This window comes from Streptococcus suis (assembly GCF_002960625.1).
Classification (GTDB): Bacteria; Bacillota; Bacilli; order Lactobacillales; family Streptococcaceae; genus Streptococcus; species Streptococcus suis_T.
In genome coordinates, this window is sequence record NZ_POJH01000017.1 from 57672 (window position 1) to 151298 (window position 93627).

75 protein-coding genes and 1 riboswitch (1 of these 76 cut by a window edge) are annotated in these 93627 nt (G+C 42.6%); of the genes, 63 read left to right on the plus strand and 12 right to left on the minus strand.

Annotation, left to right across the window (positions count from 1 at the left end):
- Positions 1–1639 carry the 5' portion of a PTS system trehalose-specific EIIBC component gene (gene treP, locus C1G49_RS02570; protein ID WP_105124488.1) on the minus strand. It extends 305 nt beyond the left edge of the window, so the window shows 1639 of its 1944 coding nt (coding positions 1–1639); it begins with the start codon at positions 1637–1639; its stop codon lies off the left edge, out of view.
- Positions 1640–2046: 407 nt separating this feature from the next.
- Here treP and treR point away from each other — a divergent pair, with 407 nt between their 5' ends.
- The 9 genes from treR (at position 2047) to C1G49_RS02615 (ending at position 11938) form a co-directional block, all read left to right on the plus strand.
- The gene (gene treR / locus C1G49_RS02575) at positions 2047–2760 is read left to right on the plus strand and encodes a trehalose operon repressor (RefSeq protein ID WP_105124489.1); all 714 of its coding nucleotides are present in this window, start codon (positions 2047–2049) and stop codon (positions 2758–2760) included.
- Positions 2761–2815: 55 nt separating this feature from the next.
- Positions 2816–3127: a hypothetical protein gene (locus C1G49_RS02580; protein ID WP_105117655.1), complete on the plus strand. Its 312-nt coding sequence runs from the start codon at positions 2816–2818 to the stop codon at positions 3125–3127.
- Positions 3124–3672: a CvpA family protein gene (locus C1G49_RS02585; RefSeq protein ID WP_105124490.1), complete on the plus strand. Its 549-nt coding sequence runs from the start codon at positions 3124–3126 to the stop codon at positions 3670–3672. Before C1G49_RS02580 ends, C1G49_RS02585 begins: the two co-directional genes overlap by 4 nt.
- Positions 3673–3707: 35 nt before the next feature.
- On the plus strand, positions 3708–6041 hold the full coding sequence (locus C1G49_RS02590; RefSeq protein WP_105124491.1) for an endonuclease MutS2: 2334 nt from the start codon (positions 3708–3710) through the stop codon (positions 6039–6041).
- 18 nt (positions 6042–6059) lie between these two features.
- On the plus strand, positions 6060–6713 hold the full coding sequence (locus C1G49_RS02595; protein ID WP_105124492.1) for a GNAT family N-acetyltransferase: 654 nt from the start codon (positions 6060–6062) through the stop codon (positions 6711–6713).
- Positions 6714–7088: 375 nt separating this feature from the next.
- The gene (trxA, locus tag C1G49_RS02600) at positions 7089–7403 is read left to right on the plus strand and encodes a thioredoxin (RefSeq protein WP_002941035.1); all 315 of its coding nucleotides are present in this window, start codon (positions 7089–7091) and stop codon (positions 7401–7403) included.
- 204 nt (positions 7404–7607) lie between these two features.
- Positions 7608–8546, plus strand: coding sequence for a peptide-methionine (R)-S-oxide reductase MsrB (msrB, locus tag C1G49_RS02605; protein ID WP_105124547.1), 939 nt, complete (start codon positions 7608–7610; stop codon positions 8544–8546).
- A gap of 106 nt (positions 8547–8652) precedes the next feature.
- Positions 8653–8757: riboswitch (glycine riboswitch) on the plus strand.
- Positions 8758–8866: 109 nt separating this feature from the next.
- Positions 8867–10201 carry an alanine/glycine:cation symporter family protein gene (locus tag C1G49_RS02610; RefSeq protein WP_105124493.1) on the plus strand — a complete coding sequence of 445 codons (1335 nt, stop codon included), beginning with the start codon at positions 8867–8869 and terminating at the stop codon, positions 10199–10201.
- 174 nt (positions 10202–10375) lie between these two features.
- The gene (locus C1G49_RS02615) at positions 10376–11938 is read left to right on the plus strand and encodes an LPXTG cell wall anchor domain-containing protein (protein WP_105124494.1); all 1563 of its coding nucleotides are present in this window, start codon (positions 10376–10378) and stop codon (positions 11936–11938) included.
- A gap of 116 nt (positions 11939–12054) precedes the next feature.
- On the opposite strand, the gene C1G49_RS02620 is transcribed toward C1G49_RS02615, so the two are convergent.
- Complete coding sequence (locus tag C1G49_RS02620) at positions 12055–13254, minus strand: hypothetical protein (protein WP_105124495.1); 1200 nt, start codon at positions 13252–13254, stop codon at positions 12055–12057.
- A 298-nt stretch (positions 13255–13552) separates the two neighbouring features.
- Between C1G49_RS02620 and C1G49_RS02625 the strand changes: the two genes are divergently transcribed.
- The 5 genes from C1G49_RS02625 (at position 13553) to C1G49_RS02645 (ending at position 29486) form a co-directional block, all read left to right on the plus strand.
- Positions 13553–22345 (plus strand): leucine-rich repeat protein, encoded by an 8793-nt coding sequence (locus tag C1G49_RS02625; protein ID WP_105124496.1) that lies wholly within the window; start codon positions 13553–13555, stop codon positions 22343–22345.
- Between the two features lie 154 nt (positions 22346–22499).
- The gene (locus C1G49_RS02630) at positions 22500–24596 is read left to right on the plus strand and encodes an NADase-type glycan-binding domain-containing protein (protein ID WP_105124497.1); all 2097 of its coding nucleotides are present in this window, start codon (positions 22500–22502) and stop codon (positions 24594–24596) included.
- Positions 24597–24647: 51 nt separating this feature from the next.
- Positions 24648–27935: a DUF1002 domain-containing protein gene (locus C1G49_RS02635; RefSeq protein WP_153048214.1), complete on the plus strand. Its 3288-nt coding sequence runs from the start codon at positions 24648–24650 to the stop codon at positions 27933–27935.
- A gap of 116 nt (positions 27936–28051) precedes the next feature.
- On the plus strand, positions 28052–28894 hold the full coding sequence (locus C1G49_RS02640; protein ID WP_105124499.1) for a mechanosensitive ion channel family protein: 843 nt from the start codon (positions 28052–28054) through the stop codon (positions 28892–28894).
- Between the two features lie 10 nt (positions 28895–28904).
- Complete coding sequence (locus C1G49_RS02645) at positions 28905–29486, plus strand: DUF4352 domain-containing protein (protein WP_105124500.1); 582 nt, start codon at positions 28905–28907, stop codon at positions 29484–29486.
- 90 nt (positions 29487–29576) lie between these two features.
- Here C1G49_RS02645 and dhaM read toward each other — a convergent pair whose 3' ends face one another.
- From dhaM to dhaK, 3 genes are read right to left on the minus strand one after another with little or no spacing between them, the layout of a single operon-like run.
- Positions 29577–29951, minus strand: coding sequence for a dihydroxyacetone kinase phosphoryl donor subunit DhaM (dhaM, locus tag C1G49_RS02650; RefSeq protein WP_105124501.1), 375 nt, complete (start codon positions 29949–29951; stop codon positions 29577–29579).
- Positions 29948–30523, minus strand: a complete 576-nt coding sequence (gene dhaL, locus C1G49_RS02655) for a dihydroxyacetone kinase subunit DhaL (protein ID WP_105124502.1) — start codon at positions 30521–30523, stop codon at positions 29948–29950. Before dhaL ends, dhaM begins: the two co-directional genes overlap by 4 nt.
- 10 nt (positions 30524–30533) lie before the next feature.
- A complete protein-coding gene (gene dhaK / locus C1G49_RS02660; RefSeq protein ID WP_105124503.1) occupies positions 30534–31523 on the minus strand; it encodes a dihydroxyacetone kinase subunit DhaK in 990 nt (329 codons plus the stop codon).
- 143 nt (positions 31524–31666) lie between these two features.
- Here dhaK and dhaS point away from each other — a divergent pair, with 143 nt between their 5' ends.
- The 6 genes from dhaS (at position 31667) to C1G49_RS02700 (ending at position 40945) form a co-directional block, all read left to right on the plus strand.
- Positions 31667–32248: a dihydroxyacetone kinase transcriptional activator DhaS gene (dhaS, locus tag C1G49_RS02665; protein WP_105124504.1), complete on the plus strand. Its 582-nt coding sequence runs from the start codon at positions 31667–31669 to the stop codon at positions 32246–32248.
- Complete coding sequence (gene dhaQ, locus C1G49_RS02670) at positions 32229–33218, plus strand: DhaKLM operon coactivator DhaQ (RefSeq protein ID WP_105124505.1); 990 nt, start codon at positions 32229–32231, stop codon at positions 33216–33218. The genes dhaS and dhaQ overlap by 20 nt, the downstream gene beginning before the upstream one ends.
- A gap of 116 nt (positions 33219–33334) precedes the next feature.
- Complete coding sequence (locus tag C1G49_RS02675; protein ID WP_105124506.1) at positions 33335–37726, plus strand: PolC-type DNA polymerase III; 4392 nt, start codon at positions 33335–33337, stop codon at positions 37724–37726.
- A gap of 143 nt (positions 37727–37869) precedes the next feature.
- Entirely contained in the window at positions 37870–38472 is a 603-nt protein-coding gene (locus tag C1G49_RS02680; protein ID WP_105124507.1) for a nitroreductase family protein, read from the plus strand.
- A gap of 789 nt (positions 38473–39261) precedes the next feature.
- Positions 39262–40503 (plus strand): aminopeptidase, encoded by a 1242-nt coding sequence (locus tag C1G49_RS02690; protein WP_105124509.1) that lies wholly within the window; start codon positions 39262–39264, stop codon positions 40501–40503.
- Positions 40504–40711: 208 nt separating this feature from the next.
- Positions 40712–40945, plus strand: a complete 234-nt coding sequence (locus tag C1G49_RS02700; protein ID WP_024378839.1) for a GlsB/YeaQ/YmgE family stress response membrane protein — start codon at positions 40712–40714, stop codon at positions 40943–40945.
- Between the two features lie 213 nt (positions 40946–41158).
- On the opposite strand, the gene C1G49_RS11435 is transcribed toward C1G49_RS02700, so the two are convergent.
- Complete coding sequence (locus tag C1G49_RS11435) at positions 41159–41299, minus strand: putative holin-like toxin (RefSeq protein ID WP_290438361.1); 141 nt, start codon at positions 41297–41299, stop codon at positions 41159–41161.
- A 129-nt stretch (positions 41300–41428) separates the two neighbouring features.
- On the opposite strand from C1G49_RS11435, the gene C1G49_RS02710 reads away from it, so the two are divergent.
- From C1G49_RS02710 to C1G49_RS02745, 8 genes are all read left to right on the plus strand, one after another.
- The gene (locus C1G49_RS02710; protein WP_105124511.1) at positions 41429–41662 is read left to right on the plus strand and encodes a GlsB/YeaQ/YmgE family stress response membrane protein; all 234 of its coding nucleotides are present in this window, start codon (positions 41429–41431) and stop codon (positions 41660–41662) included.
- Positions 41663–42069: 407 nt separating this feature from the next.
- Positions 42070–43632: a 2-isopropylmalate synthase gene (locus C1G49_RS02715; protein WP_105124512.1), complete on the plus strand. Its 1563-nt coding sequence runs from the start codon at positions 42070–42072 to the stop codon at positions 43630–43632.
- An 8-nt stretch (positions 43633–43640) separates the two neighbouring features.
- A complete protein-coding gene (leuB, locus tag C1G49_RS02720; protein WP_105124513.1) occupies positions 43641–44693 on the plus strand; it encodes a 3-isopropylmalate dehydrogenase in 1053 nt (350 codons plus the stop codon).
- Positions 44690–46081 carry a 3-isopropylmalate dehydratase large subunit gene (leuC, locus tag C1G49_RS02725; RefSeq protein WP_105124514.1) on the plus strand — a complete coding sequence of 464 codons (1392 nt, stop codon included), beginning with the start codon at positions 44690–44692 and terminating at the stop codon, positions 46079–46081. The genes leuB and leuC overlap by 4 nt, the downstream gene beginning before the upstream one ends.
- Positions 46081–46674 (plus strand): 3-isopropylmalate dehydratase small subunit, encoded by a 594-nt coding sequence (gene leuD, locus C1G49_RS02730; protein ID WP_105124515.1) that lies wholly within the window; start codon positions 46081–46083, stop codon positions 46672–46674. Before leuC ends, leuD begins: the two co-directional genes overlap by 1 nt.
- Before the next feature lie 166 nt (positions 46675–46840).
- Positions 46841–47626: an L-threonylcarbamoyladenylate synthase gene (locus C1G49_RS02735; protein WP_024404395.1), complete on the plus strand. Its 786-nt coding sequence runs from the start codon at positions 46841–46843 to the stop codon at positions 47624–47626.
- 115 nt (positions 47627–47741) lie between these two features.
- On the plus strand, positions 47742–47963 hold the full coding sequence (gene relB, locus C1G49_RS02740; RefSeq protein WP_044687545.1) for a type II toxin-antitoxin system RelB family antitoxin: 222 nt from the start codon (positions 47742–47744) through the stop codon (positions 47961–47963).
- 1 nt (position 47964) lies between these two features.
- Positions 47965–48225 (plus strand): type II toxin-antitoxin system RelE family toxin, encoded by a 261-nt coding sequence (locus tag C1G49_RS02745; RefSeq protein ID WP_029179226.1) that lies wholly within the window; start codon positions 47965–47967, stop codon positions 48223–48225.
- A 73-nt stretch (positions 48226–48298) separates the two neighbouring features.
- Here the strand turns inward: C1G49_RS02745 and C1G49_RS02750 are convergent, their stop codons facing one another.
- A complete protein-coding gene (locus C1G49_RS02750) occupies positions 48299–49147 on the minus strand; it encodes a helix-turn-helix domain-containing protein (RefSeq protein WP_105124516.1) in 849 nt (282 codons plus the stop codon).
- A gap of 356 nt (positions 49148–49503) precedes the next feature.
- Here C1G49_RS02750 and C1G49_RS02755 point away from each other — a divergent pair, with 356 nt between their 5' ends.
- The 4 genes from C1G49_RS02755 (at position 49504) to C1G49_RS02770 (ending at position 53659) form a co-directional block, all read left to right on the plus strand.
- The gene (locus C1G49_RS02755; RefSeq protein WP_153048215.1) at positions 49504–49722 is read left to right on the plus strand and encodes a hypothetical protein; all 219 of its coding nucleotides are present in this window, start codon (positions 49504–49506) and stop codon (positions 49720–49722) included.
- Between the two features lie 26 nt (positions 49723–49748).
- Entirely contained in the window at positions 49749–50315 is a 567-nt protein-coding gene (locus tag C1G49_RS02760; RefSeq protein ID WP_105124518.1) for a hypothetical protein, read from the plus strand.
- Between the two features lie 120 nt (positions 50316–50435).
- Positions 50436–51320 carry an ABC transporter ATP-binding protein gene (locus C1G49_RS02765; protein WP_105124519.1) on the plus strand — a complete coding sequence of 295 codons (885 nt, stop codon included), beginning with the start codon at positions 50436–50438 and terminating at the stop codon, positions 51318–51320.
- On the plus strand, positions 51317–53659 hold the full coding sequence (locus tag C1G49_RS02770; RefSeq protein ID WP_105124520.1) for a hypothetical protein: 2343 nt from the start codon (positions 51317–51319) through the stop codon (positions 53657–53659). The genes C1G49_RS02765 and C1G49_RS02770 overlap by 4 nt, the downstream gene beginning before the upstream one ends.
- 432 nt (positions 53660–54091) lie before the next feature.
- Here C1G49_RS02770 and C1G49_RS02780 read toward each other — a convergent pair whose 3' ends face one another.
- Positions 54092–55201 (minus strand): hypothetical protein, encoded by a 1110-nt coding sequence (locus C1G49_RS02780; protein ID WP_105124521.1) that lies wholly within the window; start codon positions 55199–55201, stop codon positions 54092–54094.
- Between the two features lie 29 nt (positions 55202–55230).
- Positions 55231–55845, minus strand: a complete 615-nt coding sequence (def, locus tag C1G49_RS02785) for a peptide deformylase (protein ID WP_105124522.1) — start codon at positions 55843–55845, stop codon at positions 55231–55233.
- A 133-nt stretch (positions 55846–55978) separates the two neighbouring features.
- Here def and C1G49_RS02790 point away from each other — a divergent pair, with 133 nt between their 5' ends.
- From C1G49_RS02790 to C1G49_RS02895, 19 genes are all read left to right on the plus strand, one after another.
- Positions 55979–57142, plus strand: a complete 1164-nt coding sequence (locus tag C1G49_RS02790; RefSeq protein WP_105124523.1) for an MFS transporter — start codon at positions 55979–55981, stop codon at positions 57140–57142.
- A gap of 36 nt (positions 57143–57178) precedes the next feature.
- Entirely contained in the window at positions 57179–57805 is a 627-nt protein-coding gene (locus C1G49_RS02800) for a GNAT family N-acetyltransferase (protein ID WP_238595836.1), read from the plus strand.
- Positions 57796–58524, plus strand: a complete 729-nt coding sequence (locus C1G49_RS02805) for a pseudouridine synthase (RefSeq protein WP_105124524.1) — start codon at positions 57796–57798, stop codon at positions 58522–58524. The genes C1G49_RS02800 and C1G49_RS02805 overlap by 10 nt, the downstream gene beginning before the upstream one ends.
- Positions 58521–59039 (plus strand): hypothetical protein, encoded by a 519-nt coding sequence (locus C1G49_RS02810; protein ID WP_238595837.1) that lies wholly within the window; start codon positions 58521–58523, stop codon positions 59037–59039. The genes C1G49_RS02805 and C1G49_RS02810 overlap by 4 nt, the downstream gene beginning before the upstream one ends.
- A gap of 171 nt (positions 59040–59210) precedes the next feature.
- The gene (locus C1G49_RS02815) at positions 59211–61073 is read left to right on the plus strand and encodes an AAA family ATPase (protein WP_238595838.1); all 1863 of its coding nucleotides are present in this window, start codon (positions 59211–59213) and stop codon (positions 61071–61073) included.
- Positions 61074–61089: 16 nt separating this feature from the next.
- On the plus strand, positions 61090–61620 hold the full coding sequence (locus C1G49_RS02820; protein ID WP_105124525.1) for a hypothetical protein: 531 nt from the start codon (positions 61090–61092) through the stop codon (positions 61618–61620).
- Positions 61621–61653: 33 nt separating this feature from the next.
- Positions 61654–62604, plus strand: a complete 951-nt coding sequence (locus C1G49_RS02825) for a helix-turn-helix transcriptional regulator (RefSeq protein ID WP_105124526.1) — start codon at positions 61654–61656, stop codon at positions 62602–62604.
- 221 nt (positions 62605–62825) lie between these two features.
- Positions 62826–64115, plus strand: a complete 1290-nt coding sequence (locus C1G49_RS02830) for a DUF262 domain-containing protein (protein ID WP_105124527.1) — start codon at positions 62826–62828, stop codon at positions 64113–64115.
- A complete protein-coding gene (locus C1G49_RS02835) occupies positions 64112–66007 on the plus strand; it encodes a DUF262 domain-containing protein (protein ID WP_105124528.1) in 1896 nt (631 codons plus the stop codon). Before C1G49_RS02830 ends, C1G49_RS02835 begins: the two co-directional genes overlap by 4 nt.
- Before the next feature lie 243 nt (positions 66008–66250).
- Entirely contained in the window at positions 66251–67519 is a 1269-nt protein-coding gene (locus tag C1G49_RS02840) for a uracil-xanthine permease family protein (protein WP_105124529.1), read from the plus strand.
- A 194-nt stretch (positions 67520–67713) separates the two neighbouring features.
- Positions 67714–67983 carry a 30S ribosomal protein S15 gene (gene rpsO, locus C1G49_RS02845; protein ID WP_002938849.1) on the plus strand — a complete coding sequence of 90 codons (270 nt, stop codon included), beginning with the start codon at positions 67714–67716 and terminating at the stop codon, positions 67981–67983.
- Between the two features lie 335 nt (positions 67984–68318).
- On the plus strand, positions 68319–70538 hold the full coding sequence (gene pnp / locus C1G49_RS02855; protein WP_105124530.1) for a polyribonucleotide nucleotidyltransferase: 2220 nt from the start codon (positions 68319–68321) through the stop codon (positions 70536–70538).
- Between the two features lie 52 nt (positions 70539–70590).
- Complete coding sequence (gene cysE, locus C1G49_RS02860; RefSeq protein ID WP_105124531.1) at positions 70591–71208, plus strand: serine O-acetyltransferase; 618 nt, start codon at positions 70591–70593, stop codon at positions 71206–71208.
- Positions 71209–71237: 29 nt separating this feature from the next.
- Positions 71238–72011: a nucleoside phosphorylase gene (locus C1G49_RS02865; RefSeq protein ID WP_105124532.1), complete on the plus strand. Its 774-nt coding sequence runs from the start codon at positions 71238–71240 to the stop codon at positions 72009–72011.
- Between the two features lie 189 nt (positions 72012–72200).
- Positions 72201–73544 (plus strand): cysteine--tRNA ligase, encoded by a 1344-nt coding sequence (cysS, locus tag C1G49_RS02875; protein WP_105113889.1) that lies wholly within the window; start codon positions 72201–72203, stop codon positions 73542–73544.
- Positions 73537–73935: a Mini-ribonuclease 3 gene (locus C1G49_RS02880; RefSeq protein WP_099810349.1), complete on the plus strand. Its 399-nt coding sequence runs from the start codon at positions 73537–73539 to the stop codon at positions 73933–73935. The genes cysS and C1G49_RS02880 overlap by 8 nt, the downstream gene beginning before the upstream one ends.
- A gap of 1 nt (position 73936) precedes the next feature.
- Complete coding sequence (locus C1G49_RS02885; RefSeq protein ID WP_105109922.1) at positions 73937–74791, plus strand: helix-turn-helix domain-containing protein; 855 nt, start codon at positions 73937–73939, stop codon at positions 74789–74791.
- 109 nt (positions 74792–74900) lie between these two features.
- Positions 74901–76031: an ABC transporter ATP-binding protein gene (locus C1G49_RS02890; RefSeq protein ID WP_105124534.1), complete on the plus strand. Its 1131-nt coding sequence runs from the start codon at positions 74901–74903 to the stop codon at positions 76029–76031.
- A gap of 129 nt (positions 76032–76160) precedes the next feature.
- Positions 76161–76385 (plus strand): hypothetical protein, encoded by a 225-nt coding sequence (locus C1G49_RS02895; RefSeq protein ID WP_105124535.1) that lies wholly within the window; start codon positions 76161–76163, stop codon positions 76383–76385.
- A 145-nt stretch (positions 76386–76530) separates the two neighbouring features.
- Here the strand turns inward: C1G49_RS02895 and C1G49_RS02900 are convergent, their stop codons facing one another.
- Positions 76531–77499 carry an aromatic acid exporter family protein gene (locus C1G49_RS02900; protein WP_105124536.1) on the minus strand — a complete coding sequence of 323 codons (969 nt, stop codon included), beginning with the start codon at positions 77497–77499 and terminating at the stop codon, positions 76531–76533.
- 74 nt (positions 77500–77573) lie between these two features.
- Positions 77574–77963, minus strand: coding sequence for a DUF1761 domain-containing protein (locus C1G49_RS02905; protein WP_105124537.1), 390 nt, complete (start codon positions 77961–77963; stop codon positions 77574–77576).
- Positions 77964–78149: 186 nt separating this feature from the next.
- Between C1G49_RS02905 and C1G49_RS02910 the strand changes: the two genes are divergently transcribed.
- The 12 genes from C1G49_RS02910 (at position 78150) to C1G49_RS02970 (ending at position 92296) form a co-directional block, all read left to right on the plus strand.
- Positions 78150–79361, plus strand: a complete 1212-nt coding sequence (locus C1G49_RS02910) for a PASTA domain-containing protein (RefSeq protein WP_105124538.1) — start codon at positions 78150–78152, stop codon at positions 79359–79361.
- Positions 79362–79416: 55 nt separating this feature from the next.
- Positions 79417–80145 (plus strand): 23S rRNA (guanosine(2251)-2'-O)-methyltransferase RlmB, encoded by a 729-nt coding sequence (gene rlmB / locus C1G49_RS02915; RefSeq protein WP_032511689.1) that lies wholly within the window; start codon positions 79417–79419, stop codon positions 80143–80145.
- The gene (locus C1G49_RS02920) at positions 80146–80667 is read left to right on the plus strand and encodes an NYN domain-containing protein (protein ID WP_105124539.1); all 522 of its coding nucleotides are present in this window, start codon (positions 80146–80148) and stop codon (positions 80665–80667) included.
- The gene (locus tag C1G49_RS02925; RefSeq protein WP_105124540.1) at positions 80664–81524 is read left to right on the plus strand and encodes a DegV family protein; all 861 of its coding nucleotides are present in this window, start codon (positions 80664–80666) and stop codon (positions 81522–81524) included. Before C1G49_RS02920 ends, C1G49_RS02925 begins: the two co-directional genes overlap by 4 nt.
- A 67-nt stretch (positions 81525–81591) precedes the next feature.
- Positions 81592–82485: a PEP phosphonomutase gene (locus tag C1G49_RS02930; protein ID WP_105124541.1), complete on the plus strand. Its 894-nt coding sequence runs from the start codon at positions 81592–81594 to the stop codon at positions 82483–82485.
- Positions 82486–82710: 225 nt separating this feature from the next.
- Complete coding sequence (rplM, locus tag C1G49_RS02935) at positions 82711–83157, plus strand: 50S ribosomal protein L13 (protein WP_027972471.1); 447 nt, start codon at positions 82711–82713, stop codon at positions 83155–83157.
- A 19-nt stretch (positions 83158–83176) separates the two neighbouring features.
- The gene (rpsI, locus tag C1G49_RS02940) at positions 83177–83569 is read left to right on the plus strand and encodes a 30S ribosomal protein S9 (RefSeq protein WP_002942223.1); all 393 of its coding nucleotides are present in this window, start codon (positions 83177–83179) and stop codon (positions 83567–83569) included.
- 202 nt (positions 83570–83771) lie between these two features.
- Positions 83772–84467: a hypothetical protein gene (locus tag C1G49_RS02950; protein ID WP_044691252.1), complete on the plus strand. Its 696-nt coding sequence runs from the start codon at positions 83772–83774 to the stop codon at positions 84465–84467.
- Between the two features lie 3 nt (positions 84468–84470).
- On the plus strand, positions 84471–88841 hold the full coding sequence (locus tag C1G49_RS02955) for an Eco57I restriction-modification methylase domain-containing protein (RefSeq protein ID WP_105124543.1): 4371 nt from the start codon (positions 84471–84473) through the stop codon (positions 88839–88841).
- Positions 88842–88950: 109 nt separating this feature from the next.
- Positions 88951–89661 carry a DUF5986 family protein gene (locus tag C1G49_RS02960; RefSeq protein WP_105124544.1) on the plus strand — a complete coding sequence of 237 codons (711 nt, stop codon included), beginning with the start codon at positions 88951–88953 and terminating at the stop codon, positions 89659–89661.
- Complete coding sequence (locus tag C1G49_RS02965) at positions 89661–90818, plus strand: helix-turn-helix domain-containing protein (protein ID WP_105124545.1); 1158 nt, start codon at positions 89661–89663, stop codon at positions 90816–90818. Before C1G49_RS02960 ends, C1G49_RS02965 begins: the two co-directional genes overlap by 1 nt.
- A gap of 44 nt (positions 90819–90862) precedes the next feature.
- Entirely contained in the window at positions 90863–92296 is a 1434-nt protein-coding gene (locus tag C1G49_RS02970; RefSeq protein ID WP_105124546.1) for an ATP-binding protein, read from the plus strand.
- Between the two features lie 360 nt (positions 92297–92656).
- Here the strand turns inward: C1G49_RS02970 and C1G49_RS11370 are convergent, their stop codons facing one another.
- Positions 92657–92785 (minus strand): hypothetical protein, encoded by a 129-nt coding sequence (locus C1G49_RS11370; protein WP_269088201.1) that lies wholly within the window; start codon positions 92783–92785, stop codon positions 92657–92659.
- Between the last annotated feature and the right edge of the window lie 842 nt (positions 92786–93627).

The following is a 93627-nucleotide window of genomic DNA, read 5'->3' on the forward strand; positions in this document are numbered from 1 at the left end:
GGACTGATACTTCACCGTCAACAGGAGCAACTAAGAGACCTTCGCTAGGGTCAATAAGGACACCTTGTCCCATGACACCTGATGCGAATACAGGGTCAGTTGCCTGTGACAATTCTTTTGCTTGACCAGTTAGGGGGCTGATCAATTCGATAGCAGCGCCAGCTTCAACAACTACTTCAGTTGGAGCTACAACTTCTTTAACAGTTTCTTCTTTTTTTGAAAATGCACCTGTACGTTTGAAAACAGCTGTCAAAATCATTGGAACAACAATCGCAACAATCATTGTCATAAAGAATGCACCCCAGTATTCAGCCTTGATAGACAAGATACCTGGAAGACCACCGATACCGATAGAAGCAGCTTGGATGTTAAAGGTTACAGATAATAGACCAGCAATACTTGAACCAATCATAGCCGCTACGAATGGGTAAACGTATTTGACGTTGACACCAAAGAGGGCTGGTTCAGTGATACCAAGGTAGGCAGAAATGGTTGCTGGAAGCGAAATTTGTGCCTCTTTTTCATTCTTACGGTTCATGAGGAAGTAAGCAAATACTGCAGAACCTTGTGCAATGTTAGAGAGGGCAATCATTGGCCATAGACCAGTACCACCAGCATCTGCAATCAATTGGGTATCGATGGCGTTGGTCATGTGGTGAAGACCAGTGATAACGAATGGTGCATAAAGGGCACCAAATACAGCACCGAAGAGCCATTTCACAGGACCTGTTAGACCAGCCAATACAATAGTTGACATCCATTGACCGATAGTCCAACCAAGAGGACCAAGGATAGTATGAGCTAAGATAAGTGCTGGCAGAAGGGATAGGAATGGTACGAAAATCATGGATACCAATTCAGGAACAACCTTGCGCCAGAAGATTTCTAGGTAAGAAAGGGCCAAACCTGCCAAGAGGGCTGGGATAACCTGTGCTTGGTAACCGATACGAGCGATTGAGAAGAAGCCGAAGTTCCAAGACCAGTCGCTAGCGATGGTTGCAGCATCTGTACCAGGTACTGCGTAAGCGTTGAGCAATTGTGGAGAAACCAAACAGATACCGAGGACGATACCGAGGATCTGAGATGTACCCATCTTACGAGATACAGACCAAGTGATACCTACTGGTAGGTAGTGGAAGATGGCTTCACCTGGCAACCAGAGGAAGTGGTTGACACCGTTCCAGAATGGTGATACTTCAACGATAGTCTTCCCATTCAAAGCAGACCATTGTACGCCTTCCAATACGTTACGGAAACCAAGGATCAAACCGCCGACGATAAGGGCTGGGATGATAGGCGTGAAGATTTCTGCCAACATAGTCATAACGCGTTGGATGGCATTTTGGTTGCTTTTAGCTGCTGACTTGGCTGCTTCTTTCGATACACCTTCAATACCAGATACGGCTGTGAAGTCGTTGTAGAAAAGAGGTACATCGTTACCGATGATAACTTGGAACTGACCAGCATTGGTGAAGGTTCCTTTTACGGTTGGAAGGTCTTCGATGACTTTGACATTTGCTTTTTTGTCATCTGCAAGAACAAAACGCATCCGTGTCGCACAGTGAGAAACTGCTGTGACATTGTCTTTGCCGCCAATAGCGTCTAAGAGCTGTTTGGCTTCTTTTTCAAATTTTCCCATATATTTTTCCTTCTAGGCACAAGTGGGCTAGTGCCGTTCCCATATTTTTTGTCATTTAGCTTCTCTCTTGGCACTTTGCTAACTCGCTTTTCCGTACTCTATGAGGGTTACATTTTATCAGCAGTATGATTTTTAACCTTCAATAGTCGCTGCTCTGACTGTTGGAGCAGCCAGTAGCTAGTTGCTTAGTACCAAAAATAAACTAAAAGACTTTGTTTTCCGATTTATCATGTTTTAGGGGGACACAACAAATTGGATATACGAAATTTGTACGGACAAATTTCGTTTGTGCTATTATTGTATCCGATTTCAAAAAATAATGCAAGCCCTTTTACTTAAATTTTTTAAAATTTTGTTATAATAGTGATGTTGTATGATAGAAAGCAGTCAATATATGGGGTTAAAAAATGAAAAAATACCAAGAAATTTATCATGATTTAAAGGAAAAAATCCGTACAAATCTTTATCCTGCGGAAACGTCCTTACCGACCGAACAACAATTGCAGGAAATCTATGGGGTTAGTCGGGACACGGTACGCAAAGCCTTGGCTATGTTGACAGAAGGGGGGCTCATCCAAAAGGTTCAGGGACGTGGTTCCATGGTCTTGAAGCAAGAGATCTTGAATTTTCCTGTTTCTGGCTTAACCTCCTATCAGGAATTGACCAACTCTCTTCAATTGTCTAGTCAGACACAGGTTGTCAGTCTAGAACAGGTGACGATCAATAGCAGTCTGGCTAGTTTGACAGGTTTTGAACCCTATAGCAAGGTCTGGAAAGTTGTCCGTACACGTTCTATTGATGGGAAGATTTCTGTCGTGGATACGGACTATTTGGCTGAGGAGTTGGTTCCTGAGTTGACTTTTGAGATTGCGGAGAAGTCCATCTATGAATACCTAGAAGGCCAGTTGGGTTTGGATATCGCCTATGCGCAAAAGGAAATTACGGTAGAGCCTACCAGTCGGGAAGAACGCGATTTGATGCAGTGCCAGGATGATTACTTGGTTCTCATCAAGTCCCGGGTCTATCTGGGGGATACAAGACAGTTCCAATATACAGAAAGCAAGCATAAGATTGATAAATTCCGATTTGTAGATTTTGCACGCAGAAAACATTCTTTGTAGGATATGGATTAGCAAAATCATCTATTTTATTGTATAATGGTAAGCGAGGTGTTTTATGGCAAACTTAAATCGATATAAATTTACATTTGGTGAGAAGCAATTAACCTTAACGACAGAACATGATAATCTCTTCATGGAAGAAATTGAGCGTGTTGCAACCGAAAAATATCAGGCAATCAAGGAAAAGATGCCAACGGCTGACCCTGAAACCTTGGCGCTTTTATTGGCAATCAACGCCCTCTCTGTTCAATTAACCCGTGAAATCGCTTTTGAGCAGACCGAGGCGGAGTTGGCCTCTGTAAAAGAAAAAGTATTGAAGAAAAATGTCACATTAGTTGATTTGGATGAACTTGAGGAGAAGGCATGATTTCATTGGTAATTTTGCTAATTTTGGCCTGGAGCTTCTATATTGGCTACAGTCGTGGCTTGGTCTTGCAGGCTTTCTATGGTCTATCTAGTATTTTGGCCCTGGTCATTGCAACGGCTACTTACAAGAAGTGGATAGCCTTTCTCTACCTCTGGGTGCCTTTTGCCAATGCCACTCAGGGGAGTTCGACCTATTACTTTGATGAAAACTATCTATTTGATTTGGACAAGGTATTCTATGCTGGTCTTGCCTTTCTTTTGATCTATATCCTGATTTATGGATTGGCACGTTTTGTGGGGATTTTTGTCCATCTGCTAGAGGAATTTAACCCGGATACAAGAACGACCAATCTGATTAGTGGTGCCATAGCTGTTTTGGTGACCTTTCTTTCCTTGCAGATTGTTTTGGTCTTGCTATCGACCATCCCCTTGGCAGCAATTCAAGATAGGCTCCATGGAAGTTTTCTGGCCAATTTTATGATTCAGTACACACCATTTACGAGTAGTTTTTTAAAATCTCTTTGGTTGAGTAATATTGCAGGGTAAGGGGAACCTTATCCTTTTTGACTAAGTAGGAAAATATGAATAGTAAAATTATTGAAAGCCTTGAATTTCACAAGGTTATAGGAAAAATCGAGCCCTATCTCTTGACGGAGCAGGGTTTGGAAGAATTAAGGCAGTTGGAGCCTATGGTGGAAGCCCACCGTATCCAGCAGGCCTTTGATGAGTTGACTGATATGGGACAAATCTTTGTCGAAAGTCCTTACTTTAGCCTCTCAGCGACCAATGACATCAATCCAGCCATGCGCCGTTTGGAATTGGATACAGACCTGAATATCAGTGAGCTATTGGCAGTTAAGAAAGTCTTGGAAGTATCTAAGTCCCTCTTGGATTTCTATGGCAATCTTGAAAATGTCAGCCTTAGTCAGCTGGACAAGCTTTTTGAAAAAATTGAGCTTTTTCCACATTTACAAGGATCGCTCCAGTCCATCAATGATGCTGGTTTTGTAGAGGATTTTGCTTCTGAAAAACTGGCCCGTATCCGTCGGAAGATCCGTGAAGCAGAGGATCAGGTCCGTCAGGTCATGCAGGATATTTTGAAGAACAAGAGCGATATGCTGTCAGATACTATCTTGGCTAGCAGGAACGGTCGTAATGTTCTTCCTGTAAAAAATACCTATCGGAATAAGATTGCAGGGGTTGTCCACGATATTTCCGCTTCTGGCTCGACAGTTTATATTGAACCACGGGCGGTAGTGAGTTTAAATGAAGACATAAGTCACTTGCGTGCAGAAGAACGGCATGAAATTAGTCGGATCTTGCAGGAATTGTCGGATATGTTGCGACCACATAGCAGCATCATTCGTAATAATGCTTGGGTCATTGGACATTTGGATTTTGTCCGTGCCAAACATCTTTTTGCGCGTGAGTACAAGGCGGTGGTTCCTAGGCTTTCTGATAAGCAGGATATTGCCCTGCTCAATGTCCGCCATCCGCTCATTGCTAAGCCCGTACCAAATGACCTTTATTTCGGTAGCCAGTTGACGGCTATCGTGATTACAGGTCCCAACACGGGTGGTAAGACCATCATGCTCAAGACCTTGGGATTGACCCATCTGATGGCCCAGTCTGGTTTGCCTATCTTGGCTGATAAGGGCAGTCGGGTAGCTATTTTCAAGGAAATCTTTGCAGATATTGGTGACGAACAGTCCATCGAGCAGAGTTTATCGACCTTCTCCAGTCACATGACTCACACGGTACAAATTTTAGCTGAAGCAGATCAGGATTGCCTCATTCTCTTTGATGAGTTGGGGGCGGGGACCGATCCGCAGGAGGGTGCGTCTTTGGCAATGGCTATTTTGGATGACCTTCGTCTGCGGGGGATCAAGACCATGGCGACCACCCACTATCCTGAGCTCAAGGCTTACGGGATAGAAACCTCTGGTATTGAAAATGCCAGCATGGAATTTGATACCAATAGTCTGCGTCCGACCTATAAGTTTATGCAGGGTGTTCCTGGTCGCTCCAATGCCTTTGAAATTGCCCGCCGTCTTGGTCTATCTGATATCATCATCCAGTCAGCCCAGTCCTGGACCGACACCGATAGTGATGTCAATCGGATTATCGAGAAACTGGAAAACCAAACGGTTGAAAGCCGCCGTCGCCTGGATAAGATTCGTGATGTGGAGCAAGAAAACTACAAGATGAATCGAGCCCTTCGCAAACTCTATGACGAGCTCAATCGTGAGCGGGAAAATGAGCTCAACAAGGCACGTTTGGAAGCCAAGGAAATTGTAGATATGGCATTGGCAGAAAGCGAGGATATTCTCAAAAATCTCCATGCTGCAGCCAGTCTTAAGCCCCACCAGATTATTGAAGCCAAGGCCGAGCTGAAAAAGTTGGCGCCTGAAGTGGTGGATTTGTCTAAAAACAAGGTTCTGAAGAAAGCCAAAATCCAGCGTGCTGCCAAGGTGGGTGATGATATTATCGTCACAGCCTACGGTCAGCGGGGAACTCTGACCAATCAACTCAAGGACGGCCGTTGGGAAGCACAGGTGGGCTTGATTAAGATGACCTTGACCAAGGAGGAGTTTGAGCTAGTTAAGGTGGAGAAGGCAGAGCAGCCTAAGAAGCGCCAGGTTCACACGGTCAAACGGGCCAATGTACGAGGACCAAAAGCCCGCTTAGATCTCCGTGGCAAACGCTACGAAGAGGCTATGATGGAGCTGGATGAATTTATCGACCAGGCCCTTCTCAACAATCTGGCACAAGTCGATATTGTTCATGGTATCGGTACAGGGGTCATCCGAGAAGGGGTGACCAAGTACCTCCGTCGCAACAAGCAGGTCAAGGAGTTCGGCTACGCCCCACAAAATGCAGGTGGCTCTGGCTGTACCATTGTGACTTTTAAGTAAGGAGGTATGAGTAACATTATGATTATCAGAAACTATCAAACTAGTGATGAAAAAGGCTGGGTTTACTGTAAGGCACTCAGCTACCTCTTCTCTCCATTCTTTGATGATAGAGAAACAGAGAAGCCCGAACGAATGACAGACGTTTATGACTACCGTGTGGAATGGGTGGCTGAAGTAGATGGACAAATTGTTGGCCTGATCGACATCGATATTTACACGGAAGAGTGCAGCCAGTCTTATATTTACGCACCGAGTAAGCGAACAGCTTATTTTACTAACCTTGCTGTTCATCCTAACTTTCAAGGGCAGGGTATTGCCCAGGCGCTTTTTGAAAAAGCAGAGCAGGAATTGCGTGAACAGGCTGTCGAGAAACTAGCCATCTTTACCAGAGAGGGAGATGTAGCCAATCATTTGTATCAAAAATGGGGTGGACAGCTAGTTTGCTCGGACTATCTTGTCATCGGTACACCTAAAGACACACCTTATGTCCGTTTCGGTGTTGATCTTCCCAATGCTAAATTGGCCTTTACAGATGAAACAGGTCAGTCAGCAGCCTACTATCTCCGCGAAGGTGTCTATGTCGTGACAGACCAAGCAGATTTAGAATTGTTTGACATCGAAGATGTCTATCAAGAATTGACCTATGTGGTGGATTTGACGGAAAAAAGTTGAAAAGGTTCAACTTTTTTCTTTTGGCAATGAACCTGGCAAGTCAAGGGGATTATTAGTCCCTTCTCGTATCCTTACGGTCTAGTTTCACTTGAACAATCTGCTTTTCAAATTAAGATTTCTAAAGTATGTCTATTCAATTTCTCTTCCGTAGCACCTACTCCGTCACCTTGTCTCGTTACTACAACTGGACTTTATAAGCAAAACAGTCTCCCAGTTCCCCCTTGTCACCCTGCGGTCTAGTTTAGAATGACCAACATGCTTTCAAATCACAATTGTTTAAGCATGTTTATCTCATTTCTCTTCCGTAGCAAAAATTCGCATTCTCTCTTCATTTGGTGTAAAATGATAGTACCAAAATCAGAAATGGAGAAAATCATGGTTCAAGTTATTACAGATGCAAACTTTGAAGTTGAAACACAAGAAGGCGTAGTCCTTGTAGATTTTTGGGCACCTTGGTGTGGTCCATGCCGCATGCAGGCACCAATCTTGGAACAATTAGCAGGCGAAGTGGATGAAGATGAATTACGCATCTACAAGATGGATGTGGATGAAAATCCAAACACAGCTCGTCAATTCGGTATTATGTCAATCCCAACCCTTTTGTTCAAAAAAGATGGACAGGTTGTGAAACAAGTTGCTGGTGTTCACACCAAAGACCAAATCAAAGCAATCTTGGCAGAGATTGGTTAATCAAAAGGAGTGGGACAAAAATCCTGGACTCCTTAGTTTTTTTCAATCGTTAAACTTGACGCAGTGGTTGAGTGGGCTCTAATTAGCTGATTTTATCAGCTTTTACAGCCCTACTCAACTGTGCGGGAGTGGGACGACAAAATCGAACCCTGCGGGTTACCGATTATTGTCCCACTCCCTTTTCTGCATAGAAAGGAAATAGTTATGAAAGAAATTTACCTAGCAGGCGGTTGTTTCTGGGGAATGGAAGGCTATTTTTCCCAGATTGATGGTATTCTTGACACCAGCGTTGGCTATGCCAATGGACAGGTGGAGACGACCAATTATCAACTCCTCAAACAAACAGACCACGCAGAGACGCTCTATCTAGCCTATGATGAGACTCATATTAATTTGCGGGAAATTCTCCTCTACTATTTCCGCGTCATTGATCCCTTCTCTGTCAATCAGCAGGGGCCTGACAAGGGCCGTCAGTATCGGACTGGTATCTATTACACCGATGAGGCTGATTTGCCGACCATCGAGCAGGTCATGACGGAGCAGTCCCAGCTCTTTGGCGGACGCCCACTAGCCGTTGAGGTGGAGCCACTCGCGCATTACATCCTTGCCGAAGACTACCATCAGGATTATCTCAAGAAAAATCCCCAAGGGTACTGCCATATCGATCTTGGGCAGGCAAAAATCCCTCTGATTGATGTTGCAGACTACCAAAAGCCAGACCAACAAGTCTTAAAAGACAGCTTGACTGAACTCCAGTACCAAGTCACTCAAGAAGCTGCGACGGAAAGACCCTTCGAAAATGAGTTTTGGAATAGCGACCAAGCTGGCATTTACGTCGATATTACGACTGGTGAGCCCCTCTTTCTCTCAACAGACAAATTCGATTCAGGCTGCGGCTGGCCCTCCTTTACCAAACCAATCAGCAAGGAAGTCGCGACTTATTTCCAAGATCTTTCCCACGGCATGAATCGTATCGAAGTCCGCAGTCGGGCTGGTCATGCTCATCTGGGTCATGTCTTTGATGACGGACCGCGTGACAAGGGTGGATTACGTTACTGTATCAACTCCGCCGCCCTCTGCTTCATCCCCAGAGAAGAAATGGAAGAAGCAGGATATGGACTGTTCTTGGAGTTGTTGCAATAATTTTTTGAAAACTTGCTTGATTTTTCCTGAAAAATAGTCTAGAATAGAGCAAGATAAAACTGAATAACCGGTTGATAGTGGGCAGAAAGGCGACTGACTGTCCAAAGGACGGAACTCTGGAGAGACCATTTTGGCACCGAAGGGGCAAGGTAGTCCTGCTTGGAAAAGTAGAGCTACTGAAACTCTCAGGTAAAAGGACAGAGCGTTGAAAATAGGCTTTTTCTGTATTTTCACGTTGATTCTAGAGGTTGAAGTATTCAGCCTCTTTTTGTTTTTTCCGGCAGCTTTATCGGATTAAGAATTATGCTTAGGAGGAAGCTATGTTAGAATTGATGCAGCACATCAATGATTTTGTTTGGGGTCCGCCCCTCTTGTTACTCTTGGTCGGAACAGGTGTCTATTTTACCCTTCGTTTGGGAATGTTTCAGGTCAGCAAGTTGCCGACGGCCTTTCGTTTGATTTTCTCCAGTGACCAGTCTGGTCAGGGAGATGTGTCCAGTTTTGCGGCTCTGTGTACGGCCCTTGCGGCAACGGTTGGTACGGGAAATATCGTTGGGGTGGCGACTGCCATTACGACAGGTGGACCTGGTGCCCTTTTCTGGATGTGGGTGGCGGCCTTCTTCGGGATGGCAACCAAGTATGCGGAAGGTTTTTTAGCTATCAAATATAGAACTAAGGATGCCAACGGTCAAGCGGCAGGTGGTCCTATGCACTATATCACCTTGGGGATGGGACAAAAGTGGAAGCCCTTGGCAGTTTTCTTTGCTATTTCAGGTGTTTTAGTGGCTCTCTTGGGGATGGGAACCTTTTCTCAGGTTAATTCCATTGCCTCATCTATGTCTGCTAGCTTTGGCTTGGCTCCCCAGTTGGTCAGCATTGTAACTGCCATTTCCATCGCCTTCTTTATCTTTGGGGGAATTGAGAAGATTTCGGATATTTCGACAAAAATTGTTCCTTTCATGGCGATTTTGTATATCTTAGCAAGTGTGGCTGTTTTGGCCCTGCATTGGGAACAACTCTTGCCAACCCTTGCCTTAGTGTTCAAATCTGCCTTTACTCCAGCTGCAGCTGTGGGTGGTTTTGCAGGTGCGACCGTGCAACAAGCCATTCAGCGTGGGATTGCGCGTGGGGTGTTCTCCAATGAATCTGGTTTGGGATCCGCTCCAATTGCGGCTGCGGCTGCCAAGTCTGATAATCCAGTGGAGCAGGGATTGATTTCTATGACAGGTACCTTTATTGATACCCTTATCATCTGTACCTTGACAGGTTTGACCATTTTGGTGACTGGTCAGTGGTCTGTTGAAGGTTTGGCAGGGGCTCCGCTGACCCAGGCAGCCTTTGCTTCTGTCTTTGGACAGCCAGGGGCTTTGGCTCTAACCATCAGTCTGGTTCTCTTTGCCTATACGACCATTCTGGGTTGGTCTTACTATGGGGAACGCTGTATCGAATTCCTCTTTGGCACCAAGTCGATCTTGCCTTACCGTCTGGTTTTTGTAGCTATGGTTGCCTTGGGTGGTTTTCTCAAGCTGGATTTGATTTGGACCATCGCAGATATTGTGAATGGGCTTATGGCTCTACCAAACTTGATTGCCTTGCTGGCTCTCTCACCAGTCATTATCAAGGAGACACGCCAGTATTTTGCCAAGAAGAAATAAAAAAATAAGTGCAAAGGTTAATCCTCTGCACTTTTTTGTTCTATAAAAACTTTCTTTTTGGAATGGAAAGTTGTTATTTATTTTAGAAATATTTTCTATAGAAAAGGAAAGGAAATTACAGCTAGATTTTGATACTATAGTGCAAAATAATATAACAAATTAAAGAGGTATAATATGAAGAAGACAAGTAAATATGTTTTACTGTTATCCGCAGGCTTATTGTTGGCTCCGATTGCTTTAAATCCTATTGTAGATGTACCGACTGTATATGCAACTGAAACAGTTGCGAGTAAGGAAATTATGATTGCTGGTGGTTATTATGGTCAAGGTGTTGCCATTGATCCTTTTACTATGACGGTCAAAGTAGGAGATGTTATTTCCATAGATGATTTAAAGGCTAAGTATAATATTACTGCTGCTACCCAGTCATTTGAAATGGTTGATTGGGAAGGTGCTCCGACAAAAACGTGGAATTCAGAAACAACTAGTATCGTAATAACCGAAGAGCTGTTAGGCTATGACAATCTCAGAATTACGTTTGAATCCCTCATGTCTAATGTGCAACATGAGCATCATGCTTCTTTCCTCAACCTGGTTGATGGCTCACATATTAAACCGACTGAGCTTAATCCAAAGGATTGGAATGGGGCACCTCATATTCCTGGATATATTCACGTAGCCTTGTATGGCGAAGGGGCGATGGGAACAAGCGTCAGCATCTGTTATTATGTACCTGAGGGAACTGATTTGGCTACTGTACGTAGGCTTATTGATGAAAAAAGGTTGGGGAATTTTGTTGTTAAGAATCTAGATAGCCTATTCCCATCAGAAGTGACGCCTGCAGGAAATGAGGGTGGTCAATCAAGCAAGGCTGAAAATACAAGTACCGCAGAAACACCGATATCTGACGTGGGGTCAAAGGCTCTCTTTACAGCTACAGATTTCCCAGGTCATAGTGAGGAGCAGGTTTTTGCAGCTCAGGTGGCTTATACTATCCATAAGACAGGTGGAGAGGCAATGAAACCACTTTTTGCGAGTGGTGTGAAAACGATCTTCCATTCAAAAGAGGCTGGCAGTCAGGCAACGGATTTAACACCAAATGTTCTCTTGCCTAGAAAGACTTACTACATTATGACAGGTCTTGAAGGAATCAGTACTTATACCAAGGTTATTACCTATTCGGATAATGGTGATGGAACTGTAACGGTTTATTCTATTCCTGATAGATTGGAGCGCTTGGGATCGACTCAGGAAAAGTATGAAGAAAAGATGAATGTATTATTCAAAGAAGGTCGGGTTATTACCGTCCTAAAACCGAGCATGGAAGAAGTGTCACTTCGTCTGAAAACCATGGTCAAGGAGGATATCTTTGCTTCAACCAGCCTTGCGAACATTGAAAGTAAGCCGAGCAATCCGACAAGTACTAGTCATAATGAAAGCCAGCCTGGTCAGACGCCGTCAGGAACAGCTTCTTCCGATGTAGATACCAGAGGAACAGCTACTTCAAGCCAATCAACCACAGGTACAACTGGTTCAAAACAATCCATCAAAGGAACAACTGCTCAAGGAAAATCTACTGCAGAAACAACGGCTGCTGATAAGACCGCAGTTAAAAAAGCAGATAAGAAGAACTTGCCGAAGACAGGCCAAGTGGGCTCATGGTTAGCCATCGCAGGTCTAGCATTGTTACCAACAGCAGCATACTTCCTTAAGAAACAAAAGAAAAATCAAGGATGATAGCTTTCTAAAAAAACATAAGGAAATGAGGGGTGCAATCTGACTTTGTCAAGTGATAACTGTTAGCAAATTAGACTTACCTCTTATCAAATAAATAAAATAAATAAGTGCAAAGGTTAATCCTCTGCACTTTTTTGCTGGCTTTGTGGTAGGAAATCCTGCCAAAATTCGTTCCAAGGTTTGACAATGTAGGCATAGCCTGAAGACGGGAAGGTCCAGTCGATATTTTCAAAGTAGGCCATGGTGGCATTGGGTTCGATGCGGTCGATGTTGGAAATCTGTTTGTTGAAACTACCGAAGTTTTTCAAAGTCAAGCAGAGTTTGCGCTTTTCATTGGTACGGATACGGACGGTGACCTTGAAACGTTTGGCCGGAGAATGCAGGCGAAAACTGCCGAAACGGATAGGAAAGCTGGCAAAGTACTTGGTCTGCAAGTCGATCTGGTAGAGGTCAGAAGTTGGAAGATTCTCCACTAACAAGCTACGTTTATAGGGGAAGCGATGTTTTTCAGTATCCAAGTCTTCATCCAAAACCTGCACCCTGTCGGAATAGTCAATCTGGTTAATCTTTAGGCTGATAAAGTGATTGTTGCTACGTAGGGTGGGAGTGGAGTAGAAGGTGTTTAGGAGAAACTTATCTTTATGAGGGTGGACAGGATTGGGGTAGTGGGAGGTAAATAGCCTCTTGACCAGAACCTTAAATTCTTTTTTCTTCATATCGGGATGGATAACAATGTCCCGTTCGTAAGATAGGTAGTAGCGTCCTTGCTGGATGGCTTCCTCTAAGTCTTGGTTGAAGTGGAGACTGTCCACGAGGGAGCTTTTTTCTTGTTGGCAGCTAGGAATATTGGAGATATGGATAAGAGAAAAGAGAATGGTTGTTGCGATATAGTGGGTGTATTTTTCTTGGGAATAAAAAGAGTTCAATCTTTTTTCCTGTTCCAAAAATGTTTGTTTTTCAGAGTTTAAAACATCTGTTTGCTCACTAGCCATTTCGTGTAACTTTTTAGCAACACCAACAGTCGATGTTTCTGGATATTGCAACAATCGTTGCGCAAACTTTTCTACGACTTGAGAAAAATCTTGCTGTGCTAGATAGTTCTTTAATTTATGCGGGATATTTTTTCTTCCGTTAAAATATTTGGAACAATCCGAAATACTGACATAAAATTCCTCATCTTCCTTACCAGGTATTTCTAGAAATTGAAAGATACTGTTGACAATAGCTTCTTGCTTAACCCAGCCGACATTTTTCTTCTTTCTCTTATTGACGGCTAGGATAACCTGTAAAATTTCGCTAAAGGATAAAAAAATCATGGTTCATTCTTCCTCTTTGAAAGCGTATTATATTTTCATTTTATCAAAAAAATATAAGGAAATCAGCTAATTATGTGCTTGGAAACTTTCTTTTTTGATAAGGAAAGTTTCCGAAATAGAGCATAACTATTTTCTACAAAATGGAAAGGAAAAAAACGGGTCATTTTGATATGATGGAGGTGATTAATATATGAAGAAGAGGGGAGAGAAAATAGGATAAAATATGCTTATTAATGTTCTTGTAGTCATCGGTCAGTAGGTGCTTTACCTATCCAAATGGTTCTAGAAAGGTTTGTATATGATTAAAAAGAAAAGTAATCGGTATTCAAAGAGTTTGTTTCGACAACAGGAAATTTTTTCTATTCGTAAGCTGAGTTTGGGTGTTGCCTCTGTTTTATTGGGTTCCTTATTTATAGGTGGGAATGTGGTTCAAGCGGAGGAGATTTCTGGCGGTGCGGAATCTTCACTGGTAGTAGGAGCTGAGGAAAAGCCACCTGTTGTCTCTACAGAGATTGTCCCAGCGAGTGAGGGGGATAGTGTTGTCGCTTCGGATGAACATCAGGTAGAAGATTCAGCTGCTTCACAAGCTGTTCCAGCTACTACTACCCTACCTTCTCAGGATAATCCATCAGAGGAAGTAGGTGTTGGTTCAGAGAATGTAACCTCAGTTCCAGCAGAAACGATTCCTTCGACCAGTTCTTCATCGGTCGCTCCAGAGCCTGTACCTCAGCCTGCATCAACAGATAAGGATGGAGATGATTCAGCCCTTTCCCCAGCTGTGCCAGCAACTACTGGCACATCAGAGATTGTTCAGCCAGTAGTAGAAGGTGAGCAAGTTCTTACACGGTCTGCCGAAACAGTTGGTGGGGATGAGGGAGAAGAGTTGGCGGGTGGTGAGTCCAAAGATGAAGAGATGTTGGTTGCTAACGAGGATTCGAATCGCGAACCAGGACTAATTTCCTTGGACTTTAATTCCGAAAATGGCTATGAAGATAGAAGTGCAGAAGAAGGTTCTAATGTAGAAGAAGAAAACCGCAACAAACGCTTAGCGTATTTTGCAGAGTTAAATCGTTCAGGTTTTTCCAGAATAGAAATTCCTGAAGGGATGAAAAAAATTGATTTTGGGGCATTTAGTGGGAATAAAACTCTAAAAGAAATTGTCTTGCCAACGACCCTGACAACGATTGAGTACGGTGCATTTGAAAATTCTGGTCTGGAAAAGCTAGTTTTACCAGCTTCTTTGACCTATATTGGTGATAGGGCCTTCGCAGGCATTTCAACACTTAAAGAAGTGGTGATACCAAAGAATGTGACCTATGCTCCCAATATATTTGCAGGTAGTAACAATCTAAAAAAGGTAACCTTTGAGGATGGAATAACAGTCATTCCAGCTTCTATTCTGGCTGGAACTAGCGTGGAGGAAATCCATCTTCCGACTAGTGTAGAGATAATTGATAGCTATGCTTTTTCTGAGAATGAACACCTGAAGAAAATCAATCTCAAGGATGGAGTGAAGGCTATCCATTCAGGAGCTTTTGCGGGCAATAGTTCACTAGTTCAAGTTGAGTTACCAGATAGTCTAGAGTATATAGCAGATTCAGCCTTTAGTGGCACAACTAATCTTACTTCGATTGCTCTACCTACTAATGTTAAACAAATCGGGTATAGTGCTTTTTATGATTCTGGTCTTACTTCTATACACCTACCAGCAAAGCTTGAATCAATTGGTAACTCTGCCTTTTACTCGACAAGATTATCAGAAGTTAAGCTGCCAGCTTCTCTTAAGCATCTTGGTTGGGGAGCCTTTTCTCATATAGATAGTCTAAAAAAGGTAGAGGTGAATTCGGATATAGAAACCTCTCATTATTCTAGCTACTGGTCTTCTCCTTTTGCGACGAGTCCCTTGACGGATGTTACGATTAAGGAAGGTGTGACGGTTGTTGCTGATAAGATGTTTGAGGGGCAATCAGGGATTACTTCCCTAATTCTTCCATCTAGCCTGCTTGAAGTCAGACCCTATGCTTTTACAGGGGTTGGGATAGAAAGTCTGAGCCTACCTGCTGGATTGCGAAAACTAGGAAATCATAGTTTTGCTAGGAGTTCTAATTTGAAGTCCGTAACCATTCCGAGTAGTCTTGTTGAGGGGGATGGAGCCTTTATTGACTCGAAAAAATTGGTTAATATCAGCCTTGCTTCTGGAACGACTAAGATTATAGACGGCCTCTTCCGAGGAACTGGTTTCTCAGAGTTCACGATACCAGAAGGTATTACAGAAATTGGAGCGAATGCCTTTTCTGACAATGATAATTTGACTACTATTACTCTACCCTCTACTCTTCATGCGATAGGGGCCAATGCTTTTTCTAATACTAGTCTCAAACGAATCGTTCTTCCTCCAGGGATGAAAAAGATTCCTGATGGTCTGTTACAAGGGACTAAAGTAGAAGAGTTTGTTATTCCAGAAGGGGTGGAGGAAATTGGAGTTCAAGCCTTTGCTTATAATCCTTTCTTGAAATCCGTTGTTCTCCCATCTAGCCTGAAAAAAATTGGCTACGGAGCTTTCCAGAATACAGGTATAGAAAGCATCATTTTTAAGGATGGTTTGGTAGAGATTGATGATTATGCCTTTTCCAATACCAATCTGAAATCGACCCGTCTTCCAAATAGCGTCACCAGGCTAGGAAGTTCGGCTTTTTCAGGGATAAGTACACTAACCAGTATTACGCTTTCTGAAGGCTTAACAGAAATTAATGTAGGAACATTTTCAGGCACTTCCCTAGAAAGAGTCATCCTTCCTAGTGCGGTTACCATTATTCATGACTCAGCTTTTTCTAGGGTTAGTACCTTGAAAGATATTATCTTCTCTGACGGGCTGAAACGGATTGAGAGAAGTGCTTTTGATGGTACAGGTTTGACGGATGTGACTCTTCCTTCTCAGCTGGAGTATCTTGGTGCTGGAGCCTTTGCGACGGAGAGTCTTCGTTCTATCCATATTCCTAAATCTCTTAAGGAAGTGGAATCAATCTATTGGCTACCAGGTCCATTTACAGGTGCTACCAATCTTCAAACAGTTACTTTTGAAACAGGAATTCGTCAGATTGTAGCTAATCTCTTTAGAGGTTCTCATATAGAGAGTATGGATTTGCCAGCTACCGTTGAGGAAATTGGAAGTTCGGCTTTTGCTGAATCGGGACTAAAAGAAATTGGACTACAAAATGGTTTGAAAAAAATTGGGGCATCAGCCTTTTATCGTACCAGCCTGGAAAGTATTCACATTCCTGATAGTGTGACTGAAATTGGTACTTCAACTTTTGCAGAGTCTTCAAAACTGAAACAGGCGAAGTTATCAGCTTCTATGAAATATATTCCAGCAAGTATGTTCTCGTATACTCGTCTATCCAGCATTAATATCCCGACTGGTGTGGAGCGAATTGATGAAGCTGCCTTTTCAAATACTAAGTTAAGTCAAGTTAGTTTGCCAGAAAAACTCAACGAGATAGGAGGTTCTGCCTTTTCATATACACCTTTGACAAGTATTTCTTTTCCAGATAGCCTGGAAAAAATAGGAGGCAGTGCATTTTGGCAGACATCTTTGAAAGAGGTCATCATACCAAAGACAGTCAAGGAGTTAGGAAGCTATGTCTTCGGGAACATAGCAACTCTAAAAAAAGCCCACGTAGCTAAAGACTTCGTCGGAGGGGATGGAACCTTTAGTGGTTCGAGTCTGGAAAAGGTAACTTTTGAGGAAGGGAGGACGACTATTCCTAGGGAGTTCTTTGTGAATACAGGTATCAAGGAAGTTATTCTGCCAAAAGAGCTTAAAGTTATTGGTGAGGGAGCCTTTCGTTCCACCCCAAGTCTAAAAGAGATTGATTTGGGAGAGAAACTAGAAGAGCTAGGAAGCGAAGCTTTTCGAAATTCAGGGCTAATCCGTATCACCCTACCAGATAGTATAACTTCTTTCGGCTATGCTGCTTTTGCGGACAGTTCTTCCCTACAGAGTGTAAGGATACCCGATACATTGACCGCTATACCTGAGGAGGCTTTTAGAAATACTGGTTTGCTCTCGCTGAACCTACCAAGCTCTGTTACCCGTATTGAAAGAGCTGCCTTTTCTAATGCTAAGATTTCCAAAATCGATTTCTCGACCGCTTTGGAAAGCATAGGTTACGGAGCTTTTAGTGGAAATCAATTTGAAAAATTGGAACTTCCTAAATCTTTAAAAGAATTGGGTTATTCTGCTTTTTCTGATAATAAAAACCTGACCTTCCTCTACATTAATAGTGATTTGGAACATGATAGATATGGTTCATATTACCACAATGGTTCCCCTTTTAAACATAGCAACTATTCATCCGATATCAAGAGTCTGTACGTGGAGTTTAAGGATGGAGTGACTAAGATTCCAGCCCATCTTTTTGCTGGTGCCAAGCAAGTCATTCGGGTTGATTTGCCTGAAGGACTGAAGGAGATAGGCGGCTCAGCTTTCCATGGAACCAGTATCATGAAGGATGAATCCAAAGAATCTGCTCCTAAGCTTCCAGCGAATGAAAATAGTAATGCAGAAAAAGAACAACAAAATGCTCCATTTGATGCGGTGAGTATGACTCGTTTGGAATTGCCGGATAGCTTAGAAACCATAGGCAATCATGCATTTGGAGGCATCAATACCCTGACGAGTGTCAATATTCCTAAGAATCTGGTAGTGGCAGACCAGGCCTTTGCTGGAAGTAGAAATCTAACACATCTGAGAAGCAATGTTGAAGGTGTTCGTATTCCAGACGGTATGTTAGAGTCCACAGGCATTGCAACCTTTATTGTTCCAGAAGGTATTACAGAAATTGGTAAGTATGCCTTGAGAGACAATAAGACAACCGATAAAGATAGTGCGTTTGGGTCTTCATCATCAGAACCAAACAAATGGGCAGGTTTGACGAATGTGATTCTGCCATCTACCTTGACCAAGATTGATAGCCGTACCTTTGAATCGACCTCTATCAAATTTATTGATATTCCGAATGGAGTTAGTGAGATTGGCGAAGGAGCCTTCCGTTTTAGTCCAGAATTGGAGACGGTTAAGTTGCCTAAGGAACTGAAAAAGTTAGGTGGTTACCTCTTTGAAGGCAATGAAAAAATGACTCTTTTAGTCTTGCCAGATAAGGTTGAGAGTATTGATGTAAACGCCTTTGTAAACATGCCAAACTTGGAGAAGGTTTACATCCCAGCAAGTGTGAACTCTATTGGTGAAAACCTTATTTTTAACCCGAATACGACCTTCTATGTTGCGGCAGGTTCCTATGCTGAAAAATATATGAAGGAACGCAATATTCCTTATGAAATTTCAGGGGATGACTATAAACACTATAACGATGGCATTGTGAAAAGTTCTCGTTTCTCTGTTGCATCTCAAACCTTGAAACAGTCAGGAAAGTTAGCCCTTGATTTGAACTATAGTTTAGATACTGCTGGAAGAACTATCGCTGACAAGGAGATTCGCATTACCCTTCCAAAAGGGGCAGTTGCTTTTGAGAAAAAGATCAAGATAGACGGAAAAGAACAGGAAGCCATCATTGAAAATGATGTTCTCAGAATAAAAAATAGTGCAGATAGTAGCCGGATCCAATTTGTTGTCACAACAAAAGCGAATGAGTTGACCCAACTGCAACTGGCAGCTCAGGTACTCTACAAGGAATACGGCATCCAAAAATCAGAAGTCTTAGGCCACCTTAAGGAAGAAATGCCATTCTTGATGATTAAGGCCGATACGGCAATTTCAGGAAATACGGTGAGGATTGTCGGCAGAACAAAACCAAATACAAAGGTTGAGTTTAAGATTGCAGAACCTACGATTGGTGGCAAGATGGTCTTTGTTCATGCTGGACAAAAAACTTGGGCAGAAGGTCTATCATTGGGACAACACGTTATCTCGGACATGACTGGACAGTTTGAAACCACGCTTACCTTGGATTTTGTAAAACTCTTTGATGTATCGGCTAAACAGCGTGATAATTTCAAGATTAGAGCCATTTCGGAAGTTGATGGAATTCAGGTCAAAGCAGATTCGGAAAAAATTATCTTTGAAGAATCCTTGCCTACTCTAAGCTCTTTCATTATGAAGTATGGTGGTAAAGAATATGACTTGGCAGATGGAGAGGCAGATAATGGTCAGTTGATTTTTAAACCAGGTCAGGAGTTTGAGTTCATTGTTCGTTTAGAGAATGATATAGATGTAGCATACTTGGAAGTCCTTACCAGTCGAAATGGTGTTGTGAAAAAAGTTCACTTGTCTAAGCAGGAAACGGATGATTTAGACGAAACTAGTCATACCTATACTTTCAAAGGATTATTCGATCCAGCTAATCCAGATTTTGTTCCTGGAGATTTTGTTTTGAGGGTAGTTCCGAAGCCTGTAATTGGTGCTGAAGTGCTGGCAGATATGTGGAAGTTTAAACAATTAAAAAGTAAGATGGAACTGTTGGTTAACGAGGAGAAAATTGACTATGCAACCTATCTTAAGCAACTTTTTTCACTAAACAACCACTCGAAACAGACGGATAAACACTCTCGCTATTATCTAGATTTAATTATTCCATTCTTAAAAGATATTACTAATGCTGCAGAGGAGAATAATACTGACCTAAAATTTGTCAAATGTATTAATGCTTTTTCTAAAATTATATTAGGAAGAGAAGAAGCAGAGAATAGTAAAGTTGAAAATTCAATTTTACCTACGATTGCTGGAGCGGCTGATTCTGTTTCTAGATTGCTAGAGATTTGGGATAGCTACCAAGATATTCTTAAATTAGATTCTGCTGATGAAGTCAGCAAAGCAACGATGTTTTCTAATTTATTAGGTAGTGCAGAAGTGGGACTTCAGGCAGTAGAGTTCTTACTGCTTGAGTTACTGTATAATGACGTCCTTAATGAAGCTAAAATATTAGGTGTTGATAAAAACTTCATTGAAAAATTTGAAAAAGGGCACAATTTGTATATGTATACAGCCGCGGTCCCATTTGTTTATAATTCAATTGCCAATGTTGGGAAATTCGCAGGTGGTCCTGGAAAGTTATTCAGTGCAGCCTTTACTGGTGTGAAAGCTGTGGGAGACGGAGCTATAAAATTTATAAACTGGGCTAAAAGTGGTTTTGATGGTAATAAAGATTTGAAGGATTGGGAAAAGATTCCTACTTTTGATGAATTAAAAAATGTAGCATATAAAGATATGATGCTAAGTTTTTACTATGATTTGAATAGCGAATATAGTAAAAAGTTTGGAAGCTCGTTTTGGTCAAATTTTACAGGTTCTATTACGACTCCTTTCAACCTCAATCTCGAATCCTATACTCCAATTATCGACCCATCTGGTCGTGTCCTTAACAGTGTGACTGGTAAGCCTGTTGTGAATGCGACGGCCAAAGTTTACTATAAGGATAAGGATGGTAAGGAGGTGCTGTGGAATGCAGGTGATTATTCACAGCTCAATCCTGTTTTGACCACGATTCATGGAGAGTATGCTTGGGACGTACCAGAAGGTTTGTGGAAGGTGAAGATTGAAAAGGATGGCTATGAGGTAGCAGAATCTGACTGGCTTCCAGTTCCACCACCACAGACTGAGGTGAATTTCAATCTCCAACCGAAAACTTATTCCTTGGAATTTATTCTAGATGGAGGAAAAGCTATTTCAATCTTACCGACTAGCTACATGACAGAAGTGGAACTTGCTTTGCCATCTGCAGAGAAAGAGGGCTATGATTTCTTGGGCTGGTTTGATAATGAAACTAGAACAGGATTACCAGTAACAACCACCCTATTCTCTACTGTTGGGAACAAGAAATTATGGGCAGCTTGGGCTAAACCGTTGGTTAAAGAGCTACCAACAGTTGCTCCAACTGCAGTCGCTTTACCAACTGTTAAGCTAACAAGGGTAGAAAGACCAATCAAGTCAGTAGAGGTTATCTATCTGGAAGATGCCAATCTGCTAGTTGGAGAAAACCGAGAAGAAACTGGTCAAGATGGTTTGCTAGTTGTCGAAGTTGCTGAATTTATCTTAGATGGTCAGGTGACTGAAACTCAAGAATTTGAAGTATCCCGTACTGTAGCAACTCCACGCAAGATTTACCGAGGGACCAAGGTTGTGTCTGTCACCCCGGTCATCACCACCCGTACTCGTCAGGAAGTTCATATCTTGACAACTGACCAAGTACTAGAGTTGGAAGATTCAGAGTTAGTTCAAGGTCAAACACGTGAAGAAGCTAGCATCAATGGTCAAGTTGTTATTGAGATTACAGAAACCCTAACTGATGGTCAAGTTACGGCTAGGAGTGAACGAGAACTCTCTCGTACCGAGGCTATTCCACGCAAGATCTACCGAGGTAGCAAGGTTGTGTCTGTCACCCCAGTCATCACCACCCGTACTCGTCAGGAAGTTCATGTCTTGACAACTGACCAAGTACTAGAGTTGGAAGATTCAGAGTTAGTCCAAGGTCAAACCCGAGAAGAAGCCAGCATCAATGGTCAAGTTGTTATTGAGATTACAGAAACCCTAACTGATGGTCAGGTTACGGCTAGGAGTGAACGAGAACTCTCTCGTACCGAAGCTATTCCACGCAAGGTTTATCGTGGCACAATGGTTGTTCAAGTGCCAGCAGTAGCCCCAATAGGTTCAAACTTACCAACTGTTAAGCTAACAAGGGTAGAAAGACCAATCAAGTCAGAAACGGTTGTCTATCTAGAAGATCCTACTCTGCCAGATGGAGAAATTCGAGTAGAAGAAGGGCTTGCAGGTCTATTGGTGGTAGACATTGCTGAATACATCCTAGACGGTCAGATTGTTAAGGTAGAGGAGTTTATTCTTTCTCATCAAGAAGCAACTCCACGTAAGATTTATCGTGGAAGGAAACAGGAAAGCATAGTAGTAGCCACAGAGCAGACACAGGCTGTCCATTTACCATCGGCAGAGGAAGGAGCTATGAACAGTCAATCCTTACCAAATACTGGTCAGTCAGATTCTGTTTACCCAGCTATTCTTGGACTATCCTTATTCTTGGCAGGTACTGCCCTCATCAAATCTAAAAAGGATGAAACAGTCTAAACCAGACCTTTGAAAAGAAAACACATCTGGCAATCCTTCCTTATAAGATTGCCAGATAGTTTCTTTTTAGAAAGTAAAGTGATGGCGGCGAACAAATAGAAGTTCCGGTTAGGAATTTAGGGTAGGTTTGAAGTATAAAAACAAAGGAGGTTATATGCAAAAGAAATACAAAATTGACCAACGTGGTCAGAATATTGGATTCTGGCAGGCAGGTCGCGATTGTCTACGTGGTTCTTTTAGTTATGGTGGCTACACTACTAGAAAGGGATATTTTTTTGGTGGATTAATCATCAGCTTACCAGGAATCGTTCTAGAGATTTTTTCTTCAATCCTAGTAATGTCTAGTGTGTCAAGTATGCTGACTAATCCAGAAGCCAGTGGTGCTAGTTTTACAACTGGAATGACACTATCGATGCTTGGTATGGTCTGTACGTTCTTAGCAATTATTCCTGGCTTACCTAGTACTGTCCGTCGGCTCAGGGATGCTGGATTGAATAACCAAGGTATTATTATTTTTCTGGCTAGTTCACTGATTCTTGCATTGTTACCAGTAATCAATATTGTGGTCTTCATTGTTAATATTTATGTCACTTGCCAGCCATCCGGTCGTTTTTTGACAGATGAAAAAGATCATCTTTTTTTCTCTAATCGTGAAGAAGAGCAGCAAGACCATTGGACACCCCAACAACCTTTTAACCAAGTCGTAGAAACTGTTACCGATGAAAATGCAGGAGATTCTGCTCGACAAATTCAAGAGGCTGATGTTACTAAAAGTTCACAGGAAGAGTACAAAACGTCGAATCCTATTACACAAGAAATCCAAAATGACTTGGATGAAATGGTTATGGGAGTATCAAGTTATGTTTCACCTTCTGATACAGCTACAAGAGTTAGTGCGCCCTCATCACCTAATGGTATTGTAGAGGAGATGAGAAATCCAGATGGTACTCCTTATTCTAGTGTATACAGTCAAAAAAGCACGAATAAATTCATGGTCATTGGGGTCATTGCAGCAGTCATTTTATGTATAGCTGGTCTTTCTATTTTAGTGACGAATAAGCAAAATACTGCACAACATTCATCTATCCTTCCAGTCCATAAGACCATCGATGTCTCCACCTATGACATGGTTTTGTATTCAGATGGGGAATCGGGTAATGGTACTGCCGAAGTAGAAATTACCTCTATTCCTTACTATGAAGGTTACGATGAAGAGATTGAACAATTATTGTGGAATCCAATCGTGACGCTATCAAAAGAGAATCATTTGAGTAATGGAGACGTGGTGACAGTAAGGATTGAGTTGGACCCGGATGAACTAGAACGATTGGGACTGGATGCGACAGGAATCTATGAGCAGGATGTGACGATTAGCAAATTGGACGAACCCTATGTGGTCCAAGAAAGTTCTACTTCACAACATAGTGTCCTGTCAAATGCAATCATTACAAATATTTCAGCAACTTCCTACCTTTCTGAGCCACAACATCATTTAGAACATTTGCCAAAAAATGTTATAGATGGAGATCGGACGACCGCTTGGGTAGAGAATGTTAGTGGACAGGGAATTCAGGAATCCATCACATTAACACTAGACGGGGTTTATAACATTTCCCAAATGTCTATCTATTCGGGTTACCAATTGAGTGATGATATCTACTATAAAAATTCTAGACCAGCAAGAATTCGATTGACATTTTCAGACAATAGCTATCAAGAGCTTGATATCAATGACCAGATGGGTGAACAGTTAATTGAACTTCCCCAGTCAGTAAACACTTCATCAGTAACGGTGACAATTTTAAAAACTTATTTTGGGAATAAGTACGAAGACACAGCCATATCGGACATCCGCTTTATTGGCCAAAAATCCCAAGGAAGTGCAGCGCCGAGTTCACCAACTTCCTCACTCGTTTCTCAAGAAGAATGGCCCCTTTCAAAGCAAAATGAGTTGGCTCAATATATGGTGCAATTTGGTAATGAGATGAACCAGCCCAACTACCAACGGATTGCTATCACCAAGCCTGTTGTTTGGTCAGGCAGAGAGTTGGATGAGAATTTTAAAATTTTAGATGGATACGAGTATTGGTACGACAATTATACCAAGGTGCATAGGTATATTTTTGTTGTGAACGTAACGGGAGAGCCAGTTGTACTCTATTCTAAAGACACTGGAGATCCAGAATTCTATCGGGTCGGCTTGACTCAGAATGAGATGCTGCCTGGAGCTTTTCGAGAAATCTATTATTGAACAACTTGACTTTTCATAGGTGTTTCTTTGTTATTGTTAGGGGGTGTAAAAGTGAAAAAGAGAATGGCCTTACTATTCATCAGTGTCATACTGATTGGTATAGCTCCACAATTTTTGGTCTTGTCAAATCAGACGAACATAGTTCATGCAGAAACAAAAACGCAAAAAGCTTTAACGCAACCGCTGATGTCCCTCGGTGTTTCGCTGACAGAAAAACAAAAGACTGAAACCAAACGTCTGTTGGGTGACAGTCATATCAGTGACAACCAAGTTCTTTCTGTAACTGGAAAGATGGTATCAAAATACACAGGTTCTGCTGACTCGGATGCCAAAATTTACTCCAGCGCCTTCATTAAACCCCTAGAAAAAGGTTCAGGGGTACGAGTTGAAATTGTGACCCCTGATAAGATTACGATGATTTCAGCAGCAACCTATCAAAATGCCGCTATTACATCCGGTGTGTCGGATATTCTGATTCGGATTGCTTCTGTAGAAACGGTTACGGGTGAAGGTGCCTTGGCAGGTGTTTATGCCCTGTTAGAACAAGCTGGAATTGCAGTTGACCAGACTACTGTTCAAATGAGTCAGGACGAGATCGCTTTAATAGAGAAAATCAAGGCTGAAACGTCCCTATCAGATGAAGAAGCCAACAAACTGATTGCAGAATTAAAGAAGACAATCACGTCTAATCTAGTAAAAAAGAAAGCCATCACGGATGAGTGGTTGCAGAAGCGTCTAGATGAGATTTGTGCCAGTTATCATGTTACATGTAGCGACGGACTAAGAGCAGAAATCATCGCTTGGTTAAGCTCCTATTCGAAAACGGATATTGCAAAATCTACTAAGACTGTCAAGCAACTCGAACAAAGCATCCTAACGACTGAGTGGGCGGAAGTGTTATCAACATTGGATAGGGTATTAAATCCTGACGAGATTCTTGCACTTGAGAAGATGGACTATAGTGATAAAAAAGCATATCATGCCATCATTGATGCTGTTTATCAAAACTTGCTCGTGGAAATTAAGGAGGGACGACTAGATAAAGTTAAGCTAATCTACTCACAGTCCTTTGTCATCGAGAGAATGTTGTCAAATCCTTCTATCAAAGAAAAGGAAGCTTTGAATTATATCCGTACTCTATGCTATTACTTCATTGCCTTTAAAGAAGATGGGAAGCTATCCGATGCTTTAACAAGAAATCAGAAACCAGTCTGGTTAATAGCGGATTCGACAAAGGCAAACTTTCTCTATGCCTTGAAGCGTTATAAAAATATTTCTCAGAATCCAAACTTGCAGGAAATCGTTAACCGCATTGCCCTTGCAACAGGCTATGCTTATGAAGCCTTTCTTTATGAAGACATCCAACAAGAAGGAGAGTTTATTCACCTAACCATTGTTTGTCCTTGCTTAGATCAGAAAACGCAGATTAGTGCTGTTTATAATCTAAAAACAGGAGAATGTGTACTAAAAGATGGTAAGAAAACTAGTAAAACTAAGCTTTATGATTTTAAAAAACAGTATAAGGTAAATATCGAAGACAAGTATCAGCAGTTGGTGGATAATCTGAAGGCATACCAGTTGTCCGATGCAGATGTAGCCATTTTCAATGCAAGTAATATCAAACAGTCTGTCTACAATGCCTATAAAGAAGTTGTTGAGCAATTCTATCAATTCTCTCTATCATCAGATGCTCTTCCTAACAATTATTCTTATATCCCTATACTTGATGATATCACATACCCACCTGGAGCTAGACAGTTTAAATATGCCTTATTTGATCTGAATAGAGATGGGATTGATGAGTTGATTATCAGTGATGGGGATAATAACCACCTAGCTGTATACACTTATAACAAGGGAGCTGTTTTATTAAAAGGAGTTAGTGGTTATCGTAATCATATGCAAGTTTTCCAAGATGGAAAGATTGTTACATATGGTTCCGGAGGTGCAGATGTTTCAGGTGTGACTATTTATACACTAGAAAATGCTGATAAAGGTCTAGTTGAACTGCACACCTTAACCAGAGAATTTAACCAGTCTGCCTCTCAATCACGTTATATTGTGGGTAAATATGATAGCAGTACTGAAATTTATCACGGTCAAGAAGAGTATTTGAGGCAGTATGGACAATATGCACCGTATCTTTCAATTGGCCCCTATACTTTTATTGACTCTTCACTTTCTGCGGCTATTTTAGACTTGAGTATTTTTCGTGATATCAGTGATAGAAAGGTCTTTGAAGCGACCTCCGAAGAGAAAGTTTCTGTCAAAGATCAGAAAAAAACGTCCAATACAGAGAAAAAGGCATCTCCGTCCTTTACTAACCTAACAGCAGCAGATAAACAGGAAATAGAAGAGTTGGTATTAAAGGGGCGTGCCTATAATAGCGAAGTTTTTGCTCGAAATGAGAAATATATTGGTACAGTTCCGAGCGCCCTGACAGAGCCAGCAATTCATTATGATACGACTGATAAATATGTCACATTGAGCGAATTAACGGATGCCTATAATTCCTATAAGGCAGGTACTTATAATAGTGATGATATATTGCGAATTTGGAAAAATATATACGATATGGAAGAAATTGATGCCTCTTATAAGGATCAAGTTGGTCCGATTTTTGGAACAACTGAATATGGGCTCAAGTACTATAAGGGTGACCAGACCTTTGTATTAAACCATGGCGGTTTTGGATACTCAAATAGTTTTAATGTTTTGCAAGAGGGATGGAAAATAGAAGAAACCTATGTCGATGTTCCAGTGGCTATGACCACTCTTGGGGAAACTGCAGCGACTACCCCAAGCTATATTGTACGTGTTAAGTTGAACAACAAACAATACAAGGGTGGCAGTGGTCAGTCTAGTAAATTTTATATCGAAAATGTAGGAACGATTATTGATACTAAATCAGACGGTTCTTACATCACTTGGTCTACTAGACAATCTAAAAAATTATATGAAGCGATACAAGCTTATGGAAAAAAAGAAGGACTCGCCTTCCAATTTGATAGGGAACCGTTATTATCCTCGCCTGGAGAGTATCAAATAGCTGTTTTTACAGATAGTTCAGATAGGGAACCTGATATTAAAACCTTATTCTATTTTGGAATGGGGACTACATACGATTATTATTTCTTGTCAAGATACGATGCTGTTGGCAACTCAACAATTCCAACACGGTATGTATTCACTATTCATGGAGGTAAGCCTGTCTTACTATTAAACCGTCAGAGTGATGCAGGTTATCAAATCCCAGGAACAAGCACCTATATCCCTACTTTTACCTTAGTAACCGATGAGCTACAACAAGAGTTTAGTCAGATATTTTCTGAGGAATAAATGTGGAGAAGTAGGTAATTAGTTCTATATAGTATGGGGGGTATGGATAGGAGCTAAAAAGACAGTCATTTGGCTGTCTTTTAGGTTTTTATAGGTTTTTCTGCTATAATGAACGTATGAATGAATTTATCCAGAAATATGTTTCTCAGTTTAATGTGGATGCCATCTTGACAGCCTTTGTCAATAAAATCCTTTCGTTGGTGCTCCTCTTTCTTGCCTTTTATATCATAAAAAAACTTGCTAAGGCATCTGTAAAAAAAGTCTTAGTGCCATCTCTGAAAGTATCCACTCAGGACATTGGTCGCCAGAAAACCATCAGCCGTCTAGTGGAGAGTATCCTGAATTATTTGCTCTACTTTATCCTTATCTACTGTATTTTAAGTATCCTTGGTTTGCCTGTTTCAAGTCTGCTTGCAGGTGCGGGGATTGCGGGGGTAGCTGTTGGCCTGGGGGCGCAAGGTTTTTTGTCAGACCTAGTCAATGGCTTCTTTATCCTGATAGAGCGACAGTTTGACGTGGGCGATGTGGTCAAGCTGACCAACGGTCCCATTACAATTTCAGGTACCATTGTGAGCATGGGCATTCGGACCACACAAGTGAGGGATGCGGATGGGACCCTGCACTTTATCCCCAATCGTAATATCTTGGTCGTGTCCAATCAATCCCGTGGCGATATGCGGGCTCAGGTGGATATTCCGCTCAAATTCAATACCGACTTGGAGCAGGTCGGTCGAGTGATTGAGGAAGTCAATCGGAGAGAGGTTAGTCATTTTGATCAGATTACAGGAGTGACAGTTCTTGGACCACAAAATACGACCAACGGCCAGTTTGTTTACCGTGTCAATCTCTTTGTAGCCCACGGGCAGCAAAGTAGTATTTATCACCAGTTCCTTGGTTTTTATCAGGAAGCACTACGGCAAGCAGGCATTGACTTGCCAACCACCAGTCTAACCAAATAAGGAGTTTCAGATGGAAGTGAAAGATTTTGTTGTTGAAAATGGCCAAATGTATTATAAGAAAAAGCCATTCTTCAAGCAACCATTATTTTGGACCAGTATAGTTGGTTTCCTCCTATCTTTTATTCTAGGTGTGGCCTGTCTGATTTTGATGATGAGCCCCAGTGTATCAGATACCAGTAGCTATTGGGATACAGAGGGATATTTCGACGATACCATAAGCTATACAGAGTACCAAGTGGGTGATAGCGTAGATTTTTCCACAGGCTTGCAGATTACGGTGACTTCGATGGGTAAGGATGACAGCCTTGCTCCAGTCGGTGATTTTGGCTATCCTTATCTTGTGGAAATGGATGTGAAAAATCCCACAGATGAAGTGGTGTATTTTGATGAGTACCATTTTCAACTAATTGATGATCAAACCTACCTTCCCTATGACTTGGATATGCGAACCTACGATGTTAATCTCATGGAGAAAATAAACCCTGGAGAAATGATAAAGGTAAAATTGATCTATGAGGTAGATCAAGAGAGCAGTGTGGGTTTCATTTATGAAAATGCCATCTGGATAGAGTTAGTCGGAGAAGGAATTTAATCTTGATCTAGCCAAATAAAAGCCCACGGTAGAATGAATTCTACTGTGGGCTTTTTGGTGTGGTTACCATGTTTTTAGCTAACAATAAATTTATTTTTTAATTTCAAGCTCCTGTAATTGGTCAAGGATGGTATCCAGATCTGCTCCAGCCTGTAAGAGGGCCGCAGCTGTGTAGCAACCTTCGACGACTGGTACGGTTTGGATAAGAATTTGTTTGTCTGTAAAATCGGCAGCAAGTTCCATGTTCATTCGGGCGCTACCTAGGTCGAAAAAGGCAAGGAGGGTATCAGCAGGGTTTGCTTCAACTCGCTCTTGTACGATTTCAAAGCTGGTACCGATGCTACCATCTTCTAGTCCGCCACAGTAGGTGATGGGAATATCTTTTGCGACTTCAGATACTAGGTCGATGATTCCCTGGGCCAAATTTTTTGAATGGGATACTAGTAAGATACCAACTGCTGTCATAGTCCTGCCTCCAACAAGGCTTCAAAGAGAAGCCCAGACGAGAAAGAACCTGGATCAATGTGACCGATAGAGCGTTCGCCAACATAGGAAGCTCGCCCTTTGGTCGCAAGGATATCTTTTGTTGCCTGAACGGCCTCATGAATAACCTCTACTGAGAACTGGTTTTCTCTTAGGGCAGCAATGACAGGGACCCAAACATCCACCATGGTTTTTTCACCCAATTCGGCCTTGCCACGTTTTTGAATCATATCCAAACCTGCTTGTAGCACATCTGCCAAATCAGTATCAGTCTGGCTAGACTTGGAAATTCCCATAAAAGCAGAACCATAGAGAGGACCTGAGGCCCCGCCAACCTTACTGAGAAGCTGCATGGCAACCACTTTGAAAACCTGGTCAGCACTCTCGTAGTCTTTTTCAGATAGTTCCTGCATGACAGCCGCCATACCTCGAGCCATGTTTCCGCCATGATCTCCATCGCCAATCGGTGAATCGAGTTGGCTCAAATAATCCTTATTCGTTTGAATTTTTTCGTTGAATTTCTCCATCCATGTCAATGCTGTTTTTGCATCCATAAGCGTTCTCCTACCAAGCGACAACTTCAACAGGAGCCTGTAAAGCGTCTATCCAGCTTGGATCTTCTAGTTTAATCAAAGTCAGTGACAGTCCAGCCATATCAATGGATGTCATATAGTTACCGATTTTCTTGTAATCGACAAGAACCCCTTTTTTAGCTAGTAATTGCGCAACGTCGTTGGCAAAAACATATTGCTCCATGAGAGGAGTTGCTCCAAGACCATTGATAAGGACACCGTAGTGTTCACCATCTTGAATGTCAAAGCCCTCTGCCAATTTCTCAACCAATTCTTCAGCCAATTTTGCAGATGGTTGTAGTTTTTCTTTCTTATAGCCAGGTTCGCCATGGATACCAACGCCATACTCAAATTCATCTTCTTCAAGGACGAAGCCTGGTTTGCCCACTTCTGGAACAGTAGCGCCTGAAAGCGCAAGACCGATAGTCTTGATTTGTGGAACGAGGCGGTCAGCTAATTCTTTAATCTCAGCAAGCGATTTACCAGTTTCAGCAGCATGACCGAGAATCTTGTGGACAAGGATAGTACCTGCTACGCCACGACGGCCTTGGGTATAGAGGCTGTTTTCCACAGCGATATCATCGTCCACAACGACACTAGCCACTTCGATACCTTCCATTTCAGCCAACTCTTGTGCCATTTCAAAGTTCATGATGTCGCCAGAGTAGTTTTTGATGACCATGAAGACCCCGGCACCTTCATCAGCTGCCTTAATGGCTTCTAAGATCTGGTCTGGTGTTGGTGAGGTAAATACTGCGCCACACACAGCGGCAGACAACATGCCCTTGCCGACAAAGCCTGCATGAGAAGGTTCGTGACCAGAACCACCTCCTGAGATGATGCCAACTTTGCCAGTCTTTTCCGCCTTACGGACAATGACCTCAACCCCCTCTAAACGATCGACAAGGTCATTGTGCATAAAGACAAGGCCTTTCAACATTTCGTCAACGACATGTTCAGGTTGGTTAATGATTTTTTTCATGAGATAGACTCCTTTGTTTTTTATACTGTTATTATATTTTTAAATAGTTGAAAAAGGAAGGGACAAATCCTAGAATGTGTCCCTTTTGTTTCTATCAAAAGCATGATAGGGTATAATGGAGAGGAAACGAAAGGAAGTGACATATGCCAACCTCGTTGATTACCAAGAAAAGAATCGCAAAGGCCTTTAAAAGGCAATTATCGCTAAAATCTTTTGACAAGCTTTCTGTTGTCGATATCATGCAGGAAGCAGGTATCCGTCGTCAAACCTTTTATAATCATTTTTTGGACAAGTATGAGCTACTGGATTGGATTTTTGAAACAGAGTTGCAGGAGCAGGTGACAGACAATCTGACCTATATCAGTGGGGTGAAGCTCTTAGATGAACTGCTCTATTACATCGATTGTAACCAGGTATTTTACAAACACTTGTTTGAAATTGAGGGACAAAATGACTTTGTGACCTATCTGGAAGGCTATTTTAGGGTTCTGATGGAAAAATTATTGGCGGAATATCAGTCCAAAGAAGGTCGCTATTTTACAAGGCAGGAACAGGAGTTTTTAGTGACCTACCATTCGAGCGCTTGGATTGGTCTGATTAAGAAGGGGCTAGCTCAATCCCCTTGTGCTATTCATAGCCTGTATGGCCAAATTATCACCTTACTAGAGCAGTCATTTTCTAATCACAATTCGAGGGAGAAGAGGGATGGTATTTATAAAAAATAGACAGGATAATGTGATTGCGGATTACATTGAAGGATTCTATCGGACAAATAAGTATGTAAAGAAACTTGAACATCAACCTATTCTAGTCCAAAAAGAACAGGACAGTCAGCTGGTTCCCATCATCTCAGGCGGTGGTTCTGGGCATGAACCGGCTCATGTTGGTTTCGTCGGCAAAGGAATGCTGACTGCAGCAGTCTATGGAGAGATTTTTACTCCACCAACTGCCGAAGAAGTCTTGGCAGCCATTCGTGCTGTTCATAAGGGTAAGGGAGTTTTTCTGATTGTAAAAAACTTTGAGGCAGATTTAGAAACCTTTGGTCAAGCCATCGCGGAAGCGAGAAAAGAAGGTATAGCTGTGAAATATATTGTATCCCATGACGATATCTCAGTCGATACCAAGGATAATTTCCGCATGCGCCACCGTGGGCTGGCGGGGACTATTCTTCTGCATAAGGTTCTTGGGGCTGCAGCTCTCTCTGGTTACAATTTAGATCAATTGGAACAACTGGGGCTTTCTCTAGCAACAGAGATAGCGACCATTGGTTTTGCGACCAAGTCAGCCTGCTTGCCAGATGTCAGCCAGCCTTTATTTGATTTGGCGGATGGAGAAATTTCCTATGGAATCGGCATTCATGGAGAGGAAGGTTATCGCACCGTAACCTACGAATCTTCGGAGCAATTAGCTAATGAAATAGTCAACAAGCTAAAACTGAAATTCCGTTGGAAGGAGGGGGAGGAGTATGTCCTCTTGGTCAACAATCTAGGGAACCTGTCTGAGTTGGAGCAAGGCATCTTTCTCAATGATTTGTACCAGTTCTTGGAATTAGAAGGCTTGAAACTACCCTATATTAAAACAGGTAAGTTTATGACTAGTTTGGATATGGAAGGTATATCTGTCACCCTTTGTCGTGTCAAGGATCCAGTCTGGCTAGACTTCTTGCAGGCTCCGACAGAAGCTGCGGCCTGGTAAGTTAAGTATCAAATGATGAACCTCTTTTGGAATGCCAAAGAGGTTTTTTCTCTCTCCCAAGAAAATTTCCTCCATTTATGGTAAAATGTTTCTAACGAACTACAAAGGAAAAGGTCATGTCAGATAAGTTTCAGCTCTTGCTTCAACAAATCGGGATGCCTCTTGATGCACAGCAATCAGGGGCTTTTTCGACTGCAACGATTGAGAAAGTGGTCTTGCACAAGGTCAGCAAACTCTGGGAATTTACCTTCCGCTTTGAAAAGCCCTTGCCACTGATGGAGTATAGACTTTTCAAGGCTCGTTTGGCGACAGAGTTTGAAAAGGTGGGAAATAAGATTCAATTTTCTATCGTCAGTGATGCGGAAAGTTTTGAAGCGGGCTTAGTAGAGGCCTATTATCCAGAAGCTTTTACGGAAGATTTGTGCCAGAGTGCAGGTTTCAAGGCTCTGTTTCAATCTTTGGAGGTTGTTTATCGGGAGAATACCCTGTGGATAAAGGGTCCTGAAACCATTGACACCGTTCATTTTCGGAAGAATCATCTGCCAAACCTTGTGGAACAATACAAGCGATTTGGTTTTGGCAATCTTGCGGTGGACATTGAAGTTTGCCAGGAGATGACGCAGCAGCAGGCTGCGGCCTTCCATGCGCAGAATGAGGAAATTTACCAGCAGGCCAATGAGGAAAATCTGGCGGCCCTGGAACAACTGGCGCAAATGGCGCCACCACCAGAGGCAGCTCAGCCATTTGTCCCAGAATATAAGAAAAATCGTCCTGCCAAGGTCAATATTGAAAAGGCTGAGATTACGCCTATGATTGAGGTGGATAGCGAGGAGAATCGGATTGTCTTTGAGGGTCTGGTCTTTGAGGTCGAGCAGAAGACGACCAAGACGGGGCGTGTCATTATCAACTTTAAGATGACCGACTACACTTCGTCCTTTACCTTGCAGAAATGGGCTAAGAATGAGGAAGAGGCCCAGAAGTTTGATATGATCAAAAAGGGCAACTGGCTGCGGGTGCGTGGAAATGTGGAGACCAATAATTTCACCCGTGATTTGACTATGAATGTCCAGGAGGTCCAGGAGGTCAAGAAGGAAATCCGTAAGGATCTCATGCCTGAGGGGGAGAAGCGGGTCGAGTTTCATGCCCATACCAACATGTCCACTATGGATGCCCTGCCTGCCGTTGAAGACTTGGTGGCGCGTGCTGCGGCTTGGGGACACAAGGCGGTGGCCATTACAGACCACGGCAATGTTCAATCCTTCCCCCATGGCTACCATGCTGCTCGTAAGGCTGGTATTAAGCCCCTCTTTGGGATGGAAGCCAATATTGTTGAGGACTCAGTTCCCATTGTTTACAATGAAGCGGATATGGTTCTATCTGACGCGACCTATGTGGTCTTTGACGTGGAAACGACCGGTCTTTCTGCGGTCAACAATGCCCTCATTCAGATTGCAGCATCTAAGATGCACAAGGGCAATATCATTGCAGAATTTGATGAATTTATCGATCCAGGTCACCCGCTCAGTAAATTTACGACTGAACTGACAGGGATTACGGATGAGCATGTGCGTGGTTCCAAGCCTTTGGAGCAAGTTCTGCGGGAGTTTCAGGACTTCTGCCAGGATTCCATCATGGTTGCCCACAACGCGACCTTTGACGTTGGTTTCATGAATGTCAACTACGAGCGAGCTGGCTTGCCGATCATTACCCAACCGGTCATCGATACGCTAGAATTTGCCCGTAATCTTTATCCAGACTACAAGCGGCACGGTTTGGCAGCCTTGACCAAGCGATTTGGCGTTGCTCTGGAGCATCACCACATGGCCAATTACGATGCGGAGGCCACTGGTCGCCTGCTCTTTATCTTCCTAAAAGAAGCCTTGGAGAAGCACAATCTGACCAATCTCAACCAGCTCAATACAGAATTGGTGGCGGAGGATTCTTATAAGAAGGCCCGTGTCAAACACGCTACGCTCTATGTGGTCAATCAGGTTGGTTTGAAAAATATCTTCAAGCTGGTTTCCCTGTCCAATACCAAGTATTTTGAGGGAGTTCCTCGCATTCCCAGAACGGTTTTGGATGCCCACCGAGAAGGCTTGATACTAGGAACAGCTTGCCAGGAGGGTGAGGTTTTTGATGACCTGCTTTCTAAGGGCATGGATGATGCGGTTAAGACAGCGGGCTATTATGATTTTATCGAGGTCATGCCTCCAGCTCTCTACGCTCCTATGATTGCCAAGGAGCAATTCAAGGACATGGCAGAGATTGAAGAAACCATCAAGCAGTTGATTGAGGTAGGGCGTAGGGCAGGTTTGCCAGTTTTGGCGACTGGAAATGTCCACTATATTGACCCTGAGGAAGAGATTTATCGGGAAATCATTGTCCGTGCTCTAGGTCAAGGGGCACCGATTAACTGGACCATTGGAAATGGTGAGAATGCCCAGCCAGCGCCTCTGCCAAAGGCTCACTTTAGAACGACCAGCGAGATGTTGGACGAGTTTGCCTTCTTGGGTGAAAGTCTGGCCCGTGAGATTGTCATCACCAATCCAAATGCTATGCTGGACCGGTTTGAAGATGTTCAGGTGGTCAAGTCGGACCTCTATACGCCTTATATCGAAAAGGCCGAGGAAACGGTTGCGGAATTGACCTATCAAAAAGCCTTTGAAATTTATGGTAATCCTCTGCCGGATATTATTGACCTGCGGATTGAAAAAGAACTGACGTCCATTCTGGGTAATGGCTTCGCCGTGATTTATCTGGCTTCGCAGATGTTGGTGCAACGGTCAAATGAACGAGGCTATCTGGTTGGTTCACGGGGGTCTGTTGGCTCCAGTTTCGTGGCAACTATGATTGGGATTACCGAAGTAAACCCCATGCCTCCTCACTATGTCTGTCCAAATTGCCAACACAGTGAATTTATCACAGACGGCTCCTACGGTTCCGGTTTTGACCTGCCAGACAAGGACTGTGAAGAATGCGGCACCAAGTATAAAAAAGATGGTCAGGACATTCCCTTTGAAACCTTCCTTGGTTTCGATGGAGACAAGGTTCCTGATATTGACTTGAACTTCTCAGGGGATGACCAACCGTCTGCCCACTTGGACGTACGGGATATTTTTGGTGAGGAAAATGCCTTCCGTGCAGGAACGGTAGGTACGGTGGCGGCCAAGACGGCCTATGGTTTTGTTCGAGGCTATGAGCGGGATTACGGCAAATTCTACCGTGATGTAGAAGTGGAACGTTTGGCTGCTGGTGCGGCTGGGGTCAAACGGACGACTGGTCAGCACCCAGGAGGAATTATCGTATTCCCTGACTACATGGATGTCTATGACTTTACGCCTGTCCAATATCCTGCCGATGATGTGACGGCCAACTGGCAGACCACCCACTTTAACTTCCATGATATTGATGAGAACGTCCTGAAGCTCGATGTCCTGGGACACGATGATCCGACCATGGTCCGCAAGTTGCAGGACTTGTCGGGCATTGATCCGCAGACCATTCCTGCCGATGATAAGGGGGTTATGGCCCTTTTCTCAGGTACGGAAATTCTGGGAGTTACCCCAGAGCAGATTGGGACACCGACAGGTATGCTAGGCATTCCGGAATTTGGGACCAACTTTGTACGGGGAATGGTGGAGGAAACCAAGCCGACCACCTTTGCGGAACTTTTACAGCTGTCTGGTCTTTCCCACGGTACAGACGTTTGGTTGGGCAATGCTCAGGACTTGATTAAGGCAGGAATTGCAGACCTATCCACCGTTATCGGTTGTCGGGATGACATCATGGTTTATCTCATGCACGCAGGTTTACCACCCAAGATGGCCTTTAACATCATGGAGCGGGTGCGGAAAGGTATGTGGCTCAAGATTTCTGAGGAAGAGAGAAATGGCTATATCCAAGCAATGAAGGATAACAAGGTGCCAGACTGGTACATCGAATCCTGTGGAAAAATCAAGTACATGTTCCCTAAAGCCCACGCGGCTGCCTATGTTATGATGGCCTTGCGGGTTGCCTACTTCAAGGTTCATTATCCAATCTACTACTACTGTGCCTATTTCTCCATTCGTGCCAAGGCCTTTGATTTAGCAACCATGTCCGGTGGTCTGGATCGGGTCAAGGCCAAGATGGAAGAAATTGCCCTCAAGAAGAAGAATAATGAAGCCTCAAACGTTGAGCAGGATCTCTATACCACACTTGAATTGGTCAATGAGATGCTGGAACGAGGCTTCAAGTTCGGCAAGTTGGACCTCTATAAGTCCCATGCGACCGACTTCTTGATTGAAGACGATACACTTATCCCACCATTCGTTGCTATGGATGGCCTGGGAGAGAACGTTGCCAAGCAGGTGGTGGCGGCGCGTGCAGAGGGAGAATTCCTCTCCAAGACAGAACTCCGTAAGCGTGGTGGTCTATCCAGCACCCTCGTTGAAAAAATGGATGAGATGGGTATTCTGGGCAAAATGCCAGAAGATAACCAGCTCAGTCTCTTTGATGATTTGTTTTAAACCTGTTCACTGTTTCTTTTGGAAGCAGTGAATTTTTTTATAAAAAGAAGCCAAAACTCTTGACTAATGTTTTTGATAGGTATATAATCTCTACATAGTGATAAAAACTACTATGTAGTAACAATAAGAAAAGAGGAAACTATATGTCAAATTTTGCAAAACTTCAAGAAACTCGCCGTTCAATCTACGCACTTGGTAAAGACTTGCCAGTATCAAATGAAGAAGTGGTCGCACTTGTTGAGAAAGCCATGAAAGAAGCTCCATCAGCTTTCAACTCACAATCAAGCCGCGCAGTAGTACTTTTTGGTGCGGAATCAGACGCTTTTTGGAACGAAATTGCCTACAGCGAATTGGAAAAAGTAACGCCTGCAGAAGCTTTTGAAGGTACAAAAGGTCGCTTGGCTAGCTTTGCAGCAGGTGCAGGTACTATCTTGTTCTTTGAGGACCAAGATGTGGTCAAAGGCTTGCAAGAAAGCTTCCCACTTTACGCTGAAAACTTCCCAATCTGGTCTGAACAAGCTCACGGTATCAACTTGTACGCAGTATGGTTGGCTTTCGCTGAGAAAAACATCGGCATGAACGTACAACACTACAACCCATTGGTTGATGCACAAGTAGCTGAAAAATACGGTATCCCAGCTAACTGGAAACTCCGTGCCCAAGCACCATTCGGTAGCATTGCAGCTCCAGCAGCAGACAAAGACTATATGGCGGATAGTGACCGTGTAAAGGTTTTGGGTAACTAGTAAAGTTTACAGTTTGCTTTATTACGTCGACAGTTGAGGAAACTTCGTTTCCTTATTTCCAACTTCAACAATCCACTGGATTGTTTGAACTCGCCTTGCCTGATTGAAACAGTCTGGGGGACTGTTTCAAGTCAATGCCTAGAAATAAGAGAGCATTGAGTTATGTCTGCGGCTGTTGACACGAACTCTGTTCGTTTTATCTCCCACCTCTAACTATCTCCCAGATAGTTAGAGCTAGTACTAAAAGCAAACTGAAAACTTTACTCTGCGAAAATTGGAAATATCCGTTGTCAGCTTGTCTTGGTGAACTTCAGTTCAACCTTCGGCTTCGCTTCCTAGGCTATTTTCAATTTTCATTGAGTATGCATACTTACAGTTTGCTTTATTACGTCGTTAAATCGCCTTGCCTAACTCCAGTTATGTCTGCGGCTGTTGACACGAACTCTGTTCGTTTTATCTCCCACCTCTAACTATCTCCCAGATAGTTAGAGCTAGTACTAAAAGCAAACTGAAAACTTTACTCTGCGAAAATTGGGATCAGACGTTGTTGGCTTGATGTGATGAGTGTAAAGCTCCAGTGGAGCTTTACAGCCTGCTCCCTTAAAACAAGAGAGGAGCGGAGTTCTATCTTCGGCTTGCTGACACGAACTCCATTCGTTTCATCTCCAAGCTTCAACTATCTCCCAGAGCTAACCTTTCCAACTTCCTGTATCAGCAGGAAGTTTTTTTGTCAGTCCAGCTTCAAAATATGATACAATAATCTAGTATTACATTTCAAAGGAGAAAAAGATGGTATTACCAAATTTTAAAGAAAATCTCGCTAAATATGCCAAACTCTTGGTATCAACAGGTATCAATGTGCAGCCAGGTCACACGGTGCAGTTGACGATCGGTGTGGAACAGGCGGAGTTGGCTCGTTTGATTGTCAAAGAGGCTTATGCGCACGGAGCGGCTGAAGTCTTGGTCAACTGGTTAGACGATGTGATTGCGCGTGAACGTTTGGTCAATGTCGATGTGGAGCTCTTGGAACAAGTTCATCCACAACGCATCACTGAAATGAACTACCTTTTGGAGCGCAAGGCAAGCCGTTTGGTGGTCTTGTCTGATGATCCAGGTGCTTACGATGGCGTTGATCCAGAGAAATTGTCTCGCAGCGCCCGCGCACTTAGCCAGGCTTTGCAACCAATGCGTCAAGCAACGCAAGCCAACAAAGTTAGTTGGACACTTGGTGCAGCCTCTGGTTTGGAGTGGGCCAAAAAAGTCTTCCCGAATGCAGCGTCTGACGAAGAGGCGGTGGATCTCCTTTGGGACCAAATCTTTAAGACCTGCCGTATCTACGAGGAAGACCCAATCAAGGCTTGGGAAGAGCACGAGGCACGCTTGGTGGCTAAGGCTAAGGTCCTCAACGATGAGCAGTTTGTCAAATTGCACTACACGGCTCCTGGCACGGATTTGGTACTCGGTATGCCGAAAAACCACTTGTGGGAAGCGGCTGGTTCGGTCAATGCCCAAGGTGAACACTTTATTGCCAACATGCCAACAGAAGAGGTCTTCACAGCACCTGACTACCGTGTGGCAGACGGCTATGTAACATCCACAAAACCACTCAGCTACAACGGTAACATCATCGAAGGCATCAAGGTAACCTTCAAAGATGGTGAAATTGTGGATGTAACTGCTGAAAAAGGCGATGAAGTCATGAAGAAGTTGGTCTTTGACAACACTGGTGCGCGTGGTCTTGGTGAAGTTGCCCTTGTGCCAGACAAGAGCCCGATTTCGCAATCAGGTGTGACCTTCTTCAATACACTCTTTGATGAAAATGCATCAAACCACTTGGCGATTGGGCAAGCCTATGCCTTTTCTATCGAAGGTGGTACAGAAATGAGCCAAGAAGAGCTCAAAGAAGCAGGCCTTAACCGTTCTGATGTCCATGTGGACTTCATGATTGGCTCTAACAAGATGAACATTGACGGTATCCGTGAAGACGGTACTCGTGTGCCAATCTTCCGTGACGGTGAGTGGGCAATCTAATGATATTTGAATGAAACTGGGCAAAAAGCCCAGGATCACTTCTCAGAGTTCGTATCAACATCTCAGCGCAGTGGTTGATTGGCAGATTTGTTCGTGTTTTGCACTCCAAATCTGACCTAATCAACTGTGCGGGGGTGGGAAGACGAACTCTTTTTGACCTAGTCGAGTTCTTTCCCACTCCCATTTTGTAAATAAGGAGGAATACAGAATGTTATCAAGTATAATCGCTGGAGCCATTATTGGCTTGATTGCTGGGGCTTTGACTTCATCAGATGACCGTCGTGGTTGTCTTGGAAATATCATCCTTGGACTTGCAGGTTCATGGATTGGACAGTTGCTCTTTGGTGATTGGGGTCCACAGTTTGCTGGTATGGCCTTGGTACCGTCAGTCTTTGGAGCAGTATTGCTGGTGGCGATTTTTAGCAGTTCTAGACGGAACTAACTAAAATAATTCTATTATCCGATTTTTTCAGAAAAATGGGATAAATTTACTGGTATGCCGATATTATCAAAAGTTGCTTTTTATAGCTTTCGTGTTATAATAGAAATAGAAAAAGGTAGTTGCGCTAACAACCACCTGACGTAGAACCGTTAAAAAGACGGTGGCTCGTAGTTTAGATTTAATCCGTCCTACTCGCGCAAAAGTGGGGACGGGTTATTTTTTGTCATTTTCTTTGAAGATTTTATAGCACAAGCTAACTAGCGCAATGGTAAAGCTACCAAAAGCTAGAATCGTTTGTACAACTTCAAAAGCTGTCAAAAGAATGCTCCCTCCTTCTGTTAGATTTTGATGAATTGCCCATAGGCATCACCTCACTTTCAGAAACTCAAGAGCCACCGTCTTCACTTTTCTACTAAATAATTATATTATAAAATGCAAATATGTATTATATTTCTGGTATGCTAAAAACATTCTGGATAGAAGATGCTAACGAGTATAATCGCTGGAGCCATTATTGGCTTGATTGTTGGGGCTTTGACCTCATCAGATGACCGTCGTGGTTGTCTTGGAAATATCATCCTTGGACTTGCAGGTTCATGGATTGGACAGTTGCTCTTTGGTGATTGGGGTCCACAGTTTGCTGGTATGGCCTTGGTACCGTCAGTCTTTGGAGCAGTATTGCTGGTGGCGATTTTTAGCAGTTCTAGACGGAATTAAACACCTGAACCGTGCTTCAATTGGAGCCCGGTTTTTTGTTGTCTGAATTTATCTGAATTGCGACATTATTCGGATTTTTCAGAAAATTTCCATTTTTCTGTTGACAAGTGAAAAAAAGTTAGGTATCATTGTAAATAATTAAGAACCTGTATTCACACAGGTTCCAGAACACTGAAAGGAAAAAGTCAAATGAAACCTGTCACTACAAAATTCTTTGCTTTGTTGTTGCGACGGTCGGGCTAGTGCTGAAAGAATGCATTAGTCCTGTTTGGCTTACCAAGCGGGCGCTGTTGACAACATCTCGCGGGTAGGAGTCCTCGAGGTGTTTTCTTTTTTACTTGGTTTACTTACAAAACTAAGAAAAAGAACCTAATATTGACGTTAGGGTTATTTAGAAAGGTATTCTTATGCGTGTGATTGAATTTTTAGATACAACTTTGCGGGATGGTGAACAGACGCCGGGTGTGAATTTTTCCATCAAGGAAAAAGTGAGCATCGCCAAGCAGTTGGAAAAATGGGGGATTTCTGCCATTGAAGCGGGTTTCCCAGCGGCCAGTCCTGATTCGTTTGAAGCGGTCCGTCAGATTGCAGCGGCGATGACCAAGACGGCTGTGACGGGTTTGGCACGGTCTGTTAAGTCGGACATTGATGCTTGTTATGAGGCTCTGAAAGATGCCAAGTATCCGCAGATTCATGTTTTCATTGCGACCAGCCCCATTCACCGTGAATTTAAACTTCAAAAGACCAAAGAAGAAATTTTGGCGCAAATCACTGAACATGTCAGCTATGCCCGTGAGCGTTTTGAGGTGGTGGAGTTCTCGCCAGAGGATGCGACGCGGACGGAGTTGGATTATTTGCTAGAAGTTGTGCAGACAGCGGTAGATGCAGGTGCGACCTACATCAACATTCCAGATACAGTTGGTTTTACCACTCCACAACACTACGGTGAAATTTTCCGTTATCTGACAACTAATGTCAAATCGGACCGTGAGATTATTTTCAGTCCACATTGCCACAATGACCTAGGTATGGCTGTTGCCAATACCCTTTCAGCTATTAAAAACGGTGCCGGTCGTGTCGAGGGAACTATCAACGGTATCGGTGAGCGAGCAGGAAATGCGGCCCTTGAAGAAGTAGCAGTTGCCCTTGAAATTCGGAAAGATTTCTATGATGTGACCAGTCCGATTGTTCTAAAGGAAACGCTCAATACTTCGGAATTAGTATCTCGTTTTTCTGGGATTGCCATTCCACGCAATAAGGCGGTAGTTGGTGGCAATGCCTTCTCTCACGAGTCAGGTATCCACCAAGATGGTGTCTTGAAAAATCCATTGACCTATGAAATCATTACACCTGAGTTGGTAGGGGTCAAGAAAAATTCTCTGCCACTGGGTAAACTATCTGGTCGCCACGCCTTTGTAGAAAAGCTAAAAGAACTAGACCTGTATTTTGAAGAAAGTGATGTTGCTAGCTTGTTTGCTCGTTTCAAAAACCTGGCAGACAAGAAGGAAAAAATTACGGATGCGGATATTCGTGCCTTGGTAGCAGGGACAGAAATTAGCAATCGCGATGGTTTCCAATTTAAAGATTTGCGTTTGGATAGTCAGTCTGACGGCAACATTCAGGCTCAGGTCATCTTTATCAATCAAGATGAGGAAGAAGTGGTTGTTGCTGAGACTGGTAAGGGTTCGGTTGAAGCTGTATTTAATGCTATTGACCAATTCTTCCAGCAGGAAATCAGCTTGGAACGGTATCATATTGACGCCATTACCGATGGGATTGATGCCCAGGCGCGTGTGCTTGTCGCTGTAGAAAACAAGGCAACGGAAACTATCTTCAATGCCTCTGGTATTGACTTTGACGTACTGAAGGCTTCGGCCATTGCCTATATTCATGCCAATGTCATGGTACAGAAAGAAAATAGCGGACAGATAGATAAGAAACTATCAGAGAAAGACTTACCACACATCTAGGAGGAAGTATGACGAAAAAAATTGTAGCCCTAGCAGGTGATGGTATTGGACCAGAAATCATGGAGGCAGGCCTAGCAGTCCTTGAGGCTGTGGCTAGTCAGGTGGGATTTGAGTATGTGGTTGAGGAGAGAGCTTTTGGTGGCGCTGGGATTGATGCTGCTGGCCATCCTTTACCAGATGCTACCTTGCAGGCCTGCCGAAAGGCAGATGCGATTTTGTTGGCAGCTATCGGTAGCCCTCAGTATGACAATGCGGCTGTCCGTCCAGAACAAGGCCTGCTTCAACTTCGTAAGGAATTGGGTCTTTTTGCCAATATCCGTCCTGTTAAGATTTTTGATAGTTTGAAAGACTATTCTCCACTGAAAGCGGAGCACTTGGATGGTGTGGATTTGGTCATGGTAAGGGAGCTGACAGGTGGGATTTATTTTGGGGAGCATGTCCTTGAAACTGACCAAGCCAGCGATAGCAATACCTATCAGGCAGAAGAGATTGAACGGGTTGTCCGCTCTGCCTTTGACCTAGCCCAAAAAAGACGGAAAAAAGTCACCAGCATTGATAAGCAAAATGTGCTGGCGACGTCAAAATTGTGGCGGAAGGTGGCGGAAGAGGTGGCCAAGGACTACCCCGATGTGACCTTGGAGCACCAGTTGGTGGATAGCGCAGCCATGCTCTTGATTACGGATCCTAGTCGGTTTGATGTCTTGGTGACGGAAAATCTCTTCGGTGATATTTTGTCGGATGAGGCGTCTGTCTTGACTGGGACCTTAGGGGTTTTGCCTTCTGCTAGTCATGCGGTGGCAGGTCCTAGTCTTTATGAACCTATCCACGGTTCGGCACCCGATATTGCAGGTCAGGGCATTGCCAATCCGGTCAGTATGATTCTATCTGTTGCCATGATGCTGGAAGAAAGTTTTGCTTTGGTCCAAGCAGGTCAGACCATTCGTCAAGCTGTTGAAGCGGTCTTTGCACAAGGTGTTTTCACCAAAGACTTAGGTGGTATCGCCTCTACCAAAGAAATGACAGCGGCCATTATTGCCCAGATTGAAAGGAGGTCACCATGAGTGGCAAATCTATTTTTGATAAGCTCTGGGACCGCCATGTGATTACAGGGCAGGAAGGTCAGCCCCAGCTCCTCTATGTGGACCAGCATTATATCCATGAGGTGACCAGTCCCCAGGCCTTTCAAGGATTGAGGGATACAGGGCGACCTGTTCGGCGGCCAGACTTGACCTTTGCGACTTTTGACCACAACGTACCAACCGTCGATATTCACAATATCCGTGATGTCATTTCTAAGGCTCAGATGGATGCCTTGGCGAAGAATATAGAAGATTTCGACATTCCTCACGCAGCCCACGGTTCGGAACATCAGGGCATTGTCCACATGGTTGGACCAGAAACAGGCAGAACCCAGCCAGGAAAGTTCATTGTATGCGGAGATAGTCATACGGCAACCCACGGAGCTTTCGGCGCCATTGCCTTTGGGATTGGTACTTCTGAAGTGGAGCACGTTCTCGCTACCCAAACAATCTGGCAGGTCAAACCTAAGCGACTCCTAGTGGAGTTTGTCGGTCAGGCCCAAGCAGGTGTCTATGCCAAGGACTTTATCCTGGCTCTGATTGCCCGCTACGGCGTGGATTGTGGGTTGGGTCACGTGGTGGAATTTGCTGGTCCAGTTATCAACAGCCTCAGGATGGAAGAGAGGATGACCATTTGCAATATGTCCATTGAGTTCGGCTCTAAGATGGGCATTATGGCTCCAGACCAGACCACTTTTGACTACCTGCGAGGTCGTGAGTGTGCACCAGCGGACTTTGAGGCGGCGGTGGCAGACTGGAAGGAGCTCTACTCAGATGCCAACACCGTCTATGACAAGCATCTAGTCCTTGATGTGTCAGACTTGGCACCGATGGTCACTTGGGGAACCACCCCTGCTATGGGGGTTAGCTTTGACGAAACCTTCCCAGCCATCCGTGACCACAATGACGAGCGGGCCTATGCTTACATGGACTTGGCTCCTGGGCAAAAGGCTGCGGACATTCCCGTTGGCTATGTCTTCCTAGGCTCTTGTACCAATGCTCGCCTCAGCGATTTGCAGCTGGCAGCTAGGATTGTTAAGGGGCGGAAAATAGCAGAGCAGGTTACGGCCATTGTCGTTCCAGGTAGTCGCCCTGTCAAGCGAGCTGCAGAAAAGCTTGGGCTAGACAAAATTTTCATGGAGGCAGGCTTTGAATGGCGAGATCCAGGTTGCTCCATGTGTCTGGGTATGAATCCAGACAAGGTGCCTGCAGGTGTCCACTGCGCCTCTACAAGTAATCGAAACTTTGAAGACCGACAGGGCTTTGGGGCCAAGACCCACTTGTGCAGTCCTGCCATGGCTGCCGCAGCTGCGCTTTATGGACGATTTGTCGACACTAGACAGCTAGAAATTCTCAAGGAGGGAGTTTAATGCACCAATTTACCACATGGACAGGAACGACCGTTCCGCTCATGAATGATAATATTGATACTGACCAGCTCCTGCCCAAGCAGTTTCTCAAGCTGATTGACAAAAAGGGCTTTGGCAAGTATCTGCTTTATGCTTGGCAGTATTTGGATGATAACTACACGGATAATCCTGATTTCATTCTCAATCAGCCTGCCTATCAAGGAGCCAGTATCCTCATATCTGGGGATAACTTCGGAGCAGGTTCTTCTAGGGAACATGCTGCTTGGGCTCTGGCAGATTATGGCTTCAAGGTCATCATTGCAGGCTCCTTTGGAGATATTCATTACAACAATGATTTGAACAATGGGATTCTGCCCATTATCCAGCCCAAAGAAGTCAGGGACCAACTGGCTCAGCTGGCTCCAGACCAAGAAATCACGGTTGACTTGGTAGACCAGTTGATACGGACGCCTTTTGGGGAATTCCCATTTGACATCGAACAGGATTGGAAACACAAGTTGCTCAATGGCTTGGATGATATTGGTATTACATTACAGTATCAGGATTTGATTGCTGAGTATGAACTGAATAGACCAAGCTACTGGCAAAACTAGAGTCTTCCATTTTATCTTTTATTACTGCGTTAACTCGCTTTGCCGTACTTTAGTACTGTCTGCAGCTCGTTGCCTAGTACTAAAAGCAAACTGAAAGACTCCTACGAAATATGAAGAAAACAAGCAGGTCGCTCTGCTATGAAACAAAAGAAAAGAGGAAATGATTATGACGAAACAAATTCACTGGGATGGCACACTTTCACAAGAAGGTCTTGAGATTATCAAGGGTGAGGGAGGCGTGATTGTTTGCCCGACTAAGGTTGGTTACATCATCATGACTGCAGACAAGGCTGGCTTGGAGCGGAAGTTTGACGCTAAAGAGCGTAAGCGTAATAAGCCGGGCGTGGTCCTTTGTGGTAGCATGGAGGAGCTTCGTGAGTTGGCTCAGTTGACTCCTGAGATTGATGCCTTCTACCAAAAACATTGGGATGAGGACATTTTGTTGGGTTGTATCCTGCCTTGGAAACCAGAGGCTTATGCCAAGTTGCAGGCTTATGGGGACGGTCGTGAAGAGTTGATGACTGATGTGCGTGGGACTTCGTGCTTTGTTATCAAGTTTGGTGTGGCTGGCGAGCAGATTGCTAAGGAAATGTGGGAAAAAGAAGGTCGTATGGTCTACGCTTCATCTGCTAACCCATCAGGTAAGGGAAATCGTGGTAAGGTAGAAGGTATCGGTGAGCGTATCGCGTCTAAGGTAGACTTGATTATCGAGGCGGACGACTATGTGGCATCTATCCAACCAGACAAGACCATCGAAACCCGCTATGAGCAAGGGGTTATGGTGTCCATGGTAGACAAAGATGGTAAACTTATTCCAGAACAAGGTGCAGATAGTCGTTCTATCAGCCCATGCCCAGTTGTCATCCGTAAGGGTCTGGACATCGATAAAATCATGATGCACTTGTCAGACCACTTCAACTCTTGGGACTATAGACAAGGGGAATACTATTAAGATAATGTAGAACGAACGATCCGAAAGGGTCGTTTTTTGCTCTAATCTATATAGTATTGGTTTACAATTTTTGCAAAATGTGTTACAATGTAACACAAAGAAGCGAGGTAAGATGATGAGTACAGTAACTATTCGATTAAACAAAGAGGAAGAAGTATTTTTCAAGAGCTATGCTCAATTGACTGGTCAAAGTCTTTCAAGTTTATTTAAGAAGGCGCTTGAGCGTGATATTGAGGATGAGTATGATTTGAATATTTACCGTCAAGCCTACGAGGAGTACCAGAAAGATCCTGAAACCATCAGTCATGCTGATTTCAAGAAGGAACTTGGTCTGTAATATGTTCCATGTAGAGTATTCTAAGAAGGCACAGAAGCAAATCAGAAAATTGGATAAGCCAATCCAAAGATTATTATTTGCATGGGTGGATAAACACCTAGATGGTACAGTTAATCCGAGGTTGCATGGCAAGGGATTGACAGGGGACCATGCCAATGAGTGGCGTTATCGTATCGGTGATTATCGATTGATTTGCGATATTCAGGATGATAGGATGGTTATTCTGGCACTTGAATTTGGTCATCGTAGAGATATTTACTAATAGCTGTTAATATGAAGTAGAACGATCCGAAAGGGTCGTTTTTTAGTACATAAAAAAACTGACCGAAAATTTTTCAGTCAGTTTGGTGTTGTTTGATTAGGGACTTGATGCTAGTCAAGATATGTTGCTCGTCCGTCAGTTCCAAGATTTGTAGCCCTTTGTCAATTAGTTCCTGTTTATTTTCAGCAAGTCCGAGATAGACATAGGCACGGGCTAGTTGGTCATAGCGTTTTTCTTGTTTGGCTAGTTCCATGAGTTTGGTGGCAAAAAAACGGGCTTTTTCTTTCTTTTTCCAATCTAGGAAATAATAGCTTAGAAATTGGTATTGAGAAAGAATGGACGGTTTAATTCGCTTAAAATCATGATATTTTTCAAGACGCTTCAAAAGCAAGTCACAAGTTTTTTCTACTGTGTCAACAGGTAGGGTATGAAGAAGGCTACCAACTATAATAATGTCGTTGTAGTACCAATTTTCGTTGTCAATAATTTGTGACCACAAGTATTGGGCAGGTTTGTGATGAGATGTCTCTAGAACTGTATTTGTTCTAGCGGATACAATAGTTTCCAGAATAAGGCATCTTCTATGTACGGGAATGTCATCGTGTTCTTTACTCAAGTGCTCATGACAACGTTTGATGAGGTCTACCATTTTTTGAGTTGTAGGTGTTCTTAAGTTATCAATATCATAGAGTAATTGTTGGCGTTGGCTGGGCTGATAGTAGTTACAGAGGTATTCAAATTCCTCGAAGGTCATATCCACTTGCTTGAGCAAGAAACGCATGAGTTCGTAGCTGGGAATAGTTTGATTTTTCTCGAAACGAACCAAGGTCGTCCGATTGATATATTTCCCACAAATCTGCTCCTGGCTCAAATGTTTGCTTTTTCGAATTTCTCTGTAAACACTTCCGTAATCCCACCGCATAACAATATCCTTTCATCAAATTGTGATTATATGCAACAAAAATAAGAAATTTTACAAAGATAGTATACCATAAAAGCGTAAGGAATGCACAATCTTGTATCAGGTAGAAAGGAGAAAATGAAAACGGCAGATGTTCTTGATAAGAATGGATGCATTCGACAATCTATTTTTAGTTAGAAAGGAGAAGAACAAGTGAAAAGATATTTTTCAATTACTGCAATTATTCTAATTGCAATATGGGTAAGTATATCGACCTTAAGATTATTTTCTCATGAGGAAAGAGACATTTATGAAACACAACCTATAATTAACCAGTTAGCTTAGGTGACGATAGATTATTTAATTGGGGGAGGATTATGATGAGAGAGATTGATTCTAATACCTTGTTTTTAAGTGGTATTATTGTTCTTTGTTTCAGTTTTTTATTATTCCATATCAATCCTTATCAAATCGTTGATACAGATTTTTGGTTGTGGATACAGACTTTTTTATATACATTAGTATGGCGACCTATGGGGACGATTGGAATGATTGTTGGTACAACTCTTCTTTATAAAGCTATAAAAAGAAACTAATTTCATTTTGGGAAAGTGAGAATATTATGAAACAGTTGAAATTGTTAATTTTATTGATGCTAAGTTTAATTTGTTTGGTCGGGGTAGATTCAGCAAAGGCAGAAACTATTCCAGGCACTAATTTGGAAATTATTTCTAAATTAGTGGTGAAAGATGTGTCATCAGGAACTTACTATCAATTTGAAACTTTAGAGGGAAGAAATATATTTGTTGAGTCCAATACCAAATATAAATCCCGTTCGAATGGAGTGCGTGCAACCCGAAGGATATTTTCTCATTCTTATCGTGATTCGGGGACCTCATCTGCTATCTCTACGACAGCTTATGGTGGTCGTGCAGGTGCTAGTCTAACAGTATCGGCAGGTGCAGGTTTTACCCACCCCAAATATGGTCTTGGTTTATCATTAGGGATTTCTGCGACACATAATGTACCACCGTATACCTACGGATACATTATCTTGAAGTCTACTTTTACTGTTAATGTCTATAGATTAGAAGTGCAATATTATGGTTCCAACAGATGGCATTCAGCCGGTCGAGTTCATACTTTTAGTAATATCCGAACATGGAGTGAGCTAAGAACTTGGAAATAAAGTAGCGACCCGAAAGGGTCGTTTTTTGGTATCTTTACATTATTTTTATTGCTTCTTAGCCCCTTGTTTGATATTATTATATTAAACAAAACCTGCCATTTCCCCAAGAAAGGAGTTTCTATGCTGAAAGTAGTCGATATCTGTAAGCGATACGGTGCCCATCAGGTCTTGTCCTATGTGTCCTTTGAGTTGCAAGCTGGGGACTTGGTGGCCCTAGTAGGTCCCAATGGTGTGGGAAAATCCACCCTCCTAAATATCATCAGCAATACAGAAACCGCTGACCGTGGGTCGGTAACTATCCATGGTCGGCCCAATAGTGACCGAGCGATTTTTCAGGATATGTCTGTCATGTTGGATGCCCAAGCACTTTATCCACAGTTGACGGGTTATGACCATCTGACCTATGTGGCTGCCACCCACAAGCTGGGGAAAAAGGAAGTGGATGCGTTGGTGGAAGAATTGGGGATGGGCTACTATGTCAAAAAGCGGGTGGCTGGTTATTCCATGGGTATGAAGCAGAAGTTGATCTTTGCCATGGCTGTCCTTCCCAAGCCCAAGCTCCTGTTGCTGGATGAACCCCATATCGGCTTGGACCCGACCAATATCATCCAGCAGCGGGAATTTCTTCTAAACCTACAGGCAGAAGGGGTTGCCATTTTGCTTTCTTCCCACCATCTGTCGGAAATTGAGAAGCTGACCAATCAGGTTTATTTTCTCAAGGCCAGCAAGTTGATTGCCACAGAAGTGGAGTTGACGGCGGATTATGATTACCATCTTGTTGTGGAAAACTCCAAACAGGTTCAGGAATTTTTACGGGATTATCCGCAACTCTTGTGGAAAAAGGCAGGGCAGGGGTTGGTGGAAATCTTCTTGCCCGAGCGAGATTTACTGGATTGTTTGGATCGTATTCCCATCCAGCAGGTGGCTGGCCTTACAAAAGCCAGCGACTATATGGAGTCTCTCTACCGTGATCTCTATGTGGAGGAAGGTGGTGAGGGGACATGAGGCTGAACTTTGAAATCAAGAAAATTCTCTGGTCGCCTCTCTACTGCTTGCTTGTGCTGGGTTTTCTGGGTCTGGTCTACCTTCCCATCTCACAACGTCAAGCCCACCAAGCGGCCTATGTGGAAACCTATAAAGAAGAACTGAGTGAATTGGCTAGTGTCTTGGCAGATATAAAAATTGAGGAGGGGTCAGAAGAAGCACCACGGATGGTGGGCTTGAAATCCGATATTGAAAGTGTCAGTCAGGCCTTGGATGAGGGGAAGTTTGAAGCTATCCCCAACTACCGCAAACTCATGTATCAGGACCTAGATTATTTTATCGGTCAGTATCGGAAAAACTTTCAAACTCGGAATTCCTTGACGCAAACGGAAGTCGAACGTTTGGCCAGATGGAATGACTGGTTACTTGCCTACCAATTGCCTGATGGTCCTGAAAATCAAGCCTGGTCAACGGGCCGTATTGTTCAAGCCTACTTAGAAAGTTTGTTTGGTTTTCTTCCTGTATTTTTGGTGCTTGGTTTTCTACTTGCCAATCAACTGTCGGAAAAGACACTGGCTCATCAAGTTTGGCAGTTGCGGCAATGGGATAGTCTGAGTTTGCAGGGGGTCAGGCGTTTGGCTGCTTCCTTGCTTTCGCTTCTGCTGGCTGTGGGAACAGGCTTGCTCTTTATCCTGGTCTATGATGGGCTGACAGGTCAGTTGGCTGTATCTAGTTTTCAAGCTCCTCTTGAGATTTTGGGTCAGAGTCAGTTGATAGGTTCTGGGCTTTACGGGCTTATCTTGCTTGGTTTTTGGCTGGTCTTGCTTCTAGCTGTTCGCTTACTTTTTGGGTTTTTGGACCACTTGTTAGCCAGTCGGTTGATTTTTGTGGTGACGGGCTTACTGTTAGCTCTGGGGCTTTCCTATCAGGCAGGTGCAGTAGCTGGTTGGTCAGGTCAAATTCTGCCCTTGCTTGCCTTTCCGAGTTTTTTAGACACAGCTGCATTTTCACAGGTCTTTGTAGCGGTGGATGTCTTGCTCCTGCTGACCATTGGGCTTTTCATTACTTATTATCTACTGACAGAGAAGAAAAGGCTGGTCCTGACCGTGGGGCATCAGAAGGAATTGCAAACAGGGCATTTGGACAAGGTTTGGTCTTTTGATGTTCTCATCCTTAGTCGGCTCAACTCTTGGAAAGGGCTCGTCTTGGGTAACTTGCTCCTAGCTCTGCTATTTTCCCTACTGACGGGACTAGAAAAGCAAGAGGTTGCCCAGGAGGAGAGGGCTTCGATGGAGTTGGTTGCCCAGTCCTATGAGCAGGATGGGGTCTATGTGGAGAGTTTGCAGTCGGAAATCAACCGTCTGAGGCAGTTGGTCAAAGAGGACGCGAGCTATCAGGAGGAGTTGGAGTGGAGAGTGGAGCTTTTACAGGAATACCATATCTATAAAGATCTCTATGTCAAGCAATGGCAGCTATATCAGGAAAAACCTCAGGATCTGCCGGCTAGTCACCTTGCTATGCTGGAGGCAGAGCAGGTCTATCTATGGGCTAGAGAGGAGAAGGCTTTTGCCAATGGTGATATTGGGGCCAGCCAGACGGTGGATAATCTTCGCCGTTACCAGACCCACAATCAGGTCAGTCAGTATTACTGGCAGCAGCTGATGGAGGCTGGGGTGCCTGCGACCAAGCGGGGCAAGGATGTCGTTTTGACCAGCTTGGAAAATCGTTTTGATACCAATGATGCCTTGGTTCCAGTAGACGATCCTTCTTGGGACCGCTCCAGAGATCTGTCAGGTATTGGAAGTCTGCGCTCTCTCTTTGATGGTCCAGCCTATTTGTTGGTACTTTTGCTGGCGGTTTGGCTTGGCAGTAGGGGTAAGGCGGTGGAGGTTGCAGGGAAAAACTGGCGTCTCTATCAGACCCAGCCTGTGGATTTGCACAAGGTTCTAGTCACCAAGTGGTTGCTGGGACTGGGCCAGGCTCTTTGTTTTACAATGCTCTTTCTAGCTAGTCTTTTCCTAGTCAATAGTCTGATCGGAGGAATTGGTTATCTGGAAGATGGCCTTATCTTGCTTTCCCATTCGGAGAGGGGGATTTTTCTTGAACTCCTGAGGGGACAAGAACTCTGGGTCTGGTTCCTTCCAAATGCCCCTTATCTCTTGTGGATGGTGCTTGGCTTGCTGGTATTGGAAATTGTGCTAGTCAGTCTCAATCATCTTTTGCAGGTTCGGTTTTCAAATCGCTTGGTTGTCTTCATCCTGCTAGCTGGCTCACTGGCTCTACTGGACTACCTCCTCTTTCAAGATCTGGTATTGGATGGGCAGGAAATCTTTAGGCAGTTAGCTCTGCTATGTTTATAAAAGGGAGGCTGAGTGAGCAGGGGCATGTAAATATAGAGTTATACTCTTCGAAAATCAAAAATATCTGTTGTCAACTTGACTAGATGAGTGGGAGTGGGAAAGAACTCGACCAGTCTGAAAAGAGTTCGTCTTCCCACCCCCGCATAGTTGATTAGGTCAGATTTGGAGTGTGAAACACGAACAAATCTGCCAATCAACCACTGCGCTGAGATGTTGACACGAACTCTGAGAAGAGAGGCTGGACTTTTTGCTCAGCCTCAGCCTGCTCCCTTGAAACAGGAGAGGAGCGGAGTTCTATCTTCGGCTTCGTTTTCTAGGCTACTTTTGATTTCCATTGAGTATTAGAAACATATGAAAAATACCGACCTTTCCTTCGGGGATCGGGTCGGTATCTTTGTGTTATGGGTTCGTGCTGCTTAGCAGAAGAAGTTCTTAGTTGATAATGGCTAACATTTCCCATTTTGGATAAGATTTGGCATCGTGAGGGTTTGTGCCTCTCTCGATTTCCATGTAGTCTGGAACCTGGTCGCCATCCGTGTCTTGCTTGATAAAGAGGCGGATATTTTGTTCCTCAATAATTGTCCCGTCCTGCTTGTAGGCCTTGTAAATGCCATTGCTGCCAAGTACGATTTTTACAGGGCGGCCGGATGATGACATGTTATAGTTTAGGACGTTTTCGATCATTTCTCTTTCAAATTCAGTGATGCGATTGATGTTGCGGACGGTGAAGAAAGAAGAGTAGTTTTTAGGAAGAGTAGTTCCTGCAGTAATGGTTCCCGCAGGATATTCAATCGCAAAGCCGTTTAACATAACAGGTGCTTGATTGACTGGAGCTTCGGCTACAGGTGATTCAGTTACAGGAGCTTCTGTAACAGGAGCCTTAGCTGCTTGTGAGAAGTTGACAGTTACATTGACGATTTTTACCTGACCAGATGCAGTAGTCAAACGTACTTGGACCTTGTTGCCAGAACCGCTAGTTGGTAGGGGACTGATGACTTCTTTGGTCACGATAGAAGAGAGGTTTAGACCGCTTTTTTCAATTACTTGAACCTGGTCTAAGATTTCTTTTGCAGTCAGTGTTTGTCCAGCTGTCTTTTCAACGGTGCCAAGTACTTTTGCGTCGAGAACATGGAAGGTCATCACTGGACTGGTCTTGAAACTGGTTGCTCGCAAGCCATTTGCTGTTTTTACCACAGTACTATTGATTGCCAAGCGACGACGATAGGAACCAACACCAGAAATAGAACCTTGGATCTTGTTGGAAGAAATAGTGAGTTGACCTAGGTTTTGGATGGTGCTATTTCCTGTTTGGATAAAGTGCGCTGATTTTAATCCATTGATACCTGAGATAGCAATAGGCTTTGTGAGGGGTGTTCCAGAAAAAACATATACTTCTGTTGGTACATTAACTGCTGAAGAGCTTGTGTTAGCATATACAGTGCTAGCATTAGTAAAAGGCAAGCCAACAGGTAGGCTTGTTAGAGCTAGTGTAGCAATGACAGTAGTCTTAGTGAGTTTTGTTAAAAGTGAATTTTTTTTCATAATCTTTTTATATCCTTCTTGTTTCTTTATTATTCAATCACCAACATACCTTCTTTAACGGCAAATGGGTGTTCTGGGTCAATGCGGTCGTAGAACATGACACCGTTGAGGTGGTCGATTTCGTGTTGGACCACGATGGCATTAAAGCCTTTGAGTTTGATACGGTGTTTTTCGCCGTTTTTATCCATATAGTCAACAGTCACGCGCGCGTGGCGGACAACGTAGCCTTGGACTTCACGGTCAACGGATAGGCAGCCTTCGCCCCCTCCCATAGCAGCTTCTTGGACAGAATGTGCCACGATTTTAGGGTTGTACATGACTTCTTGGAGGGAGTAGGCTTGGGCAGGTGGGTTGCCTTCCTCATCTTCTGGATTTGGGACTAAGACAGCGATGATGCGTTTGGAAACGTCAATCTGAGGTGCTGCTAGACCAACTCCGCCACGGAGTTTCATCTTCTCAGCCATGACTGGATCCTGCGAATGTTTGAGGAATTGCATCATTTTTTCGCCCAAAATAATTTCCTGATCAGATAGGGGAAATGCAACTTCTTCGGCAACTTGGCGTAGGGTTGGGTGCCCTTCACGGATGATGTCATCCATGTCAATCAAATGGGCAGCTTTTGTCAATCGTTCGATTACAGACATCTTTCTCTCCTTATTTGAGCACAGATAAAGTAATTGTACCATAAAATCTAGGAAAATAAAAGTCTAATGTTTCCTATCTATTCCCTATCAAATCTGCTATACTAGTAAAAGACGAACGTTGAAAGGGAGAAAAATGAAAAGAATTTTAGAAAAAGCCAGTTTGCTGGCCCTATCCACCATGCTGGTTTCGACATTTGCAGTTTCACCAGCTATTCCACAGATGATTGAGCATTTTGCCCAGCAGGGAATTGCAGCGGCCCAGGTGGAAAACTTAATTACTGTGACGTCATTTGCTATTATGGTAGCACTCTTGATGAATGGTTTGGTTGTCCGTTTCTTATCGGAACGAAACATTATCATTGTAGGGCTTTTGCTTATGGCCATCGGCGGTGCTTTACCGGTGTTTCTAACTGCCTATCCTCTGATTTTGCTGGCTCGCATCTTGCTTGGTTTAGGGATTGGCTTGATCAATGCGCGTGCGATTAATATCATCGGTAATTTTTTCACCGGTCAGGAACGGGTCAAAATGATGGGCTTGCGTGGTTCAGCTGAGGTGCTGGGAAGTGCAGGCTTAACGCTTCTTGTCGGTTGGTTGACCCAGTTTGGTTGGCAACCTGCCTTCTTGGTCTACCTTTTTGCCTTGGTCATCTTGGCTCTTTTCCTTCTCTTTGTGCCCAAGGAAGAATTACTTGCTCGTATGGAGGTTAAGCTAGAAGAGAACGCGCCAAAGGCTAAACTGGACAAGACCATGTGGATGATGGGGATTTATCTAGCCTTTCTAGCCTTCTTTGTTATCAATGTCAATACCTTCCTGACCATTCGTATTCCTCAGATTGTCTTAGCCAAGGGTATCGGTACGGCACAAGAGGCTAGTTTGATTCTCAGTCTCATGCAAGTCATGGGGATTGTGGCAGGGACAGTCTTTAGTAGCTTGGTTGGTCGGTTGAAGGGCTGGCTTTTGGCAGTTTCCTATGTGGTCTTTGGACTCGCGGTTGTCGGTATTGCCTTTGCGGATAATCTCTGGGTACTGGGGCTTGGTGGTATGGTGTCAGGATTTTTCTATAGCATCATTTTGACCATTGTCTTTAGTCAGGTAACAGACCGTGCACCCAAGGCCTTGCTCAATGCAGTCATGACCATCGTTCTCATGGGTTGCAATATTGGTGGTGCGACGTCAGCTATCTTGCCAACTTATCTGGAAAAACTCAATCCAACCCCAACAGGTGCCTTTGGGATTTACGCCATCGGCTGTGCCTTGATAAGCGCTGGCTTGATTTATAAACAACTGAAGAAGTAGGAGCGGATTTCCGCTCCTTTTTGGTATAATAGACCTATGTTAGAAAACAACCGCTTGAATGAATTAATACTACGTTTTCCAGAGGATGTTCAGTTGATTTTTAAGGACATGATTCCCTCCTATCAGTTGGGCTATGTGGATTATGTCTATCAGACAGATCATTACGCCACCCAAAACCGCAGGATTAAAAATTTGTCTAAAAATTTTCGGAAGATGAACTATTTTCATATCATGCCTCTGCCCCAGGATCTGGCATTGGAAATTGCTAACCAATGGCGCTATCAAGCCCCTTTGGATGTCTATACGATTAGTGCACACCCCAAGACCTATGCGGAGATGATTTCGCCAGGGGCGCGTGGGGACCGCTTTTTTGCAGTCATCCGCAATGCCGCCCTCATGGGCTATTTCTGTATTGACCAAGATGGCGAGACAGTTGACATTCGATTGAGCATGAAACCTTCTTTGACGGGTCAGGGAAATGGCAGAGCTTTCTACCAGGCTATTGAAGACTATTTAGTAGAGCATGTTCAGCCAGCTAGTATCAAACTGACAGTTGCTAGCTCTCATCAAGTTGCCCAAAAACTCTTTCATGCTCTTGGATTTGCAGAAAGAGAAAAGCAAGCAGAATATATCAAAATGGAAAAGAAACTCATATGCGATTAGATAAATTTTTAGTGGATTGTGGTGTTGGCAGTCGGACAGAAGTCAAGAAAGTCCTGAAAAACAAGCAAGTCACCGTCAATGGCCAAGTAGAGATGTCCCCAAAGCAACAGATTGACGAAAAGACGGATCAGATTGCAGTAGCAGGTCAGGTCTTGAGCCATGAAACCTTTGTTTATTATTTATTGAACAAACCCAAAGGAGTTATTTCAGCCACCGAGGATGACCGCCATCGGACTGTTTTGGACTTGCTAGACGATACAGCTCGCCATAAGGAAATTTTTCCAGTTGGACGCTTGGACATTGATACCCATGGCTTGCTCCTTTTGACCAACAATGGCCAGCTGGCCCATGCTATGCTTTCTCCCAAAAAACATGTGGGCAAACTCTACCGTGCACGGGTTGACGGGATTATGACCCGAGAGGATGTCGAGCGATTTGCGGCAGGAATTGAGCTGAAAGACTTTACCTGTCAGCCAGCCCAGTTGACCATCCTCTCTACAGATGAAGCTAAGCAGACTTCACTCGTTGACATCACCATCCGAGAAGGGAAATTTCACCAGGTCAAACGCATGGTGCAGGCCTGTGGAAAGACGGTGACAGACTTGCAACGATTGACCATGGGACCACTTGAGTTAGATCCAGCGCTGACTCTTGGAGAATACCGCAGGTTGACAGAAGCGGAATTGACTAGTTTGAAAGTTTTTGGGGTTGAATTATGAGAAATATTGAAAAAATTTTTCGTGCCCTGCCCTTGATTGTGGTAGCAGGAGCAGTTGTTTATCTTTCGATTTGGATATGGATTGATAATGGGGATTGGACCTACATCATTGCTAGGGTGTCTGGTATGAGCGTTGAACATGCCAATAATTTATCCCTAATTGCCATAGCCATCCAGTCTCTATTTTTTACTTCTGACTGGTTTTATAGCCGCATTCGTGCCTTTCTCAATCGTCGGTTGGAACGCGCCAAGGGGCTCAATCGGCAGATTTATCTGGGCTATAAGGCTGGAGTTGAACTTCTGATGGCTCTACCCAAACGGACCATTTTGTTTAGCTTTTACCTGCTCTTGACTATTTTGGAAAACCTAGGTGTAATTGATAGTGCCAAAGATTATGCAGTCATTGTCATCTTTATCATCGCCGTAGATCGCGTGACTAATATCTGGCCAGAAGAAAAGCGCAGGATGATGGAGTTTGGTCAGAAGATTAAGAAACGGATAAAGAGTGTGGGTTAGTGAAAAACTTTTTAAATATGATTTTACTCTGTTGAGAATCATAGACAGACCCTCTCCTAATAAGATGAAGTAGGATGGGATTGTAAATAAATTTAATAAAATAGATGGACATATTTTGTCCATCTATTTTTATATACTTCTTATTGAGAATATCAGAATAGAGGGGTAAAGATGAACTATTATCACATAAAATTAATGGGAGATGTACAGCAACTAGAGCGACCTAGTGAATCTTTTATACAAGAAAATAATTGGATGTATTTTTTGAAGGAAAAAGAAGATTTATTCATTGTAACGGGAGCTGCAAATACAAAACGAGAAATAGCAAAAAAGGTTCAATCACTTTGGAAAGTGGATGTCTATTTAGATGGCTATTCTTCAATAAATGAGGATGATTTTATTGAAAAAGTTGGGCGTGAAAATTTGGGAGAATTTGGTTATTTCTTATTGAAGCAATCAAAGGAAGATAAGCAAGGTCTTACTCTGAACGAGAATGTTTTATCAGAAAATATGATTGGTCTTACTACATTCAAAAATAGTATTCAGCATCTTATAAACTATTTAGTCTATCAATCAAACTATTTAGAATCGCATACGAAAGAGCCATTTTTCTTAATTTTCAACGGTCAAAAGGGGAGTGGACGAAAATATGCCCTTCAATATTTAGAACGATTGTTCGATTTGAAAGCAATTGATACTCATTGTAGCGAATACTTTCTTCCTAAGACTGAAGAAAAACAATTTCCAGTTGTTTATGACTATTTTAAAGCAAGGGCTCGTCCTAAATTAGAACTTTTCGCTAATATCAATACAAAGAAAGAGAATAATATTTGTATTCTAATTGCCCAATCGAGCGAAGAAGCAAAAAAAATAGCGATGGAATTACAAGAGGAATACTACAATGTAAGTGTAATCGAGTTTCCTCCCTATACAAATGATGAACTAGTTGAAATTGCTATTCAACTATTAGCAAAAAGACGAATTAGTATAGACAAGGAATTTGTTAGGGAGTATGTAGAAAAGGCTTCAAATCTCATCAATGCAAAAGATATTCGACGAATGGTTCAGAGAATCCATGAATATGCGGTGGCAACCAATTATTGTCAAGAAAATGGATTGCTGGATATGGATCACTTTAGTTTGCAAAAGGAACAATCTAAAAGTAAATGTGGCCAAGCTGAGAAGATGCTGAATCAAATGATTGGTCTTCAATCTGTAAAAAAATTAATCAGACAACAAGTTGCTTTTGAACAACTATCGAAACTGAGGAAAGAAAGAGGCTATCATGTTGAAGAAAGTAATGGGCACTTGTTATTTACAGGAAATCCAGGGACGGGTAAGACAGAGGTAGCTCGTCTTTATACAGAAATCCTGTATGAACATGGATTGATCGCAGAAAACAAGATAGTAGAGGTTGGAAGAGCAGACCTTATTGGAGAATATGTTGGCCAAACAGCACCGAAAATAAAAAAGGTGTTTGATAGTGCAAGTGGTGGTGTACTGTTTATCGACGAGGCTTACAGTTTGATTCCACAGAGTGAAAGAGATTTTGCTAATGAAGCTATACCCACCATTATTCAAGAAATGGAAAATCGTCGCAATGAGGTAGTTGTTATTTTTGCCGGTTATAAAAATTTGATGCACAATTTTATAGACACGAATCCAGGATTACAATCTCGAATCTCAAACAACATTCATTTTGAAGATTACTCTGTGGACGAACTGTATGAAATTTTTAGAATGATGTTGAGTAAAAAAGAGTATTCTATTGAATCTAACTATGAGGAAGTATTGTATTCGCATTTTTTAAAAGTTGGAACAACCGAACATTTTGGCAATGGTCGTTATGTTCGTAAACTAATAGAAGCTTGTTTGTATCAACAGGCGACTCGAGTGATGGAAAAGATAGGCAATAGAACCTTAGAGGAAACGGAGATGAATGTCGTAATAGAAGCTGATATTAAAAACGCCATCCAAGAATTATCAGAGTTGGAATCAACTCAACGGTTAATAGGTTTTGGATTACAGGGATAGAAGAAAGGAGTTGCGCATGAATAATAATGGCTTGAAAGAAAACACTGTGTTTAACGATATGGAAATTTTAGAAATATTTATCGATTTGCTGTACAGAAATTTGGATTCAGATACTAAGGTGAGAAGTTCTTTTGACAGCATTAATCGGGAAGTAAGTGATTTTTTTGGAATCCCTCAAAAGAGCTATATCGGACAACTTTTATATATTATTTCAGATGTTGATCACATCAGAAGGAACTTTGTTGACCACATAGAATTTTACTATCGAGAGATGAATAAGAAAGTGAAACGAGTAGTCGGAGTCAGTCTGGCGATAGAAATAGTACAAAATGTTCATTTTCTAGAAGAATTTGATGTTGTGATGATTGAAAATATTGAAGAATTTTATAATAGTACCGATGCGATTCAGAAGAAGTTGGCAAGAATTTTGGAAAGTTATCTAAAAACAGGAGGAAAATTACTGGTAACAGGTTGTGAGTTTGATAATTCAAATGATGCATTGAGCAAGATTCTTTACCAAGGAAATTTATTGAATTTGACTTGTTAAGAGTGTTATAATCTTTTTAGAATTGAGGTTTCTATGAACGATCAGGAAAGATTACTTACTATATTTTTACGCTTACAATCAGGGGCGCATCTAAAAAAATCACAATTGGCAGATGAATTTGGAGTTAGTGAGAAGACTATTCAAAGAGATTTTGCTCTTCTAGGAGGATTTATCGAAAGTCAGCCAATGATTGCAGCAGAGTTAGCCTATGATCCCAAGTACCATACTCGCTTCTTAAAAGGGAAGTCTCTTTTTAACAAAAAGGAAATTCTGACCATTTCTAAGATTTTACTGGAAAATCGTGCTTTGAATACGGAAGAAAACAAGGCTGTTTTAGATAGCTTATTAGCACTAGTATCGAAAGATGAGCAGAAAGAAATTTCAGCCATTATCGCCAGTGAACTCTTAAACTATGCCCCGCTTTCAGATACTCAAAATAGGATCGATAAGATTTGGGAATGGTCAGAGGCCATTCGTAAGGAATTGGTATTAGACATTCGCTACCAATCTCCCTACAATATAGAAAAGAAACACACGGTTTTTCCTGTGTCACTCTATTACGATAGTCATTACTTTTACCTTGTAGCTTTTAATCTAAAACATTCTTCCTATATGACTTTAAAGTTAGATCGGATTTTAGAATGGAAGGTTTCGCCTGAGAAGAAACCGGCTATTTCTTATGGCAAAAAGTTCCGAGATGGTGAGGTACGGAATAAGCAAGTGGATTCTTTTATGGGACGGGAACGAACCGTAAGAGTCAGATTCAGCTATGATCCAACCATTGTCTTGGATCAATTTCCGACAGCAAAGATTATCGAAACAAGCTCAGAAGGCAATGTGATTGAATTTGTCAGTCAAGACACACCAGGCTTAAAACGTTGGTTGTTGAGTCAGGCTGATGCCCTAACCGTGCTTTCTCCAAGTTCTCTTGTAGAAGATATGAAACATTTTCTCAAAAATATGCAAGAAAACTATAAAATTTAGAGGGATAGGACGCTATTTGTCCATTCTATGTATTAGAATGAGTGTATCAAATAGTTATTGAACTCTTAATTGAAAGGAGGAGAAGTAAATGCAAGAATGGATTGTAGTAGATCAATTTGGGAATATCATTGTAGGACCATTTTATGATAAAACAGCTGCGGAAATGCATGCGAAAATGATTCCGAATGCAAGTGTAGAGAAAAAATAGGAGAATAAGCAGAATGACTGATATTACTTTGAGGCATATGACATTAGAGGAACTGTTGAAGGACAATAGGCTCCATATCCCAAATTATCAACGTCCTTATAAATGGCAACGTAAACACATTCGACACTTATTCTATGATGTCAAAGAAGTTATAGACTCTAAAAAGGACATTTATCAAGTTGGTTCCCTTATTTTACACGATAAAAAACAAACTTTAGATATTGTTGATGGACAACAGCGGACTATTTCTGTTGCATTATTTTTACAGGCTTTAGGGAAGTTGAACGACTATATCGGTGCCCAGCAGTTACTAAATCAAAAATTTGACGTGGTTTCGTGTCAACATGCTAAGGAAAATTTTGAAGAGTGGAAAATACTGATTGATCTAGATGACGAAAAGGCGCAAAAAGTATGTGACTTTCTTCTTAAAAATTGTGAAATTGCTGTTATTACAATGCCATATAATCGATTATCTGAAGCTTTCCAACTTTTTGATTCTCAAAATAATCGGGGAAAAGCTTTAGAGCCACACGACCTGCTTAAAGCCTATCATTTGAGAAATGCCTCTGAAATCAGTGAAGATTTGATCGAAAATTGGGAAAAAATTGTTACAGACGAAAAGGTCAATTTAAAAGATTTATTTAACCAATATCTTTTTAGAGTGCGAGGGTGGTCAATTGGTGAAACTGGGTTGACTAAACGTCGTCAGGGTTCATACCTTCGCTTTACAGAAGATTTTATCGATGATTTTAAAGGTGTCGGTTTACATCATAACGAATACCCTTATTTGAATCTCTTTAGACTATTAAAAGAACAAAATATTGATTATCCTATTTCTTTAACGATGCCAATTATTGATGGAGAGTACTTTTTCTCTTATATTAATCAGTCACATAAAATGATTCAAAACAGAGAGACTTGGTTTGAAAATCTCAGTTTAGACTCCAAAATGCTAAAGATTTTACATTCTACTAAACAACGTTATAGCCGAAATCGTAATTTATTCGATAATTTAGTGTTGCTTTTTGTGGATAGGTTTGGTCAGGGAGCTTTAGATAAAGATATTGTTGAAACAATTTTTATATGGGCCTATTATCCACGTATAAAAGCGCGTGCCATTTATGATAGCACTTTAGCCAATTATGCTGCGGGCGGAATTTTTCAACGGCGTACAGTTCAAAAATTATTTCAGCTATTACATCATGCAAGTACACCAAGCGATTTTTTGCAGAAAATCAATCGTGATCAATTTGAACATTTTACCTTGGAGAAAATTCTTGAGGAAGAGGAGCTTAATAAATGACTAAGACAGCTACTTTGACAGTTACAAAACTTCTGACTGAAGATGAATACATTGTTCCTCTTTATCAGCGAAATTTTTCATGGACATATGATGAGATTGAGCAATTGCTTATTGACATAGCAGATGCCTACAACGAACGTGAAAAACGTCCTGATTATTATATCGGAACACTGGTTGTTCATCAAAAAGGAAATATGTACCATATTATTGATGGGCAACAGAGAACAACAGCTTTGACTTTGTTAGCATTGGTTTTGAGAAATGAGTATCATATCCAGTTCCCTGGCTTGAAACTCTTAAATTTCGAAGCGCGTAAGCAGTCCAATGCATCTTTGCAGCAGTTATTTGAAAATAGTAGTGCAGCATTTGAGAATATGGATGAGATTATTAGAGGTTACCAAAACACCAAATTAGCACTAAATAAAATTCTGTCCGAACAGTTTAAAATGGAAGTGACGGTATATGCTGAGTACCTCTTTCAACACGTCATCATTTTTAGAAATATGCTACCTACTGACTTAGATTTGAATCTTTATTTTGAGCGGTTTAATTCAAGAGGAGAGCAATTGGAAGCTCATGAAATTATTAAGGCTCAATTGATGGCGAAGCTTGATGATGAAGAAGCTGCTAAGTTTGCTAAAATTTGGGATGCCTGTGCAGACTTCGAGAATCCGGTAGTTAAATCATTTCAAATGAGAAAGAAAAGAAAGGAAACGTTTAAAGAAAGAGAAAACATTTTTGGTTGGCATTTTTCAAATTATAAATTAGCCAATATCTATCGATTTATTGATAACACAAATAGTTCAAAAAAAAGTATATTAGCTATCCTAGAAGATTCAAGTTCATTGGTATTTGATGACATCGTAGACGACAAAGAGACTGGAAAATATACAACCGTTATTAACTTTGAAACACTACTCTTGTATACTGTTTCTATTATTGAAAATATTTCCCCACAAGATGTTCAATTAGATGATAAGAAACTACTTGATGTCTTTACGGTGAGTGAAAAAGGAAGGGATTGGGTCGTTTACTTCTCGGAAACTTTATTAAGCATCAGACACCTATTTGATAACTATGTCATTAGAAACGCAAGCGAAGATACATCAAGGCGGTCAAAAAACGACTGGTTTCTTAGCAAAGGTACTTACTATGAATATCAAAGAGACAATCGGAAAAATACAGATTACTTTGTAGAAGAACATTTTGAGAATAATACTTTTTCAGATAAGGCAGTGAATGATACCATTATTATGCTTCAGTCTATGTTTGCAGTGACCTTTACATCAAATCGAGATAGTCGTTGGCTATATGAGACTTTGGTCTATCTCTTTGAGAATATTGAACATTTGCAAGATGAAGCATTTGGACACCAGTTTGTAAATTTTCTAGAAGCGTTGGCAGTTCGATATGCTGAAGGTCGGTTATTTACAGAAGATGGACAAGAATTTAGATGCTACCCTAATATGCCTATCTATGCTTTCAATTTTGTTGATTATGTCTTATGGAAAAATCAAAATAATCTACAGGAGTACTTTTTTGATTCAAGGAATTTTAGATTCACTTATCGTCGTTCCGTTGAACATTGGTATCCTCAGAATCCAAATTTTGAAGATAGTGGGATGTTAAGAATGTCTGATAGTCTGCTTCATTCTTTTGGAAACCTCTGTATTATCACGGATAGTCAAAATTCGAAGTTTGGGAACTCTAGACCGCAGGCCAAGTATAGCCAATGGGAAAAGATATTCGGAAACCAAAGTCTAAAACTGCAATGGATGGCTAAACTTACTGGAAATTCTGACGACAATTGGAATAGTGGAACAATCAGAGGACATGAAGATAAGATCTTAATGTTAGTTAAGGAATTTATAGATTGTACGAAAAACATTTGATTTTTTCGGAAGTTTTGAATTTCAGTTTATTCCCCTTATGTTTGCTAGTCTTGTCTCCAAGAAAAATAAAAATTTACAAAATTCCTTGCCTAAAACGGAACTCTTATGTTACAATAGCAAAAGCGTAGGTTTTTAAACTCATCCCGTGAGGTGAGAAAGACAACAGGAAAAATCAATTAAGGGCCTATGACTATGTATATTTAGAAAGTCTGGGTCTTTTTGTGTACCCAGAATGGGAAATTTATGAGTACAAAAGCCAATCTTTTGTTTGATGTCCATGAGAAACCAGCACCGCTTCAAGGGATTTTGTTGAGTTTCCAGCACGTGTTCGCTATGTTCGGAGCGACAATCTTGGTGCCCTTGATTCTCGGTATGCCAGTTTCGGTTGCCCTCTTCGCATCAGGTGTCGGAACTCTGATTTACCAAGTGGCAACCCAGTTTAAGGTGCCGGTTTACTTGGGTTCATCCTTTGCCTACATCTCAGCTATGGCTCTTGCTATCAAGGAAATGGGTGGCGATGTGTCAGCAGCGCAGACAGGTATTCTCTTCGTCGGCTTGATTTATGTCTTGATTGCTGCACTTGTTAAAGTGATCGGAACTAAGTGGATTGACAGCCTCTTGCCTCCGATTGTCATCGGTCCTATGATTATTGTTATCGGTCTGGGTCTTGCCAATTCTGCCGTGACTTCAGCAGGCTTTGTCGCAGACGGTGACTGGAGAAATGTCGTAGCGGCTATTGCTACCTTTTTGATTGCGGCTTTTGTCAATACCAAAGGGAAAGGCTTCGCCAAGATTGTTCCTTTCTTGATTGCCATTATCGGTGGTTATGTGATTGCCATCTTCCTCGGACTAGTTGACTTTACACCTGTTCTGGAAGCAGCTTGGTTTGAATTGCCAGGTTTCTACTTACCATTTGAAACAGGAACCTTCAAATCCTACAATTTCTACTTCGGTCCAGAAATGATTGCCATCTTGCCAATCGCAGTGGTGACCATCGCGGAGCATATCGGAGACCACACGGTTCTCAGTCAAATTTGTGGCCGCCAGTTCTTGAAGGAGCCAGGACTCAGCCGTACCTTGATTGGTGACGGTGTGGCGACTGCCGTATCTGCCTTTATCGGTGGACCTGCTAACACGACCTACGGTGAAAACACAGGGGTTATCGGCATGACCCGTATCGCATCAGTATCCGTTATCCGTAACGCAGCCTTGATTGCCATTGCCTTCTCATTCTTGGGCAAATTTACAGCCCTTATCTCGACTATTCCAAGTGCCGTTCTTGGTGGTATGTCTATCTTGCTCTACGGTGTTATCGCCTCAAACGGTTTGAAAGTTTTGATTGAGAGCCGTGTTGATTTCGGTCAAGTCCGTAACCTGATTATCGCAAGTTCTATGTTGGTCTTAGGCCTTGGTGGTGCAGTACTCAACATCGGTGCCATCACGCTATCAGGAACAGCTCTTTCAGCTATTGTCGGCATCGTCCTCAACCTCATCTTGCCAAAAGCAGAATAAGTTAAAGTAACAGTCAGCGAAAGCTGGCTTTTTTGAAACTAGCAGAGCTACTCAGCTAGTTTTCAAATCAGTTGACAAAAAAGACAATCCTTGATAGAATAAATGAGGTCCAAAAGGACAAATCTAGCTTTTTCTTGGTTACAGGTCGCCAACCTGTCACTCGGATTAGGCTCAAAAACAAAGGAGAACATATCATGGCAATCTCAAAAGAGAAAAAAAATGAAATCATGGCACAATATGCTCGTCATGAAGGCGACACAGGTTCAGTTGAAGTACAAGTAGCAGTACTTACTTGGGAAATCAACCACCTTAACGACCACATCAAACAACACAAAAAAGACCACGCAACTTACCGTGGTTTGATGAAAAAAATCGGTCGCCGTCGTAACTTGTTGGCATACCTACGCCGCACAGACGTAAACCGTTACCGTGAATTGATTCACTCACTCGGACTCCGTCGTTAAGATAGGATACAAAAGTCGTCAAAAACGACTGAAAAATAGGAAACTGCCATGTCTTCGGATAGTGGCAGTTTTTCTTATGTTCCATTATGGAAGTGTAGTGCTCTGAAAAGCTGGGTGTTCTTCGTTTGAGTGAAGAGTATTCGTTTCGTTCAGTTTTTTATATGGTAGGTTAGATTTTCCCTCAAATTCCTTCCTCATTTCACCACATTTTCCGTCAAATATGATAGAATAAATAGTATGCGTGGTTTTGTGCAAAAGAGAGTGAAACAAGTTTGTTTGATTGTCTTTTGTAGAAAACACGCAAGAAAAATTTTAGAAAAAATAGGAGACAATTCATGTCAAAACAAGTATTTGAAACGGTTTTTGCTGGCAAGAAATTGGTCGTTGAAACAGGTCAAGTTGCCAAACAAGCCAATGGTGCGGTTGTTGTGCGCTATGGCGACTCAACAGTCCTTACAGCGGCAGTTATGTCCAAGAAAATGGCGACGGGTGATTTCTTCCCCCTCCAAGTCAACTATGAAGAAAAAATGTATGCCGCAGGGAAATTTCCAGGTGGCTGGATGAAGCGTGAAGGCCGTCCGTCGACCGATGCGACCTTGACTGCTCGTTTGATTGACCGTCCAATCCGTCCAATGTTTGCGGAAGGCTTCCGTAACGAAGTTCAAGTCATCAACACAGTGCTTTCTTATGACCCAGATGCCTCTGCTCCTATGGCAGCCATGTTTGGTTCTTCATTGGCATTAGCAATCTCAGACATTCCTTTCAACGGTCCAATCGCAGGTGTCCAGGTCGGCTATGTCAATGGTGAACTCATCATCAACCCTGACAAAGCTCAAATGGAAGAGTCTCTCCTTGACTTGACAGTGGCTGGTAACAAGGACGCTATCAACATGGTAGAGTCTGGTGCCAAAGAATTGTCAGAAGACATCATGTTGGAGGCACTCCTCAAAGGTCATGCGGCTATTCAAGAACTCCTTGACTTCCAAAATCAAATCGTAGCAGCAGTCGGCAAGGAAAAGGCAGATGTGGAGCTTCTTCAAGTGGACTCAGACTTGCAGGCTGAGATTGTTGCAGCTTACAATGACGATTTGAAAAAAGCGGTGCAGGTTGAAGAAAAATTGGCCCGTGAAGATGCGACCAATGCTGTGCGTGAGACCGTCATCGCAGCCTACGAAGAAAAATATGCTGAACACGAAGAATTCGACCGCATCATGCGTGATGTCCATGAAATCTTGGAACTCATGGAACACGCAGAAGTTCGTCGTTTGATTACAGAAGACAAGGTTCGCCCAGACGGTCGCCGTGTGGATGAGATTCGTCCGCTGGATGCAGAAGTGGACTTCTTGCCAAATGTTCATGGCTCAGGTCTCTTTACCCGTGGTCAAACGCAAGCTCTTTCTGTCTTGACCTTGGCTCCAATGGGTGAAACCCAAATCATCGACGGATTGGACGACGAGTACAAGAAACGCTTCTTGCACCACTACAATTTCCCACAATATTCAGTGGGTTCAACTGGTCGTTACGGTGCACCAGGTCGTCGTGAGATTGGTCACGGTGCTCTTGGAGAGCGTGCTCTCGAGCAAGTCTTACCGAGCTTGGAAGACTTCCCTTACGCTATCCGCTTGGTCGCAGAAGTCTTGGAGTCAAACGGCTCTTCATCACAGGCTTCTATCACAGCTGGTACCCTTGCCCTCATGGCAGGTGGTGTGCCAATCAAGGCTCCAGTTGCAGGGATTGCCATGGGTCTGATTTCAGACGGCACCAACTACACCGTCTTGACCGATATTCAAGGTCTTGAGGACCACTTTGGCGACATGGACTTCAAGGTGGCTGGTACTCGTGACGGTATCACAGCCCTTCAAATGGACATCAAGATCGACGGTATTACACCACAAATCTTGGAAGAAGCCTTGGCACAAGCTAAGAAGGCACGTTTTGAAATCCTTGATGTCATCGAAGCGACGATTCCAGAAGTTCGTCCTGACCTGGCACCAACTGCACCGAAGATTGACACTATCAAGATTGATGTGGACAAGATCAAGATTGTTATCGGTAAGGGTGGGGAAACCATCGATAAGATTATTGCAGAAACTGGCGTGAAAATCGATATTGACGAAGACGGTCTTGTGGCGATCTTCTCACCAGATCGTGCTGCAATTGAGCGTACTAAAGAAATCATTGCTGGTCTTGTTCGTGAAGCAAAAGTGGATGAAGTCTTCCAGGCAAAAGTCGTTCGTTTGGAGAAATTCGGTGCCTTTGTCAACCTCTTTGACAAGACAGATGCCCTGGTCCACGTTTCTGAAATGGCTTGGACTCGTGTCAATAAACCAGAAGATTTAGTTGAAATCGGCGATATTGTCGATGTTAAGGTCATCAAGATTGATGATAAAGGACGTATTGACGCTTCTATGAAGGCTCTTCTTCCAAAACCAGAAGGTTATGTGGAGCCAGAAAAACGTGAGCGCTCTGACAGACCACGCCGTCATAAAGACAACAAAGAGAAAAAAGATAACAACTTTGGTGAATTCAAATTCCACAAGGTTGAAAAGAAATAAGCTGAGTAGACAAGTTCGGTAGCGGGCTTGTCTTTCGCTAGAAGGAGTGACTATGGGTTGGTGGAAGGACACCATTGAGATTGTAAAAGAAAAAGATCCGGCAGCACGGACGACCTTGGAAGTTCTTTTGACCTACCCAGGTGTCAAGGCCTTGGCTGCCCACCGTCTGTCCCATTGGATGTGGAAAAAAGGCTTTAAACTCTTGGCTCGGATGCACAGCCAATTTTGGCGCTTTTGGACCAATATTGAAATCCATCCAGGCGCCGAGATTGCTTCGGGGGTCTTCATTGACCACGGAGCTGGTTTGGTTATCGGAGAAACCGCCATTATCGAATCAGGTGTTATGCTTTACCACGGCGTAACGCTTGGTGGAACGGGCAAGGATACGGGCAAACGCCACCCGACCGTGCGAAAAGGGGCCTGGATTTCTGCACACGCACAGGTTATTGGACCTGTTGAAATCGGAGAAAATGCCAAAGTGGGTGCAGCTGCCGTTGTCCTAGCCGATGTTCCAGCAGATGTGACAGTGGTCGGTATGCCAGCTAAAATTGTCCGTGTACACGGTCAAAAAGATGAGAAGGTCATTCATGACATGGAAGATGGCCGTGAACACTACACCACCAAATTGGCAGAGCTGAGAGAAGCCAGCCATCGCTCCTCACATTTGTAGAGTTGTAAGGGACAAGATTCGGAGGGAAAATGCTACTAGAAGAATTTGAAAATACCTCTGCGGTCATTGAACCGACAGATGCCGCTATTCGGGGTGGTGGTGAAACCTGTAATACTTTAATTCTGTCATTTAATGGAGAAATTATTGAGAGAGTTGCCGAGTTAGAAAATGTATATGAGGGTGGAGCTCTTCACAATCTAAATGGCCGGTTGCCATGGTATATTTATGAAGAAAGTGGAGTGAGAGTTGGTGTCATGTTAGCCCCAATTGGAGCTTCTATGATTGTTGGGAACCTAGAAGAATTAAAAGCCAAAGGGTTTCAAAATTTTATTGTATTTGGTACTTGTGGAGTACTGGATCGGTCTATTGCTGTAGATAAGATTATTCTACCAAGCTCAGCCTTACGCGATGAGGGAACTAGTTATCATTATGCACCAGCCAGAGATGAGATTAGCTATCATTCGGAACTATTATTGACCATGGAAGAAGCTTTGGATCAAGCAGGAATTGAACATGTTCGGACTAAGACATGGACGACAGATGCATTTTATAGAGAAACAGCAGCTAAGGTTAAACGTCGCCTAGCCGCTGGTGCCATGGTGGTCGATATGGAAGCTTCTGCTATCATGGCCTGGGCAAACTTTCGTCAGGCCAAGGTCTATCAATTTTTCTACACGGCAGACTATGTGGACCGCCACAAGAATGAGTGGGATACTCGTCGAGAGGAACGGACGGCCGACAGTATGACCTTTTTTGAAGTAGCCATGGCGATTGCAAGAACATTAGAAAGTACATCATGTTAAAAAAATTAGTAAGACAAAACTGGCCTTATGTGTTGACCTCCATCGGTGGAACAATTCTATGTATCCTTAAGTTTTCCCAAGGAAACTGGCAGTTAGGGATGATTTGGTTGGCAGCGACAGCTTATTGGCTGGTCAGATTGTATCAAAAGTATCAAATCCTAAAGAATACTCAGAAGTAATGGAGAAGCTATGATTAAAATTTACGATACCATGACTCGCAGTTTGCGTGACTTTGTTCCCTTGGAAGAGGGGAAGATCAAGATGTATGTTTGCGGTCCGACGGTTTACAACTATATCCATATCGGCAATGCCCGTAGTGTCGTGGCTTTTGATACCATCCGCCGCTATTTTGAATACCGTGGCTTTGATGTGACCTACATTTCTAACTTTACGGATGTGGATGACAAGATTATCAAAGCTGCTAATGAAGCTGGCATGACAACCAAGGAACTGTCTGATAAGTTTATCGCAGCTTTCAAGGAAGATGTGGCAAAGTTAGGTGTCAAACCAGCTACCCAAAATCCTCGTGTTATCGACTATATGGATGAAATCATTGATTTTGTGCAGGTCTTGATTGACAAGGGTTACGCCTATGAAGCGGCAGGCGATGTTTATTTCCGTGTGGAAAAGGCGGAAAACTATGCTCGTTTGGCCAACAAAACCCTGTCTGACCTAGAAGCTGGGGCTTCTGGTCGTGTTGAGGGAGAAGGTCAACTCAAAGAACATCCTTTCGACTTTGCCCTGTGGAAAACTGCTAAGCCAGGCGAAGTGTCTTGGGAAAGTCCTTGGGGAGCAGGTCGTCCAGGTTGGCATATCGAGTGTTCGGTTATGGCGACAGAGATTTTGGGAGATACCATTGATATTCACGGTGGTGGTGCGGACTTGGAATTCCCTCACCATACCAATGAGATCGCCCAGTCTGAGTGCAAGACAGGTCAGGCCTTTGCTAACTACTGGATGCACAATGCCATGCTCAATATCAACGATGAGAAGATGTCCAAGTCCTTGGGCAATTTCCTGACAGCCCATGATATGTTGGAACAAATTGACGGTCAGGTCTTGCGATTCTTCCTATCTACCCAGCACTACCGCCGTCCACTCAACTACACTGAGAAGGCTATTTCAGATGCGGAAATCAATCTCAAATATCTAAAAAACACTTATACACAACCTGTGCAAAACTTTGTGGATAAGTCAGGTCTTGAATTGCATTTGGCAGCCTTTGAAGCAGCCATGGATGATGATTTCAATGCGGCAAATGGAATTACGGCTATCTTTGACTTTGCCAAATGGATCAACTCTGGCAACTACGATGAAACAGTTAAGGAAGCTTTTGGCAGAATGCTCGCCGTCTTTGGCATCGTCTTTGAAGAAGAAGTCTTGGATAGCGAGATTGAAGCCTTGATAGCAGAACGTCAAGCAGCGCGTGCCAATCGGGACTTTGCGACGGCTGACCGCATTCGTGATGAATTGGCAGCCCAGGGCATCAAGCTCTTGGATACCAAGGATGGTGTGAGGTGGACACGTGACTAAGGCAGTAGATGTCAATCTCATCAATGGAATTGCCCTGGCTTTTGAAGGGGATGCCGTCTATTCCATGTATATCAGACGGCACTTGATTTTCAAGGGGCTGACCAAGCCCAACAAACTGCACGGCGAGGCTAACAAATACGTCTCTGCCAAGGCTCAGGCAAGCCTAATCTCAGCCCTCTTAGAAGCTCAGCTATTGACCGAAAAAGAGGAAGAAATCTACAAGCGGGGAAGGAATAGCCATAGCCACACCAAGGCTAAGAATGCGGACGTGGTCACCTATCGGATGTCCACAGGTTTTGAGGCGGTTTTGGGTTACCTGCACATGACCGAGCAAATCGAACGCTTGGAGGAGCTGGTGGGCTGGTGTATTGACAAAATAGAAAGGGGATAAGATGAACGAGAAGGAACTTGCAGGTTGGTTTCCGCAGGCCAGGTTGTCGCGGGAAGCGGGCGAAAACACTCTGGCTCTGGGCGACGGTCGCTATCTGAATCTGGCGGATGCGGATTTGACAGAGCGGGAACGCTATCTCTTGTCCTTGTTGTCGCGTCCTCAAGACCAGAAACCGTCTAGCCCTTGGCAGTCCTACCTACAAGGTCAAGGCTCGCTGCCCCAGACGGTTGAAGCCATTCAGTTTATCCATGTCCACCTTTGGTCGCAGAAGGAAGCCCAGCTGGACGCTTGGAGAATCATGATGACCGACCTACTGCCCAGTCAGGTGGCTCAGGTGCAGCTGACGGCTCAGGACTACCTCTTTATCCTGGACCAAGGCACTTGGACGGATTATCAAAGCCTTCTGGCAGACACCCTGTCAGCCTTGGAGTTCGACTTCGGCTTGCGACTGACCCTCTTGGTCGGCCAGGTCTGGCCCCGTCAACTCGCAGACCGCTGGCCCCAACTCTATCAAGCAGAGGCAGCCCTTTTCGCTCAATGGCGGGCCCACTACCACCAATCAACCGTCCTCTCTTTTAGTCAACTTTTTCTTTGGGGACAAGGTAGAGCAGGCTTGGAGCTTGGTCTGATAAAAGCCAGTATGCTAGATCTGATTGACCAGCAAGATATGCAGGATATCATTCTAGCCTTATGGGCAGAGGGGGCCGTGGTCACTAAGACCGCTCAGTCCCTCTATGTTCATCGGAATACCCTCCAATACCGTTTGGATAAATGGCAGGATATGACAGGTCTTCAATTGAAGGAATTGACAGACTTGAGTTTCTGTTATCAAGTATTGTTAGATAGAATTTACTAATCTTTTGTGCAAGATGTACAAAAGATTTTTATATTTTTGTTCACATTGACAGAGAAAAGTAAAACGTTTTCATTTATAATGAAATCATCAAAGAAAGCGAGGATTGAACATGGTTCAATTGAATTTAAAAAATATCTACAAAAAATATCCTAACAGCGAGCATTACTCAGTTGAAGACTTCAACTTGGACATCAAGGACAAAGAGTTTATCGTATTCGTAGGTCCTTCAGGATGTGGTAAGTCAACTACTCTTCGTATGATTGCTGGTTTGGAAGATATTACAGAAGGGGAAGCTTACATTGACGGCGTTCTCATGAACGATGTGGCACCTAAAGACCGTGACATTGCCATGGTATTCCAGAACTATGCCCTCTACCCACACATGACTGTATTTGACAATATGGCCTTTGGTTTGAAATTGCGTAAATACAGCAAGGACGAAATCAAAAAACGTGTGGAAGAGGCTGCACAAATTCTTGGCTTGACAGAATTCTTGGAACGCAAACCAGCTGACCTTTCAGGTGGACAACGCCAACGTGTTGCCATGGGTCGTGCCATCGTTCGTGATGCAAAAGTATTCTTGATGGATGAGCCTTTGTCAAACTTGGATGCCAAACTGCGTGTATCCATGCGTACAGAGATTGCTAAAATCCACCGCCGTATCGGTGCAACAACCATCTACGTAACCCACGACCAAACAGAAGCTATGACCTTGGCAGACCGTATCGTTATCATGTCTGCGACTAAAAACCCAGCAGGTACAGGTACAATCGGTCGTATCGAGCAAATCGGTAGCCCAGAAGAGCTATACAATCGTCCAGTCAACAAGTTTGTTGCTAGCTTCATCGGTAGCCCTGCTATGAACTTCTTCACAGTGACGCTTCAAGATGGTGTTCTTGTTGGAGATGGCTTCAAAGTGGATCTTCCAGAAGGTCGTCGCAAGCACTTGGAAGAAAAAGGCTACAATGGTAAGAGCTTCACACTTGGTATTCGTCCAGAAGACATCAAGGCTTCTCAGTTAGAATTGGATACTTACCCTTCTTCTATCGTAGAAGCAGAAGTAGTCGTTTCAGAGCTTCTCGGTGCAGAAACCATGCTTTACTCTAAGGTTGGAAACACTGAATTTGTATCTCGTGTCGATGCGCGTGATTATCACAACCCAGGCGATAAAGTCCGCTTGACCTTCAACCTCAACAAAGCTCATTTCTTCGATGATGCAACAAGCAAGGCAATCGTATAAATTTGTTCATAAAACACCTGACCGTCAGATGAAAATCTGGCGGTTTTTGGTTAGTAACATATAATTTCTTGTTTTTGCTTGCTAAATTCTATATAATAAATATAAAAAGATACTTACAGGAGGTTTCCCATGAAAATATTACTGAAAAAAATTCGGATAACGGCTCTGTATATTTTGCTTTACAACCTTATTTTGATGATATGCATTTGGATGGGTAAGGTATCCACCAAGGAGGAATTCATCATTGCTGTCGCAGGGAATGCGGTCATGATGGGGCTGTCTTTCTTGCATTTGCACAACCAAGTATCGTCATTTAGTTTATCTTTTATTACGTCGTTAACTCACCTTGCCTGATTGAAACAGTCTGGGGGACTGTTTCAAGTCAATGCCTAGAAACCAGAAAGCATTGAGTTATGCCTGTGGCTCGTTGCCTAGTACTAAAAGTAAACTAAAAGACTATATCAGATGAATTTCATGGAAAAATAGAAGAACCGTCGGTTTAAACTGACGGTTCTTGGTCTTTATAAACCTCATAAAAGTCAACCTTGAGGCGAATAAAGGCTTCCATATCGTGTAGGAGCTGAAAGAGGGTGGCACGGGTTTCAAATTCTTCTCGGGTTTGTGGCAGAGGTCGCTCGCGGAAGGTGGCATGGAAGAGTTCGATATCCAGGAGCAGTTCCTTGGCGGAGTTTTCTCGGCTTAGTTGCTGGGCTGCTCGCCCGAAGAGGCTGGACAGGATAATATTTTCTCTACCTTCCAGTAAACATTTGTTGATATTTCCTGCCATGGTCCGCAGGATTTTGTTTTGTGCGGCCCGCATTTCAAAGTAATGGACCTGGTAGTTGGTCTGCTGGAAGAGCTGGTTGTGGCGGTCTAGATAGACGACTTTCAGGGCCTCATCCAAGGTCTTATCCAGCTGCGTAATCAATTCTGCCTCGTTTCGTCCGTCGCCGTTGAGCAGAAAGGCTTCAAAACGGAGGAGAATCTGCTTGAGCAGGTCTTCAACTTGGTCGTGGTAGGCCTCGATTTTCTTTTCTTGCGAGGGCATATAGAGGTTAAACAAGAGTGCCAGTCCTGCCCCAATCAGAAAAAGCGCCAGCTCATTTCCCAAAAAAATCAGCGAAATATCCTGCTCCAGCAAGAGGTGGGTGACGAGGACGGTCGAAGGAGCGATGCCTGCCTCCCAGTTGAATCGGTAGGCCAGAGGGACGTAGAGGGCCAGGTAGATGCCCAGAGTCCAGATGCCGAAGCCAAAGAGGGCGAAGATCAGGACGGCTATAGTTAGGGCCAGGAGGGTGGAAAAGAGGCGGTTGCGGGCCATTTTGAAGCTGGACTTGCGGGTGTCGAGGACACTGAGAATGGCGATGATGCCAGCTGCCGTCGCATAGGACAAGCCCAGGGCGGTCGCTAGGTAAATGGCTAGGACGGTAGCAAATATCAGTTTGATGGTGCGGAGGGAGAGGGACATGGTGGCTCCTTTGGTCTTAATCTGTTTCTATTGTACCATAAAACAAAACCCTCCTAAGGATAGGAGGGAATTGCTTATGCAAATAGAGCCAGGATACCAACTACCAGGTAGCAGACCAGTTTGTAGCTTTCGTTGATCAGGATGAGTTTAAGAGGGCGTTGCTCAAAGACGTAGTTCTTCAATGAAGCAAGTACCGCAATCACACCCATGCCGCCAGCTGCGTGGAGTGGTGAAACACCAAGGGTCTTGATGAAGAAAATTGCCACAACAGCAGTCAAAACTTCAATCGCTAAGGAAATCATCATTTCCTTCTGGCCATTTTTTCCAACCTGACGGTCAGCTTCTACCTTGGCCATGTCAATGCCAGAGGCTTCAATCCAAGCATCACGGAAAATCAAACCATACCACAAACCACCAATCGCAAAGGCAATCAGCCCAGCCAGAATTCCCAAAATAAGTGTCATATGTTCTCCTTTTACTTGTACGGATAAATAATAGACATTAGAATATCATAGGCTTTACTATTTGTCAAAAGTCAGATTGAAACGGGGTGAAAATGAGAATTGACAAATTAAGGTGTTATGTTATACTAAAATAAAATGGATTTTGTTTATGGATAATAACCAATATTTTATGAGGAGGAGATTATTATGGATCAATGGATGCGAGATTTTGAAGAGCGGCAGAGACATGATGAATTGAAGCAAAAAATGGATGCTCAAACCTCTGCTATGAATTCTCAAGCAATAGCACTTCAAAAACAAAATAATCTTTTGCAAAAAGAGCATGAGCGTCAAATTGAAAAAGAGTTTAAGGACAGAATTTTTCAATTACGATTGCACTTAGCACAGGCTACAGATGATAGTCAACGATTTGTACTCCAGCAAATGCTCAGCGAAGCTGAGGAAGATTATGAGGATTATCAAAGAGAGCAAGCTGAGAAACGTTTGGCAGACGCAAAAAGACGAAAGATATGGCTAATCATTTCAAGTGTTGTGGCTGTGTTAGGAATGGCTGGCTTATATTTTGTCTACCAAGATATTTCTCAAGTTACAGTTCCTGAATTATATGGTATTGAGCTATCTGAAGCTAAAGATTTACTGTATGAAGAGGGGTTAAAAGTTGGTACAATAACAGAAGTTGGTGGGCAGTCAGTTCAGCCTGGGGCGGTCAGTATGTCTTCTCCAAGTGGGGGAAGAAAGGCGAAACGAGGAAGTGCAGTGAATTTAGTTGTTGCAGAAGGTACCGATGAGACGATTGCAGTCGAAGAGAGCTCGACTAGTGAGGCAGCAACTAGTAAGACTGCTGGAAGTTCGGAAGCTTCTAGTCAGTCTCAGGTAGGTAGCGCCGTTCAATCGTTTACTGTGGATATTAAAAAACAAGGACAGGTTATTCGTCAGGAACCTAGTTTATCTGGAGAAGTTGTGACCGATATAGAACCTGGAACGTATACGATAGTTGAGACTATTCAAAAAGAAGGACATAGTTGGGGCAGATTAAAATCAGGACAGGGCTGGATTTCGTTGACGGATTTACATAATCCTGTACCACAGGTTGATACCAAAAACTTAACGACAGATCAGGTAAAAGCTTGGGTCATGGATGATTTATTTAGTCGTAGCGTCATGATTGAAAAGTATCGGAAAAATCAGGTTGTCATTAGTGTTCGTATGGCTGAGGATGGTTTAGTTTATGCAGATGTAACTGTACCATCAGACCCTAATTTTGAACCACGAGATTGGAGTTATCGGATCAATAGTCGTGGGGAGTTAGAGGCAAGCGAATATGATACAGATCCGGAACAAGGGGGTGTCAACTGGTATGTTGCCCAACATTATTATTTGGAAAACAGTGTGAACTAAGAAAGCTGAGAAATTCTCGGCTTTTTCCTTTTCAAAAATGTGCTATAATACTCTTATGGAACAAAATGATATGGTATATGGCGTACATGCTGTGGTGGAGAGTTTGGAGGCCAACACCGGCAACAAGCTCTACATCCAGGATGATTTACGCGGAAAAAATGTAGAAAAAATCAAGGCTCTAGCGGCAGAGAAGAAGGTATCAATCTCTTGGACGCCCAAGAAGACCCTGTCTGACATGACAGAAGGTGCCGTTCACCAAGGCTTTGTCCTGCGGGTTTCCGAGTTCGCCTATGCAGACCTGTCGGTGATTTTGGAAAAGGCAGAGCAGGAAGACAATCCCCTCATTCTCATCTTGGACGGTCTGACAGACCCCCACAACTTCGGCTCGATTTTACGGACCGCAGATGCCACTCAGGTTGCAGGCATCATCATTCCCAAACACCGAGCAGTTGGGGTGACGCCTGTTGTGGCTAAGACCTCCACAGGTGCGGTGGCCCATGTCCCAATCGCCAGAGTGACCAATCTCAGCCAAACCCTAGATAAGCTCAAGGAGGCTGGTTTCTGGGTATTTGGCACGGATATGAATGGAACTCCAAGCCACAAGTGGAATACAGCTGGCAAACTAGCCCTTATTATCGGCAACGAAGGCAAGGGCATCTCCAGCAATATCAAAAAGCAGGTGGATGAGATGATTACCATTCCTATGAAGGGCCATGTCCAATCTCTCAACGCCAGCGTAGCAGCAGCTGTGCTGATGTACGAAGTATTTCGGAAGAAAATTTAAATGAAAGAAAAAGTTCTCATCGTAGATGGCTACAACATGATTGCCTTTTGGCAGGCCACCAAGCAAGATTTTAAAAAGGGAGACTTGGATGCGGCCAGAACGACCTTGCTTCGCACCTTGTCTCACTACGCAGCCTTTGAACAGATCGAGGTGATTTGTGTCTTTGATGCCCACCATGTGCCAGGTCTTCGCCAGCAGTATGATGAATACAAGGTATCGGTCATTTTTACAGAGGAAGAAGAGACGGCAGATAGTTATATCGAACGACTCAGCGCCCAGCTCAATAGTGACCGTCGCAAGCAGGTTTCCGTCGTAACCAGTGACCTCAATGAACAGTGGGTGGTCTTCTCCCAAGGTGCCTTAAGGGTTTCGGCGCGTGAGTTGGAGGAGAGAACCAGGGTTATCAAGAAGGACTTGGACAAGTTTGTGGATCAGGTAGAGCTTTACACCCCACGGCTCAATCCCTGGTCAGATGGGAATTTTCAAGCTTTAAAAGAAATGATGGAGGAAATGAAAGAGTGACATTTACAATCGTAACTGATTCGACATCGGATTTGCCAATCAGCTGGGTCCAAGAAAATGATGTGACCGTGCTCGGTTTGACTATTAACCTAGACGGCGTAACCTATGAAACCGTTGGGGAAAACCGCTTGACTTCTGCGGATTTGCTTGAAAAGATGGCAACTGGAGGTCTTCCGACAACCAGTCAGGTCAATGTTGGTCAGTTTGAAGAAGTTTTTGAAGCGGCAGCCAAGGAAGGCAAAGAGGTGCTTTACCTAGCCTTTTCATCGGCTCTTTCAGGGACCTATCAGAGTGGGGTTATTGCACGCGATATGGTTTTGGATGCTTATCCTGATGCTGTTATTGAAATTGTAGATACTAAGGCGGCGGCTATTGGCGAAGGGTACTTGGTTATGCAAGCAGCTCAAGCGCGTGCAGCAGGTAAGTCATTAGCTGAAACCAAGGCGCTCATCGAGGACTTGGTCCCACGTTTACGGACCTATCTCTTGGTCGACGACCTCAACCATTTGGTGCGTGGTGGTCGCCTGTCTAAGGCGGCAGCCCTCATTGGTGGATTGGTCAATATCAAACCTCTTCTTGCTCTCAATGCGGAAGGGAAGTTAGAAGCCATTGCCAAAATCCGTGGTCGTAAAAAAGGGATCAAGGAAATGTTGAACCTGACCTTGGATAATTTGGACCATTCTACGGTTATGGTGGCCTATACAGGTGATTTGGAAGCTGCGACAGCCATCAAAGCGACCTTGTTGGAAGATAGCCGTGTGACCGATGTTCTCTTGACAGAGTTGGGACCAATTATTGCCACCCATACAGGTACAGGCGTTTTAGCTATCCTATCCATCAATCAGAAAGAGAGATAATCTCTTTTCTTTTTACAGAAATAGAAAGCGATTACAAATAATTAAACATATCCATTTGGAGGTTCTTATGAAACGTTTATTGTCATGCTATGCCAGTGATATGGTGGGAGCGACCAAGGAGGAGCTCAAGCAGTCCATTCTATCCAGTGAAGGTCGGATTATCATGGGGGAAACGGTGGTGACGGCAGCTCCCTTGATTGCAGGGGTGACCAATGCGGAGATGATGGCTACTTTTGGTTGTGACCTTTTGGTGCTCAATGAATTGGATGTTTTTCATCCGGAGATTGTTGGTTTTTACGACTGCGACAATCCCATCGCTGAAATCAAGCGGTTGACGGGTCGATTGGTTGGGATAAACTTGGAGCCTGTGGATACTAGTCAGGAAGTTCAAGACCAGCAGGTCTTTCTTAAACCAGGTCGACAGGTCAGTCCAGAAAGTCTGCGACAGGCCCAAGTTCTTGGCGTAGACTACATTATGCTGACAGGTAATCCTGCTACGGGTGTGTCTATGTCTGCAATCCGCTCTGCTATTGGCCTTGCCAAAGAACACTTTGAGGGCCTGATCTTTGCAGGAAAGATGCACGGTGCAGGTCTGGGAGAGTCGGTCGTGGACAGCCAAGCTCTGCTGGATTTTGTGGAGCTGGGGGCAGACGGTGTCCTCATACCTGCAGTCGGAACGGTGCCGGGTGTGCGGGAGGAGATTGTGGCACCAATCATCAGTCAGGTCAAGGCGCGTGGGGCTTTGGTTATTTCGACCATTGGGACTAGTCAGGAGAGTGCGGACAGCCAGACGGTGCGGGAGTTTGGGCTCAGCAACAAGCGGGTGGGCTCGGACATCCACCACATCGGAGATGGGGGCTACGGTCGCATGCCAGACCCTGAAAATATCTTGGCTTTGTCCTTGGCGGTCAGAGGCAAACGGCACACCTATTTCAAAATGGGGCAATCGGTGAGGAGATAGGATTTGGTGTCATTTTTCTGCTATTAAAGCTCGTTTTTTCTATCCTTGTTTTAGGGTGAAGAAAAAATAAAAAAAGTAAAGTAAAATAACTTGACGGAGAACAGTAGTTTTGATAGAATGGTAGACGGTATTGTTTACCCCATTTGAAAGGCCCCGGAACCTTCCAAATACCCGCGGACCGGAACATCCGCCCAGTAAACAAAAACGATTCGTATAGGAGAAATCATGAACAAAACAACATTTATGGCTAAACCAGGCCAAGTTGAACGTAAATGGTATGTAGTAGACGCTACTGATGTACCTCTTGGACGCCTTTCAGCAGTAGTTGCTAGCGTTCTTCGCGGTAAAAACAAACCAACTTTCACACCTCACACTGATACTGGTGACTTCGTTATCGTTATCAATGCTGAGAAAGTGAAATTGACTGGTAAAAAAGCAACTGACAAAGTGTACTACACTCACTCATTGCACCCAGGTGGTTTGAAATCAATCACAGCTGGTGAATTGCGTTCTAAAAACGCTGTTCGTTTGATTGAAAAATCAGTTAAAGGTATGCTTCCACACAACACACTTGGTCGTGCACAAGGCATGAAGTTGAAAGTGTTTGTAGGTGCTGAGCACACTCACGCTGCACAACAACCAGAAGTACTTGATATTTCAGGTCTTATCTAAGGGAAAGGACGTAATCTAAATGGCACAAGCACAATACACAGGTACTGGTCGTCGTAAAAACGCGGTTGCACGCGTACGTTTGGTCCCAGGTACTGGTAAAATCACAGTAAACAAAAAAGATGTAGAAGAGTACATCCCACACGCTGACCTTCGTTTGGTTATCAACCAACCATTCGCAGTAACTTCAACACAAGGTTCATACGACGTTTTCGTTAACGTGAACGGTGGTGGTTACGGTGGTCAATCAGGTGCGATCCGTCACGGTATCGCGCGTGCATTGCTTCAAGTAGACCCAGACTTCCGCGATTCATTGAAACGCGCTGGTCTTCTTACACGTGACGCTCGTATGGTTGAACGTAAAAAGCCAGGACTCAAAAAAGCCCGCAAAGCTTCACAATTCTCAAAACGTTAATCAACACGATTATATCAACGTTTATGGACATTCAAGAATTACTTCTTGGGTGTCTTTTTTGTGGTTTTTTGAAAAGCATTTGTTAAAAATCGTGTACCAATTTTATTTGACGTTTTTTGTATAAAGTTCTGATGAAATCTAGTAGTGTTCATTGGAAAATGGTATAATGATAGTCAAGATGAACGTTTTCAAGGAGTTGGCTTTGGAAGAGAATTTAATCAAATCAAAACAACGTGTTCAAAAACATGGTGAAGTCTTTACACCTGCCTGGATGGTTCAGAAAATGCTGGATACTCCGGGTGTGAAAGAAGCTTGTGAAAATGTATATAAGACCTTTTTAGAGCCCTCTGCAGGTGATGGTAATTTTTTGCAAGCTATTTTGGAGAGAAAACTAGAGGCAGTGGTCAGACAGTATGACAAAAGAAATTGGAAAACAAAGTCTTTAGTTGCTCTCTCGTCTATTTATGGTATAGAGTTTTTAGAAGATAATCTAGAAGTGGCACGATCGCGCATGTTTCTTTATTACCTAGATTGGTATGAAAAAACTTTTAGTGTCAAACTGAGTAGTAAGAGTGATATCTACAAATCAGCTCACTATCTTATTCATAAAAATATTGTGAGAGGAAATACCTTGACTCAGCAGCACCCAGTCACAGGGGAGCCTATCAGGTTTAATGAATGGCAAATGGTTAAAGGACATCCTAGTTTGGTGAGAAAAATTCCTTTTGCATTATCAGAACTTTTAGGTAAAGAGGTTGAAGATGATAGGGCAGTCGTAGAAGGACAACTGAGCTTTTTTGATATCGATGATGAATTTAAAATAGAAGATGAAGTTGTTGAAAAAACAGATGCAATAGAAGAGATAAGTATTCAGAAAGTGTATTTGCTAGGAGATTAGGCTATGATTTCAAATTTCGAATTTTTGGCAATTGATATAGATACAGCCGAGCTTTTTAGAACCATAAATATGGCTGAAGAAAATTATACGCACGGGGATTATGAAGGCACGCTAACAAAAGTGAGGAAAGTTGCTGAAAATACAGCAAGGTTGGTTGCTGATAGAGAATACCTAGATATTCGTGAACGTGCGACTTTTAACGATGTGCTAAGTGAGATAAAAGGCCTTATTGATAATAAGACTATTATTGATCATTTCTATGATATCAAGGGAAAGGGGAATAATTCTGCCCATGTCCTTAATCCAGAAGATGCGACAAAAGAAAATGCCTTAAAATCACTAAAACAAGTCTTTGAAATCCTAGCTTGGGTCATGCTGACATATATTGAACCGGATATTAAAGCCAGTGCAATTGGTCATTTTTTAGAACCGAGAGCACAAGAAATGTACACTACTGCTGAGCGGAAGTTTATCTATATTCAAACAGTTAACAATGAAAGTGGACTATTTAATGCCTTCGAAGGGACTCAAAAAATTGGTGAGGGTAGCGTTTCTTCGGATGATATTGAGACGGATTGGTCGCCAAATAGTGACTTTTTACGTACTGTTGCCCCAAAACGTATTAATCAATACATGAAAACATCTGGTTTGCCTTACACGCTTGGCTGGGTAGAGCTTGCTTATAAAAAGGCAACCAAGTCATGGTTTCATGATTATGATGTGCATAATGTCTTGAAGCGTTCAGGGATTCAACAGGCTGAACAACTGGAAGGAACAGAGTGGTTCAAGACGGATTTAGAGACAGCAAAGGCTGCTATTAAAGCTGTTAAAGAAGGTAGAAATTATTTAAATATTACTGCCAAAGAATCATTTATTGAGGAACCAGTTATCACCCTTCGTCCAGAACAAGAGGCAGCGGTCGAGCAGACGCAAAAAGTCTTTAAGAAAAAAGATAAGATGCTTTGGAATGCCAAAATGCGTTTCGGAAAAACCTTGACTTCCTTGCAATTGATCAAGAATGAAGCCTTTCAAAAAGTTCTCATCATGACTCATCGCCCTGTTGTGGCAGTTTCTTGGTTTGATGATTTCAAGAAAATGAAGATGAGCGCCGATGGGTATGATTATGGCTCAGTCGATCAAGGAGAAACGCTTGAAAACTTGAAGCGGGGAGATAAACCGTTTATCTATTTTGCCTCCATCCAACTCCTTCGATACAATGGCGGACAAACCAATCTGAAAGATTTTTCGGATGTAGATTGGGATTTGATTATTGTTGATGAAGCACACGAGGGAACACAAACCGAGCTCAGTGACACCGTTATGAAGGAATTGGTCAAAGAGCATACAAGAATACTAGAACTATCTGGGACGCCATTTAATCTTTTGGATCAATTTGATGAGGAGCAAGTCTATACTTGGGACTATGTCATGGAACAACAGGCTAAGAAGAAGTGGGAATTAGAACGTCCAAATGAGCCAAACCCTTATGAAACGTTGCCAAAAGTATCTATGTACACTTTTGAAATGAAACACAAGGAACGTTTTTCCGATGAGAGCAAATCGTTCAACTTCAGAGAGTTCTTCCGTGTGGCTGAGGATGGGCAGCTTGTTTATCGGCAAGAGGTTCGTCAGTTCTTAGACAATATTACGCATCCATATAGCAGTACTAATTATCCTTTCTCAACGAAGAATTATCGTGAGGAGTTGCGGCATACACTTTGGCTCATGCCAGGTGTTAAGGAAGCTAATGCCTTTGAGGACTTGCTGAAAGAACACCCTATTTTCGGGAAAGAATACAAAATTGTTAACGTTGTTCGAGGATCAAGTAGCGATGATGGAATTGCTAACGATGCGGATATAGAGAAAGTTCGCTCTGCTATTGGTCAAGACCCATCGCAGACCAAAACCATTACTCTAACTGTTCGTAAGTTGACAACAGGCGTCAATATTCCAGAGTGGACAGCTGTTCTCTTCTTGTCTAATACCAATAGTGCCATGAACTACCTACAAGCTGCTTTCCGTGCCCAGACGCCTTTCTCACATGAGAAATTGGGAATGAAGACCAATTGCTATGTCTTTGATTTTGCTCCGGATAGAGCCTTGACTGTCATGGCGGAGAGTGCTCAGATTAACTCAGGTGTAGGGAAGAAAAATACGCAAGCACAAAAGCAAGCTATGGCTCGTCTGTTAAACTTTATGCCAATTTTAGGGGCTTCTGAGCATGGTATGAAGACTTATGATGTCGATAGAATGCTGACACAGCTCAAGAAAGTTTATGCTGAAAAGGCAGTGCGGTCAGGTTTCGAAGATGACAGCCTCTATAATGATAATCTTCTAACTTTAACCGCTGATGATGCGTCTATGTTTACCAAACTAAATGCTATCGTTGGTAAGACGCAGAGTCAAAAAACGCCTAAGAAAGTTGTAATTAACGAAAATGGTTTGACAGATGAAGAACATGAGCAAGCTGAACGGGCTAAGAAGAAGCCCAAAGTTAAACGGACTGCAGAAGAGCTGGAAGTTATCGAAAAACAAAAAGAAGCTAAGAAACAGCGGAAAAATATGATTTCTATTTTACGCGGGGTTTCTATCCGTATTCCGATGATGATTTACGGTATGGCGGTCGATTTATCAAAAGATATCACCATTCAGGACTTTATCAAGCAGGTGGATGATGAATCGTGGAAAGAGTTCATGCCAAAAGGCTTCACCAAGGGAATGTTTAGTGAGATTACCAAGTATTATGATGCTGAGGTCTTTATTGAAGCGGGTCGTATTATCCGTCAGCGTGCTAAATCATTTGATGACCTGGACTTCATCGAGCGAGCGGAGCAGATTGCAGAGCTGTTTGGGACCTTTAAAAACCCTGACAAGGAAACTGTACTGACACCTTGGCGAGTGGTCAATCTACAAGTATCTAAGTCAGTAGGCGGATTGAACTTCTATGATGATAACTTTGAGTCGGTGACAGATGGTGCGACGTCAAATCTTCACTGGGTAGACAATGAGATTACCTCATCTATTTATCAGAAAGAAACTAAAATTTTGGATATCAACTCGAAGACAGGTCTCTATCCCCTTCATAGTGCCATTAGTTTGTATTATCAACGAGTGACAGAAAATGATGATCATCGTTTTGAAGCTGACCAAGTCTATCAAGATATTTTAGCGAATAACATCTATGCTATTGCCAAAACACCAATGGCAAAAACCATCACAGAACGTACACTGACAGGATATCGGAAGTACAAAACCAATGTAACTTACATTGAAAGCTTGACAGATACCCTAAAAACAGATATTGAACAAGGTAAAAAACTAGTCGAGGAGGCATTTAACAAGGTGAAATTTGATGTAGTGATAGGAAATCCTCCGTATCAGGAAAGTGATGGAGGAGCGCAAGCAAGTGCTAGCCCTATTTATCATAAATTTGTAGAACTTGCCAAAACATTAAATCCAAATCATATTAGTCTAATAATGCCAAGTCGTTGGTATACAGGTGGTAAAGGGTTGGATAACTTTAGAGCAGAAATGTTATCTGATGTCACCATTCGTGATTTATATGATTTTCCGAATCCTGATGAGGTATTCCCAAATACAAATATCCGTGGAGGTGTTTGTGTAGTGCATTGGGATAGTGATTGGAATAATCAAAAAGATTTAACGCGAGTAATTACAATGGAAGGCGGAAAAGTAGCCGCAGAAGTTCAACGTAGGCTTTCTGAGGATGATGTAGATATATTCATTCGTGATCATCGAATTTTAAATATTCTTACGAAAATAGAAGCGACGCATCAACATAAAGGGAAAATTTCTGAAATCGCGTCGCCGCGGAAGCCGTACGGCTTCAGCGGCTTCTTTATCAGAGATAAAAGGTTTTATGCTGACGCCAGTGGCTTGACAAACCCTGTTGTATGCTATGGGAAGGGGGCGGTCGGCTATGTTGAGCGAGCAGAGATTACAACGAAAACTGAGTGGATAGATTGTTGGAAAGTTTTGACGGCGCGAGCGAATAATATTGGGACAGAACTTAATGATGATAACTTTAATACAATTATTGCAGGACCTGGTACTATTTGTACTGAGACATATATAGTTTTGGGAGCTGATTTAGACCTAACTGAACAACAAGCGCATAATCTATCAAATTATATGAAAACGAAATTTGCCAGGTTACTGCATGCTACAGCTAAATCTAGTCAAGATGCCGCAAGAACTACGTATAAATTTATACCACTTCAAGATTTTACATCCCACTCGGACATTGATTGGTCGCAATCAATCGCTGAGTTAGACGCACAACTCTATCGAAAATATAGACTTTCGGATGATGAGATTGAATTTATTGAAAGTAAAGTGAAGGAGATGGGGTAGATGCATAAACCACCACAAAAAGCGGTTGACTTTTTTGGTGGTTTTTCTTGTTTTTGTCCCCTTTGTCTGTTATAATGAAGTTAAATAACAAACGAATTGAGGTGAATAAATGATAAAGAGTTCTGCCTTTGAAAAGGAAGCTATTGTAAAGTGCTTAGATGTAATGAGTTTTACTACTCGGAATATTGAGACAGATTTTAAAGGTGCCATTTCAGAGACCAGTCAAAATGGAATTTATCAGGCTGTTTGGGCACGAAGAGCGGATATGCTTCAAGGATTATTTGAAAATAATAGTATTTGGAAAGTTTTGCATATTAAGAGGGGGATTTGGCAATTTGACCCTATATTGAATATTGAGACAGGTGAACTAATAGCCTTCTTCTCCAAAAATAATTTTAGGACAATTCGTAATCGATATTTCAAAAATGGAACCTCTACTCATTATACCTTAAGTTTACTTTTGAAAAATGAGGGGCTTTATCCTGAACAAGAAGTGGAACAGCTTTCTCTTTTTGATGCTGATAGCTCTGAAGTGAAAAGAAAAGAAGCTGATCTGGTTAGGATGCTTGGTGAGTATTGTGAACATGTGACTAAGATTAGATTCTTGATTGTTGATTATGTAGGTCAAGAAGCTGTGAGTGCTTCGTTAGAAGACTACACTCCACAATTTTTATCAGTCGGTTCAGTAGATATTTCGCACTTACTTCCAAGTTCAGCTGGTATAATTAGAACTGAGGTACAACGTGATGAACAGGTGAATGATTTAGTAGATGAGCCTCAACTCGTTACATTAAAACCAATAGTAAAAGGAACGTTATAATGGCTCAAGAATTTAATGGAGATAGACTTAGGGAATCGAGATATTTTAGACATTATTCCATTAGCCAATTGGCGGAGAATGTTGGAGTTTCTAAACAGATGATTTCTAAATACGAAAAGAATTTATCAAAGCCGAGTTCTGAGGTATTGCAAAAAATAATTTTTGAACTGAAATTTCCGCTGTCCTTCTATCAAACAAAAGATAAATTTATAACTACTGATTTAGGAACTTTTTATAGGAGTAAGTTAACATCCTCACAAACTGAGAAGAAGTCTAGTGAGATGCTAAAAAAAGCACTGGCTCTCTTGGCGAATTTTTTTGAAGATTATGTTGATTTCCCGAAATTAGCAGAATTTGAAAGTCATGAAAATGCTTCACCAGAGGAAGTTGCAGATCAGATAAGAAAGAGTTGGGGATTGGGTGATAACCCAATTTCCAGTGTTCTCAGGTTACTAGAAACAAATGGCTTCCATATTGCAATAATTAATTCAAAGTCTGAGAAAGTGGATGCTTTTGGAAGTTTTGTTGAATTGAAAATGGGAACAGATTCTGAGAGATATTATTGTATTTTAATCGACCAAGATAATAATAATTTTTTCAGGCAACAATTTAGCTTGGCTCATGAGTTAGGGCATTGGGCTTTGCATGCTAGAACAGTATATCCACAGGAGCTTTCCAATGTTGAATATAGACAAATGGAGCAAGAAGCTAATAGATTTGCTTCGAGTTTTTTATTACCAGCCTCTGCTTTTTCCGAAGATCTAAAAGGACATGAAGAAGATCTCGCATATTATTTGAAATTGAAGTCTAAGTGGAATGTATCTATAGCCAGTATGATTTATCGTGCAAAGGATTTGGGTTTGTTAAATTCGGAACAATATACTCGTCTACAAAAAAGAATGAGTGCCAGAGGATGGCGAAGAGAGGAGCCAGAGGATGCAAGTATTCCAGTATCACGACCAATCCTTGCTAAACAGGCATATAAATTACTGACGGATGCGGGCTTATTTGAAAATCAATCTATAGTCCAGCGATTTAATCTTAAGTACGGCTATCCTCTTCCAGTAGAGATACTTTCAGAGCTTATGGACATTCCAAAGGAGACGTTGTTACAAGAGAGAAATAATATTGTACATTTAAAATCTAGGACTTTGTAAATCATGAATTTTTAATTATTTTTTATATGTTTAAGGAGAACTATATGAATCAAAACTTATCTCACTATCAGTTTTCTCCAGAAAGTCAATATCTAGACAGAAAATCAGCTAGAAAGAAACCGTCTGAACTTCTCAAACACCTGATTGCTTTTGCAAATGCGGATGGTGGTCAGTTGGTGATTGGTATTGAAGATGAGAAACAGGGTAATATTATCACTGGTTTCAAGGACGGCAGGGCTTATCCGATTGAAGACTTCAAAAAGATTGACCGTGAGATGCGTGAGACTCCTTTGGATTTATATTTTGAAGAAATCCCTGTGGTTAATCATAAGGGTGAAGATGATTTAATTTTGGTTATCTCTGTTGAATTGTCGTCGAATCGTGTGATTGCAGCACCAAATGATGAGGTTTATCTTCGTCAGGGTGATGAAACAGTTAAGTTGAGCTACGAGCAACGCACTCAGCTCAGCTATGATAAGGGACAACGTTTCTTTGAGGATGAAGTTGTACCCGATGCGACCTTGGAAGATATTGATGACCATCTAGTTCAGGATTTTAAAAATCGTTTTGATATTTCAGATCGTTCTACAGAAGAAATCCTTAAAGCACGTCGTTTTCTAATCAATGGGAAATTAACCAAGGCAGCCATTTTGCTTTTTGGCAAGTATCCTTCGGCTTTCTTCCCTCAAGCGCGCGTTCGTTTTCAACGATTTGATGGTACCGATATGGGGACTGGAAGTAGTTTTAATGTTATCAAAGAAGTGACTTTTGATGATGCTTTGCCTACCTTGATTATCAAGGTTCGTGATTTTATCCGTACTCAGCTTCGCGAATTTCAGTATCTTGATAATGATGGTCAATTCCAAATTTTACCTGAGTATCCTGAATTTGCTTGGTTTGAAGGTGTTGTCAATGCCGTAACTCACCGTGATTATTCTGTCTATGGAGATCACATTCGTGTCCTTATGTTTGATGATCGACTAGAGATTCATAGCCCAGGGAAATTGCCTAATATCGTAACAGTTGAAAATATCAAGCATGAACGCTTTTCGAGAAATCCACGTATTGCCAGAACCTTGACAGAGTTTGGTTGGGTACGCGAGATGAATGAAGGTGTTAAACGGATCTACTCGGAGATGGAATCTGCTTTTCTCCATGAACCGAAATACTCAGAACCTGGGAACAAGGTTCTCCTCACACTTGAAAATAATATTGTCAGCCGTCATCTGCGCACACGAGACAGTCTAGAAAAACAGTTCTCTGATTTTGGTGAGTTAACAGCAGACGAGCAATTGATTGTCCACTATATGTATAATTCAGGCGAGAGAATGACAACGGCAAAAGCGATTGAACTGACAGGGAGAAGTCGCTCATTTGTTGTTAAAATGTTACATAAACTTCGTGATTTAGAAATCATTACTTGGTTTGGTTCAAGTAAAAATGACCGCAATCAGTATTATCTTTTAGTTGATAAATGATTGCAGTCAGGATACTATTAGTAATAAGAATACAGTAGAATACAGTAGAATACAGTAGAATACAGTAGAATACAGTAGAATACAGTAGAATACAGTAGAATACAGTAGAATACAGTAGAATACAGTAGAATACAGTAGAATACAGTAGAATACAGTAGAATACAGTAGAATACAGTAGAATACAGTAGAATACAGTAGAATACAGTAGAATACAGTAGAATACAGAAAAGTGGCTGTCAACAATCAGGTCGATAACCACTTTTTTCATCATAGAGTTTATTTCAAGAATCGGCTGTGAATATGTCAAATTCGTTTAGGTGGGACATTTCATATATCCACCAATTCATTCAATAATTCATTTTATTGATTCCTAGCATTTTCTAATTCTTTGTCAAATTCAAAAGTTGGCTCAGCTTTGAGAATACTAGTTTCTACATTAGGTTCCTCTTTGCAAACTTTTGTAGTACTGATACTCAGTGGAACATTCATTAGCTACGCCTCCTAATTTTGTAACTATATTATACATGGTATGCGTGAAAATTAAAAGTGAATATTTTTAGTTGATGTATTTTCTAGAATCAAGAATAAGGTAAACTTTTGTATTTTCTGGTTCGATTTTGCTTATTTTACTTGAAAATTTACCTTATTTTGATGAAATTAGTTGAAATTGGATAAAATTTTGAGTTTTGAAAAACCGTGAAAACATTGATGTTAAAAGGTTTTGAAATTAGTTGAAATAAACAATGCTCCAACCAGGTCTCAAGAAAGCGCGTAAAGCTAGTCAGTTCAGTAAGCGTTAATCTGCTTGTTCAGATTATCGTACAACTCAAACACTTCTCAATTTTGGGAAGTGTTTTTTCTTACAATTTGCGCTTGATACCTTCTTATTCTTGAAGAATTTAGATAGGTTTATCAGAATGAAATAAATGAGGGGATGATGTAGGATGACTGGTAACAGTTCATTCAAAGGTATCTATTTCTGATGCAGGTAAGGTACTGCCTTCAGTATTTGACTGTAAAACACCCGTGCCACCACTGGTCCCCTTATAAATTTGGTTTACAATGCTGAGAATTATTCCCAGCATTTTTTATTATAACTCGAAGCCATAACCTAAAAATCGAGGCTGGGCAAAAACTAGCCGCTCACATATAAAAAAACGAGCAATTCCAATTAGGAGTTGCTCGTTTTCCATTTCATGCTTTATAATTATAATAACCACAAAACAACTAGAAAGGCATGAAAATGTATAAACAGTATAACACAAATCAGTTAAGTTTGGAATTAAATCTTGCTTGGGATTTACCTGCTACTCACGAGGCTCGTCTGATTA

Coding starts and splice junctions, on each gene's coding strand:
- treR (WP_105124489.1), top strand. CDS start 2,047: ATGAAAAAATACCAAGAAATTTATCATGATTTAAAGGAAAAAATCCGT.
- C1G49_RS02580 (WP_105117655.1), top strand. CDS start 2,816: ATGGCAAACTTAAATCGATATAAATTTACATTTGGTGAGAAGCAATTA.
- C1G49_RS02585 (WP_105124490.1), top strand. CDS start 3,124: ATGATTTCATTGGTAATTTTGCTAATTTTGGCCTGGAGCTTCTATATT.
- C1G49_RS02590 (WP_105124491.1), top strand. CDS start 3,708: ATGAATAGTAAAATTATTGAAAGCCTTGAATTTCACAAGGTTATAGGA.
- C1G49_RS02595 (WP_105124492.1), top strand. CDS start 6,060: ATGATTATCAGAAACTATCAAACTAGTGATGAAAAAGGCTGGGTTTAC.
- trxA (WP_002941035.1), top strand. CDS start 7,089: ATGGTTCAAGTTATTACAGATGCAAACTTTGAAGTTGAAACACAAGAA.
- msrB (WP_105124547.1), top strand. CDS start 7,608: ATGAAAGAAATTTACCTAGCAGGCGGTTGTTTCTGGGGAATGGAAGGC.
- C1G49_RS02610 (WP_105124493.1), top strand. CDS start 8,867: ATGTTAGAATTGATGCAGCACATCAATGATTTTGTTTGGGGTCCGCCC.
- C1G49_RS02615 (WP_105124494.1), top strand. CDS start 10,376: ATGAAGAAGACAAGTAAATATGTTTTACTGTTATCCGCAGGCTTATTG.
- C1G49_RS02620 (WP_105124495.1), bottom strand. CDS start 13,254: ATGATTTTTTTATCCTTTAGCGAAATTTTACAGGTTATCCTAGCCGTC.
- C1G49_RS02625 (WP_105124496.1), top strand. CDS start 13,553: ATGATTAAAAAGAAAAGTAATCGGTATTCAAAGAGTTTGTTTCGACAA.
- C1G49_RS02630 (WP_105124497.1), top strand. CDS start 22,500: ATGCAAAAGAAATACAAAATTGACCAACGTGGTCAGAATATTGGATTC.
- C1G49_RS02640 (WP_105124499.1), top strand. CDS start 28,052: ATGAATGAATTTATCCAGAAATATGTTTCTCAGTTTAATGTGGATGCC.
- C1G49_RS02645 (WP_105124500.1), top strand. CDS start 28,905: ATGGAAGTGAAAGATTTTGTTGTTGAAAATGGCCAAATGTATTATAAG.
- dhaM (WP_105124501.1), bottom strand. CDS start 29,951: ATGACAGCAGTTGGTATCTTACTAGTATCCCATTCAAAAAATTTGGCC.
- dhaL (WP_105124502.1), bottom strand. CDS start 30,523: ATGGATGCAAAAACAGCATTGACATGGATGGAGAAATTCAACGAAAAA.
- dhaK (WP_105124503.1), bottom strand. CDS start 31,523: ATGAAAAAAATCATTAACCAACCTGAACATGTCGTTGACGAAATGTTG.
- dhaS (WP_105124504.1), top strand. CDS start 31,667: ATGCCAACCTCGTTGATTACCAAGAAAAGAATCGCAAAGGCCTTTAAA.
- dhaQ (WP_105124505.1), top strand. CDS start 32,229: ATGGTATTTATAAAAAATAGACAGGATAATGTGATTGCGGATTACATT.
- C1G49_RS02675 (WP_105124506.1), top strand. CDS start 33,335: ATGTCAGATAAGTTTCAGCTCTTGCTTCAACAAATCGGGATGCCTCTT.
- C1G49_RS02680 (WP_105124507.1), top strand. CDS start 37,870: ATGTCAAATTTTGCAAAACTTCAAGAAACTCGCCGTTCAATCTACGCA.
- C1G49_RS02690 (WP_105124509.1), top strand. CDS start 39,262: ATGGTATTACCAAATTTTAAAGAAAATCTCGCTAAATATGCCAAACTC.
- C1G49_RS02700 (WP_024378839.1), top strand. CDS start 40,712: ATGTTATCAAGTATAATCGCTGGAGCCATTATTGGCTTGATTGCTGGG.
- C1G49_RS02710 (WP_105124511.1), top strand. CDS start 41,429: ATGCTAACGAGTATAATCGCTGGAGCCATTATTGGCTTGATTGTTGGG.
- C1G49_RS02715 (WP_105124512.1), top strand. CDS start 42,070: ATGCGTGTGATTGAATTTTTAGATACAACTTTGCGGGATGGTGAACAG.
- leuB (WP_105124513.1), top strand. CDS start 43,641: ATGACGAAAAAAATTGTAGCCCTAGCAGGTGATGGTATTGGACCAGAA.
- leuC (WP_105124514.1), top strand. CDS start 44,690: ATGAGTGGCAAATCTATTTTTGATAAGCTCTGGGACCGCCATGTGATT.
- leuD (WP_105124515.1), top strand. CDS start 46,081: ATGCACCAATTTACCACATGGACAGGAACGACCGTTCCGCTCATGAAT.
- C1G49_RS02735 (WP_024404395.1), top strand. CDS start 46,841: ATGACGAAACAAATTCACTGGGATGGCACACTTTCACAAGAAGGTCTT.
- relB (WP_044687545.1), top strand. CDS start 47,742: ATGAGTACAGTAACTATTCGATTAAACAAAGAGGAAGAAGTATTTTTC.
- C1G49_RS02745 (WP_029179226.1), top strand. CDS start 47,965: ATGTTCCATGTAGAGTATTCTAAGAAGGCACAGAAGCAAATCAGAAAA.
- C1G49_RS02750 (WP_105124516.1), bottom strand. CDS start 49,147: ATGCGGTGGGATTACGGAAGTGTTTACAGAGAAATTCGAAAAAGCAAA.
- C1G49_RS02755 (WP_153048215.1), top strand. CDS start 49,504: ATGATGAGAGAGATTGATTCTAATACCTTGTTTTTAAGTGGTATTATT.
- C1G49_RS02760 (WP_105124518.1), top strand. CDS start 49,749: ATGAAACAGTTGAAATTGTTAATTTTATTGATGCTAAGTTTAATTTGT.
- C1G49_RS02765 (WP_105124519.1), top strand. CDS start 50,436: ATGCTGAAAGTAGTCGATATCTGTAAGCGATACGGTGCCCATCAGGTC.
- C1G49_RS02770 (WP_105124520.1), top strand. CDS start 51,317: ATGAGGCTGAACTTTGAAATCAAGAAAATTCTCTGGTCGCCTCTCTAC.
- C1G49_RS02780 (WP_105124521.1), bottom strand. CDS start 55,201: ATGAAAAAAAATTCACTTTTAACAAAACTCACTAAGACTACTGTCATT.
- def (WP_105124522.1), bottom strand. CDS start 55,845: ATGTCTGTAATCGAACGATTGACAAAAGCTGCCCATTTGATTGACATG.
- C1G49_RS02790 (WP_105124523.1), top strand. CDS start 55,979: ATGAAAAGAATTTTAGAAAAAGCCAGTTTGCTGGCCCTATCCACCATG.
- C1G49_RS02800 (WP_238595836.1), top strand. CDS start 57,179: ATGTTAGAAAACAACCGCTTGAATGAATTAATACTACGTTTTCCAGAG.
- C1G49_RS02805 (WP_105124524.1), top strand. CDS start 57,796: ATGCGATTAGATAAATTTTTAGTGGATTGTGGTGTTGGCAGTCGGACA.
- C1G49_RS02810 (WP_238595837.1), top strand. CDS start 58,521: ATGAGAAATATTGAAAAAATTTTTCGTGCCCTGCCCTTGATTGTGGTA.
- C1G49_RS02815 (WP_238595838.1), top strand. CDS start 59,211: ATGAACTATTATCACATAAAATTAATGGGAGATGTACAGCAACTAGAG.
- C1G49_RS02820 (WP_105124525.1), top strand. CDS start 61,090: ATGAATAATAATGGCTTGAAAGAAAACACTGTGTTTAACGATATGGAA.
- C1G49_RS02825 (WP_105124526.1), top strand. CDS start 61,654: ATGAACGATCAGGAAAGATTACTTACTATATTTTTACGCTTACAATCA.
- C1G49_RS02830 (WP_105124527.1), top strand. CDS start 62,826: ATGACTGATATTACTTTGAGGCATATGACATTAGAGGAACTGTTGAAG.
- C1G49_RS02835 (WP_105124528.1), top strand. CDS start 64,112: ATGACTAAGACAGCTACTTTGACAGTTACAAAACTTCTGACTGAAGAT.
- C1G49_RS02840 (WP_105124529.1), top strand. CDS start 66,251: ATGAGTACAAAAGCCAATCTTTTGTTTGATGTCCATGAGAAACCAGCA.
- rpsO (WP_002938849.1), top strand. CDS start 67,714: ATGGCAATCTCAAAAGAGAAAAAAAATGAAATCATGGCACAATATGCT.
- pnp (WP_105124530.1), top strand. CDS start 68,319: ATGTCAAAACAAGTATTTGAAACGGTTTTTGCTGGCAAGAAATTGGTC.
- cysE (WP_105124531.1), top strand. CDS start 70,591: ATGGGTTGGTGGAAGGACACCATTGAGATTGTAAAAGAAAAAGATCCG.
- C1G49_RS02865 (WP_105124532.1), top strand. CDS start 71,238: ATGCTACTAGAAGAATTTGAAAATACCTCTGCGGTCATTGAACCGACA.
- cysS (WP_105113889.1), top strand. CDS start 72,201: ATGATTAAAATTTACGATACCATGACTCGCAGTTTGCGTGACTTTGTT.
- C1G49_RS02885 (WP_105109922.1), top strand. CDS start 73,937: ATGAACGAGAAGGAACTTGCAGGTTGGTTTCCGCAGGCCAGGTTGTCG.
- C1G49_RS02890 (WP_105124534.1), top strand. CDS start 74,901: ATGGTTCAATTGAATTTAAAAAATATCTACAAAAAATATCCTAACAGC.
- C1G49_RS02895 (WP_105124535.1), top strand. CDS start 76,161: ATGAAAATATTACTGAAAAAAATTCGGATAACGGCTCTGTATATTTTG.
- C1G49_RS02900 (WP_105124536.1), bottom strand. CDS start 77,499: ATGTCCCTCTCCCTCCGCACCATCAAACTGATATTTGCTACCGTCCTA.
- C1G49_RS02905 (WP_105124537.1), bottom strand. CDS start 77,963: ATGACACTTATTTTGGGAATTCTGGCTGGGCTGATTGCCTTTGCGATT.
- C1G49_RS02910 (WP_105124538.1), top strand. CDS start 78,150: ATGGATCAATGGATGCGAGATTTTGAAGAGCGGCAGAGACATGATGAA.
- rlmB (WP_032511689.1), top strand. CDS start 79,417: ATGGAACAAAATGATATGGTATATGGCGTACATGCTGTGGTGGAGAGT.
- C1G49_RS02920 (WP_105124539.1), top strand. CDS start 80,146: ATGAAAGAAAAAGTTCTCATCGTAGATGGCTACAACATGATTGCCTTT.
- C1G49_RS02930 (WP_105124541.1), top strand. CDS start 81,592: ATGAAACGTTTATTGTCATGCTATGCCAGTGATATGGTGGGAGCGACC.
- rplM (WP_027972471.1), top strand. CDS start 82,711: ATGAACAAAACAACATTTATGGCTAAACCAGGCCAAGTTGAACGTAAA.
- rpsI (WP_002942223.1), top strand. CDS start 83,177: ATGGCACAAGCACAATACACAGGTACTGGTCGTCGTAAAAACGCGGTT.
- C1G49_RS02955 (WP_105124543.1), top strand. CDS start 84,471: ATGATTTCAAATTTCGAATTTTTGGCAATTGATATAGATACAGCCGAG.
- C1G49_RS02960 (WP_105124544.1), top strand. CDS start 88,951: ATGATAAAGAGTTCTGCCTTTGAAAAGGAAGCTATTGTAAAGTGCTTA.
- C1G49_RS02965 (WP_105124545.1), top strand. CDS start 89,661: ATGGCTCAAGAATTTAATGGAGATAGACTTAGGGAATCGAGATATTTT.
- C1G49_RS02970 (WP_105124546.1), top strand. CDS start 90,863: ATGAATCAAAACTTATCTCACTATCAGTTTTCTCCAGAAAGTCAATAT.
- C1G49_RS11370 (WP_269088201.1), bottom strand. CDS start 92,785: ATGAATGTTCCACTGAGTATCAGTACTACAAAAGTTTGCAAAGAGGAA.